Genomic DNA, 115,343 nt, shown 5'->3' with positions numbered 1-115,343 from the left:
TTACAAATTGAACGATACTATTCCCTACATCTAGCAGAAATATTGGAAAATAAGGACATTGCTGGCAAGAATCCAATGGATCTATTCTTTCGCAAGACGGATCTTAGCCCTGATGAATTAGTCACTATCGAATCAGTACTCATTGGATCGCTTGGTGAAAGTAACTTAAATTTTCAAATGAATGAATGCCACCTACCAAGTAACATCAAGCTCAATGAAAAGCATCTGAACCTATCTTGGCAGAGTATTGACAATGAAGACGAAGAAACGGAAAAAATTATGGTAGTGGTTCGCGATATAACGGAGCTACGTAAGCTTGAAGAGCAATCCGAGGAACAAAAAAAGGAACTCAAGATCATCGGCACCTTGATTCGCGCTTCTACCGACCGCTGTCATTCCTTTTTCACCCAGGGGATTCGATTCTTAGAACAAAATCTATCGACTATCGCAAATCATCCAACCTATAATGACTCTGCCCTGAAAAGCGTGTTTATCAACTACCACACGTTTAAGGCATCAGCACGAGATTTTGACTTCAAAAACCTAGTCAACTCTTTGCACCAAGCGGAATCTCTGTGTTCCCGTATCAGAGACGATCGCAAGCTATGGAACCAAACAGAGATGACGCGAGACCTGGAACAGATTAAAGAAATTTTTTCTGACTATGCGAGGATCAACTACGAAGTTTTGGGTCGAAATATGGAGCGAATCGCTGTTTTTAATAAAGCCTCGATCGAGGCAGGCTTGCAACTCTTCATAGAGCTAGACCCTAGCACAAGAGAGAAGTTCAAGGAACTCCATTCAGAGTTCAAACAATCCTACTTTGATGACGCGAGAGATATATTTAAGCCTATCTGGGCGCAGGCTCGCAAACTGGCACGCAGCCTTAATAAACCTGAACCTGAGATTCATAGCGAAATCGAAGAGGTTTGGCTCAGCGATGATACCTCTATGACGATTCAGTCAGTCTTCAGCCACCTGATCCGCAACTCTTTGGATCATGGAATCGAACCTGCTGATGAACGGGAATCTATAGGAAAAGCGAGTCAAGGACAGCTATTTTTCAGCCTTAAAGAAGTTCACGGATTGATTCTCATTGATTTCTCTGACGATGGTAAAGGTCTAAACCTCAGAAAGATCAGAGACCTTGCTATGAAGCGCGGGCTATGCAGCTCCAGTCTTACTGATCCATACTTGATAGCCGAGCTAATCTTTGTTGACGGATTGTCGTCAAACCAAGATAACGTTACCGAGATCTCTGGTCGTGGTGTTGGGATGTCTGCGGTACGAAGTATCATAGAGTCACAAGGGGGAAGCTGTCAGATATCACTGAAAGGCGTTCCTAACGAGGATGGCTATGTGGCCTTTCAGTTTGAAATTCACCTGCCTCAGCACCGACTATCACAGATGGCCGCGTAGAGCCTTGCGACTTTCCCAGAATCTAGATCAATTATTTAGAGAATTGTCCTACTTGCCTTTTCAGTCTCTTTAGTTCTTTATGGCAAGGTAGGTATTTTGTGTGACGATCGATAACTTCTCTGTGGACTTGCGGAAGATTATTATGAAAAAACTCTTCAACAATTTTAGGCTCTATTTTAGACAAATCACTAAGAACCCAACCCACCGCGGTTTGAATAAAACGTTCGTCCTCCTTTATGAGCACTTTGGCAAGGGCCATAATTTTCTTTGTATAGCGAGGGTGATCGACTACAGACCGAAAAGGCACCATCGAAGCTCGCCGCTGCCATAGGTTTTGGGACTTATGCCAAGCACCGAGGGAGGTCGCCATACTCATCGTGCTGTCTTTGAGCAAGGGCCCCAAGACACGAACACAATACCAATCCACTGTCGACCAGTCGAAGAGCAATTGCCTCTTAAATAGTTCCTGACTGAATTCTAAGGTTTCTTTGGTCGTAAGCTGTTTCATAAGATGACTTTGAGTAAACAGGATGCCAGCGAATTTATCTTCAGCAAACTTACTTTTAAAGAGCTGTTTTGCAAATTCAACTTGCTCCGAAATTGGCTGCTTCTTGAGGCCTTGGTCGCGTATATGAGCCGTTAGAATTTTACGTACTAAAGGAGTTTTCAAGCCGCGATATTCGATCGCCCCCTTGAGATAATTATCGAACCATGCCTTAGTTTCAGGATCTGCCTCAGCAGCGAGCTTTTTCTTAAGGCTGACTACATCTTTCATAGTTCGTATGAGTCCTTTCAGTTGTTTCTTGCTTATTTGCTGTTCTAAGAGAACTTGTGCTAAACCTATATCGAGTACAAAATATAGCAATGTGAGATGTTTGCAACTAGGAGAGTTTTACAATGTGGGATGCGCGCTACAGCGAAGACGGCTTTGCCTATGGAAAAGAGGCTAACGACTTTTTAAAAGACCAAATACAACATGTGATAGGGGCCGGAAAGGCACTTTGCCTCGCCGAGGGACAAGGGCGCAATGCGGTATACCTAGCAAAACTTGGTTACGAGGTCACGGCAGTTGACCTTTCGCCTGTAGGCCTAGAGACTGCGCAGAAACTTGCAACTGATGAAGGCGTTTCGATTGCTACTGAAGTTTGCGATCTAGCTACCTGGCCCTTGGGTGAGCGGCAATGGGACTTGATCGTTTCCATTTGGGCCCATATGCCCAGCGAAGTACGAAGTCAGCTCCATGCTAGAGTTGCTAGTGCATTAAAGACGGAGGGACTTTTCGTGTTAGAAGCCTACACTCCTGCGAACTTGGGCCGCGGTACAGGTGGACCACCCAATCAAGACATGCTGATGACTCTAGAGATTCTAGAAACAGAGCTTGGAAGCTTGAAAACCCTATTTGCCCAGGAGACGGAAAGGAATATCGAAGAAGGCCGTTATCACAAAGGCCTTAGCGCAGTGGTCCAGTTCGTTGGTAAAAAGGTCAATTAGCGAGGGGATTGCCAGCCATTCCATGCACCGACATCGGTGCTAATCGAAAGCTCTAGAGCTGTGCGCGAACCGTTCGCATGGGATTGACTTCAGTTAAAAATACTGCCTGTTGAGTTTACCATAGAAGCCACTGCAAACCGCCAAGCTAGACGTAGATCACTTGAAAGCTCTACGATGATCGAGCTTTAGCAATGCTTCGAAAAAGTAGGACTATTCAAGCCAGATTTACAAACCTTGCAGTCCTCTAGCAGCCCCCTTACCATCAGCCCACCTAATCAATGCAACATGACTAATTGCAAGGAGATCTCAATGAAAGGCTTTGTTTTCATGCTTGGCTTGGGCCTAGCTTCCAATGGTTTGGCAACATCGGATGTTCTACCATGGGCCACAGATGACCTTAACTATGACGGAGTTTGGAACTACAGCGAAAGCAACTGGAATTTTGTTTCCTGGAATGAGTGGGGCAACCTACCGATCACTCACGATGCCTATGAGGGCTCTACAGCGATTCACCTGCAATATCTCAATGAAGACCTGGTAACAGACAACAGCTACGTTCAGGCTTTTGGCTTTGCTAAGATTACCAGCAGTCGGGAGAAACTTGGACACGAGCCACAATCATACGAAGACTATCGAGCCGGTAAAGATCTTCGAAGATATAAGTACCTAGAGTTCTATATTAAAGGCAACTATGGAGCTAATGTCTCCGCCTTCTCTGTGTCACTGCAATCACCTAATGGCCATGGCTCCACGAAGGCAAAGTTAAAGGACTTTGTCTCCATCTCTCATCATTGGCAAAAAGTTCGAATCCCCATGTCTGCCTTCATTCCACGAGTTCCAAACCCCGATCGATTTCAGCTTCACAATGTTTACAGTGTGAATTTCTACGTGGATCAAAACGATCAAAACCAGCCGTTCGAGGTCATCGTCGATAGCATAAAGTTCTATAAGGCCCCCAAAATGATTCCTTGGTGGCGAGCAGATTACAACCGCAATGGTGAGTACAACTACAGCACCACAGATATGGGTGACGGCTCAACAATCAACGTCGCCAATCAGTGGGGAGATTTGGTAACTTCAACCACCTATACAGGCCCTTTCGGTGAGGTTGAAGCCGAGGTGGTCCAGTTGAGTTTCCATCACAATGGCTATGGCTTTGCTAAAGCAAACCTAACTAGTTCAGCAGCTATGCCTGGCTATGAACCCACTAGTTTTTCTGACAGAGACCTGGGCAAGAAAATTCCAGCCTATGATTACGAGCTACGCTTTCTAGCTCCCAGTGTCGCAGATGAGGTTCTCATCAAATTGGTAGATGCGGATGGCAATAGCTCGCAAGCCTTAGCCATTGGCGACTACCGTAGCAACTATGGGCGCTATCTCTTCAGCTATAGGATTCCTGTTGAGTTGTTTGCAAAGGCTGGGTTTGACTTTAACATGGTTAAGAGTGTTACCTACTTTGTCGACCAACGGACCCCTCCTGGTGATTATGATTTGAAGCTTATGAATCTTGAGTTTAGACCCAAGGACCTCTATTAGAGATTTCATTCTACCCAAGGCTTCACCATGAGCCCTTGGGTTGCATCCTCATTTTAAAATTCGTTTCCTCACCTCATATTTATGGTAGTAAAGCACGATTATCATTGAATATAATTTTCAACGACAAGCATTTCGATCCGTCGCACATACTTTGAGCAGTGTAAGTCGCTAATAATCGGTCCCGAGAGACTTTGATGAGCGATAAACTAGAATATTTACTAAAGTTTTCGACTCTTAATGCCGATACCCACCTAAACGTTTTGTAGGGTAATTGGGACTAAGGAGTATTTAGGGATGAAGTTTTTAAGCCTAGCAATCATTTTTCTCTTTGCAAACGGCTGTTTAACGGAAGCGGTGCAAGTTCCGACTCCGCAAGCGGGAACAAACGATCAGGGGACTTCTTTGGTTGGTGACAAGGAAAATGGCACTGCACTCTATGCAGCCTACTGCGCTGATTGTCACAAAGCTCTGGATGCTCCATCCGATAAAGTTGATAGAAGCAGCTCAGCAATATTCTCTGCGAGCAGTGTTTCATCCCACAATGGCATTTCAAATGGTGCTGACTTGGACGAGCCAGATCCAGACAAAGAGTGGTTCACTGAGCAAGAATCAGCCGACCTTGCCGCCGCACTTTCCACAGCCCCCGAGGCTGACGTAGATAATGGTCTGACGCTATTTAATGATACTTATAACTGCGACACATGCCATTTCGGTGTAGCTCCGATTGGTGATTCTTCCGCTAGCAACGTTTTCGCAGCATCCAGCCTCTCTGCTCATGGCAGCATAGACCCTTGGCCTAGTGAAACTGAATCCACGGATATGGCCGCAGCTATCGATCAATTGAAGGCTGACCAATAATCTGGACACTACGGCTCGACGGAATGCCCAGTACCGGTATTCCTCAGAGCCGCATCTTTTCTCTTCTGAATCAATTTTTTCACAATGAAAAAGACCAGAAACAGGCCAATCACACTGAACAATACGATCTTGAACTGCTGAAGTGTTCCTAGGATATGTTCACCGAACTTAGCCACTAAAACAACTTGGGTTGGCACTGAAATGAGAGCCGCGGCTCCATCCACAAGGAAAAACCGCGAAGGCCTCAGCCCTAACATTCCACAGCTGAGATGGCCGGGAAATCGAAGGCCTGGGGTGAAGCGAAAGATACCTGCAGCCCACATGCCATAGCGATCGACCCAGGACTTGACCTTGTCGAAGGTGTCTTGGTTGCGTTTAAAAAAACTGGTCTTTACCAAGCGATGCCCAAAGAACCGCCCCAGTGAAAACACCACATAATCCGACAGGAACACGGCAGCTAAAGCCACGGTAGCCGCAACCTCCACCTGAACGACCGGTGCACCCGGATAGGGAGGTGGATACAAATCTGGCCTAGAGCCGATATAGCAAACAATGCCGGTACCGACCAGTGTCACCTCTTCAGGAACAGGTAAGCCAAAGCTACTGGCGATCATCAAGGCTACAATTGCAAAGTAAACTAAATTGGGTTGGTATGCGTAGGTCGCAAACCAGGACAGTATTTCAGCCTCGGAGAATCCCATGCTTGGCCTTCCTTAAGGTCAAAATTTAGCGTTACGTGTATTGTCTTGGATTTCGTTTCATCAGGCAACAATACGTAGGAGGTTTGCGATCCAGCTAAGTCATCGCAAACTGTGTAAGTAATATCAGTAACAAAAAAAAGGCACAAGTCCAAGCTAGCCTTAGCATGATTGGGGCGCCAACAGAGTTCAAGGTCCAAACCGTAGCCATGATCGAGGCCATGCATATAATGCCTATATGACACCCAACAAAACAGAACCCATGCTTTTCTGCTGCTAACGGTTTTAGGAGTTCGCTCAGAGCTGGATAAAGTCTACAGATACCGTGAGGTCAATTTGGGAATGCTGGCAGTCGGTCTCATCATTATCACCTGTTGCAATGACCTTGACGTCGAATGTCTTCCAACCAGCAAGCCCATAGGCAAGGGGCGCGACATTAGTACTCTCCATGGAGATATTGAGAGGCCCCTGCTGATCGTGTGGCGGAACCACACATGCATCAGAGCCTCCGAGACAATAGGGAGAGTCCTGGATATTAGAGACATTATTGCCTCGTAAAACTCCAAAATCCCACTTATAAAACCCTTGAGATTGCGGCAAATAGGAACTTGCTTGCGTATTAGACCCGATAACCACGATATCGGCTACCGTAATGAAGAGGTAATCATCGAATCGTACCTCAGCATTGGTTGGAGTCTGCACCCGAATGTTACAAATAACGCCCTTACTTGGTCCATTGATGGGTTGGCTGGTGACTTCTCGCGCCTGAAGATACTGGTCTTTTGGTTCAAGGTTGGGATCAGTGCCGAAGCTACATCCTATCCGAGCTGGAAAAGTTAATTGAGTGTCATAGCTTTCAAGAGTGTTATCACTAGCCCTGCACCGCTCATTTAATGTTTCAGCATCAACGATGCCCTGCTTGGCAAGTTCGTCGAAAATCGTCTCATCAACATTTTCAGAATCATTTGGCAATGCAAGGAGGTCTTCTGCTACCGGGTCAGAGTTCTTTTTTTTTTACAGGAAGGCATCACTAACACTAAGGGGAGAACGATAGTAACGAATCTGCGCATCGTAATCTCACATTTCAGTTGCTTCACTTGCTTTAATTATATCTTGTAAACAATTTCCCGACAACTCACCTACAGCAAAATATAAAGTCCTGGCAGATTAAGCACTGATATTGAATGCCTTCACGATAGATTCTACAGGAGTATTCGACTTGCTAGATATCATCGCTCCAAAATGCTCCGGTGAAATAGTTCCCTGAAGCTTTAGCAAGTCCTCAAAGCTTGCAGGGGTTTCAGGCCAATAGTTGATAGTCCTGATCGTGTTATCATGGTAGTGCTGTGAGTTTTCTCGTCTGATATACTCGATGAACATCCCATAGACAGTATACTCTGAGAAATCTATCTGGCGGCATACAACCTCTTGCCAAGATTTACCGCTAATTTGCTCCAAGCGCTCCAAGAGAGCAAGAAGATCAGCGCGGGTCCAGAAAATAAATGGGCCGACGTAGTTGAGGTTTACTTTAATAGTTTCATTGATTCCAAGTATTTTCGCCCCGCACTCATACCATTTTCGATATTTTGGAATCTCTTCGATTGTCTCTCGAAAAAGAGGAATTCTCCCCTCTTGATCGAGTAGGCTTTCAGGATCAAATGGTCGGGTAAAAAAACAGTCTGAATCCATAAAGAGCATGTAGTCAGCGTCGCAGGCGATGGCCGCAGATAGCTTAACTATTTGCTGGCGAATCCACCCCCTGACCGGCAAAGTTTTCAAACTTAGCCACCATTTCGAAGTGAAAAACAGAGGCAATAACCAGCCAGGCATTAGATCATCTTGAAACAGTATCTCAACCCGTCCACCTGCCATGGGTTCAAATAAGGCCCGATCCTTCTTCGGCACAATGATGTAGTGCTTGGCATTTTCGGTAATATACTTTCTAAAGCTATCCACAAGCAAAGCGCATCGTTCAGCATCTACGTGATAGCTCGGCGTAATGATGGCAAAGCTCTTACTCACGGGTGATCTCCTTGATAGTTTAGAGTTTATTCTATCAAACCATCTAGCCTGGTGACAGGCTAATGAGGTGATAGGTAATTCCCGATTTCAAGCTTGCTCCTCAGATTTTCTAAAAGACGCCCGATATCCGATAGGACGATAGATATGCTAGCTGCTATCTTTCGCTGGCAGAATCTATCTTATTCCTGGTTTCGCCTAAGGTATTAAGTAGCTATATGATGAGGTTTTTATGATGAGACTTGCTAGCTTCCCAACCGCAGCCCTGGTGTCAAGCCTAAGTTTCGGTATGAGCGCCGCAAACACTAGCCCCCTTCCTGGGCCTCGCGATAGCACAAAAGGCAAGGGCAAACTAGTAAATATCACCATTGATAGCCAATACAAAACAAAAATCTCTCCTTGGATTTTTGGCGCCAACATCATCGGCTCTTTCAAAGATGTGGATGATGACATGAATCTGACATTCTTTCGTTTAGGTGGAAATCGACTGAGCGCCTACAACTGGGAAAATAATTACTCACACGCCGGTTCCGACTACAATTACCAAAACGATCTTTGGCTGTGTGGAGTGTTTAACGCTAATTGTGATGAACCAGGTGGAGTTGTCACGGCCTTTGTAGAAAAGGCATTTGCAAATCGAGCTTCAGCTGTTCTGCTCACAATTCCTATTCTCGATCACGTCGCCTATAAAAAAACCAGGGGTGATGTTTGTTTGACCAAGCCAACCAAAGATTGGCAATGCCCCAACCGGGATCACTATAAAGAGTCGTTTCGTCAGTCAAAACCCAAGAAGGACGGGCCATTATCATTGAAACCCAATAAAGATGATGCCTATGTTTATCAGGACGAGTTTGTGAACTGGGTCAAAAATCGTTTCAAGAACCATCTGAGTCAAGGCAAGAAAATTTTCTATTCTATGGACAACGAACCTGGTTTGTGGGGTGCAACACACAACCGAGTGCGTCCAGGGGGTAAGTATTGCGAGCACAACCCGAGCTACCCTGAACTCCTAAAAAGAAATATCGACTATGCAAGAGCTGTGAAGCTGAATATGAAAGATAGCTTAGTTTTCGGCCCTGCTCATTATGGTTGGCTAGGAATGAAAACCCTACAGAATTTCGCGTCATGTTCGGGAGATGGTGGTACCCCGTTCTATAAGTACTACATGGAAGGAGTCCGCCGAGCTGCTGGAAAGCAGAAAAGCCTGGTCGATGTTTATGATTTCCATTGGTATCCCGAGGTTCGATCGAACGGAAAAAAAGGACAGAGAATTACTGGGAAAGCTACTGATAAAGATACTGTAGTTGCCAGAGTCCAAGCAGCTCGCTCCTATTGGGACCCACAATTCGACGAGAAAAGTTGGATTAGCCAGGATGATCTAAGAAGCCCCGTCAGACTACTACCCAGAGTTCAGTCATGGATTGCTCAATACAATCCTGGCATGGGTATTGCCATCACTGAATACACTCTGGGGGGCGAAGACCATATATCGGGAGCTATTGCACAAGTTGATGCTCTGGGCAGCTTCGCTCGTGAAGGAGTTTTCGCTGCTAGCTTCTGGCCCCTCGCTCCTCGTGGAAGCACATCCAAGTATATACGGGCTGCCTTTAAAATGTTCCGTAATTACGATGGCAAAAGAAGTACGTTCGGCGACCAAATGATTTCCGCAATCTCTGATCAAGTGGATAAGGTTGCTGTCTATGCCAGTACTCATAGCAAAGACCCTAAAAAGCTAGTGCTTATTCTCATCAACAAGAGTTTCAAGGTGCAATCGACCAGGATCACATTGAATCATAAACACAGCTTCAAAGCTGCCAATATCTTTACTCTGACGGAAAAAAGTACTGAGCCTGAAAAATCACAAAAGAATCTAAAAAAAGGTACAAAAACACATCTTTTCGATATTCCTCCAATGAGTGTAAGTACCATTGAGCTTCAGTAGCGATCATCAAGCAACGGACTGGATTAAACTATCTAAATCATCCCGGTGAAAGTACGGGCCTTCCTTGCCCATGGCTGCAAACTCTGAGTTACCTTCAATAATAACGGGGCCGTCATTGGTAATCGCGATATCCCAGCCAACGGCTTTTACTGGTAGTACAGCTTTTGACGCTTGCTCCGCTAAAGTCTTCAGCTCATCCCACAGGGGAAGCGTTATCCCCGTCAGCTGTCTATTCGTCACACTATGTCTTTCCACGTCGGCAATAATTCCTCCCAGGGGGTGGGCTCGATAAACCTTGATGATATGACCATCTTCTGGATTAACCATTGCTAATAGATTACCTGTTGTGCCATGCAAGAAGTTGTCGGTAATACCTTTCCCAGAAGAAATTTTAAACCAAGCAGTAAAAAACTGGGTTTCTTTACTCTTACCATTGTCAAAGGTGATCAAGCGAACACATTGCAAGGCCTCAGCGTTGCTAAGGTCATGTATAAAATCATGATTTCGGAGTCTTTGCTGGACGATACATTTCCCATATGCCTGCTGTGATGTTATTTTGTGATACAGTTCCTCATAGGACAGTGATTCGCTTTTATTGACAAAGCGACCATCTTTTCTAGAATATGCTTCGATTCCAAGTCCAAACTCAGACAGTGCAGGTTTGATTAGGATATCATCGGGGAGTTCGTTCTTGATCACTTCGATCCAATCAGCCTGCGAAACCAGCTTTCTTTGATCGCCAGTTATGGTTTCCTCTGGGGAGTAGAAGATGTAGCACTTTGGAATCTTAATACCATCTCGCATAAATTTTTGGTAAAACAGCGACTTATCTGCGAGTAAACCCTTACCATCCCCATTTATTTCCCGAATATGTTTAACAAAGTCTCCTCGCCCGATGTAGGCCTTGGCCACATCTGATGGAAGTCTCGGGTCCAAAACTCCAATCATAATCGCTTCGTCAAGGTACATCCTCTGCCGAATCCGAACATCAATAGCTCTTTGTGCGACCCGCAAAACCGAAGTTTCTCGCTTCTCTGCTTCTTTTCTCAACTTGTTTAAGACTGTCTTCAGCTTATTAATCATACGCTTTCCTAGTGAGCAGTTATCGAGACATTTTGATTCTTAATCGTCAATAAAGAAGACTCCAGATATATAAGTCACTATAAAGAATCGTACCATCTGACTATCCAAAAATCTTGCCTCCCTAGGAATTACACCAATACTAGTGCTTAGTCACATTGGATTCTCAGCTAGCTAGGCGTCGAGGAATGATTGAGGAGATAGTATTCCCGTACAGCGACGATTGAGAGACGAAGACAACAACGCTGAGGATTCAATGTGACTAAGCACTAGAGGGCAAGTTAATCCTAAAAAGTACAAGTTAGCCGAGCAGATCGGGACTCCTGACTATGAATCTCGGACGCAATAATACCGATACAATCCTAAGAGCGGAGCACAATGTATATGGTTCATAAACTTATTCTTTTCCTCACCTTTGCACTTTGTGGCCAAGACTTGGCTCTTAGTAAGCAAGAGGTGCGTCTAGGGGAAGAGCTAAAGAAGCTTGAGCTAGCAGGTAACTACCTTGAAATACTCGAAGATCAGACAGGTTCTCTCACTCTAGCGGACATCCGCTCGAACTCTGAGCTCAACTGGACTCACCCAGAAGGCTCCCCTAAGTATTGGAATCAAGACTTTTTCGTATGGGTTCGGATGGTCATCGCACCTGTATCGGGTGGAAGAAGGGACTGGACTCTAGAAATTCCCTGGCCATTTCTCGAACAACTTGACGTCTATCAAATTCAAGCTAACGAGGTTATCTCTCAGTACCGAACTGGAACAAAGCTACCATTTCACACAAGACCTATAGACTTTAACTACTACGCGTTTCCCCTCGAAGTGTCCGGTGATCTACCCACAGAAATCTATCTCCGCGTACATTATCCCAGCGATCTGCGCATTCCTGTCACAATTTGGAAAAATCAAAATTTTTTGGAGCATCAGATTAGAGTCCAAGCCTACTTCGGCATTTATATGGGGATTATGATCGCGATGATCCTCTATAACATGATGCTATACCTGAAACTCAAAGATCCCAACCTGGTGAGCTATATTCTGTTCATTGCAACTTTTGCTTTAATGCAAGCCGTTCTGCTAGGCCTAGCCTTTCAACATCTGTGGCCTAATCTCCCTGGCTTTGGACAGATCAGCTACTTCATTACTTCGGCATCTACATCGTTCTTCGTCCTCATGTTCTCTCGTAAATTCCTGAAAACCAAATTTTATGCTCCGAAAATGGACAAGGCTCTATTCGGGTTACAAGCCTATGCCTTTGGCACGTTCCTCTTGGGCTTCATCAATCACTATCAGGCTAATTTTTACGCGAGTATCACTGGGCTGATTGGTCCACCAATCCTACTCGGAACGGCTATTCTCACCTATCTGAGAGGTTACAAGCCAGCAAGGTTGTATATCATCGGCTTTACAACCTTTCTCACAGGGGTTACCTACAACTTACTAGGCTCTTTTAGTATTGTGGAGGAGTCTTTTCTCACCCAGTTTGGAATGCCCATCGGCTCTGCCATAGAAGTTCTCTTGACCTCTCTTGCCTTGGGGGATCGGATCAAGATCGAGCAGGACGAACAAAATGCGACGATTCAAAAGCTGAATGACACCCTAATTCGCGAAGAGCAAGAAAAACGAAAGGCCAAAGAACAGGCCATCAAATTGCAGCAAGAGCACATTATTACCCTCGATCATCTTGTAGAGCGCAAGTCACAGCAAATTAAATCGATTATGAAGCACATCAAGCAAGGGATCTTTACCATTGCAACTAGCGACCAAAATGACGATGCCGAGGTAGAGTTGGAAGGAGACTTCTACATTGAGGGTTACTACTCTGGTTTTCTAGAAGACATTCTGGGTATGACAAACCTATATGGCCGCGACCCTTTAAAAATTCTTGCCGAGAAAACCAATCTCACCCAGGATGAGATAGCTAGAGTCCGATCATCTCTTTTCGCAGCTCTAGGCTCTGACCCCATGAACTTTGACATCAATATTGATAACTTCCCGAGAGAGGTCGAGCTAGATGACAAAATTATAGCCATCAACTGGCAGGCTATCTCTAATGAAGACGACCTTACGGAAAAAATCATGGTTGTGGCGCGAGACGTTACAGAAGTTCGTCAGCTGGAGCTACAAACAAAAGAACACAAGATTCAGATGGAAAAGATCGAAGAGATCATTGCAGTTCCCATGGATCGCTGCCAGGATTTTTTCATTCAATGCCAGAAGTTTCTGGAAGAAAATCAGCGCCTTATTCAATCTAACCAGGAGCTAAGCCGATCCACACTGCAAATCATCTTTATCAATTACCACACATTAAAAGGCAATGCTCGCTCATTGGCCTTCAAATATATCGGTGAAGCTATTCACCTGGCAGAGGATCGATGCCAGAGAATCCGAAACGGTGACGAATCTTGGGATCAAACGGCCTTAATGCGGGACCACCACAGTGTTCAGAAAACCCTCAATCAGTACGTAGAACTCAGCTCTGGCAAGTTAGGGCGTATCATGAAGAAGGGTAAATTCTTTGATATAGAAGCCTTGCAAGAATGTGTCGAGCTGATCAAGGCCCTCTCGCCCACAGCCAAGGTGAAGCATAGGAAGCTCATCGATAGTGTCTATGCTAGCTATTACAAAAACTCACACGACTTCTTTAGTGAAGTCTTTTCACAAACAAATCGCCTAAGCAAAGATCTCAAGAAGCCAGTACCCCACATCAACGTGGTTGGCGACCCCGTTCTATTTACTACAGATGCCGCATCCGTACTAAACAACGTCTTTACCCATCTGATTCGAAACTCGATGGATCATGGTCTCGAAACAGAAAACGAACGCATCGTCCAACAGAAACCTGCACAAGGCACCATAACAGTAACACTCACTGATTTAGGGTCTCAGCTTAAAATTGGTTTTAAGGATGATGGCAGAGGATTAGATCTTACTAAAATCAAAGCATTAGGAATCGCGAGAGACTTGATCAGCGAAGATGAACGTGACCTCGATAAGATCGCTCATCTTATTTTCGCACATTCCGTCTCCACAGCTGAGGACGTCACCGAGATCTCTGGTCGGGGGGTTGGCTTGGATGCAGTTAAGGCTTACATGGACCATCTAGGCAAACTCGATCTGACGCTCCTAGACATACAAGATGAAAGTAACAGGGCATCCTTCGAATTCGAACTTTATCTTCCAGATACATGTTTGTATCGCCTAGATGAAGAGTCTTCTCAGTCGTTGGCCTCATAGATGGACCTGCTTTTGCTCCACACCCAAGCCTGAGACCAACCCTATAGCTTGGCCATCAGCATGAAAATAGACGTCACAGGTCATAGACCTCTTATCATCGTCGGTACGATGTATATGAAGATCCAGGCATAACTCGTCATGATAGGGTCGAACCTGGCCACGACTTAACCACTCCAGATTACACCCGTCTGAAAAAGCAAAGCATCCCGTTGGCCAAAGCTTTTTTGCACTATGCTGAGCCAGATGAATAGCCATCTGCAAGGCTAAGCCGGTAGGAAACACTGGGTCATCTTTATAGTGAGCATGGAAGTACCAATCATCTGGTGAAAGACGTCTATACCCCTTAACACGCCCATTTTCGTATGCCCCCCCGCGTGGTATTAGTGGCTCTACGTGATCAATCAAACACACAGTCTCATCACCCGAATAGAAAAACTCTTCTGCTGGAGCCCGTCGAGACAAGGCTGGGACTTGAAAATTCTGGAAGTCACCGAGAGAATTCAATTGTGACGCTGTCGAAAGCGAGACCTTACACAGGCCGCTTAGTAAGGTGTGATCGTTTGCTCTAATATCAAATTCAAAGTCTTGTAAGATCAATTCAGGATACTTTTGAATTCCCCGGCATCGACAGGCAATAGTTAGCTCTGAACAGCCAGAAATTTTTGAAGCGACATAAGTCACTTGCCCTTGTAGATGCCGAAAGTAGAGATCCTCACCAGACTGAAAAGGAGATCCGGCAATAAGAGAGAGGACATGACTTGTTTGCAAACCACATTCAAGGATCACGAAGAACGGCGGCTCAGCCTCACCCTGTCCTAGAAACCAAAGATCCGAATTCAAAATGTATGTTCCCTGGCATCGAGCTTCATCAGCCTGCATCAGCGATGCTCTATCGAAGCTAACACTTGATAAGAAGCTGTAAGGTGTTTGGGGAATCCTAGTCAATTGACGACCGTCATCAAAGGCTCGAAACGCTTCTCCTAGTGCAACTTCCACGTGACCACTCGACAACTCCAAGAGATGTTCTTGGCTTAATGATAGAGTCGAGTCTAGGTTGTTTTCAGACTTAGAACTAGCATTCTGGAGATCTGGAGGTACTAAGGGCTCGTAGGCCTCCTCTCCCCGAGCACGCATGGCACCTTCGAATCGATTTTCTCTATCTTCACCATGGTGCCATCGCGGAGAGAACAAGCCATAGCTCATGGCTCCGTCCCGATCTTCGACGATAGACAGCTCGGTTCGGGGGGTCAATGGCTGCCCCATCATCGGGCTCGAGTCAGGCGTGGCAGATAGAAGCTCGATTGTCTGACTAATAAAATCGCGATTACTAGGCCACTCGCCTAAAAGCTCCTGGGAACCTTGCTCTAGCTTGTGAGATCCACCTTGAACCGGCCGAATAAACTGGGGTGGAGGCGGACATCGAGGCATTTCATGACAGAGCTTCTTCATAGTAAAATAATTTGGGCACTGCCAAGCAAATTCTTTGGAGCCTTCTCTTGTTTTTGAAAAAAGAATCCCTTGGCCAAATGTGGGGTAGTCAAACTTCAGTTGCTGATTCGTCCTCGCTTGCTCCCAAGCCTCCCAAAATGATAGCAGACCAGTAGCAGCTCCCTGATAAGAATTCGATGATTCAGCTAGTCCCGCCGCTCCTATCGGGTTTTGGAACCCATCTATTGTCGCCCAAATGGTGTCACCGTCTTGCTGAGCTTGATCGAGGCTTTTAAGCACCAAACATATACTGGCGTCTTCTAAAATGAGCTGGTCCAAGCTGCCAGCAGAGTCCATTTCATGGATTAAGGAAACAGCTGATAAGGATGCTGTTGCCAAATCACTGGCTCCCACAATAGCTTGCTGAATAAGACCCGAGCTAAGTTGCTGAACGGCCTGCTCCAAGGCAACCAGACCAGAACTGAGCCCACAAGCAAAAGATTCTGCTTGAGTCAAAGGCCCACTAAAGAGTTGCTGAGTCTGATAAGATGACAGCCACTCCATCACTACATCCCTATGCAGAGCGGGTGCAAAAGTATCTTTTACCTGCTCGATCCACTGCTCCAGTTGATCACTATCAAGACCACCAGCGTTCCTTAGATTCCAATGCTGACAAAGCTCCTCTATTAGCCACCGCAGCCCTTGACGATGCACGTCCTGACAAAGTTCACCAGACCAGAACAGTCCCGTTTCATTCATTCCGCCATTCACACCACTTAAGGCTGTTGCAATACACTGCTGCGAGAGTATGACAGTGGCTGCCCCTGAGCAGTCATGGAGTTCCGGATCGCATCGGATTTGGGTAAAACGATGTCTTGTTCCTAAGCTGAGTTTCTTCTGATTCAGAAATCTTTGTAGAGCCTCGTCATAGGCGTCCGTTGCTTCAACCTCGTCATGATCATGAAAGATTTCACGATCAGAGGAAGCCCGCCTCACACCAACACCAACAATCGCTATTGGGATTGCTGGCTTTAGCCTAGGAGCAATTATTTCCTGACTTCTTATCGGCGCCTCAACATCTTCGACAAGCATTGCACCTTCACCAGCACTCAGGCCAGCAACATGAACTCCTGCTTTGCGGGAGCCAGCCCCAGCCCATGGAGATACTTTCGAAGTCATACATAGAATTGAATTGGGGTGATGCTCGTTCCAGTCCTGATCAGACCCTGGGGTTGGCACCATTGCCTTTTTCTCAAAACTGAGAAGACAACGTAACAGTGCCAACCCTCCAGAGGCTCCTTGAAGGAAGCCAAAGGCACCGTGAGAACTTGCCAAGTTCAGTCTGCGAGAGCGCTGCTGCCAAAACTCTTCATATCCACGCAAAACTGTACGATCCCATTCGGCAACTCCAGTACCGAAGCCTTCCAGATAATCAATTGCTTCGTGATCCCAAGCAGCTATCTGATGAGCATGCTCTAAAGCCTTGGTTCCTGGGGTCACCTGAGGACAAGTTTTACAGCTGCGAATCACTCCGTAAACATGATCTCCGTGAGATTTTGCGTCCGCCAAGCGTTTTAGTGCAAAGAGCACCCCTCCACTACCGAGCACTAGTCCGTCGCTCGACCTAGAGAATGGTTTTCCATGACCAGTATTGGAAAGCAGGCCCAACTGAGTAAAGCTCATCTGGGCATAAAGAGGCTCTGGTCCCGCAACTCCACCTGAAATCGCAAAATCAAGATCGTGTGTTTCTAGTGATCGGCAGGCTATCTCCAAAGCCGACAAGGCGGACAAGCTACCAGTATCTACAGAAAAGCCGGCCCTTTGAAAGCCAAGGGCCTGACCCAGGACCGTCGCTGGAAGGCTTGCCACAAGGTACTGGCTTGGGTCAGCCCCAAAAACTTGAGACTCCATTGCCGTAATACTCTGCAAATATGTCGTAAGAAAAACATCCCGGGCCAGTTGGGTTGAGCCAATGGTAGGCATTGCCATGTGCCCTAAAATCACCCTCGCCCGACATCCATCCACTGGCTGCCACTGGCAATCGAAGAACGCATTGCGACCACAATCTAAACTGATTTTCACCAGAGGATCTAAAGTCTCGTACCGATCAGAGCTAAGATCAAGGTTCCATGGCTTTTTAAAGTCTTTATGGCCAAAACATGCCTTATCGTGAGGAATGTGGTCTCGAAAATCGAGACCTGAGATTTGAGATGGGCGACACCAGGGAGGATCGTTTTGAGTCTCGAAGTCTTGATCTTCGTAGGCTAGCTTGTGCCAGACATCCATTAAGTTGTCACAACCAGGGAGCCTAGCCCCCAAACCAACGATTGCGATGTCCACCAATCCCCCCTTTTTATCCTAGATCTCTGCTGTAGCCTCCTCTAGAGAGTTTTCTCTAAAAGACTGGCCTAAGCTTTCATCCATAACAGCAGCATAACCAGTCATCAGGGCAATGAGTTGCCCGTCCGCCACATACTCGATGGTGGCTTCAAACTGCTTTGCGCTGCGATGGTCTACCTTTAGCCTAATCTCACAACCTTCTTTTGGAAAGGCTCTATATTGGATGTATGAACGAAAACCTGTAGGTAGGCAGCGGGCACCGCACACCTTTTGACTCCAAACGACAGCTAACTGGAAGCTTACATCAAGGGCTAAGGGGTCAGCATGCCATTGATTTAGTGGACACGAGCGAGCCCATTGCTCTGGTGCAGCTTGGGTAAGGCTGGTCCCTACGACTCCTTCGTCAGCCAAATCCCTTATGGACGTTAGACCTTGCAAATCGTCTCCATGGAACAGGCAATCACCGTAGACATCATCAAGACTGGGCTTCTCTAACACTCCAGCTATCTCGATCTGTGCGGACCGCTGGTCGTCATGCCACTCTTTGTAGAGCTGCACTTCGGCAGATGCTGTGAGAAAACGCTGCCCCCCTTGCACTGACCATAAGCGCACAGGAATAGAGCGTCCGCCTGGAATATCTGCTCCTTCTTCCGATTCAAGCTCATAGCGAACCTGATCGCCCTGTGCTAAGGTAATGCCTTTCAAGACCTTGAACTCCGAGACACCCTTAAAGTACCAATCAGCATTTCGCTTTTTAGCAGCTGCAATCATCAGTTCCATCAAAACGACAGAAGGCACAACCCCTCGATGTTTCATGACATGAGACTTTAGAATGGGCCAGCTCTCGAAGCTAAATAGCTCACTTTCATCAACTGCGTGACGCAAGCCTGTAGTAGCAATCGCCACAACTTCCCCTTGATCACCGAGTGCTAGCTCCCGCAGAAGGAACTCCGCCCCCATCTCCAAGGGAATCACATCGATACCTTCAGCTGTGAATAGTTTTTTCAAACCATCGTTCACCATGCCCCCATCCCAAGGCCCCCAGTTGATAGCCACGGTGTGGCAATTAGGAACCGACTTCTTATAGAATTGGGAAAACTTATTGAGGGCTTCATTAGCCACCGCGTAAGCGAGTTGGCCCTTACGGCCAAACCGCCCCGTAGAGGAAGAAAATAGTGCTAGATATTTAAGGTCAAGCAGCCTTTGCTCCACCAAACCAATCAGCTTGATCTTGGTATCGAGAACCTGCTGAAAATCTTGATCGTCTAACTCTTCGATGAAGTGATCTGCCAAAACTCCGGCGCCATGGATCAACCCAGAAACCTTGCCGAATTTCTCCTCGATCTTATCAAGAGCTTCGCGCATCTGCGACTCTTGGCTGACATCGACTGTTTGATAGTAGACTTCCGAGCCTTTAGACTTGATCGCCTCGATATTTTGATGAAGTTCTACTTTACGTATCAGCTGCTGGTAGGCACTCTCTAAAGCCTTGGGACTGGAAAGCTTCGACTCAGACATAATCTTTTGCTTAAGATCAGCCTCACTCAAGCCAGATAAGGCCCAATCAGGGAGATCTTTGGCCCTTTCCGTGCGGCCCCATAGAACCAAGCGCGCCTGCGTTCTCTCTGCAAGTTGCTTAGCGATACATGCAGTAACCCCCCGAGCGCCTCCAGTTATAATCACTGTATCTTCGGGCCCTAGATCTATATCCATTTGTCCATCTAAATCTGCAGACACCAGACGAGGCCTGAAGTAGCTCTGGCTTGCAACCCCAAGCTCTAAGTCTGTACCGAAGATAAACCCATGAATGAGGCGGAAGGCCGCTTCAAAACCATCGCTGAAATCCCGTGCCAAATCGATATGTGAAGCTCGAATTTCAGGCCACTCCCGAGCCACAGTTTTAGCAAGGCCGGACAGCGCACCAGCATAAACTTGGGATAGGCTATCAAGGCCATCTAACCCGAATTTGCCTCCATTGCGAGTCACCACACTGAAGAGCTTATTCTCTCCTGATTTTAAGGCTGGAGCGCAAAGTTTTAGCATCTTAAAGCAATTGCTCAAGAAGCGACTCGGGCTTCCCTCCAGTTTTACAGGCCCTAGGATAATCAAGCCATCCAAATCATCGGGAGCCTTAAGGCGATCCACGAAGGACGTGGAAACCAACTTTGGCTTAAAGCCCTTCTCTCGCAACTTCAAAACTATATTGCGGGCTAAATTACTGCCATCATCGCACACCCAAACCTTAGCACCTGGCTCCAGATTGGGAATGTCGTTTCCCAAGTTATCAACGGTCTCCAGCTCAAGGATCTGGCGTGGTAACTCAGTCGTTGCCACGAACGGGTCGTCTCCTAACTCATCGGGATCGGCCCCTGGCGAATCCTCCTCCTCGGCAGGGATTTCAGCTAGGACATCGCCAAGATCAAACCGATCTTCGACGGACGTACTACCGCCCTCGTCACTAGCATCCCTATCGAGATAGGCGATCACATCACCTAGGGTTTGCAAATCCGCAAGCTCTTCCTGATCCGCAGAAGCTAGTTCAGGGTAGCTTTCTCCTAAGGTAGAGAAAATTTCCACCCGTTTGATAGAATCGATTCCCAGATCAGACTCTAACTCCATCTCTGCTCTGAGCATGTCGGTGGGATAACCAGTCTTCTCAGCGATCACAGTGAAAATAGCTTCTTCTAAGCCCTGGGCAGCGTCTTCAATGGCAACTGGCTCAGCTTCGTGATCTGCTTTGGGTAGATTTGCACCTTCTCCACTTGCATGACCAACAGCTTGGTCTTCATTGAGAGCAAAAACCAGCTGCTCAACGGTCCGTAGATCCCCAAGATCTTCAGCGGCCATCTGCTCGATGCTAGGGAAATAGCTTTGGAGCGCTGAGATGATCTCAACACGCTTGATCGAGTCGATCCCTAAGTCCTCTTCAAGAGCCATTTCCATATGAAGCATATCTCTTGGATAACCCGTTTTCTCACCGATAATTTCTAAAACCTTATCCTCAGTGCTTCCTACGGGCGATTGGGTATCGTTTCCATTTGCAATCGGAAGGGGGTTCACAGCATCCACGTGAGCCACCGTTACTTCTTCCGCTCCGAGGTAGCTAGCAATATCAGCTATCGTTCGCAAGTTGTTCAAATCTTCCGGGTCCGCATCGCTTAGGCTTGAGAACTGGTCCTGTAAAGCTGAAAAAATCTCAACCCGTTTAATGGAATCAATTCCTAGATCCTCTTCGAGACTCATCTCTTGGCTGAGCATATCCTGTGGATAGCCGGTTTTTTCGGCTATCAGACCTTGAACCGCCGTCATAACATTGTCTTGGGCACCGCCTTCAGGCATCGCCTCTGATTTCGTTGCTCCCTTACGCTGGATTTCAGATTCTTGGTTCTCTACCGAAGTCTCATGGGCTGCTTGGAGCCTTGGTTTCTCTTCGGGAGCTTCGGGCACAATCACATCACTCGCCGTGTATACTGAGCTATACATGCCACGGGACTCGGAGGTTTGCTGATCACTCCTCTCCCGAGAGCCTGCCGATGCTCCTGGAGTAGGTTCATGACCCCGTTGCATGAGTACGAGATCGTGAAGAATACGCTGTGATTGAGCCTGATTTTCTAGGAACTGCCGATGGAGTTCAGCAGTCTGTTTTTGCATGTCCTGAAGCGCTTCTAAATGCTTATCCATCCTATGATCCCGTGACTGGTTCTGGCTGTCATCCATCGGCCCGTGCTCCGTGTGATTGTTAGTTTCGCTTTGTTTGTTACTATTTGAATTGGCGTCTTTTATCGACTTTGCCTTTCGAATGGGACGATCGGACTTATAATTTGCACCAGTGATCTCAATGGCAAATGAAGGTGCTTGCTGGTGCGGAATTCTCCAATCCTTATGCCAACGGCTAAAATCAATGGTCTCACCAGAAACAAACAGCTCCAGCAAAACAGCGAGTACACCTGAAACTCCGCCTTGACCATCGTCACAGTGCATTATGGCTATATCGCTGTTATGACCAAGAGTCTTATTCACCAAACCTGATAATACCTTGCCTGGCCCCACCTCTAGGAAGCGTCGTGCTCCGTCCTGATACATCGACTCAAGTTCATCGACAAATCGCACTGACTTAGCGAGTTGTTCGCTTAGAATCTTTCGAATGCCTTCACCATCGGCTTCGTAAGCTTTGCCTAGTGTATTGGAATACACTGGAGTTTGTGCCAATTGGAAATCGAACTCAGCGATCCGGTCATAGAAGGGTCGGACAGTATTAGCCATGATGGGGCTATGAAAGGCTGCTCCCACAGTTAAGACTTTACCCCGAAGACCAGATTTTTTAAGCGCTTTTGAGGCCTCATCAATTTGGTCTTTAGGCCCGGCAATGACCGCCTGCTCCGGAGCGTTGTGGTTGGCAATCACAAGATCCCAGGAATGTGCGTCTAAAAACTCCTGAACCTGGGCTACCGGCGCCATGATTGCCATCATTCCGCCTAGATCACTGGCTGCCGATGCCATCAGGGTACCTCGAATCATCGCCAGCTGATGAAACGTCTCTTCATCATAGACTCCAGCAGCATAGAGCGCTGTCAACTCGCCAAAGCTATGACCTCCCAAAAGATCAGCTTTCACTCCAAACTCTTGTAGCGTCTTCCAAAGGCCTGCACTTACCGCACCAATCGCGGGTTGCGCCAGATCAGTGCGAGCTAGTTGCTTCTTATGATGGCTTGCTTCACCTGATGTAAAAGCCTTACCAGGATACATTGCTTGGGATAAAGTAGAGCCATTGAGGCTCAAGGCCTGAGAGTAACTTTGCTGGGCAAGCTGTGATTCACTCATGAATTGACTCAGCATGCCTGGATACTGAGAGCCTTGACCGGAAAAAAGAACTGCCAGTTTGCCATTCACACCTGAGCCATCATTGAAGAATATCCCTTTGGGGGCACCATGATCAGAGTTTGCATCATGCTTGATCAGCTTAAGAGCTGCTTCCAGTTGCGACTCGTAAGCCCCGTTTGCTACCAGAATCCCCACTCTAAGACCGTGACTCAGATCCAGTCGTTCCCGCGATTTGCGGCTCAGCTCAGCACCCCCAAACTTGGCAAGACTTTCCAGCTCCTGCTCCAGGATGGCTAGCATCGCTTCTCGATGAGGTGCACTATAGACCAAGATATCTTGGTCTGTGTCAAAGTCACTGGCGACTTTGTCGCTGCCGTGTTCTTCAAGAATGCAGTGAAAGTTACTGCCACCAAAGCCGAAGGCACTAATAGCTGCCCGACGAGGATGATTAGATGGTTTAGGCCAAGGGCATGGAGCTTGCCTTAGAATGAATGGCGAGCCCTCAAACTCAGGATGAGGCTCATCGACCTTAATGGTCGGCGGCAACGTTTTATGATGAAGCGCCATGATCGCTTTTATCAGTCCAGCAGCTCCCGCAGCAGCTTTAGTATGACCAATTTGAGATTTCACAGAACCAATGGTGCACCACTGACCCTGGCCACCAAGGTCGCGATAAACTTCCTTAAGAGCTTTCAGCTCGATACCATCCCCAACCTTTGTCCCGGTGCCGTGACATTCCACGAGATCAACCGTAGCCGGAGAGATTCCAGCCTCACGGTAGGCATTGCGAAGGGCTTTGGTTTGACCTTTCGTGGAAGGAGCATAGATTGCCTTACCCTTACCATCGCTGGAACTGCCAATGCCGATGATCTTGGCGAAGATACGATCACCATCCCGTTCTGCATCACTGAGGCGCTTTAGAACCACAGCTCCTAAACCCTCGCCCAAAACAGTGCCATCGCCGTTAGCATCGAATGGCTTGGCGTGACCTCCTTTAGAAAGTGCGGGGGTCTTACTAAAACACATGTACATAAAGATATCGTTGAAGGTGTCCATTCCACCTGTAATAACCATATCTGCTCGCCTGCTCTGCAATTCCATCGCTGCAGTGCGAATCGCACTTAGGGAACTAGCACAGGCAGCATCGACCACTGAATTCGTACCGCCCAAATCAAATCGATTGGCGATGCGACCAGCGACGACATTGCCAAGCAAGCCGGGAAATGACGCTTCTTGCCAGGGGACGTACGAATCTGAAACTTCATCGACGATACTTTGGGCTTGGTCTTCGCTCAGGCCTGCTCCTAGCAAGGCCTTCTTCCAAATAGGATGTCCTAACCTAGCTCCCAAAGGCACCACAAGCTCCAAAGTCCCCGTAACACCGAGGATACAACTGGTCCGTTCTCGATCGAAATCCTGATCTGGCCCATAGCCAGCACTTTCCAAAGCCTTTTCAGCCACTACCATTCCGAGTAGCTGAGTGGTATCAGTCGCCTCAATAGCTTGGGGCGAAATTCCATAACGTAGTGGATCGAATTTGTGGGGCCTTAAGAAGCCACCGGTCCGCCCATAGGTTTGGTCCGGTGCTTTGGGATCTTGATTATAGTAATCGTCTGGGTTCCAATGGGTGTAAGGAATCTCTCGGATGGCATCGCGACCGTTCTTAATCAAGCTCCAGTATTCTTCGAGGGAATCGCTTTCCGGAAATAGACAGCCTATACCAACAACAGCTAACGGTTCGTGCAACTCAGACATTCTATCCTTCCCGTAGTATTTGTTTTATCTTTTCCTCTGGCAATGGTTGATCGACGTCCGAACTCAACTGCATGGTATCAAATCCTTGTGATCGAAGAATCTGCAAGCGATGCAGCGCCAGGGCACCTAGCACAAGGTTTCGAGCTACCAGGGGCGCTTTCCTCTGCGCTGGCTGAGCCAAATAGGTTCCTGCCGTCCAGCGGTTGAAGGCTCCCATCGCCGGACCACACCAGACTTGGTAGTCCATCTCGCGCCCATCAAGACCTTCATTCGCCCACTTCGACGCCTGGCCAAGATACCAGCGGAATATCAGCGCCATCTTAAGCTTGGGTCGATCTTCGCATCGCTCAAGCTTCTCTGGGTCACGAGCCCGAAAGAAGGCCTGTGTCTCGCTCCAAACCTGGTCGATCGATTGCCGAAAGATCTGGGACTCTAGCATAGCCAAATCATTCGGGGCTAGATCTTCTATGGAATTATGTGTCTTGTAAAGTTCATAAAGTTTGCGCGCCCTCATCGGAAACATCGTGCCTTTTTTAAGCACCTGCACTTGGACACCCATCTCGAACATATCCGCGGCCGGTGCCATCACGACATCTGCCTGGGACACCTGACTTAGAAGCGCCTTTACTTTCGGACTGGTTCCAGCTTCAAGGCAGGCTTGATGGATACTACCGCCCATCACATATGCCGCACCCATGGCAAATGCAGCAGCCACAGAGGATGGGGTCGCCATCCCACCCGCTAAACCGAGCATCAGCGGTTCATGGTATTCATGTATCGCCTGCATCTTGTCCCTTAGTGCCTTAAAAGTCGGAAAAAGGGTCAATGCAGGCCGGTTATCCGTGTGCCCTCCCGAATCAGCTTCTGCTGTAACGTAAGACGCCACTGGCATAAACTGCGCAAGGTGGGCTTCCTCAGCCGAGATATAGCCATCCTCATAAAGTCGGCGAAGCATGTCAACGGGTGGTGGTGAAAAGAATTTTTCTGCTAGTTCAACCCGAGACGCCTTGGCAATCACTCGATGAGGAGCAACGATCTTGCCATCTTGCTCACGGCGGATGCCTTTAACTCGGTAATAGATCAGAGGATACGTCAGCGACATAAACGCTGAGGCCTCGACAACAGCGACGTTTTTGCGAATGAGCAGATCGACTAAATCTTGCTCCCATTGGGGCTCTGAGGGTGCATGGATCAGATTCACACCAAAAGCCCTGTGACCGATTCGATTTTGCAAACGATCGATTGCTGCTTCGATTCGCGGGATACCTAACCCAGCAGCTCCGTAAATCCCTAGCATGCGGTGATCAGCCATAGCTGCCACCAAATCTTCGCTTGCGATACCATTCGCCATAGCACCAGCTACGTATGGAAGGCTTAGCCCAAATGCTTCACAAAACCGCGGATCTCCTAGAGAGGTTAAAGGAGTTGCAGGAAGCAGATACTCTTTACCAGCGTGCTTAAGATAGTGTTGGTTTTCGTAGTCCCAAATAAGAGACGTGAGTTCTGGCTCACTGTTCATACCCTCTCCTATCGCTTGTTCGAAAAGCTATAGCCAAAATCGCAACAAGTTTGCACAGAAACTCGTTAGAATCCACATATCTTTTGATGCTTAGTTCGGGAACAAGGTTAGCATGACAAGTTTTACAGGAGAAGACAAAAAAAATGCCAAATGTTTTTAGTGGTTTTCCCAGTTGGTTAAAGCTTGTAGCTATAAGGCTCCACCATCTGAATTATTGCCCCTTAGAAGATTCTGCCCCGCAGTAATTTTTTAGTGCAAGGCCTTAGAATTCCATGAAACAACGGGCTAGCTGAACCGGTAGTTAATTAGTGTCGATACGAGAGAGACACGCCCTAGTGGAGAAACTTCATGTTGCGAAAAGCTTTGTTAGCCATTTTAGGCGTCGCTACCTTTGGCCTGAGTTCCTGTCATCAACTGGAAATTCAGAGTAGCCAAAGCGAGTCATCAGAGCCCAGCGAAGCCAGCGCCGAGGACAGTCCCGTGGTTAGCGAGCCAGTTTCGGTAGGAGGCGCCTTCCTTATCGACTGTGGCCCAGACGACGCGCCAGGGGAGGAGCTGATCATTGGCTGTCGATCCTTAGCTCCTGAACGAGCCCTTCAAGCTGACTTGATTGAGGCAAGCTACGAGGATCAAAATGGTGTCTTGAACAAGGTTGCTAGCATACCCAGCCGCAATCGCTTTTGGCAGTTGAGCTTCTTATTACCCCAAGGAGCGCGCCGATTTAATATTGCGTCGTTGTCACCAGAAGATGGCACTACCGAAGGCCTTTTCACAGAAGAGATTCCAGCTATTATCAACCAATCATTTATCGAAGCAAGCTGCATAGCGGAAGATCCACGACCTTGCTTCACTAGCCTTGCGGCATGGCAAAGCAATTGGGGTGGGCTTAATTTTGGCAATTGCCCTCTCGGAGACCTTGTATGTTTAGAGCGACCAGCTTTGGTACAGATTCGCGGGCCATGGGAAACCGCTGATCGCAGTCCGTTGACCATCGATGGCTGGCAGACCAATCAGCAATTCAATATTCGAATCCAAGCGACCGGCGAAGCGAGGCATGATGGTTTTCGCAAAGAAAGAGCCTACTTGATGAGTCCTGAGACTGGCCATGGCATTGTTATACTCACACCTTACACTGTCATCGATGGTCTCAGCTTTGGCCAGTTTGAAGGCGACTCACGGGAAGGGATTCGCATTGCTGCCACCGGAGTTACCATAGGCAACGTTCTTATGTTCGGCATGTCTGGGGCTCACCAAGACGGAATATATGTTAACGGGAGCAACATCGTTACCCACATATACAACAGCATTTTTTACGGCATGGGTCGCAGTGGAATCATGGTCCAAGGCTTTCCAAACCCTGTGGAAAACACTCGCGTCATCGTGAGCAATGTAACTGCCATTCAAACATGTAATTCAGAAGTCACCCGCACGGGGGCTTTCGCCGGGCGATTCTCTGCCATTGGTATGGACAATGCCTTTACTTATCCAGGCTCGGAGCTGGTGATTCTAAACTCCATCGGCGATACGGCTGCTGGCTGCACTGGGTTTAGCTTTGCGACCACCGACAGCCCGAGTTCGAACTTTAATCTTGCCACGGACGGGACTGCTCCTGGGCCCAATAGCTCAAGCAATCTGGTTCTCAGCGACCGTAGCAACCCTTCGGCAGAAGCAGGCATCACCTTCGAAAGTTTGGAGCCTGGTCAGGAAAATCTACACCTTGTTTCTGGTAGTGAGAAGGTCGGCAGTGATGCCACTAGCTTCTTCGCTGACAGCTCTCTAAAGCCAATTCAACTTATGAGTCAATGGGTCATCGGAGCATCACCCTAGGAACAGGGTGCCACAAGACCTGCAAGCGTCACATTTTTCTATGGCGCAATTCTTTTTTCTACTGCTAACATCTCTGTGTAATTTGAGCGACAGAGTTTCACCCACCCAAGAACTCGTGTGCCTTTTCGTAGGAGTCAGCAAGCTCGTAGCCATATCGCCCGACACACGCTAATTTTGCCACCACCGTGCGGCAAAGTCTTGCGTCTGCCAAGAGCGAATGCTATCCCCTTTTGGAAATTGCCGCGCGTGATTGATTTTGTAAATTAATTGGGAAGCTAGATGAAGTATTCGAATGTTTTTCTCAGTGCCATTGGATACCAACTCCCAGACATAGTCGTTTCGACTAAGGAGTTGGAGGAGCGCATTGCTCCTGTCTACCAAGCGCTTAAGATTCCTATGGGCCAACTTGAGTTTCTGACGGGGATCAAGGAGCGGCGCTGGTGGCCTAAGAATTTTGTCATTTCTGATGGGGCTAGCAAGGCTGCTGAGAAAGCGTTACAGAAGGCTGGGCTAACGGGCGACGACGTGGATATCCTCGTCTATGCAGGGGTTTGTCGCGATTATATTGAGCCTGCGACAGCCTGTAAGATCGCTTACGACCTCGGCGTTAAGGAGGGAGCCTCCGTCTACGATATCAGCAACGCCTGCCTCGGCACCCTCAACGGACTTGTGGATGTCGCAAACCGCATCGAACTTGGCCAGGCCGATGTCGGTGTGGTGGTATCATGTGAGTCAGCGCGGGACATTAACGAAGATACCATCACCAAGCTTCTCGACAATAGAGATATCGAAGTATTCAAGAAGTCTCTCGCGACTTTGACTGGCGGCTCGGGGGCTGTTGCCTTGGTATTAACCAGCCAAAGAAAATCCGAAGTCTGCCAACATCGTATTTTAGGGGGCGTCACCCGTGCCGATAGCCAGTATCACGATCTTTGTCGCTGGGGAATGCGTCGCCTAAAAGATAGCTTGTTTGAGCAGTTCTTAACCACCGATGCCGTCAGCGTCATGAAGCATGGGGTCCAGTTAGGAATTCGCACTTGGCAAGCACTTCTGGCTGAACTTAAATGGGCCCAAGACACCATCGATCGCACCATATCCCACCAAGTAGGTCGCAGTCATCGTGCCAGCATTCTGAAAGCACTAGGATTGCAAGAATCTATGGACTTTCCAACATACCAAGTTTTGGGTAATATGGGCACAGTTTCCCTACCGCTATCTGCCGCCATCGCTGATGAGAAAGGCTTTCTTAAAGCTGGTAATAAGGTTGGTTTCTTAGGAATCGGTAGCGGTCTCAACTGCATGATGTTGGGGGTAGAATGGTAGTCGACCAAAACCTGTATCCATTTAAAAATAATTATATGAATCTAGGCAAACATCGTTATCACTACATCGATGAAGGCCAAGGTGAACCCATGCTCATGGTGCATGGCAACCCTACCTGGTCGTTTTACTATCGCCATTTAGCGAGAGAGTTTAGCAAAACCCACCGTGTTGTCGTTCCAGATCATATCGGCTGTGGTCTATCGGACAAGCCAAACGATGAGGACTACTTCTACACTCTCGAACAGAGGGTGCAGGATCTAGAGCAACTGGTATTAGAACTCGACCTTAGAAACATCACCTTGGTGGTTCACGATTGGGGCGGCATGATCGGTATGACCTTTGCCACTCGCAATGCCGATCGCATCAAAAAAATCGTCTTGTTTAATACAGCTGCTTTTCAAAACCCCAAAGGGGGCAAACTGCCCTGGACCATTTCAATCTGTCGAAACCGCGCTGTCGGGCCTTTTTTGGTTCGCGGCTTAAATGCCTTCAGTATTGGCGCGTCAGTAAAATGTTTTACTCGCAAAAAGTTGCCTCGATCGGAGCGCGATGCCTATCTGGCTCCATACAACAACTGGCACAATCGTCGCGCTGTCCTACGCTTTGTGCAGGATATTCCACTGGGGCCCGAGGACGACTCCTGGTCCGTCTTGGCTGAGGTTGAGGATAAGCTTTCCGTTTTCAATAAAACTCCCGTTTTAATTATATGGGGTGGCAAGGATTTCGTATTTGACGACGATTTCCTTGCGGCATGGGAGAGCTACTACCCCCATGCTGAAGTTCACCGGCTCAACGACGCCGGGCATTATGTGGCTGACGATGCCCATGGTGACGTTATTCCCATCATGCATCAGTTTATGACTAAACACGGATAGGATCAGAGATGCGCGCAAATATCGCCTCATACCTTCCGGCCATGGCCCAGAAGGTTCCCTATCAACGTGCCATCGTCATCACCGATGGACGTGATAATCATGATCGCATGATCTATAGGCACATGACCTATCAAGAGCTGGATGCTGCTAGCACCAACATGGCTCGCGGTCTCTTGCTTTCAGGCTTCAAGAAAGGTGATCGAGCCGCCTTAATGGTGCCACCCTCATTTGAGCTATTTGTCACGACATTCGGTTTGTTTAAAGCCGGAATCGTACCCGTATTTATCGATCCAGGCTTGGGAGTAAAAAACCTTAAGGCCTGTCTTAGCCGAGCTCAGGTGCAACATTTCATAGGTATTCCCAAGGCTCACATAGCCCGAACTGTTCTGGGCTGGAATCGGGGTCAGTGGCGGGAAATGGTAACGATAGGCACCCCACACCTTTGGGGCAAGCATAACTTCGAAGCCCTACTTGACTTAGGCAAAGGCTCAACTCACGAAATTGCGCCAACTAGCTCGGATGATACTGCAGCAGTGCTATTCACCAGCGGCAGCACAGGCACCCCAAAAGGGGCAGTCTATAGCCATAAGAACTTTTGTACCCAGATTGAAATGCTAAAGCAGGCGTTTGACATCAAGCCTGGAGAGATTGATCTTTGCACCTTTCCACTTTTTGCACTGTTCGCACCCGCCCTCGGTATGACAGCGGTGATTCCTGAAATGGACTTCACGAGACCGGCTGCGGTGAACCCCAGCAATATCTTCAAAGCCATTGAAACTTTCGGTGTACAGAATATGTTTGGTTCACCAGCTTTGATCAAGCGTGTGGGTGAAGCAGCTGTTGCTCAAGGACGCCAGTTTCCAACCCTTAAGCGAGTTATCTCCGCAGGGGCACCGGTGTCCGCCAGTGTGATTGAAACCATCAGCAAGTGCTTAAACCCGAAAGCAAGGGTCTTTACACCCTACGGTGCGACGGAATCATTGCCAGTAGCGATCGCTGATAGTCAACTGATTCTAGGCGAAACCGAAGGTAAGACACGCAATGGGGCGGGAGTTTGTGTCGGTATCCCCGTAGAGGGTGTCGATGTCAAAATCATCAAGACCAGTGATGAGGTTATTTCTAAGTGGTCCGACGACTTGGTTTTACCACAAGGAGATATTGGCGAAATCTGCGTCTCCGGCGATCAGGTGACCCAAGCCTACTACAATCAGGATCAGGCTACCCGCCTCGCCAAGATACCGAAGTCTGATGGTTCTGGTTTCTACCACCGCATGGGCGATCTCGGATATCTTGATGGCAACGGCCGCTTATGGTTTTGTGGTCGCAAGTCACACCGGGTTGTATTAGCGTCTCGCAAGACCATCTACACAGTTCCTGGGGAGTCCATTATCAACGCCCACAAAGAAGTGATGCGTTCTGCGATTGTTGGTGTTGGAGCTGGTTCTAAGCGTCGCCCCGTGCTCTGCATTCAAGCCCGAAAGCATCTTTCGCAGCCAGAGCTAGAGAAGCTTCGCCAGCAGATTAGCGAAATTTGCCCGGCACATCCGGAAACTCAGGATCTGAAAGAGGTTTTATTCCATAAAGATTTTCCTGTGGACATCAGACACAATTCAAAGATTTTTCGAGAAAAACTGTCCAGCTGGGCGGAAGGAAAGTTACGATGAGAGTTCTTGTTACTGGTGGCGGCGGTTTTCTGGGGCGTGCCATTATTCGCCAACTCCTCAAGGCTGGCCATGAGGTTTCCACGATCAACCGTAGCCAGTATCCAGATCTCGAAGCCACGGGAGTTCAGTGCTTTCAAGGAGACATTGCAGACTGGAAAGATGTGACCCAAGCCGTTGCAGGTGTGGACGCAGTGATTCACACGGCGGCTAAGGCTGGCATGTGGGGGCCATACGACGATTACTTCAAGGCCAATGTCACGGGAACCCAGAATATCATTCGAGCTTGTCAGGAGTTCGATGTTCAGCGACTGGTCTACACCAGTTCACCTAGCGTTGTTTTCGGCGGCGACAATCAGGAAGGAGTCGATGAGACAGCTCCTTATCCCAAACACTATCTAGCTCACTACCCCAGAACCAAGGCAATGGCTGAGCGACTGGTGCTGAATGCCAAAAGCCCAAAGCTGTCAGTAGTCTCATTAAGACCTCATCTCATTTGGGGACCTGGCGATAATCACTTGGCCCCTCGCCTGATCCAACGGCAAAGGCAGAAGCGGCTGCGATTTATAGGTAAGATGAGTGGCAAGGTGGACGCTGTTTATGTGGAAAATGCTGCTTACGCACACTGCCTAGCCCTCGAACGGCTAGAGCCAGATGCACCAATCAATGGCCAATCCTATTTTATTACCAATCATGAACCATGGCCCACCGAGAAACTGATCAATACGATTCTTTTTTCAGCAGGTGTGGAGCCAGTAACAAAACGAGTGCCTCGTCAGCTTGCTATTGGCGCTGGATTGCTGTTGGAATATATCTATACCTTTTTCAAGATCAAAGCTGAGCCTCCGATGACTCGATTTGTGGCAAAACAGCTTTCCACCTCCCATTGGTTTGATACTAAAGCAGCAGTGGAAGAACTGGGTTACGAACCTCCCTACTCTATGAACGATGGGTTTGCCAGGCTTCGTGAGCATTATAAGTCCCAAGGGATCAAAGCCTAGGCACAAAGTTTAAAATCGAAATCGCTCTCCTGACATGCTATGATGCCAAGTAAGACACTTAGCAAAAATCTACTATACGAGAGCCAATATGAAGGACTTACTAGAAAGTCAAATTGTTGATTTCAGCAGTATCTTGAGTTTCGAACTGAGATCTTCACTCAACGTGATTCTCAATGGCATCAATCTCCTTATCGAAGAACAACACGCCCAAGTGAAAGACAACCTTTCCACCATTTCTATGGTGAAGGCAAGTGCTGAGAACTTACTTGCCCTTACAAATCTACTGACACTTCTCAAGCCAAGAGATGATTTCCACTACGAAGATATCGATCTCCCCAGCTTCGCCTCGTCCATCAAGAATATCATGGGCCCGTCCATCGAAGAAAAAAGAATTAACTTCAGCATCTCGGCTCAGGATAAAGTAATTAGATTTGAAAAACAGATGTTGCATACGATACTGATCAGCCTCCTTTCAAGCCGTATCAAAGCATGCAGTAAAGAATGCTCGCTGGAGTGTAAGATAGCACTCGCCGAAGATGGTATCGTGATCCAAACCAAAGACAACGGCAGAATGCTATCGAATCTAGGTATCATCGATAGTTCAGGATCACTGTTCAGAAACCAGAGCAAGACTTACAACATTGGAGAGCTAGAAATCCTTTTAGCCGCTTCGCTCATTCGACGAATTTACGCTAGCATGGAGGCACTGCAATCGTCTTCAGAGCTACACCTCACGGTGAAAATACCTTTGTCCTTGAATGATACCGAGGATCCATCCAATTCCGACTTTCGCTACTTAATTGTCGATGATGACCCCGACCTCGTGTCTTATACCAAGATGATCTTAGAGGCTTTAAGACCAGGTGCCCACATCAAAACTGCAAGCAATGGGACTGATGCGGTCAAGGTTCTGGAAACATTTGAACCGGATTTCATCTTTACAGATCTGATCATGCCCAATGGTGACGGCTTCGATCTGATTCGCAATATTTCTGGCAAAGGTATCAAAATTATTGCGATCTCAGGGCTTGGCGATGAAGGAGTTCGTCAGCGGGTGGAAAGCGTACTAGGGATTACATATCTCGAAAAGCCTTTCACTTTCGAATGTGTACGGAAGATTATCGAGAAGGAGTAATACAACGCTGGCTACCGAAGTGGGTAGCCAGCGTTTGGATCTTAAAAGTCCTTAGTCTCTCGAATTGAAGAAACGAAGTACATACCAGAATAACAGAGCAACCGATGCGAAAAGCTGTAATGCAGCCGCAACATAGTCATCCTCACTGTAGTGGTGGATGATGTTGCTCGTATCATAAAGAATGGCAGCACCAGCAAAGAGAATCATTCCCACAGTGAAATAAACACCAAGGGATAGACCAAACAATACGCTGCAGACGATCAAGATCAGGGCACCGACTCCGGCAAACATCAAAAATTTACCGAGCCAAGAAAAATCCGCACGGGTTGCAAAAGCAATGGCGGTAAGGCCAGCAAAACCTAAGAGAGTCGCAGTTGCCGCACTCTCAATAGCTCCACCGCCAGTTTTATATTCCGCGATATAAAGTAATGGCACAAATATGATCGCCTCAAAAAATACATAAAGGCTTAGGCCAAAGTACTGACTAGCTTTCGAGCGAGACCCCTGTGCAAAGCGGGTCGCTATCCAGCTTGAGACCATAAATGCGCCCAGAATAATAAGCCAGTTCATACCCGTCATGAATGCCATAATTTGGTCGGCAATCCCTGTTTTAAAGAGGAATGCTTCGATCCCAGTAAACATGAGAATCGCTAGAAATACATGAAAATATGTCTTACGAATAAATGAATCGCGGGTGTTCGCGTGACTTGCCGCAACAGGTGTCGATTGATAGTGCATAGATACGATCTCCTAAAGGAATAATTCGAGCGTCTTGAGGGCCCCTGGGCCTAATAAGCAATGACCATTCCAGCCTCTAACCCTGCCAAGTTACTTGGTAGGTGGCAAAAACTGTACTGGCTATCGACAGATCTACAACTCGATTATTGCATCAGATGCAAAGCAGTTTGCATTTAGGAGAGCAAAGCTAGCGAAAAAGATACCTCTAGCTGGATGCTAGAGGTGGAAAAATCTATTAAAATGCTTTCTTGAGAAAGGTTTGCAGCTGCTCCCAAGACTTCTTATCAGCCTCTTCCTGATAGGCTAAAGGTAAGTCGAAGGCCTTACCCTTCTTGGTGGCCTCAGGGTTTGTGAAACCGTGCTTCGCACCTGGGTAGTTGACAAACTTCAAAGTAGCGTCGGCCTTCTCCATTTCAGCCTTAAGGTTCTTGATATCTTCGTCCTTCACCATAGGATCAGCTGCGCCATTAAACACAGCGACCTTAGCCTTGATCACACCTTTCTTCGCAGGAGTTTGGGTCGCTAATGAACCATGAAAGCTTGCCACTGCATCAAGATCAAAGCCTTGACGGGCTGCGTGAAGAACGACCCCGCCACCAAAACAGTATCCAATAGCTGCCATTTTCTCGGAGCTAGTCTTATCTAGCTTCTTCGCATAGTCCATAGCCATCTTAAACTTCTTTTCCGCACCTGCCATATTTTTCATGGTCGCCATCATAAATTTCTGGGCATCTTTGGGGTGTTCAGCGACAGTACGATCGCCGTACATATCAACAGCCATGGCCACATACCCTAGCTTAGCGAGCATCTCAGCACGCTTGCGGGGATAATCCGTTTGGCCCCACCACTCGTGAACCACCAATACCACAGGTGCATCGCTAACGTTCTTTGGGTGAGCGAGATAGCCAATCAGCTTCTTGCCTTCGAACTCACCGTAGACAACTTCCTTCGTCATAATGTCATCAGAAGACGCCATCTCCTCGGCCGAGGATGTGGCACTCTTATCTGTACTTGTACAGCTTAAAGATAAAAACAAGCTAGCCGCTACCAGACCCATCAAAATTCTGCGCATGATCGACTCCTAAAATTAAAATTCCTGGGAGCCTCCTATGATAGCGGGCGATTCTAAAAAAACTAGTCCCGATTTTTCGGCGCAAAAAATTATGGTGGCTACGAGCACCAAGGCCCAGTAGCCACCATTCCCCCCAATAAAAACCCTCAATCACCATCAGGTGATGATTAGTAACAGATTATAGCTTCTCTTCGACCAACTGGCTTGCCATCACAACGAAGAAACCTTTGCAAAGCGATTGCAAGAGCAACAACTGTCTAGAAATTTGCCATACCACTGGAATCATAAAGAAATTCAAACATATGATATCAAAGATTTTTTTCACCTAAGGGAGCAAACAATGGCTAGCAACCTAGGGCAAGCATGCCTCATCTAGGCAACTTACACCGCTGGCATGGCGATTGCTTTGCATTGATTAAGTTCATAAGGAGAGCAATCGTGCTGAGGCTATTAACCATCATAACCCTAATTGGAAGCACTGCAAGTAGCTGCCAAGACAACGGTTCCGAGTCTACAGACGGTAGTCAAACAGCAAGTGTTACTATTGGTAAGTTTGTTCCTCCCGAAGGCTCTCAAGCCTGGGCTACGATGAACACTGATATATTTCGTATGGAAGAGACCGCGGAAGAACTCGCTGAGTCTTTGACTTTAAGTACAGATAGCTTCACGGAAACCGAGTCCGCTGCCAGCGTGGATGTCATCCTTGCTTATGGATTCTATCGACTCGAACTTACTTACCTTGACGAGAGTGGCCAAGAGCTTTATCGCAATTGCCGCCCCAATGAAACTCAGCGAATCGATGGCCCTAAGATCGTGCTTGATATTCTCTTATGCAATGCCAGCGGAGCTCCTGTTGGCAATATTAATGAGGCCTTTGGGATTGAGATTGAAACCGAAGTTCAAGCGAGTGATGCACAACTGGCCAAAGCGTTTGATCTCGCTTTAGAAGGATATCAAAAGCATTGTCAAGTTTGCCATGGTGACGAGCGAACGGAAAAAAATGTCACTCTGATCGAAGCCGTCAAGTTTAGTGCTAAAGAGCCTTACACATTACGGACTCTATCTGTGGATGCCATCGTTGATGGCCGAATGCCAAAGAACCCAGTAGCGAGCTGGGAAGCAGATCAAGAATCGTTTCTTAGTGCACTCCGCTGCCTTGAGAAACCTATAAAAGAAATATGCGAAACCATGGAGTAGTTGTTGCTTCTGAGTTCCTTTTGTTCCCTATTGTTGTGGTTATGTCCCCTGATGATTTGATGAAAGAGCTTCTGTGACACAGAAGCTCTTTTTTCGTCTTACAATCTTCCCATCAACTACGGATCGTTCCAGGCGTCTCAAGAATGACCTTTTTGATTGCCTTATAATACTTCACATAGCCGGTGCAACGGCAAACATGCTCACCTAAACTGCGCTCCATAGCATCGTCCAGCTCGGCTAAAGTCACTGGCTTGCGCTTAAGATTATCGATCAGTAGTGTGGCCCCCATCAGGAAGCCTGATGTGGAGAACCCACACTGAAACGAGTACTCCTCAAGAAAGGCTTTTTGGAGCTTATTAGGTTCACCATTTTCTGACAAACCTTCTACTGTGGTTACCTTTGTGCCAGCGAGTCCTGCCAAGGGGGTGATGCACGCCTGAACCCTCTCTAAGCCCTCGCCACCCTCGCGCTTGACGGCTACGGTACAGGCCTTACAAACTCCCATGCCGCAGCAAACTTTAGTACCAGTAAGACCCATATTCTCATGGAGATAATCCGCTAGCGTTCGCTGTGGTGCTACGTTAGCTGAAACTTTCTTTTCGTTGATTGTCACTTCGACACTTACTTTTCCGCTCATGATAAGGCCTCCAAAATTTTCTTAGGCTGCAAAGGCAATTGTCTGAATCGTTTTCCGGTCGCGTGAGCAACAGCATTGACAATGGCAGGCGGCACTGCATTCAAGACAACCTCTGCCATACCCTTTGGAGGATCTTGGTTTGGAACATTCACTATATTAAATTTAACCCGCTCTAAAGCGCAGTCTCTGGCCCTGGGAACCCTGTAGCGGTGGAGGTTCCAGGCACCCTGGCCGGGGCCTCCCTCATGGGCAGGAGAATCTTCAAACAAGGTTTGGCCAATGCCCATGGCCCAGGCGCCTTGCATCTGTCCCTCGACAATATCAAGGTTGGTAACTCTACCACAGTCTAGGAACGTTTCACCGCCAAGCACTTTTACCTGCCCTGACTTGCGGTTCACTTCCACAGCCGCGACAGCCACATAAGGGGTGTATAGGTCGGCCCCCTTATCAAAATGGCTCATAGGAGGGTACTGCACTTGACTACGGGTCAGAACCTGGAAATCCTCTTGCTTGCCATGACGGAGTGCCAAAGCATCAGCTTTGAGCACCTGTTTCTTGCCAGCGATCTCAAACCCAGCGCTTGTCCATCCAGCCCGGTAGTAGGTATGAACCATTGCACCAGTCACATACCCTTCCTTGTGAGCTTGGGCTGCTAGAGTTTTCAGAGGAATGCTAACCTGGCCCGGATAAGAAAGAGCACCATCGTCCCAACGAACTAAAGCCTTGTTCCAGGGCAGATCTTCCGAAGATTGTTGCCAGATGGAAAGTGCGGCGGGCCATAGACCATGCTCCAAAAGAACATCTGCTGCCTGAATCGCCGCATGCCGCATCTGGTAGGCACCAGCACTAGCAGCTGTGGACATAGCTTTGAAAGGAACCCAACGAGGATCCTGAGCGAATTCATCCTGCTCTTTCTGATTCTTAGCTCTCTTGCTATAAAGATTTAGAGCTTCAAACTCACTCGTAACTCCCATCTTGATCTGGTCAGCATGACGACCGAGAACACTAGTCAATGCCTGAGGCAAGGTTGTTGCTGTGCCGTTACCCATATCAACTGAGTTGGTATGCATCCTTAGCTTGCCATCTGCATCAATCATCACCGTTGCAAGACATGTATCGCCAGGATTTTTGCCATAGCTTTTCACAGCTAAGGCTACTCCAACGCCGTAGAGGGTATCTCCTTGGGAGCGCTTTTTCTTTTCAGCCTCGCGATTTCGCCAAAGTGCAGTTTGCTGAGCTTTTTTAAGGAGCAAATCAGAATTGATTCTAAACAGTGGGACCGTTCCCGTGTGCACCGCTTGTGGGTCGGTTATAATATTCTTCATTCGCAGCTCAATGGGATCCATCTTTAAGGCTGCCGCTGCCTCATCAACCAGGCACTCCATAGCAAAAGCTGCTTGCAGACTTCCAAACCCTCGCATCGATCCAGCAGGAACGCCGATACTTGGTTTAGCTTTAGAGTCAACCCAGGACCTAGGAAAGGCATAGCCAGAAGATGCATTACGGCCTCCTACATTCTGAACTGCAAAGCTATAGTTGTTATGGCCACCGCCATCAAGGGTCATGTTCGTATGAAAGCCTTGAAATAGCCCATCTTGATCCACCGCTAGCTTCGTATCAATCTGAGCACCATGACGTTTAAGCCCTGCTTGAAATTGATCAAAGCGAGAATGAACAATCCGAATTGACTTTCCTGGATTAAATACCGCTGCCAAGCATAGATAGAGAGGAAACTCAGAATGATCGCGCCCCCCAAAGCCCCCACCGGGATAACAGCAGTTGATGACGATACGATCGATCTTAATACCCTTTGCCTTAGCAAGCATTTTCAAGCAACCCTCAGCATCGTCAAGAGGGGATTGGGTACCCAATGTCATGTGCAGTTCACGGCTTTGTGGATCAAACCAGGACAAACCGCACTCGGCTTCCATGAAAACAGGGTCAACGCTTTGGGTTCCAAACTGGCCTTCGACAATGTTCCAATCGTTCTCCTGAAAGTCTTGCTTGATCTTTTCGACAAAGAAACTTGCCCGAGCGTTATTCGAACCGCTGACGTTTGGCGACTGCCAAGGGGGCCGAAAGCTACCGTCTTTTGCATAAGAGAATAATTCCTTACCGTTAGGACCGGTGTACCTGACGATGCGGCTTGTGCCATAGGCTTTGCCCTCTTGAGGCTGAACAGCCTTGCCGTACTTCACAAAACCCGAGATATTGATCAGCTGAGATCGAGCATCTAAAAAGCGCTCAACATCATCAAAATAGGCGATACTGATTGGCTGGCCTAGGAACTGAGCTGGCGCTCCTTTTTTCGCCATGATGCTGGATGAGAAAAAACCATCTGGCTTAATACCTGCGCTTTCAAGGTCTGATGCACTTAGCGTTTGGCTGACCCCTAGCTGTTTTAGTTTACGAGTGTCTATTCCCTCAAAAGTTCGTTCAGCATCGCTGGCTCTCAAGATAACAGCTCGGGTCTCGCTTAGAGGCCAGCCAGTCAGATCCTTCGGCCTAATATCGATTGCATATATCTTTTGCCCTGTGACCTTGGCCATACCATCGTAGCGATACGGGACTTTTTCGAGATCCTCCTCCCAGCCTTTCGGGGCGGAAGTCGGTTGGCCCAGTGACTGGTTTGGCTCACCTGCCTTAGCCAGATCTGTCCCTAGAAAATTCACCAACACCGCCGTAGTGCCGATCTTAGTTGTGCCGCGAACAAATTCCCGGCGGCTCACTTTGGAGTACGAGTCTTGCTGCACCTTAGTCTCCTTCCCATACAGTCATAGTTGGCAAGCCTCTCGGCCGCTCCCTGAGGGTACAACTTCCCAATTGACAGACGCCAAAAGAGCCTTCAAGGAAAAGCCAAAGAGGCCAGGGACACGAATGTCCAACCCAATCCCATCTTCTACACACTGAGGCTTGCCACGGGCAAAGCCCGACAAGCCCCAATAAGTCAATGAATTCGCGAAATTGATAAACTCTAGAATTGTTCTGCTAGAAAAAAATCGATGATGTGCCGTGGTATTTTGCCTGTATTGTTGGAGCATTGTCACGCCACCATCCTCAAAAAAAACCGAGTGAATTTCATTCAGTAAAATGGAGGAGGTTTTGGATGACTGAGTGTCACCTTCCCTGCCAAATTTAGGAGTTCGCCGGCAAGGAGTAAAAACCAACAAAAGCAGAATTCATGTAGATGATGTTGGTAGTTTGGTCAAGTTTCGATTTATAAACTTATAAAAAGTATTCATCAAAGGCCACCCCCAAATAAGCTTTTGCCTGGGCTGATACACGTTCTTTTTTGAAGCTTAGACTAGAGTCCCCCCACTTTGGCGGTAGAAACGGGTACTTTCTTTGAAGCGTGTGGGAGTCCCAATGATTAGACTTCAGCACTGGTTTTATAACTTTAATGAAAGCTAAAAATGGTGATGATAGAAGTGTTGCTATGAGTGATGCTTTAAAACATCATCTTCAGGTCCTATCTGCTAGCAGAAGGCAACCAAGCAATCCCAAGGGATATGTTTTTTTACTCTAAGGGATTGTTGCTATCACCGTGGCAGGTGGATAAAGGGCTTGATAAGTTGAACAAGCAGCATCCTGAGTTGAAAAGGTTTCGGTGTCATGACTTGAGGCGCTCCTTTGCTTACCTTCTTGAAGAAAGGAGGCTCCATGTACGCTCTTCAGGCAGTTCTTGGACATAAGCAAATTTCAATGACGATACAGACTTATGGGAATCTTAAAAGTCAAGATATAGAGAATGTATCGCCATTTGGTTTCTAGAGTTTTGACTTTAAAAAATCAGTTAATTCACTCTTGTAACTATCGATAAGAGTCGATCTATCTATAGTCTGACATGCAGTATCCACACGTTTCTGATTTATCTCGTCCCAATTCGATTCGCTAACAAATCCCTGGAGAGACTCAATGGCATTGATCGTGATGTCGAGATTGCCAGTCTCGAGCATCTCAGCAAGGATGGATAGGCTCTTTTGATCTTTCCTTAAATCAATCAGTTGTGCGCAACGCTCTTTCCACACATCCGGTCTTGATTTCCATTCTTTTTCCAAAGACAACCAATCTTTATCATCGAAGTCTTTTAGAAGGTCGGCAGCATAGATTGATTCTTCATCTCCCCAGTAGTCGACGTTATTTAAATTTTGGCCAAGAACTTTATCAAATTCTTTCCAATTCATTGTTTACTCCTATAATGGATCAAAACCTTCTAAAATGAAGCCTTTTGTACCTGTCGGGAATCCAGAGGTTACATTACCGCCTTCTTTGACTACAGCAACTTCTACTCCATCAACAACCTGCCTGTGATAAGTGGCCCCATCTCTTGCTCGTTTGGCTATCGGGTCAGATGCTGACGTATAACGAACTGAATTTGCAATCTTTTCATCTGTCCAATTATCGGGATAGAGCGTTGTCTTTTTATTCTTTGACACTACACCGTCGCCAAGGTCCTTTTTCACTCGGACAGTAGTTGTGCCATCTGCATTCCTTGATACCGTATCTACGATAGTAAATCTGCTATCGTCTACAATCCTAGGAGAGTGGACACCAGTTAGTTTCCTGGGGTCAGATGGATTGACTCCTCCAGTAAGTATCTTTGTCTCAAGATCTGGGGTGACGTCATTCCAACCCTTAGCAAGTTGAGCGACATCATCGGATTTTGTGAACCCAGAATTCTTAGCAGACTCAACAACTTCATCAACCACCTGCTCACAAGGCTTTTTACCAGAGGCATAAGCCGTATCTTCAATCAAGCCTAAGATTGAGTGTATAACATTACTGGGCCGACTCCAACTGCTGTCCACTAAGCAATCGCCTGCACCTTTTAGAATGCTGTCAGTAGTATCCTTGTCTATGCCCGATTTAGTCCAGTCTCCAGCCTTTCGAACTGCATCGTTATAATCATCGCCATTTTTAACGAGGTTATCAGCCTTACCTATTTTTCGAAGGACCTTGCTACCTTTGACGATATGATTAAACTTACTAAAGACGCCCCCACTCAATGCTCCCATAACGGCCATAGTGCGATCAAAGCCTTCTACCTTTTCACCCGTGACTAGGTTTTCACCAGCAATTGCCTGGTAAACATCATGAGCCCAACCCAAGCCGGGCACAAACCCAATGGCAGCGTCGGCTAGCCCTAGCGCTACCCCTGTATAAGCGTCCCCCTCATCGAGGTCCCCCTCGTTATAGGCTTCTTCTGCTAGATCGCTTGTCGCATCAGCTGCATCGAGCATAGTGTCGGCGCCTTTTTTCCGGTCGCCTTGATAGGACTTGGTGCGATCGCGGGCATATTCGATATACTCGCGAGTCGCGATAACTTTTTCGTCTTCAGGGGTCAGATCCGTGCAAGCTTTGAGTTTTAGGTAACAATCATCCCTCTCATCCTCTGGGGCATCGTCGCTTTCCGTGGGAGGATTCGGGTTAAACTCAGGAAGGCTTTTGTCGACCTCATTGATGGTCTCATTGTGACTTTCACCAGCCTGATTGACTTTCTCAGTAGTAGACTTTTCTCCGTGGTTGCCGTTTTCTGTGATGCTTTGACCTTTGTTTTTTAGGTCGTTGGCCAGATTTGAGATACTCGCTTCGTATTCCTTGACTTGATTAGCTAAGCTTGTTGCTCCACGAATCTTCGCTTCTATCTCTCGCTTCTTTCTTCGCGCTTCCCTCATCTTCTTCTGGGATTCGCCAGATATCAGCCCACCCAAACCTTTGATGCCTTCAGCTAGGTTTTTAATACCGTCACTTAGCGCTTTCTCTAGTCCTGACGGATCGCCACCGCCACCTCCCCCGCCCTGTGTTGGCGTTGTTGGGGGTGGTAGAGTTTCGCCACCACTGGTAGGACCACCAATCGTGCCAACATTCCCCCCACTTCCGGAATCATCTGGGATTTCATCAAAAGGGTTCGGCTCAATATCGCTGGGATCGAGCGCAGGAGGGCCTTCATCTGCTGGTGTGGGCTTTACTTCATAGTCGCCATTCTCATCAGTTTCCCAAGAAATATTGGTACAGTCTGTGTTCTTTGGGCAATTAGAATCTCCAACGGGATCTGGAATGGGAGCAGCCCCACAGCCAAAAGACATCAGTAAAATGATAAGGTTTAGTATATTAAGTGCTTTGGTATTCATAGTTTACTCCCCTATCGTCTGCTACAAGACTCGACTGAGTCTCGGTAGAGCTGTTCAAGTCGCGTCATCGTCGCAAGTGCCGTCGTCTCTTCAGCTGCCTCTAAGTGGCGCTCGATATCACGCACACACTCGCTTGAGTAACGATCCGCTTGCTGCATTCGCCGTTGGTTGATCAAAACTTGCCTATCTCTCTGTCCCCGCCAACCCGAGCTTTCCAGCCGATCAAGGTTTCTGGACAGGGTTGATTGCATAGCTTCCAACTTTTGTAAATACAAGCTACGGCTAGCTTCGGGAGCTCCTATCAACTTATTGATTTTACCTTCAAATCGATGCAATTTAGCGCCTAATAAGCGAAGCAACCTTAGGGGGCGCTCGTACTCAAGATACTTGAGGTGAAGATTACCTGCTAACCCCTTAGCGCTTTCTCCTTGCCACCAAGTGATCATTTCAGCTCCTAGATTATCGAGGCGAATGATATCAAGCAGCTGCTTTTGCACAGCTTCTAAATCTTCAAATGTAAGGTTTGCGTATTGCTCAACGAGGCGATCACGAACTTTGGTGAATACTTCCTCGACCAACTTGTTTCTCTTGGGGCGAAGCCTAACCACGTAGTCCCTAAGCTTGCCGATATTGGCAAGACTTGCTTTGATATCATCTTGAAAAACCGTCAGCAAAGAGACAACGTTGCTGTTCTCGCAGGACTCACTTTTAATATAGCCAATATGGGGGGCGTAGGTGCTGTCGAATTCTCTTAGCTGGATCTCAGCCTGATTTACGAGATAGAGAAACATCGACTCTCTTTGGCTTGTTTTTAGTAGACTATCAGCAAGGCTAGTCTGTCCGGCATCAATTTCAGCGAGTCGGTCTCGGATTGTACTTTTATCAAAGTCACTTGGATCGTAATCTTTAATAAATTGAATCAAATTTGATTCTATTAGCTTTTCAGATTCTATTATGCCGTCGAAGTTGTTGAAGATATTCATGTCATATACTGAAGCATCCTGCTCATTCGCATAGATTAGAAGTGGCAAGCTTGGCTTGCTTTTTTCCACCCAATGGCTCTTTGTGTCTTTGTAAATATCAGCAAGATAATTTGCACTTAAATAGCAGCTATGAATTTGGTCTAGTTGAGGAAGTTTCTTTTCCCTTAGATCCTTAATAAATTCCTGTAATTCTATTTCATTTTCTGGTGTTTCTAGCTCGATAGTATTTGCATGCGAAGTCAAGCCATGCAGGAGAAAAGCAAGCCCAAAGATCTTTTTTATCATATCTAACTCCTCAAGAGTACCCGCCTCAAAGAAGCCCCATGCCCCAACGAACAAGTCAGTAGTTCTTTACACTCAATCGTTGGATGCGCCACTTTAGTATTAGGCTTGATAGAAAAAGAGCCTAACGAATTGTCAGACTCTCGGAATTTAAAAATATAAACTTAGTTGTATGCCGGTGATAGAGTCCACTCAGTTTGAGTGTCGTTATCGCAGTTGCCGAAGACAACCTTATCACCATTTCCCCATCCTGTAGTACGAAGACAACGGCCGGATACTAGATCCTTAATTGCATAGCCACTACCCTGCTTAACTGCCGTGAGCTTACTAGCATCTAAACAGTTCACCTGTACAACACTCGACCCATTATCTTTCAAACATAGAGAAGAAAACAGTGACTCCAACTTAAACGAATCGTTATCATATCTAACTTTAAGATAGTTATTCGTCCATTCGCTATTTGTACTTGGGCAGTCCCACTGATGAAACGGCTGATACTCTTGGTATCCGTTGCTGTCTGAAAGATTGCTGATTTTAAGGTTCAAGCACTTATTGCTAGATTTGGACCTGAAGCTGAAGTCGCCGGCTGGTAGGATTGGTTCTACTGAAGAACCCGGGTTACTTTCACCGTCCATTCTTTCCAGCTTCCATTTCTGGCCCGACTTCTGACTATTACAGGTTTCAAAGACGACGTTATCTCCATCACCATAAGACACGCTTTCGGCACATTTTCCGTATTCGTCCTTGATAAGAAAGTCAGAACCAACCTTCTCTAAAGCATAGCTAGTCGCCATAGAGCAATATTCCTGCACCGCATTGCCATTGTCATTATGCAAACAGAGATCTGAGAAGAGCGACTTAATTTCGAGTCGACCCATAGCTGTATATGTCAGATTGAAAAAATTATTCGTCCATTCACTATCACCAACTGGACAACCCCATTGATGAATATTTTGCTTACTTCTCAACCCAGCAGCATCGTCTAATGAAGAGATCTTCAAGTTCATGCACTTATCGCTTAGATCAGAGATAATCTTATACCGACCTTCGTTCACTAGTTTAGGTTCTGGATTTGATCCATTCATACCATCCATTCTTACAACAATAGTAACGTTGGATGCGAAGTCGATTTTGTGTTTAGAAATAGATTCTTTGAGTTTCGTTAATTTGTCTTTGTATCCGGAATCCGCACGAGCAACGACATCCCAAAGCAGGTTCTGGACCTCCGTCCCCTGATCTAGAAACCATTGACGATAGTCCATATAGAGTTTCTTATCTTGACACGCATTGATAAAGAATCTTTCAGACGATGAAAGACCTTCTTTAGCAAGAGCTGTGCTGAGCTGGCTATCAGTATAGTCATCACATAGCTTTCCTTGGTAGCTCAGTTTAGGCAGCATGTTCATATCATTACAAGAGAATTGGTTCGGGTCAAACTCTTCACCAAATGTCGCTGCAAATGAGTTTTTCATGTCCAAAACAACGTCTTCAAATAGGAAGTCATCTTCCCACCGTTTAATAAGACAACCTAGCTGTTGCTTCTGACCTGCACTGAATAAGTAGCTTTGCTGAGATCGGGCCATGTTTATCGCGTTGACTTCGATATATGGCTTGGTCGATGCTAGGTAAACATCAAGTTCGTACTGAGTTTTTCTAATCTTACAAGAATTGTAGGAATCAACTCCAAACTCCGCTAGGCGACAGCTTTTCCAATTTGTACCAAAGACTGCACTTTTACATGTCTTGTACTCTTCAACACCAAATTCGGCTTTCCGGCAGCGTTTATACACCTGTACGCCGAAGTCCTCGTGGCGGCAGACCTTCCCTCGGCGATTTATCACTTCATCCCCAGGTATAAGGCAGCCACCACCCAAATTTTTAACTTTACAAGTCTTTTGGACATCGTTGATATAGCCGCAGGGTCCACCAGTACCTTCATTGTACAATGCAACACCACAAGCCTTAACCCGCATAGACTTATAAGATTTTACGCCGCAGGCTCCCCCCGTGCCTTCCTTGTAAGAGTCAACACCACAGCTGGGGTGGTTTATCTTTTCCTTGTACTGTTCAACTCCACACTCTGCAACTCGTCGCTCTGTGAGTGGTGATAGCTCGACTTTCAAATTCCCAAGTAAAGTCGTTCCAGGCAAAACTGTAAATAGGGTCAATAGAAATTTTTTCACTGACATTGTCATAGTTTCCGAAACCTTTAATTTAGATGGTTCATAATCGGCGTCGCTCGAATACCTACAAGAACAGACAGTCGAGCTTTTGGGCTAAAGATAGGCCTGTAGACCGGGGAATCTACCATACTACGCCTGTATGTAAATACTCGTACCGATTAGAGCTGCACTTTAAGCCCCCCAAAACCCAAAACTACCCAACGGGGCTAACAGACATATTTAGGTTTAAATACGGCGAGATCGCTCTCAGACGAAGCCCCACTTTAAGCACTCTACGAAAGGCCGGAAATATCGTCACAGCCTAGAAAACCCATATGAGATCAAAATTTTTCGGTATGTGTCATCGGCTACAATTTTTGGGGACTGGTCCATAGCCCGAATACCTTGGGCCGCTGCGCTCCATAGAGTACACGCCCATGATAACATCGGCTCCCCCTTTCTCACCCATGGCCAGGTCCGTAGAAAGGTTCCCGTTCCAGGGTCACAATCCTAACTGATTTAGCAATTAGGCTCGAAGATAGTAAAGCCGAGAGGAAGAATAGGTTTTAGTACTTATAAAAACTACTCATCTCAAAGACCAACACTTTTATTGAATTCTACTGCCTATACAAATCAGAGGTTAAAATAGTTTTCAAAAAACTCAAGCCATTAAAAACCCTCGGACCCACCACAAAAGGCCGATCCAAGTGAGCTGAGCAGTGGCAAGGTAAGCTCACTTTCGCCACTCACCGGATTAAATATGCTTGCTCAACTTGGGTGTCTAGAGAATTGGGATTGAGCGAGCATTTTGTTCAAAATAGAGCAAGAAGCAACAAAGACTTGAGAGCTAGTCCTTGATAATCAAGGTATCAAATAAGTCACTTCGGTCATCGAGTGAGCGGGGAAAACTATTGCTAAGAATTTTGCCAAGGGCCTCAACGGTTTGGCTGAGACCTGCCGCCATTTGCCCCCTGCCAATGGATGAACTGAGTTGCTGAACCATCTCGCGCCAAGTTTCTGAGGGCACCTCTCGGCTTAAGACGGAATCTACTAGAATAACGGTGCGCTGCTCCAGAAGGGAAATAAAAATAAGGACACCGGCTCGCCCTTCCCCTTTGTCCAAACCAGCTTCATAGAATTCAAGTTCAGCGCGCAAATCCACTTGGTGGCTCCGATCGACCTTCGGAATCAGCATTCTTTGAACCAAGGGAAACCGCGCTGCTACCATTCCCAGAAAGCTAGATAGAATCACAAGGCCAGATGCCATGAAGAGATTGAAATCCAAAACCTGAAGAGCTTCGAAACAAAGCCCAACTATCAGGCTGCTACAGGCTAGGAATCCTGTGAGATGGCTTTGAATATGGGAGACATGCGACGAACGGCGCACCAGCATGGGAATGATTTCCGCTGCTGAGTTTTCTTCAGCGAGGGCTACGGCCCTCTCAACCTGCTTTTTACCAACTTTGTCAATTCGTGACTGCGCCCAATGAGGAATTTCCATAGTGTTACCAATCTGCCGAAGCCCCATCACCGTTAAAGCCACCACCTCCACCACTAAATCCAGCGTCAAAGCTCCCACCCCAGTAGCCACTTTCCTGAAGATAGCGCAAGCGACGCTGCCTTTGCCGTTGGATGCGAATTAATGCTAAAACGAGAATCAAACCCACTACAACTAAAGGATGATCCCCTTCTTTATAGTCGGACTGCCGCTCAAAGCGTCCGATAAGGCCTTCGTCCAATACGAACTGAGGATCGGTAGTCTGTAGGATAGTACGCGTGGCAGCTACAATCCCCCCCTCTATGTCTCCCTTTTGAAACCAAGGGCGAATTTGCTCAACAATGATGCGATCTCGTACTGCTTCACTAAACTCGCCCCTTAAGTCGGAGTCGACTTCGATCGAAACCCGTCGGTCATCCCGCGCCAGCAGCAATAGAACTCCTCTTTTACCAGGCTCTAGGCCTAGCTGCCAGTCATCAAGCACACGGCTACTATAGTCGCTGGCAAGCTCCCCATCCAACGATGGGATCGTTAGAATGACTATCTTGGTTCCCCCTTCTTCAGTGAGGGTCTCAAGACTTTGGGCCAGCTTCTTCTGAACAGGGTCGGAAAGCATATCTGCAAGATCCATCACAGCCCCTTTCAGCCTGGGTACAGCGATCTCTGCTGTGCTTATGGAAGTCGCAAGCAGAGCGGCTATGGCGATGACGGTTTGGAATTGTCCGATCACGGAGGTCTCCCAGAAAAGGAAACTAACTAGCCAGCATTATCTCGTTTACCGGCCCGAGCTAAATCCATAAGTTTGATGACCTCAGGATCTGAGGGAATTTTTTCTGAGAGTTTGTAAAGGATGTCTTCTGCGGCCTTGAAAAGCTGACGTTCAATCAGACCTTCAGCCATTTCAATCTGCATAGTTTCCAACCATTTGACCAGAAAGTCAGTGGGCTCACCGGATATCATGGCTACCCGAATGTTTTGTTCTAGCCCTTCCTCTGCTTCATGATACTCTTCCACAGCTGGATCAACCCGCCCCAACTGAAGAAGAATTCGTGCTTTGAGGCTTCTAGCTTGCCCCCCGTGAGTGACCGAGTTTATGATTGGCTCCAAGACCTTAAGCGCCCTCCGGTACTCAGACTTGTAATAAAAAATCTGGCCCATGCGTAAGCTGATCGCTGCCGTTTCAGGAAAGTGCTCACGAAGTTGGGAAAAAAAACCTAGGCCTTCATCGAATTGCCCAGTCTCCACGTAAATATCGGCAACTTCACCTAACAAGTGGTCGTTATCGGGGTCTACCTGCAAAGCTTTGATAAGATAAGGGAGGGCCTCTTGAGGACGGCCTCGATCTAATAACTCAATCAGACTGATCTCAAGAAGCGCTTTGATATTATTGGGATCGACTTTCAGGATTTTCCCTAGGGCATCACTGGCCTCATCCACCTGACCATTGTCAACCATCTCGATAGCCATAGCCAGCTGGCCATCAATAGACATTTCAGGGTCGATGCCGTCTTTACCGAGCAACTGCCGAGATGCAGCCCGCTTGGCAAAGCGATCGAGCTTTTCTGGAAGTAGTTCGCTTCCCGACTGCCCCTGCCCCACCTGCCCAAGGTGGTAGGCCCCAAATAGTGCACAGCCTGCAATAAATGACCCGAGCAAGTATCGCTGTTTCGATGATAACGTGAGTTTCAATCCTACCTTCCTTGAATTTTCCAGTCGACAGAATGCTTTCCTGGCCCTGCGATAAACAGAGCTATATAACCGATCATGTACATGAGACCTAATTCTTTTTTCGCAAACGGATCGCCACTATGAACGACAAACACCGCGATCAGCATGGTAAAGATCAGAGGGGCCAGCGATAGCCGGGTCCATAGCCCCAAGACCAGAAGGATCGAGCAGCCAACTTCAGCAGCAACGGCTGCTCCCCAGCTAAGCTGTGAACCTAGACCAATGGGGTCTGGAAATTTTAGCCCTGGGAATGCGTCGATCTTTGGCAGGCCATGTGCCAGTAACATGGTAAGTCCTAGACTCACCCGTAGGATAAGTAAGCCAACATGGTGGTTGTACGTTTTTATCAGCGACATCGGCAACAACTCCTTTACCTGAATTATAGCGCAGCAGCATCAGATCTGACTAAAAAACCTTGTTAAATGATTGGCCTTCCGACGCTTCAGTAAACTCCTGACTTAGTCCATCTGTTGGGCCAAACTGGTCGGCAGCCTCGATCTGATTGTTCTGTACCCTGAGGAGAGTATCGTAGACGAAGCCACCTGTGAATTTCAAAGGACAATTTTCTAGTTGCAGCAATTCTGGCATGCTAAGCTCCTGCTCAGACCAGGTGTTCCGACCACATAGAGCTTGAGCATTGGCAGCTTCAGCGTCTTGAACCCGAAGCGCTGCCTGCCCCACATCGAACCGCAAGCGATGAATATAAGAAGCCCAAGTGACGCTTAACTCGTACTCCCCATTATAACTGGTTTCATAGAGAAGATTCTCCTGACACTCGTCGTCATAGAATGAGTCGATTCTTTCAGCGTAACTAGCATAGTAGAACTGAAATCGTGCCATTCTAAACCTGCCATCTTCTTGAAGACACGCACTTTGCCATGTGCCATCAACCAAACTCTGGGTAGGATCATCGCTCAGTCGTTCGTCCTGGCACGAACTGATCAGGCAAGCTATGAGTATCCCATATCGAAGCATAATCAACCAAATGAATCAGAGTAGAAACCAAAAGGCCCACGGGCCGAGACCTTAGGACGTTCAGCTACGTCATATGTCCCATTGTAGTTGGTTCTCTCATCACTTAGCAAGGTATGACACTAGGCAGATCAGGCATCCACACATCGATCTGGTTCTTTCGTCACACCGCTCTACTAACCGTGAATGGTCTCAATGTTCGCGCCCATATCTTGGAGCTTTGGCACCAGATTATCGTACTTCCGCTCCAATTCTCGGATATTGGTCAGGTGGGTGGTTCCGGATGCTGTGAGACCAGCAACAACAAGGCATTTTCCAGCGCGGATATCAGTAGGCAAGGCAAAGTCGCGACCTTCAAGGGGAGTTCCACCCTCGATAATTGCAGAGTGGGTGTAGTTATGATTGCGGAACCGGCAAGGATACTCACCCAGGCACTTATTGCTGAGGGTGATCCTCGCACCCATCTCATTCAGATACTTAGTGTAGCCAAGACGCTCCTCAAAAACCGTTTCATGCAGAAGGCTAATACCCTGGGCTTGCGTAAATAAAACCATAAATGGCTGCTGCCAATCAGTCATAAACCCTGGATGGACTTCCACTTCGATATGGGTTCCCGTTAACGAACCCCGATCAGGAGCTTTCACAAAAAGCCCCTTGGAGCTAATAGTAAATTCAGCGCCCATTCTTTGAATAAAGTTAAGAAAGCTATAGACAGGATCATGGGTTACGTTGCGAAGCAGAACATCACCGCCAGTGGCCAGCGCAGCAATCGCAAATGATACAGCCTGATTGCGATCGAACATGCAACGAAGCTCACAGCCCTTAAGCTTTTTGACCCCTTCGATAACAAAGGTTCGATTGGGGCGTTGGGTGATATCAGCACCCATCTTCTGTAGCATCTTACAAAGCTCTAAAATTTCAGGCTCGATCGCAGCATTTTCAATGATCGTGCGCCCCTTAGCGCGAGATGCCGCGATCAAAATGTTTTCTGTCGTCATAACCGAAGGAAAAGGCAGCTGGATCTGGGCACCGTGAAGGCCGTCAGGCCCGACGGTCAGGTGGTATTGGTTGCCATCGCGCTCGACTTCGGCACCCATCTGTTGCAAGGCTTGAATATGAAAGTTCACCGGCCGCTTACCGATTTTATCCCCGCCTAAAACTCCGTAGAAGCTAACCTTGCCAAAGCGATGCAACAAAGGCCCAGCAGCAAGTACAGAAATCCTGTTTTTGGAGCATAGCTCTTCGGTGATTTCATGAACACCCACGTTTTTGGAACACAAGGTAAACTCCTCGTCGCCGTGATGTGTTATCTCACCGCCGAGGAATTCATAGAGCCCCTGTACCACTCGCCTCTCATCTACGTCTGGCGCGCCCTTGATCAAGACCTCTTCATCAGTCAGCAGGGATGCAATGATGCTCTTGGTCACTTGATTCGAGCTACCGGCGATCGTCACTGCGCCGCCAGTTAATTTTTTTCCACCAATGATTTTGAGCTTTCGATTATCCATGGGGGCTCCTCATCTACAATTTTCAGATCCACTTATCGACTGAACCACCGGGAGCTTTCTCGTCAGGAAAGTTCGAGGCTAGAATACTCAGCAATGAGACTTACATCGTCAACCCAATCCGGGTCTACTTTTACTTGTAAGTCGAGAAAGACGGGTTGATCAAGGTGCTTTTCCAACTCCTCGCGGGCTTCGATACCGATTTCCTTGATTTTGGAGCCTTGCTTGCCAATCACCATTCCCTTTTGAGAGTTTCTAGCAACAATAATGGATGCCATGATCGAAACGTTGTTCTTCTTGAATTCCATCTTATCGATTCGCACGGCAGTATGGTAGGGTATTTCCTCTCCAAGGAGACGAAATGTTTTCTCACGAATCAGCTCGGACACAACAAATCGTTGAGGCCGATCAGTCAGGTCATCCTCGGGATACATCCAAGGTGCTTCGGGTAAAAACTCGCAAATGAAGTCGAGGAGAGCTGGTAAAGACTCTCTATTCTTTGCACTAGACCAGATAGGTTCTGGATTCACCAGGAAGCTACGCTTTTCTTCGGGTACTTCCTCCAAGATCTCGGCAATCTGAGCAGCCACTTGATGGCTCCGCTCTTTGATACGGTCTTTCTTCATCCGGTCGGTTTTCGAAAGCACTAGAGCCACGGGAGATTCAGTAGCCTTCATGATCGATTTTAGGAAGTCTCTATCCAAGCCTTCCATCCCAATATTTGCATCGATCATATAGAGAACGAGATCCGACTCGCCGATGACAGACCAGGCTTCTTGATTCATGAGTGAGTTGATCTTCGCAGATTTTCGAAGGCGATGCATCCCAGGAGTATCTAGAAACAAAATTTGAGCTTGGTCGTGATTACAAATACCCAGGATGCGGTTTCTAGTGGTTTGCGGCTTCGAGCTGACGCCTGCTATTTTTTGGCCGACCAGAGCGTTGAGAAGGGTACTTTTGCCTGCATTGGGGCGCCCCAAAAGAGATACGTATCCAGATTGCTGATTGCTCATGGTCCACCTTAAACAATTGAAAATAATAATATTTTTAGAAATTACCAAGACCCTGTTGTCCGGGTTTTAGTAAAAGTCCCCCAAATTACGCCATTATTCCATATTTTGCAATGAACAAATTAACCTTTAATTTTCCATAGAATACAGGCATGCTTTTTAGCCAGAATCCGAAAAATTAATCGCTTGCAGTGTTGTGACAAGCTAACGAAATCCTTGCGTACTTTATAAAGTGTCGTGGTCAAGTATGCTTGCCAAGGTTTGCACCGGACAATGTTTTCGAAACCATTAATATCGTTGGTTATTTTATTGAACTACAGGTCGTAACCGAGACTTTCCACTACATATTAGGCTAGTACCGAATGGCACAATATATTCTGAGACGGCTCTTACTGGTACCCCCAACATTCCTTGGGATCACCTTGATTGTGTTCACTATCACACGTTTTGTGCCCGGCGGCCCAGTGGAACGGATGATTGCCGAAATGCAGCAAGCAAATCTGCAAGAAGGCGCGGCAGATTCTGGCATGGACACCCAGCTGTCAGAAGAGCAGATTCAGCAGCTCAACGAATATTATGGCTTCGATAAACCCATCTTGGTTAGCTACGGCCAATGGCTGATAAAAGTGATCAGCGGCGACTTGGGCCGATCATCCCGCTACGCAGATCCTGTAGTGGATATCATCGAAGAACGCCTACCGATCTCCATTTTTTACGGGGTCAGCTCGATGCTTATCACCTACTTAGTGTGTATCCCGCTGGGAATTATCAAGGCCATCAAACATGAGACACCCCTGGATAACGTTAGTTCAGCCGCAGTTTTTGTAGGTTACGCTCTGCCAAGCTATGTGGTTGCCATAATTCTCATGGTCTACTTCGGTTCCGAGTTGGAATGGTTCCCACTCGGTGGCTTTGTTAGCGATGATTTTGAAGATCTTGAGCTAGGGGGTAAGATTCTCGATGTCCTCTACCACGCAGTGTTACCAATGACAGCCTACATCATGGGCAGCTTTGCCGTGACAACTTTTATGATGAAGAATGCCTTGATGGATAACCTTGCTGCCGACTTTGTTCGAACTGCAATGGCGAAAGGATTTACCTTTCGCGCAGCTGTTTTTAAGCATGCATTGCAAAATAGCCTCATCCCTATGGCCACACATTTTGGCAATAACATATCGGTGATCATCGCCGGCTCTTTTTTGATTGAAAAGATTTTTAATATCGATGGTTTTGGACTCCTGGGATTTGAGTCTGTCTTGAATCGCGACTATCCTGTTGTGCTGGGAATTCTTGTTATTTCTTCAGTACTACAGCTTATTGGCAATATACTATCGGATATTTGTGTGGCTCTTGTCGATCCTCGGGTTCAATTCTAAAGGTTCTTCATGATTAAGATTAGTCCGATCACCCAGAAACGTCTTCGTAAATTTCGCTCGATTCGCCGAGGGTATTACTCGACGATCCTGCTTGTGTTCTTAGTCGGACTATCCTTGATTGCTGAGCTTTTTATCAATAGCCGGGCATTGATGGTACGCTATCAAGGAGAATACTACTTTCCAACCTATGGTGCTTTTATCCCTGGAACAACCTTTGGTGAAAGCTATGACTGGGAAACCAACTATCGTAAGCTTAAAGAGCGCTTTGCTCAAGACGGTTCGGAAAACTTTGTGATTCTGCCGATCGTGCCCTACAATCCCTATGAGAATAACCTCAAGGATGGCGAGTACCCGCCGTTTCCACCCAATTCGGAAGACCAGCACTATCTCGGCACCGACAACACCGGACGGGATATCCTAGCTCGCCTATTCTATGGTTTTCGCACGGCAATCCTTTTCTCACTAGGTCTTTTAGTGATGACCTACTCTATCGGAATTTCAGTAGGCTGCATGATGGGATACTTTGGTGGCAAGTTCGACATTGTTTTACAACGCATGATTGAGATCTGGTCGAATATTCCTTTTCTTTATGTCGTCATTATCATGTCTTCAATCATGGTTCCCAACTTTACAATGTTGATTGTGATCATGGTGATGTTTAGCTGGCCTGCCATGACTTGGTACATGCGCACGGCGACCTATAAGGAAAAGGCTCGGGAATATGTTCACGCTGCAAAAGCCAGCGGTGCCTCCACGAGCCGCATTATCTTCAACCACATCTTGCCGAATACGATTTCGACCATCATCACGTTTGTTCCATTTCAAGTAGTTTCCGGGATCACAAGCCTGACAGCTTTAGACTACTTGGGCTTCGGGCTGCCAGCACCAACCCCTAGTTGGGGAGAATTACTGCAGCAGGGAACAGAAAACCTTTCGGCGATTTGGATCGTGTCATCGGTTGTGACATTTATGGTTGTTATCTTGATTATGGTAACATTTGTGGGCGAAGCGATTCGCGAGGCCTTCGACCCGAAAGTTCACACGACCTACGAATAGGAAACAAGGGAGATGAAATTGAAAACCTTACTAAGCCTAGCTTGCTGCTTGTTACTTGGGGGCACACCAGAGCTTGCCATCAGCCAGGGGGTCGATAAGCTTCCTAGCGATTTGAAATGGCAAACCAATGAAGTCACACCGCTTATCGCCAGCCCAAATGCAAAGAAGGGCGGGACGCTGGTGGATAGCATGCTGACCTTCCCGCTCACCCTTCGCCAGGTAGGCCCCGACTCCAATGGTGGATTCCGAGCGATGATGGACAACAATGATATGGGCATGGTCACGATCCACCCGAATACTGACAAATTTCTACCTGAATTGGCAACTCATTGGGCCTTTGATAAAAATGGCAAAACCGCCTACTACAAGCTAAATTCTGCAGCTCGATGGTCAGATAAAAAGCCGGTGACGGCGGACGATTTTGTCTACACCTTGGAGTTTTATCGGTCGGAGCATATCGTTCACCCTTGGTACAATCAGTACTACACCGATCAGATTGAAGCGATCCAGAAGTTCAAAGCCAAGGATGGCAAAGATGTGGTTGCTATAACTTTACCAAAACCCAAGCCTGACATGCTTTACTACACAAATATCACTCCGGTTCCGAAACACTTCTACAAATTGGATAAGAACTTTGTCCAAAACTACAACTGGAAGGTGAAGCCTAACAGTGGCCCATACTATATCGATAAGGTGAAAAAAGGCAAAAGTATCACCTTCAGACGAAAAAAAGACTGGTGGGCTCAGGACCTTCCTTGGTTCAAAAACCGCTTCAATATTGACAAGATCACACTCAAGGTGATTCGCGACCAAAACGTAAATTTCGAATACCTGAAAAAAGGTAAGATTGACTACATGTCGATACCTTTTCCTGACTATTGGCATGACAAATCTAAGACCAAGGAATTTGACTACGGCTATATCCATAAACTGATGGCCTACAATGATCGACCACGTTCCGACTATGTGCTAACCCTGAACGAAGCCTTCGACTTTTTCAAAGACCAGAAAGTGCGCGAAGCGTTCCACTACTCCATGAACGTCGATAAAGTCATTCAGCAAGTCCTGCGCGGAGACTATAACCGGCTCCAAGGAATCTCTCGGGGCTATGGAGAGTATACCAACCTCAAGGTTAAGGCTCGCCCGTTCGACTTGAAGAAAGCTGACGAACTGCTCGATGCCGCCGGTTGGAAAACTCGAAATGCGCAAGGCATTCGTACCAAGGATGGTAAGACCTTGAGCACGACAATCACCTATTCCCAGGCGAATATTGCTCCTCGTTTGGTAGTGCTAAGGGAAGAAGCCAAGAAATCAGGCATTGAACTTAAACTGAAACTTCTTGATGGCGCAGCCATGTGGAAAAGCTTTCTGGAAAAAAAGCATGAGATTGCCTTTGTTTCTTGGGGCCCAAGATATCGGCCACAATACTATGGCCAATATCATTCGTCTAATGCCGGTATTCCCCAAACAAATAACTTTTCCAACACTGCCGATCCTGAGTTGGACAAGCTAATTGAGGGCTACAGAGCTTCAATAGACGAGAAAGAGAGAGTCGATTTGGCACATAAAATCCAGCAGAGGGTCCATGATCTCGCCATTCAGATTCCACTGTTTGAAGTTCCCTACTATCGCTTAGCTTATTGGGCCTGGATTCAATTCCCCAAGGTCCCTGGTACTAAAACCACCTACTACTTTGATTATTTTGGAACCTCAAGCGGCGGGCTGATGTGGATCGACAAAGAGCTTAAGAAAAAAGTGGAGACAGCTAAACGGAAAGGTCAGAAGTTACCACCTGTTACCCGCATCGACGAGACATTTAAAATCAAACTATAGGTTGGAACGTTAGGGCGCTCGGACATCACTCAAAAAGGCGTAAGTATTTTTAATTAAAGAGATCTTTTTGATGGAGTCATTAAGGACATTTTATCGTTGCCTCTTGCCCATGAACTAAGGTAAAACCCCCGTGGCTAAGCAACGAAAACCCCTACATAAAGTGGTCCTTATGAAGTATATTTCCAGCACTCTTCTTTCGGTCCTTCTGCTCACCACCGCCTGCGTCGAAACCTCGACCAAAGATCGCCCTGATGTCGGTGATTATAATCCGCCTGACAGTACCGAAGATACCGGCCCCCGTGAGGAACCCTTATTTACTAAATCCATTGGAACTAGCAGCACCTTTGAAATCGCAACTTGGAACATCGAAAACTTTCCAAAAAGCACGTCGACCGTTCCTACACTCGCTGAAATCATGAAAAGCTGGCAGCTAGACTTGGTTGCCGTGCAAGAAATTGAATCAGGAACCGAACTGATTCGCCTAGCCGACAGCCTAGACGGTTACCAATCTCTGATTTCAGAAGGCGGCACGTTTATGAAACTTGGCTTTCTATATCGCACAGACTCCATTGAAGTTATTTCCCAAAAAGACTTGTTTAAAAGTCAGGGCTACATTTTTCCGAGACCTGCTCTCGAAATTCAAGCTCGGATTAAACAAACAGATGAAGTGCTCACCATCATTTCAGTTCACCTCAAGGCCAAAGGTGACAAGAAGAGCCAAGAACGCAGGGTAGCTGCGAACAAGATGCTTAAAGACTATGTGGATACCTTGATTTCAAAAGACCCCAACATAAATCTAGTGATCCTTGGCGACTTTAACTCTCAGCTTGACCAACCCGAGATGTCTCCTTGGACTGTAGGATCTGGTTTTGAGGTAGAAACTGCAGAGCTTTGGGAAGACAACTTCTACAGTTACTTCGTGGGCCGCAAGAGCTTGATTGACCACATTGTGACTCGTAACTTTGATCTGAAAGAAGTTAAAATCGCTACCCCTTACGAAGACTTACAAGTTTACGAAGAAGCGATCAGCGACCACCTTCCTGTAGTTGGCATTTCCTATTAAGAGCTTCGCCAAGATGCTCACCGAGCGAGGAATAGCTTGAAGAAGCTACTCCTTGCCAAAAAATCTCCTGAAAACTCTCTGACAATAAACTTGATACAGCCATCCTAAGCCGAAAGCCTGATGAAACCAAATCATCAATCGGAACCCAGGAAAGGGATAGATATCTTTCTGACCTCGTTCAAGTCCTCTGAGGATAGCTCGGGAAACTTGTTCTGCTGATTGGGAAGGCCAAGGCACCGGGGCGCGATGTCCCGTATCTTGTTCGAAGAATCTCGTTCGGGTGGCGACAGGATACACCATAGTTAGAGTCTGAGGTTCTTTCAATTCAAACCGAGCAGTGCTCGCGAATCCTAACAAAGCATGTTTGCTCGCTGAATAGCTCGCATAACCTGGGATTCCCATATAGCTCATTCCTGATGCTGTGACTACAAAGCGAAAATCTTCTTCTGCTTGCCTATGCAGGAGGCTTGAAAATAGCGATAGCTGGCTTAAAACATTGACCCGAAAGAGATAGTCTAGACCGCTCCACTGATCGCTCTTCACCCCATGATAATACGCCAAGCCCGCATTCGAGAAGAACAGATCAATCTTTTCAAAGGAACGATACGCTTGCTCTAGCAATAAAGCGATGCTTCGCTCTTGACTCAAATCTATTGCAATCGCTTTTACATGATCCATCTCTGGGATTTGATCGACGCTCTTATCCGCAACCAAAAGTTTATTATATCTTTCAGGTTTCGCCAGCTCCTTGAGAAGCGCAGCACCGATTCCCGAGTTGCCACCCGTTAAGACAATCGATTTATGACAGAGTTCTTGCATTGCTCACCTTAGCCTTGGGAAACATGAGAAAGAATGGGTCAACATACATTCCCAAATAACGCCTCCCCCAAAGTTGCTGAACTTCGGGAAGCTCACTTTCCAGGTTTACCAAAGTTGCCGAACGGGCGCGGCCCTGACCTTTCATCTTGGTTCGGTAATGGAGCCCTTGCCACTCCTGCCGGAGGCTCAAAGGTAAGATTCCAGTGCTCACTGGAAAGCTCGTTTGACCATGCTCAAGCTCGGCTGTGATGATAGGCTGGCGCCCCTTCGTGATGACCCAAGACTCACGATTCCCATGCTGACTTATTGCAAATTCAGCATGGTCCTTCGGAATGCCCCAATTGTCCTGACCACCCATAACGCTCTCTCTAGACGATACATAGATCTTTGAAATAACCAACCCGAAACGCCAACCAAAGCGAAAGAGACCAGGAATAAAGAGAACCTCGTGATAAGGGCCCACAGGAGAACGCTCATATTCGACGAGCATGAATGCTCCCACACCACCGCAGAATGGAATATGCTTGAAACCATCCCAGGCCCCCGTTAAGTCTCTTGGAGACATCACATAGTAAAACATAAAGCCCCGACCTTCCAGAGACCAAGGAGCAGGAGCAACTGCAAGGGGTGATATCATGTCGACAACCACTCTATTGTTACGTTTAGTTTTCCAAGCTGCCTCTTCCCATTATGCTATCAATTTTTTGAATCGAGCTAGCGAATAATCTCAAACATGCTATTATAAACAATAATATCATATACTTACTAAAAACACTAAGTATTATGGCTAATTTGAACCAAACTCTCCAATTATGGTAGTCAGTACATCCATCTTTTGCACTTTAGGAGTGAAACTTATGAAACAGTTTATGATCGCCATGCTTTTGACTTGCGTCCTTGCACCATTTGCGCACGCTGGCATGAGAGGCAACGTGACTTGCACAGCCACTGGTAACAGCCTTCGTCAGCTTGGTAACCAAGAATGGCCAGCACAAGCCTACCTAAATTTCCGTATGGAAGTAGAAGGTCAAAAGGCCAGTTTGAGTCGGGTCGTTGGTCATATCGCGGTCAGCTATGATGACTTAAGCGAGGGAGAAAGTATAGTTGAGTCATTCGATGTCTACTACGGTTCGTTTAGCCATGGTTTCGTCGAGAACAACCCCCAATATAAGCCTCGGGTTTACTTGAACCACTTTCAGTTCCCTTTTAATGCCAACCACACAACATCTTGGGATGGTGGTGGAATGTGGGGCCATTTGGTAATTCCCCAGAACCCAGAGAACGAATTTTCGGCTCACTATATTTTCCAAGCAGGATCTCATATGGGCGGCACTGTAGACTTGAATTGCCGAGGCAGATTATACCGATTTTAATTACGGCTTCAAATCTTCTTCAAAAGGTCTGTCAATGACCGATAGAAAGGCCGTTATCATCAATTGTATACGGCCTTTCACTCGTGAAATTACTTATGCTAGCCCTAGCCCTTTTTTTGGCAAGCAAGTCGCTCGCTATGAGCGACCTTGTGGTGAGCGAGTACCGCTATTTCACGGAGAGTGATCGATCCTTATCACTTCATGATTACTTAGACAAAATCCGCAGAAATGAAGCTAAAAATGCAGAGTTTTTAGTATTTGGTTACCATTCAAAACCTATGTGGTTTAGCTTCAAGGTTTACAACCCCACCAGCGAGACTCTTCGATACAACTGGGTAGGTGCTAGTTCCGTTTTCTCTCAGCTCGATGTCTGGATTGTTCGCAGCTCTTTGAAGCATAACTACTTTCAGAGTGGAACTCATCGGCCCATAAACCAGCAGGCTGTTCCAAGCCGCACCATTGCGTTTCCTCTGCTTGTGAAGGCCAATGAGGTTGTAACTGTTGTATTAAAAGCTTACAGCCCAGTGTCCATTAATTTCTCTTATAGCCTCATTTCTCAGGATAATTGGAGTCACTATCAAGTAAAGGATGCAGCTTTCTATATCATGATCATCGCTATGATGGTCGCTATCGTATTTTATAACCTATTCCTGACTGCCTCACTACGCAGCCGTACCTACCTATTTTATTGTCTATTTGGGATCTCCATGACCCTCCATATTTCTGTGACATCAGGCTTTTGGTTTCTGATCGATGGCGACCTCAGAGCTATCTTGCTGGATAGTAACCCTTACATCCGTTGCTTCGTGCCAGCATCAGCCCTTTTGTTTGCAAGACAGTTTCTCCAAACAGAAAAATACATGCCAGTCTCTGACCTAATCCTTCGCATCATGATCTACCTTTGGATTCCCCCATTCATCTGTTTGTTATTTGGAGAAAGCTCTACTGCTGGATTACTGACTGATATCTTCAACAGTCTCGCCTCACTCACTGCATTGCTAGTATCAATCAAGGCCTGTATCAAGGGTTTAAAGGGAGCAGTACTTTATCTCTGCGCGTGGGGAACCATCATCTTTACGGTCATATACTGGACGTTAGCCATGTATAGCATTATTCCCCAGAGCGCTATTTCTAGAAACGCGATCTACGTTGGGTGTGTTATTGAAGTATTTTTAATGTCGTTGGCCCTCGCTGTAAAAATTAAAGAGCTACAGTTCGAAAAAGCAAGCCTCTCGGAAAAAGCCAAACACGGAGATAAAATGCAGCAGCTCGCTCGGGTGCTATGCCACGACCTTGCAACGCCTATTTCGGTCATCGATGGCGCCATACGAATATTACCAAAGGTAGCTGCCAACGATCAGCCTCGCTGGATCAAACGGATCGAACGAGCTAACCAAAAACTAGAACAGATCACTCAACATGTACGGAGCATGCTCGCACTTGAATCGGGTAAGAAGATCATATCCCTGGAAGCGGTTCCCATACGTTCCCTAATCGACGATGCTCAGTTCCTTTTTAGTGAGCAGCTACAGAAGAAAAAGTTGCAGCTTGTCGTGGAAATGGAAGCTGACGAACTTCACGTGTTAGCCCACCCCATAAGCCTTGGCAATGATGTCATCAATAACCTTGTTTCGAATGCCATCAAGTTTTCCTTTCCAGACTCAAAGATTATTATCAAGGTTACCGAGCCAAACAAAGATCAGATTATCATCACGGTTCAGGACTTTGGAGTCGGCATGCCCGCAGAGATTCGAGATGAGATTTTCGACAGCAGCTCCAACACCAGCCGACCCGGCACTGATGGCGAGCAGGGAACCGGCTTTGGTATGCCAATTGTTAAGGCTTATGTGGAGGCCTTTGGCGGCTCCATTGAAGTGAATTCCCAAGAAGCTCACCAATCCGATCACCATGGCACCATCTTTGTTGTTTATCTGCACAAAGCCTACATCGACACCAATGCTGTACTGGCCACTGCCAACTGAAATTTGATTCTCAGTTATATTACGTCAAGAGTGTCCGATAACATCATAGAAAGTCGAGCCTAATTCTACAATAAAGTCGTAAGATTCCCACATATCACCCGTGATTTTAGCCCTTATTCATTGTGAATATAAAACTTTTTAAGGGCTATCTTGTAATTTTAGAAATTTCTTACCAGTTCCTAAGTTTAGTGCTATAAACCCACAGCTTCGATGCATATTTTTTGACGCTGCGAAGCCTGCACTATTTGGGCATAGATCATTAGATGAAGGAGTGAAAGGTGAAAAACAAAATACTTGGACTTGCTTTACTTGGAGCAGCATCCCCTAGCTTGGCTGCTGGACCTTGGAAATTTACGCCTCATATCTACGCACGTGGCGGTATCACCCTAGATAGCGATTTTAGCCGATCAAGAACAACCGCTTATGGTAATGAGTGGAATCTGGGTCCATGGAACCAAGAGTCCAACCTCTTTTCAGACCCACTGACAGAGATCACACTTGATGCAGAGTATGGTGAGCAATTTAAGTTTACCTACGGTGTTGAAGTTGCTGACAACAACCGCAACTATGAATCCAACGGTTTTACACGAACACCAGTTAATGAGCGTCTGGCCTACCTTACCTATTACTTTGGCGATAACAGCATCTGGTTCGGATCAAGGCCTTACCGAAGTGAAGCCGAGTATCTCACACGAGCGTTTAACTTTGACAACCTCGATCTTTACGGTGGTGGTATTCGATTTGAGCGACTAGGCCCGATCAACCTAGAGTTTGCTTATGGTACTTTTGAAAACTCATTTACCAATGAAGATAATAGCGCAGACTTTCAAGACAATGTGAATGTTGTTATCAACAAGGTTGAATTTCCACTCAGTAACGGCATGATCAAAACCAATCTAGAGCTTCAGCAGACCATGCGTACATCGTCTGCAACCACCAATGTAGAAGACCGGACCCACGGCTACCTTGCTGGTATTTCCTATCAGCGCTGGGGCGACACTGTTCTAGGCGGCGGCTTGTATAATCAGTTCCTCGCCCACTACTCTAAAGGCTATGTAACTCGCGGTGGTATGGGCACAGTTTTCAACCAATTCGATCCAGACTTTGCAGCGAAGAAGTATCTCGTGCAATGGAACGGCGACTGGAAGTCTGGTAGCGTTGGCCTTTACTGGTCTGCAATTGCACAGCAGCACATGGGCAAAGACCCTAGTGAAACACTGAGCGATGATGAGATGAAATGGGCTTTCGCAGACCTAATCGTCCGCCCTCAGATGGCGATTACGAGTAACCTCACAGGTGGCGTCGAGTATGCTCGTCGTTCAGTCCTTGAGGAAGGCGATGCCATTCGTCAAAACTTTGCCTGGGCAGAGAACACTGGTACCACACGCTGGGCTGGTCTTCTCAATTACAACATGGACAACGCGACATTTAACAACCCTGTGATCACCCTTGCCGTTGGCGAAGTGATCAAGGATAAAGAAACCCAGTTCTTTTCGACAAAAACCGCAAAGAGCACTCACTTTGTTCGCTTGAACTATGAGATCAATATCAACTAGTCTCTAAGGGTCCCTTAGGGACCCTTTGCAAAGCCCCCTTTAACGACGTCTCTTCATTCGAAAACTCTTCTTTCCCGTTCGACTTTTAAACAAGCCTTTGCGGGCCTGATTGGAGTTTGCTGGTTTTTCCTTCGCTGCAGGCAAGGCCTTTGGGTTTTGGCTAAGCTGTGACCCAGGCTGTGGGCTTAGATTCGACTTAGACAAAGTATTTTGGTAGGACGACTTCGCTTCTTGGGGCGTACTGCCATAGCCACCAATGCCTGTGGCACTGCTTTGCCCAGGCTGCATCACAGGTGGTTGGTAATAGCGAGGCTTATTAAAGAAGGCATTACCAATCATTTGCCCTGCCATCGCACCTGCTGCACCGGCGAGAAACGGTGCCCACATAGACTGTTCTCGCATCACTTGACCATCCGCACCAACAGTTTCATTGACGAGGTCAATGGTAAAGCTCTTGCTCATATATAGAATATTGCTATCGCCTCGGATCTCAACCTTCGCCTCTTTTGCGTCACCCTCGCTGTTGAGCTGTGCCAGCTGAAGGTTACCAATTTCTAGTGGTTGCTTGACACAGCTTTGGGCACCCAAAACGAAAAGCTCATACTTTTGAGCACTGCGTAAAAAGGTTGCTGTTTGCACATCGTATTTGCCAGGATTGATCTGGCAGTGCTGGGGTCCTTCAGCTTGCTTTTGCTGCGGACTGCAGGCTCCTAGGAAAACACTCAGAATCAACAGATAACGCTTCATAACTCCTCCATGGATCAATCTTATCCGTTCTGTGTTATCAGAGTATTTTAGCTTTTTCTAGCAAAGTCGTAATGTTAGAAACTCAGGTCGAAAGAAACTTCTCTGCAAAGTGGCAAGCCACTTGATGGCCACTGTCGCCGCTCCCCATAAATCGCAGTGCTGGCTCTTCCTTAGCGCAACGCTCCTCGGCCATATAGCATCTGGTTCGAAACCGGCATCCACTCGGCGGATTGATCGGTGACGGCACGTCGCCCTTGAGTTTGATGCGCTCCCGTTTCACCTTGGGATCAGGGATAGGTATTGCTGAAATCAAGGCTTGGGTATAGGGGTGCAATGGCTGCTTGTAAATCCGTTCAGCATCGGTTAGCTCCACGATCTTTCCTAAGTACATCACTGCGACCCGATCTGAGATATGTTTCACCACGGCGAGATCATGGGCGATAAATACATAGGCAAGATTGAGTTCTTTCTGGAGCTCAAGCAGCAAATTAACCACTTGGGATTGGATTGATACATCCAACGCTGATACAGGCTCATCGCAGACGATGAGCTTAGGGTGCTGAGATATGGCACGGGCAATACCAATTCTTTGGCGTTGCCCTCCTGAGAACTCGTGAGGATAGCGATGTGTATAACTACCTGGTAGCCCCACTCGTTCTAGAAGTTCCACGACACGAGCCTTCCGCCCTGCTTCATCAAGGTTTCTGTGGATGATAAACGGCTCTTCTAGGATCTGGCCTATGGAGTGTCGCGGATTAAGCGACTCGAACGGATCTTGGAAGATCATTTGCAAATTGCGTCGCACCCCCAGCATCTCACGATGACTTAAGCTGCCTAAGTCTTTGCCACCGAACCTAACCTCACCAGATGTAGCCTGGTGGAGATTCAAAATTGTTCGGCCGACGGTCGACTTACCACACCCCGACTCACCCACTAAGCCCAGCACTTCCCCTGGCTTGACATCAAAGCTCACTCCATCAACTGCATGAACCGTTGCCACTTGCTGATAAAAAATCCCACCGTGAATGGGAAAGTGTTTTTTCAGGTCCTTCACTTCTAGCAGTGTCATTCTGATTTTCCTTCTTCAATCTCTTGCCAGCGAAAGCAACGTACTTGATGGTCACCGCTCACCTGCTCAAAAACCGGCGACTCTTCCTTGCAGCGGGGGATGGCAAACGGGCAGCGATTTTCGAAGCGGCACCCTTGAGGCATGTTTTGCAGTGATGGCACCATTCCTTCGATGGTCTTTAGCTGGGTTTTGCGCACCTGCTCCAACCGTGGAATGGATGCTAGAAGGCCCTGGGTGTACGGATGGTGAGGTTTTTCAAAAAGCCGGTCAACAGGCGCTGACTCTAAAACCTGACCGCCATACATAACGATCACATCATCACATACCTCAGCAATCACACCCAGGTCGTGAGTGATGAAAATGACCGACATACCTTGGCTTTCCTGCAAGTCCTTCATCAGATCTAAAATCTGAGCCTGGATAGTGACGTCCAAGGCCGTCGTCGGCTCATCTGCAATCAAGATTTCTGGTTCACATGCAAGAGCCATGGCAATCATCGCTCGTTGGCGCATACCGCCAGAGAGTTGATGGGGATATTCTTTGGCTCGCTGCTCTGGCGAGGGAATTCCAACCTTATCAAGAAGAGCCACAACGCGCTCTTGGGCTTCTTTGGGATTTAAACTTGGAAAATGCAGATCGAACACTTCTTGGAGTTGGCGCCCAACTTTTTTGACTGGGTTTAGAGCGGTCATCGGCTCCTGAAAGATCATCGAGACCTGGTTGCCACGCACCCTATACATCTCTGCTAGGGAGAGTTTTGTGAGATCCTTCCCATGAAACTCCACGACTCCTCTCTCAATACGTCCCGCGGGCTTTGGTAGCAAGCCCATGATGGACAAGGACGTCACCGACTTGCCACTTCCTGACTCCCCAACGACTCCAAGGGTTCTTCCCTTTCGAACTTCAAAACTGACTCCGTCCAAAGCGGTTAGTTTACCAGACTCGGTTTGAAAGCTGGTGACCAGATCTTGGACTCTCAAGATCACGTCTGACAAGGCTTGCTCCGTATTGATTGGCTTAATTGAATGGGTAGAGTAGCAGATTTTTTTTGGTGAGGCAGTTGGAGTTTACGAAATCAACGGGCTCTACCCAATAGCCCTACACAGCTGCGGAAGATCCATTTGTACTAGCTCCCGCCCCCGAGTCACTCGACCTAATATAAATTATTAATTTTATTAATATAAACAAGTCTAAATCACATCATTTTTTCAGCCAAAGATTTTCATCTTAAAAAAATCCGCGTATAAAATAGCCCTAAGATTATTGAGAAAGCCCAAAAACTTTACACTCAAAAAGCCCAAGATCAAGCCTTTACAAGTGAATCATACTGCACGCGTAAGGATCTGTTGCAGTCCTTACTTCTGGCTAAGAAATCTTCTTAGCAATCTGCCGCCTCGGTACCGAAGAGAGTCTTAGATGGAGGAAGTGAAATGAAAAAAATTGTTTTCGCAATTGCGATGTCGTTTGTGACGACAACATATGGTCAAAGTAAGGACGATCGCGTTAATGTTATGATCTGCGAGAATGGATCATGCCGTGTCGAACAGATGAGCCCAATCGATGGAGATCTTCGAGCTGCTAAGCTTATTGAAGAAACGATGGTTCGCTCTCTTAAATTAGAAGGACTCCGTTGTGAACATCACACCACGCAAAAGAAAAACTATGTACAGTATAAGCTGGAGTGTTTCGAAGCACTGGAGCGAACGGAACGATATGTAATTCTGGTGCCTGATACCAATCAAGCTTCACGAAAGCTCGGTCGTCTTTTCAAGAAGTCGTTGATCTCAAAGCTGAGCCATCTCGTGAAAATGCACGATGATGGCGAGAAAAAAATATAGCTACCGATTGAACTAGCCAAAAAATTCAATTAACGACCGATCCCAAGGGGTCGGTTACTCTCTACCTGCAATCGCGCATGAGACGCATTAGACGCCTGCTTGGGAACCAGAGGCACGACTTCAATCGTATTCATTCCACGAAAGCTGTAAACCATACTACCCCCTGGCTTTAACTTCACATACCGCACCTTTTCCGAAAGATTGTCATAAATCGCAATGGTAAAGGGAATACTTCGTCCTCGCTTTGATACTGAGGTCAGTTTGATAGTCTGCTGACGGTCAGTCGACGTGAGCCTAACCTTTGTATCTAAGGGAACCAGAGTTAATGCTGGGCGCGGCAGTGTCACCGATTTCCCCCTCGGCAGCTGGGAAATTTCGAACGCTTCAGCAAGAGGCGTCCAGCAAAAGCTCAGAATCAGCGATAAGCATTGAATAAAACTAATATTTATTCTTCCACTCATGGAACTATTCCTCCTTTTGGGATCTTTATCATTTTAGTCTGAAATGGGCCTTCTTCCCAGCCTCAATCACAAGCTCTTGATTTTTCTTTTCTAATTTCGACTTAGAGTCTTTTTTCTAATGAAATTTTGATGAATCCCGAAACCTCTTCTGAGACTGGCAGAGACATTTATCTCATTGTACAGGGACGTATTTGTGATGCGACTAACGACTTTCGCCATACTTTTATTTACAAGTTCGACATCAGCTTTTGGTATTCAATATCATATTGCTGATTTTGATATACCCTCTCCGACCCTACTCGGTTTTTCTCATCCTAAGTTATCCCCACACTTACGCACAACGTTAAGTTTGCGCAACTCTAGTTCTAATGCAAGCGCTTTAGAGGTTTTAACGCATGCAGGTTCCCCATGGGATACCTGCTCCATCCAAACCAAAAAATTATGGGTCGGTCAGAGGGCATATCAACATCAGCGATTTCATATCATCTGTCACGGGCTGCCGGTTTACGGGGCTTTCATATCCAGTCATGGACGCCGTGATCAAGTTGTCCTTGTCCAGGGAGCGATTCCTGGTGCAGGTGCCTCCTTTGATTCGAGCGAGGGAGTTCTCGACGAAGCGGTGGTCCGTGAACAGATGATATCTTATTCCATGGTTCAACCAGGCAAACTGGTCTACTACTATATACATGGCGAAAATCACCTAGTGCCAGCTTATCTCTATCGGTTTAAAGACGAGCGAGGGCTGCCTTGGGAAGGCCTTTACCACGGGTTTACAGGGGAAGCCCTAGCCCATGTACCCCTTCATCTGCAAGCCTATGAAGGCTTTTCTTTTCTTGAGAATCCCCTCCAATCCGAACTCGAAAAAGTAAGCATTGAAAATCTAAGCACCGATCAAGATCACCTTGATGGCCAAAGGTTCTCAGTATACGGTGCCGATATCCTGAGCGATCGAGCGGTTGCCAGCGAAAACTTATTCGACTACGACCCCGAGAACGAAGAGCTTTTCGATCAGGTACAAGCCTACTACACTCTCGAACGGGCTCGTGAATTTTTTGGACAGTACTTTCCTTTGGAAGAGGATCCAAGAATTGACGTTTTCACTCACACTTACCTCGACAACAATGCAATGTACCTACCAGCTATCAGCGAGCAAGATGTCGGTTCGATCCATATTGGGGTTGCTGATAATATTTTTATGCAGTACCTGAATCGCGATAGTGACGTTCTAATTCATGAGTATAGCCATCACATTATCTATAAGTTTCTCACAGCCACTTGGGGCGAGTCTCTAACCTTGCATGAAGGAACTGCTGATTTTTTCGCTTATGTTCTAAATGACGACCCGTACCTTGCAGAGTCGATCCTAGTTGGCAGCCCATACCTTAGAACTGCAGAGATTGAGTCAGATAGAAAGCACGACCTCGAAGCAAGTTACCGTGGTTCTCATCTTCTGGGTCAGTTTTGGTCAGCAATCCTATGGGATCTTTATCGAGACCTAGGTTCTGATGCATTGGAAATTATTACAGATTCTCTTAACTATTGGCCAAGCCAGGCTCAACTCTCTGACGCTGTGCTAGCTCTCGTGATCTCGGACAAGGAACTGAAAGATGGCCAAAATGTTTGTAAAATTCTAGAGCTTAGCCTCGATCGGGGTCTCTATGAGGCCGTTTCCGTTACGGGCAATCAAGGCTGCGATCTGAAAGACAAGGAAATCATTCGCTTTGCGACGGAAGATTCTAACGATCAATCCGAATTCGATAACGACCTGGCTTGTGGTGCTATTGGCCTCAGAGGGTCGTCTTCGTGGAGTCTGCTATTGTTAACCCTGCCACTGCTTCTATGGATTAGAAGGAGTGGGAATGAAGCTTGAGAAAATTCTCAAAGTAGCGGTCCGTGGCGGTGCCAGTGATGTCATTTTAAAAACCGGTTCAATTCCCAGATTTAGATTTAATGGCGAACTCCTTACTCTGACAGATGGGGAAACCATCGATGCTGCTCTCATGCAAGACTGGATCAGTGCTCTGGTGCCTCAACACCTGAAAGTAAAGCTTCATGAATTAGTCGATCTTGACTTTTCCTATACCACTTCCGAAGGTAATCGATTTCGTGTCAATTTATTTAGGCAGATGCAAAAATATGGTTTGGTATTGCGAGTCATCAACTCTCACATCCGAACGATGGAAGAGCTCCAGTTGCCGTCGATAATGAAAGAGTTTCCTAAGCTCCAGCGTGGTTTAATCTTGGTCACGGGCGCTACTGGCAGTGGCAAGTCGACAACTTTAGCTTCGATCATCGAAAAAATCAATACCACCAGAGCTGCTCATATCATAACAATCGAAGACCCCATTGAGTTTGTTTTTAAAGAGAAGAAAGCCACCATCAATCAACGAGAGATCGGCACTGATACACTAGACTTCGAATCAGCTCTTCGTAGCGCCTTACGACAGAATCCTGATGTCATTCTTGTGGGCGAGCTTCGTGATCGAGAAACAACGGAAACGGCACTCATGGCTGCAGAAACAGGGCACCTAGTTCTTTCAACGCTTCATACCATGGATGCTGTGGAAAGCCTCACACGGCTTCTGTCGTACTTTCCTCCTCATCAACACGATTCGCTGCGCATCATGCTTTCTCAAACACTCAACTACATCGTTTCCCAAAGACTGATTCCAAAAGCTGACCAGCGAGGGCTTGTTCCAGCTATGGAAATACTTGCCTCAAATGAACTTGTTCGGGAAGAAATCCAAAAGGGAGAAGACTTTCGAATTCTTAAAGATGCCATTAGAAATGGCAAGCGCTCCTACGGCATGCAAAGCTTTGATCAGTCTCTATTATTTTTCGTAAAGAAAGGTATCATTACTGAGCAGACAGCAATCCAGCATGCTACCAATAAGAAAGATTTAGAGCTAGCTCTGAGAGGCTTTGGTCAAGGCTAGGGCGTTGCGCAATTCTCATCCCTTTGAACAAATTTCAGGCATCTCTTGCAGAGCCACTAGCCGTTTACTTTCCAATACTGAGGTAGTACGTATTCGAAATCGAAGTTATCCAGGTCTACGGTAGGGTCCATCTTCGGCTTCTTTAGATTTCTAATGATACCTTTAAGAACAACATCACCGATGAAATCAAACTTGATCTTAATATTGGGAGCTTCATCATTGTAAACGAATTCATCGCCCTTCTTACGACGAATCACCTTCAAAGCCTCTGGTATCGCAATGCAAGCACCACCAACGGATAGATCTATCAGTTCGGCCTTGATCTTGATCACCTTACTATTTGTCGCCTTAATCGTAATCGCTTGGATAAAACAGTTGCTAAACTTCACCCGTTGATGCTTGCGTGTGCTTCGCTCTACGGAGCTTAGCAGACGCCAATCATCTATATTGACATTCGTACTTTCTGTCCCATAAACAACCTTGTTGATGTAATCAGCTAAGACTTGTTTTTCCCTGTCTTGGCCACTATCACAAAACTCTATCGATATTCGCTTTAAGTCGGTATTAAGGCTTTCTGGCCTCTGTCGATTAAATCCCATTGCAAATTCCCACTAGAGTCCAACAAAAACTGGTCTCTTTTCGACCAAGAGCATTGTTTCTTGAGAGAAAGGATTGTTCCAGAATGATCCCAGAGGTTTAAAATAGAGGTACTAAATTGTTACTTTTTCTAGGGAAATTTTGTTAGCTCATTTCATCACGTCAAAGTTTGCAGAATTTACCCGTAAGCCATGAAGATTCCAAGCCATAGGCCTAAGAATCTCCAATCCCCCAATCTTACTAGAAAAAATATTCTCGATAGCGTTCATCTGCCTGATCCTCAAATAAGATCCGGCAGGCTTCTCGAAGTCCTGGGGCACTTTTGATGGTGTCGTGAGACACAACCAGCGCAATCTTTGACCGACGCCGCAAGAAATCTTCAAGTTTGGTAATCATCTCAGATTTGGCGGCATAATGTAGCTCAGCACGGATGTACTCGGCTTCTTCGATCACCAAGTCTGCCATGCGAATGTCTTGCCGGATATCTTCCAGAAGCTCAAGAGCTCGCATGCCGTATCGTCTCCATAACCTCACCGACAAAGGTTCAGAGCTACTCACAGAAGTTAGCCCGTCCAAACCAATCAATCGTGCCTGCTTTTGAAATTCGCGCCAGACCGCTTCGTCTGGCTCGCCATACCACATGGTCTTGGCTTGAGGAACATCGATATTCATATCAATCATGATGTCCACTAGCTCTTCACCAATATTGATGCAATCAGTAAGCTTGCCACCGAAAATACTGACGTGGCGTCGATCCCGATCGACTTCAATCACATGCTTACGGGAAAGGTTAAGCCAATCGCCATCATCCTGATCACCACCTTTTTTCTTCACCACCAGTGGTCGAACCCCGCAGCGTTCAGCGATAATGTCATCGCTGGTCAAGGCTTGCTCAAGATTGAGTCGTTCGTTGATATTTTCTAGAATAAAGTTTCGATCCTCCTCAGTCACCCTAGGCGGCAAATCCGAAACTCTAGTGTCAGTGGTGCCTATACAAGACCGAGGGCCCATAGGAATCACAAAGAACATCCGACCATCGCTTGCAAAGAATGTTAGAACATGACGAACTTGACTCAACTTTCGAACGATGAGATGAACTCCCTTCGAAAACAGATGCTGGTGCTGAGTTTCTATATGGCTGTACTGATTGAGTTGATCTACAAAAGGGCCAGTAGCATTGACGATAGACCTAGCTTTTACCACAAACTCTTGGTTATGAATAAGATCCTTAACAAGAATATGCCAAAGTTTATCTTCGTCACTGTACTCCGAGTTCTGGACTTTTGTATAGTTGGTTGCCGCACAGCCATAATCCATCGCTTTACGAACAAACTTAAAAACAAAGCGAGCATCGTTATCAACGAGATATGAGTCTGAGTACTCCAGTCCACCTTGGGTATTGTCAATCTTCACAATCGGCTCTTCTTTTCGGATCTGTCTTTTAGACAACAGCCTTGGAGGCTTGGTGAAGAAGCGCCCCATGACCCAGTAGAGACAGGAACCAAGGAATACTAAGAGCCTTGGCTTTCTAAATTTCTTAGGAAGTGTTGTAAAGAATCTGATCTCCTTCACCTGACTTGGAAACGAGCGAATCAGGCGATTACGAGAGGCACAGAGATTCCAGACCAAGCCAAACTCGTAGGACTCCATATACTTAATACCGCCCCAAGCGAGGTTGGAGGATTCCTGACTTGTATACGAGGCAAAGTCCTTCTTTTCCACGAGGGCAACCTTGCTCCCTTTAGCCGAAAGAGCAGCTGCAGCTACAGAGCCGTTGATCCCTCCGCCGACCACCAAAACATCGAAAATTTTTGATTTTAGCTGACTTAGATTCGATTCCCGAAGTGACAAACTACACTCCATTCCTAGGCAGAATTATATTTAAGAAACTCTATCATGTTGTTATCCATGACAAAAGGGGGACTTTTTGAGCTGCAAATAAATAAAAATCTTTCGCGAAAAGGCAGACGTTAGCCTAGTTTAGAATCAAACCTGCCGTCCAGATCACTTTTAGTTTTGCTCAAAACCTTTAAAATAACTAGCCATTTTCACAGAACTGGCAGCATATCCGAGCCTCTTTAAAAGATTTGGTAAGGATTAAAGGGATGTTCCGATACGCAGTAGGTACCGTTGACGAATTGTATTGAGTACGTCAGAATTTAATAGAGGTTTCAGCAATGGGTGCCAAAGAAGACAAGAGCCCAAGGAACTACTTCCGCTTGGAGTACCCCAATGAAGTGCGACCTAGGATATTCATCGACAAAAACTCTTATCCTGTCATTAACCTCTGTGAAGGAGGAGTCAAATTTGCGATAGACCCTCGCAAGGACGACGTCGAAGCGGAACGAGTGCACGAAGCGGTCATTGTCTTCCACAATTCTGACCAAACTGAAGTCATTGGTAAGGTCATTCGCTCAGAAAAGGACTCTGTTGTTTTGAAACTCTCTGAAGGAGTCCCCTTGCAGCAGATTATGGCCGAGCAACGCTTTCTGCTTAATAAGTATGGCACACTCCGTCGGCCTCTCGAAGAAAAATAGTTTCTTCCTCCCTCTGGTCCCTCAATCGTTTTGAACGTTTAAATACGGAACAATTATGACCCAGTCCGACTCGTCATCGAAGCTTGGTATCTATCCCATTCTTGTTGTGTTAGGGGTTTTGACGACTTCATTCCTTACGGTTCTAGGCATTTGGGGAGATGAGGAGATCCACGTTCACGCCCGGGTATTGCGTGACGCCGCGCCGCTGGACTATAAAGACGAATTCAACACCTCTCTACAAAACGCTATTATGAACAACTTCGGCCCTGAGCTTTGCAACCAGCCAAATCGCTTTTTTTCCAACTTCGAAATCGCTGGTTCTGCACTCACTCCTGTTCTGGAATCGATTTACTGGAATGAGAACCTCTTCGATCTCGAAAAGGAGGCCTATCGGCGCTGTGAAGCTCGTCATATTAAAAATACAGTGCTGTCATGTTTTCTATTCAATCCACAGATGGTTGACGATATTCCCGGTTTTTTGGGTTCGTCTCAAGTATTTGTGGAACTCTACCTGCATTTTCGTGATGCCAAGACACGGGCGACCGTATCCTGCCAACAAGCTCTTACAAGACAAGAGACCCACCTGACTGCCTACTACAGCTTATATTGGAACCAGTTTGAAGATTCAGAGCTCGTACCATACCGATTGACGGGGGGATTTCGAGAAGTGGTTCGTGGCCAGCTTGAAGCTCGGATCGTAAACTGAGGTGACGCGAAGGTCACCCCGAAAGAAAGGACTACAGCTACAGCAGGGTCTTAAACCAGCAAGCTGGACGAACCCCTACTTCTGTACCACTTGTTCTTGAGCAGGTATGAGCTAGCGAATCTCGCTCACCATCAGCACCATTGCGACGACTGCCTAGTGATTTGCCTGGAATGGTGAACGGGTCCCATTCAGCATCACAAAGAGCACCTGCCATGTAAGTATCGAGGCGACACTGCCCCGCTGGATGAGAGTTATCTGTGCGGCTAACCTTGCTCTTCGAAGGTGTCTCGAAAGACACAGTTTGATTGCGTAGTGCCGAGAGCAAATCTGCAAGTGCCTTACCACCCATCATGGAACGGTAGCAAAGATCCTGATCCACTTCTAAAACCCAGACCTTATCACATAGTGCCTTAGGGAGTGGATCGACAGATGCTCTAAACGAAGCATTTATATCAACTTCATCGCGCCATAGCTCGCGGGCACAGCTGATCGTGGAAAAATAGTCAGACTGCCCTTCGTTAGCGGCCCATGACGATGAGTATGGATAGCCACCCAAATGATGACCAAGCTCGTGACAAAGGACGAGAGCAAAGCCATCAATGGTTACTTCTGGACGCCGAGCGAGGCCTCCGTACATATTCACATTCCAAGATCCAAAAAACTGGCTGGCACTAGCATTCACAGTGCTGTCTGACCAGCGACGATTGATACGAAGACTAGCACCGAATGCATCTTGGATCAGGGGTTTGTAGTAAGCTTCAGCCTTGTCAATAGCCTCGTTGAACTGCTCCTCCGTAACATTTGATTGGAGAACCGTATCCTCCAGGTGTAGGGTGTTGGGTGGTAGAATCGTTGCGTGTGCGCTGCCTGCAATTAAAAACAATGCAGCCATGGCTCCTAGATAATGAGTGAGCATCTTTCTTCCTTCCTTATTCTGAACTATTTGAAAAAAGTCTAACCCATTATTAAATTGGTCAGCCAGCCAAACCCAATTTACCAATATTTAACCAGTCTCCCAAAACAGGTCTTAAACCCCTTGAATGGACCTCAATTTGTGCTTTATTTTAGACTTAGCTAACTTTGAGTTTTTTCCTACTATCCTGTACTCTATGAAGGCCTTTGATGATGAACTTCGCTCTAGGAAGCCTTTTTGGTTTCTGCCTGTTTTGGATTCTTTCAGATTCTTTTTTTATGTTTTGTCTGCGTTCCGTGACTTTGTCACTGTTTGGTAAGAGTGAGTTTTTCGATCAGCAAGAACAATTGCTCAATATCGAGCAAAACTCATCTTGGGCGAACCTGGGCTATTGGTCTAATACCAGAAGCTACCCCCAAGCTGCTAAGGCCATGGCTGTGCTACTTGGAGAGAGGTGTAAATTAAACTCACATGATAAGGTGATCGACATTGGTTTTGGCAATGGTGATCAACTTTGCCTTTGGATCGAACATTTTCAAGTCAGGGAGGTTCAGGGGTTTAACATTTCCGAATCTCAGAATGCTCTGGCTCGAAGAAGAACCCGCGCCTTAGAGCGAGTCAATATCTTTCAGGGCAGTTTTCAGCAAGTCCCCACCGATACAAGAGTCGATAAGATTCTGGCCTTAGACTGTGCCTACCACTTTCAGTCCCGCGAAACTTTTTTCAGCTTCTGTCACAAGACTCTTAACCCGGAGGGCGGTATTGGCCTCGTCGACCTCACCGTAAACCTTAGCCAAGTATCTTTCATAGAAAAGGGCATGGTTCGGTTGATGGCAGCAGCATCAAAAATCCCTTTGGAAAACCTAGTGGATCGCTCCACCTATGAGAAACAGCTCTCTGATCACCACTTAGAGCTCCTCGAATGGGAGGATATATCTGAGCAAGTCTTTAGTCCCTTTTCTCAATTCGTTGCACACCACCACACAGAATTCGCTAGCTGGAGCAAACCCGACCATTGGTTTAAGTACCGGATCAGCGCCTGGGTTCTCCAATGGCTTTACGAGCGTCGCCTGATTTCCCTTGCGGTCATCATAGCTAAGCAAGGAACTAAATAACCGATTTTATTAGTTATAGTAACTAGAGAGCAACAATTAGTGGAAAGTTTTTAGCGAGTTTACAAAATCCACTTGAAACTATCCACAAAGTACGCTATTATGACTCAGCCATAAGGCTTGTCTTGAGGAGTTGTACTATGTTGTTGAAGTTGCTGCCATTAACCCTATTGCTAGGATCTCTAAACCTCTCTTGTCAGAATGCGGAGTTTAAAGGTGTTGAGAAAAACAACGCTGAAGTTTGTGAGTCTGGAGAGGTTTACACAGGAGCGAATTTCCTGTTTCTTGTCGATAATTCAAGGTCAATGATCGACACCGACTGCCCTAGCGGAGACTCCGCTAATTGTGGCCCCACCAATCGCGAACGAGCAATTCTTTCGGCTTTCGATGCACTCACCGAAGCCTTCGTGTCTAGTGACCGTGACGAAGCCATCAGCTCTATAGCCATCGCTCGCTTTACCCCAGACAATCGGAATCAAAGCTTTGAAGACATGCCTGCTGAGAGTTATATTAGCGTCGAGTCATTCCCTGAAAATCGCTCAATGTTAGAACAGCGGCTTTCATTTACGCGCTCACCAAAAGGCGATACTCCGTATTTGAATGCCATTCTCTGGGGTGAAAAATTTGTCAGCGAAGAAACATCTGCCAACGGTCGCAAAAACATTCTTGTGTTGGTGACTGACGGCGAACCAACAGACAAAAGCCCAAAGGAGGTTCGTGAGAAAGCTGAAAGTTTGGATGCTCCTATCATCACCATCCGTGTCAACCAAAGTGGGCTGAACATGGAGCAAAGACGGGATATTCACCAGGGTGTGATTCAGAAAAACTATTCTCAGTGGACCACTGAGAATTACGATAATCTCAATCTTTACGTGGATGACTTGATGAGCCTCCCTCAGGACATTTCGAGCCGGGAGATCATTGAAATTTCGTCTGTTGCAGAGCTGGAGGCTAAGATCTTTCAAGACATCATTCTTGAAACAGTTCCTTGTCTGCCAAGCAAATAACTATCTAAGCAAGAAAGCCCTCCGAAAACAGAGGGCTTTTTTCTACTTCTTCCGGCGTCCTTTTGTTCCCGTTGCAGGCGCTTCTACCGAAGCACCTGGCACTTGAACTGGCTTACCGTCAGCCGCCTTCTTATCATCTAGGAGGCCAAACTTATCCTTCACTTCCAATTCGATGCTCTTAAACACATCTGGGTTCTGTGCCAAGAACTCCTTGGCCTTCTCGCGTCCTTGACCCAATCGCTGATCCTTGTAGGAGAACCATGCCCCCGTCTTATTAACAACATCCTTGCTCACTCCAAGATCAAGAACGTCGCCAGTTTGCGAGATTCCCTCGCCAAACATCACGTCAAACTCAGCTTCACGGAAAGGCGCTGCCACCTTATTCTTGACCACCTTCACACGTACTCGGTTTCCAACAACCTCATCACTCTGCTTGATGGCTGCGATTCGTCGGATATCCATACGAACCGATGAGTAGAACTTCAACGCGTTGCCACCCGTGGTCGTTTCAGGGCTACCGAACATCACTCCAATCTTCATCCGAATCTGGTTGATGAAAATGACTGTACAATGAGAGCGTGCGATCGAAGCTGTCAGCTTCCGCAAGGCCTGCGACATCAACCGCGCTTGCAGACCAACATGGTGATCCCCCATCTCCCCTTCGATTTCAGCCTTAGGCGTCAGCGCTGCAACGGAGTCGACAACGATCAGGTTAACAGCGTCACTTCGGACTAGCATATCCACAATCTCAAGAGCTTGCTCACCAGTATCCGGCTGGGATACCAAAAGCTCCTCAAGGTTGACACCGATCTTCTTAGCGTAGGATGTGTCGAGAGCATGCTCAGCATCCACAAACGCGGCAACGCCGCCAGCCTTTTGAGCTTCAGCAACAGCATGCAAGGTTAGCGTCGTTTTACCACTTGACTCTGGACCGTAGATCTCGACAATCCGCCCCTTAGGCAAGCCGCCCACGCCAAGAGCCATATCTAAGGACAAAGCTCCGGTAGAAATAGCTTCCACCTTCGATGCTGCCCCATCAGCCGTTCCAAGGCGCATGATAGCACCTTTACCAAACTGCTTCTCAATAGAGCTAACCGCTGCATCAATCGCCTGGACACGCTCTTTAACATTTTCCATTACCATGGCCTTAGACCTCATAAGTAAGTTTTTTCGAATCCCTTAGAGGCTGCCGAAAAGCCCAACCTCTGCGTTATGTATCGATAAAAAGTTTTCTTTGCCGCTCACTATCTTCAGCTCTGATAGACCTTCGCCAAGCTCTAGAGCTTTAGATAGACTTCAAACCAAAATTCTTTTCCTAAACCAATGCTCTACCAGCCGAGCAGGCTAAGACACCGGTGCCTCTATCTTTTCTAGCCGCTCCAGATTGAGCAAAGTGCCCCCAACCACTGCGAAAGGATATAGGAATATCTGCAAACCGGGGATCGTCAACCAAAGACCTAGACCCATGATCGACCAAAAATCTTTCAGCGCCGCCTCACGACGCTGCCGGAAACTTTGGCCACGCCTCGCAAGTGGGTAGTCGTAGAAATCCCAGCCAATAAGGAAAGCTGTCAGAAAAACAGCGACAAAATTAACAATAGGAAGGAGCATCAGAACTATGGATACTCCGAGAATTGCGACAATCTTCTTCAGTTCCTCTGGTATCAACTTTATAGATTCCCAGAGAGAAATCTCAACCACTTTTCCTGTTTTGTCCCGCTCCACTGCAGCAGAAACCACCTCGTAGATAGGCGCTGAGATGATGTTAGAAACAAGCAAGCCACTAACGAGTGTTAGTATGAAAATAATCACCGAGGCGAAAAAGCGCGCAACGTTAAAAGCAATCACCCATAGAAAGCTTTCTCCTGGCTCGAACAAGACCCAGTCATAAATAACGTCCCGGTGCTCCCAAAAGCTGCTGAACATTAGAACCACAGACAGGATGCCAATGAAGGAGGGGATCAGCAACATCATGAGATACTTAGGGTTCTGCCTTAGCCAAGACATTCCCAACCAATACGTTTTGAGACCTTTTGATAACTGAGCAACGGGATTTGCCATTATTTCACTTTCATCGCAACTGTTGACATAGGCACCACAACCGAAAGTGCTCGCCTGACGTGGCATTCACTATGAATCGGCGGAATTCATTTTTCCATAGATGATCCACATAATGCTAGAGACTTTTTCTCAAAACACCATACACCGATATGGTAAAGATATTTATTACAGGTTTCGTTTCACAAGACAAGCTCAGAGTGACGAGAGATCAGGAATCTCATGTATCACTCGGAGTCGCAATAGCAAGGTTCGCAGAAAAGAAAAAAGCAAAGCGGACCTAAGAAGTACCCTAAGGTGACTTGACAGCCATAGCCCGCGCCATGACTTCCTTCTCAAAATTTTCTTTCTCAGGAGAGAAGCGTATCAATGGTACAGCAAATGACACAGCCATAACGAATATTCCTAGCACCCCAAAAGCATCCCCATAGCTCAGACTTTCGCTGCGAAATAGAAAGCCAAACACGACGGCTCCCATATTGCCACCAGCCCCTACGATGCCAGACACCACTCCAAGATGCTTACGATTGATAAAGGGCACCACAGCATAGGTCGCTCCTTCAGCCATTTGCACACAAAGACTGAAAATGATCATTGAGAAAACCGCAGTCCAAAGGATATCCATACTTGAGAATAGAAGTAGCGCTGCCCCTTCTAAAAACAATATCAGGGCGAGAAAGCGCACCCTTCCCTTCAGCCCTGATTGAACTCCAAAGCGGTCAGCCCAAACTCCTCCTAAGCTGCGCGCAAAAATATTCATCAGACCAAACAATCCAGCCATCAATCCAGCTGATTTCAGATCCAGCCCAAATCGATCGATATAATAGAGGGCAGCGACGTTATTAATGGTAAGCTCCATACCAAAGCAGGCACCATAGATAACGAATAGAAGCCAAATTCTATAGTCTTTAAGAAGTTCTTTGAGATTGCTTTCGCCATCGATATGCTGCGCGAGATCCTTCTTTCGTTCATCTTTAAGCTCATCCCAATTGCCTTGAGGAAAATCCTGGGTATAGCGAAAATAGAGAAAGGCACAAAGCAAAAGTCCAAAGGCCGTTACGACCATAGATAGTCGCCAGCTCATTGATGCCGCAAATCCTAATCCCAAAAAGCCAGTAAACACTAGAGGCATCACCATTTGCGTAACTCCACCCCCTAAATTACCCCAGCCTGCTGATGTTGCGTTTGCAGTTCCGACAACCCGGGAGGTAAACATCACGCTGGTATGATACTGAGTTAGAACAAACGAGGCACCAATACAACCGATGAGCAATCGTGCGATCAAAAAAGTTTCATATGAATTTGAGAAGGCTATGCCAAAAACAGGAATAGAACCAAAAGCCAACAAATAGGTATAGGTTTTTCTAGGGCCAATACGATCGCAAACATACCCCAGAAGCAAACGCATAATCACGGTTGCTGAGACACTCGCTACGATAATCGTACCGATTTGTGATTTCGTCAGGCTAAACTCATCTCTCACAACTGCCATAAGAGGCGCAATTCCAAACCAAGCAAAGAAACACATAAAGAATGAAAGCCATGTAATGTGAAAGGTTCTCATGGGGACCGACTTAAAGTCTGTGAGGTTTAAGCGACCTGCTTTGTGCTGTTCCATAATAAACTCCCGAAAAAGAGACTTTTGAGGTGATCAATGCACAGTATGCATGCCTCGAACCATTTCGCTTCCTAAATACACGTTTTCGAAGTGAACCATTATGTAAGGCTTGTACGGGAAAGACACCTTAATGAATGGACAACTCACAAGAGAGTCCTTGCGTTGCAGCATGTTTCCAAGCGAGTTTAAGGAAAACAACGAGAGAGTCGATCCATGAGCAAAAAAATCTGTATTATAGGTAGTGGTATGGCTGGAGTTAAGCTAGCGGAAAAGCTATGCAAGCAAGGACAACACCACTCCATAACTATCTTTGGCAAGGAAACCCACCTACCATACAACCGCATTCTTCTTTCTTCGGTTCTAGCGGGTGAGAAGTGCTTAGAAGATATTCAAACCCACAGCCAAGAGTGGTTTTTAAAGAATAACATCGAATATCGAAGTCGTTGCTCTATCGAGACGATCGATTGGCAAAACAAGGTCCTTATAGATCAAAGTCAGCGTAGCTACGAATACGACGATGCTATTATTGCGACTGGATCAACAGCCTTTCGCATTCCTATCCCTGGATCAAATCACCCTGATGTCCTAGTTTTTCGTGACATGGATGATATCACTTCGCTGATGGCTATAGATCAGAATAAAACTGTAGCTGTCATCGGTGGAGGCTTGCTTGGTCTCGAAGCTGCCTATGGTTTACATACTCGTGGCATCAAAGTTAAGGTTATTCATCTTCTTGATCATCTTATGGAGAAGCAACTCGACTCCAAAGCATCGCAGCTTCTTCTTTCTCAGTTGAGCCAAAAAGGAATCGAATTTCATACCAGCACATGTAGCCGCGAAATCGTCATTCAAAACGATCGAATTATAGGTATTAAAACTAAGGACGATCAATTTATTGCAGCCGACAAGATCGTAATGGCGATCGGCATAAAACCCAGAGTTGACCTCGCAAGACGATCAGATATTCCATGTAACCGAGGGATTCTTGTCAACGAATTCATGGAAACTCAAGTTCCCAACGTCTATGCATTGGGGGAATGCGTGGAATTCGATGGGCAAACCTTTGGTCTTGTAGCTCCGCTTTACGACATGGCTGATACCTTAGCTAAAAATCTAAGTCAAGGCGATGAGCCCGCGCATCCTTACGAAATGCAATCTTACCCGACACGGCTTAAGGTATCTGGAGTAGACCTGTATGTATCAGGCTCTCCAAATGCAGATTCTGGAGATGAAGAACTGATTCTTGTTGATGAAACAGCTGGTATCTATCGCAAGATTCTGATTCATGACCACAAACTCAAAGGTGTCCTTCTATACGGTAATACTGATCACAGTCACTGGTATCAGTCTCTATTAGTAAGCCAAGATTCGATTGAAACCATGCGAAACCATCTTGTCATTGGCCCCGGCTCTCATGTAGAGACAAGCATGGATATCAGTGCGATGGCCGACGACGAGGAGGTCTGTGGCTGCAATGGTGTGAGTAAGGGTGCCATCGTATGTGCTATACAAGAAAAGGGTCTGTCGTCATTAGGATCGGTGAAAGCCGTAACAAAAGCAGCAACAGGATGTGGCAGCTGTGAAGGGTTGGTTTCTGGAATCATGCAATCGCTAAACGGAGATCACTTATTAGAAGCGAACGAGGAAACGGGAATCTGTCCTTGTACTCCATGGGATCATGATCGCATTCGAGCCTACATATTTAATCACAAGATGGAATCGGTGACGGAGGCTTTCCAACGCATGTCGTGGATCAATCGTGATGGTTGTCATAAGTGCCGCCCGGCCGTGAATTACTATCTCTTGGCTGCCAACCCAGAAGGATATCAAGACGATCCTCAATCCCGCTTTGTAAATGAGCGACTCCATGCCAATATCCAGAAGGATGGCACATTCTCTGTTATTCCTAGGATGTTTGGAGGCATGACAAGCGCTGATGAGTTGCGAGCCTTGGCCGATACGGTCGACGAATTTAACATTCCAACGGTAAAAGTCACTGGTGGCCAAAGAATTGATCTTCTCGGCGTAAAGCGCGAAGACTTACCAAAGGTATGGCAGAAACTCAATCAAGCGGGCATGGTATCTGGACATGCCTATGGCAAAGCAGTTCGAACTGTGAAAACTTGTGTAGGTTCTGAGTGGTGTCGCTTTGGAACTCAAGACTCGACATCTATGGGAGTCGAAATTGAAAGAGCCACGTGGGGGTCTTGGACACCTCATAAATTCAAGATGGCAGTTAGTGGCTGCAAGCGCAATTGTGCCGAAGCTACCATCAAAGACTTTGGAGTTGTGGCTGTAGAATCTGGTTGGGAAATCTATATTGGTGGTAATGGCGGCACTAAGGTTCGCGCCTGTGATTTTCTTTGCAAAGTAGAAACCAGTGATGAAGTTATGGAATATACGGGCGCATTCTTGCAACTTTATCGGGAAAACGCTCGCTACTTAGAGCGCACAGCCCCCTGGATCGAACGAGTCGGCTTGGATTGGGTTAAGGATGAGCTAGTCCATCAAGCGGCCAACCGCTCGACCCTATACGATCGCTTTCAACGATCTCAAGCTCGAAGCCAAAGCGATCCGTGGGCAGAACTCAGCAAATCCCCACATCCTAGTTTGCAAGCATAAGTCGAGGGAGTCTAACTATGACAATGAAATATTTAAAAGTGGCAAGCCTTGACGATATACCTCGTCAGGGCGGGCGTGGCTTCCTATGTGGAGCCTATTCGATCGCTCTTGTTCGGACCATCGATGATCAGCTTTTTGCTATTGAGAATAGTTGCCCTCACCGCAAGGGCCCTCTTGCCGACGGCATCGTTCATGGAACAAAAGTAACCTGCCCCCTTCATAACTGGGTCTTCGACCTCAAAAACGGCCATGCTGAATTTCCGGATGAGGGGCAAGTAAAATGCTTCCCAATAAAAATAGAGCATAACGATATCTATGTTAGAGTTGAGATATGAGCACCCAAACTAGTTGCGCCTACTGTGGTGTAGGCTGTGGCCTAACAGTAAACTATGAGCGCGGTCACTACCTTGTCTCTGGCGATCCTAGTCACCCATCAAACCTTGGTGCTATCTGCCAGAAAGGTGGAACTTTAGGTCAAACAATGCAACACAAGGGCAGGTTACTTTTTCCTAGTGTCAATGGTCAAACAAGCACTTGGTCACAAGCACTCACGGAAGTTGCAACGGTGCTACGTGAAACATGCTCCAATTTTGGCCCAGAAGCCCTAGGGTTTTATGTATCAGGTCAGATGCTCACAGAAGACTACTACGTTGCCAACAAACTGATGAAAGGTTTCTTGGGATCAGGAAACATTGATACCAACTCCCGGCTTTGTATGGCTTCAACAGTAGCGGCTCACAAGCGGGCCTTTGGTAGCGACACAGTTCCTGCTTGCTACCAAGATATCGATCTAGCCGACTTATTTGTGATCGTCGGCTCTAATATGGCTCATTGTCATCCAGTATTATTCGATCGGGTTCGAGACCGGCAGGCTCAAGGGGCAAGAGTTCTCGTCATCGACCCAAGGAAAAATGCAACAAGCCTTCACGCCAATCTCCATATTTCCCTCAAACCAGGAACGGATGTCGCCCTCTTCCAAGGTCTCCTGAACTTTATAGCTCAATACGGTGGCATCGATAATGCCTACATAAACCAACATGTAGCCGGAGCTCATGAAGCCATAGCGGCTGCTTCCTCCTATTCTATCCCCAAGGTAGCTGCAATATGTGAAGTCAATGAACGCCCTCTCGCTGAATTTTACAAACAGTTCCTCCAGCATCACCGTACCCTAAGCTTCTTTTCTCAGGGTCTTAATCAATCATCCTGCGGCACAGAAAAAGTTCTATCCCTACTTAATTGCCACCTGGCTACCGGGCGGGTAGGAAAGCCTGGTGCAAGTCCATTTTCATTAACTGGGCAAAACAATGCCATGGGCGGTCGCGAAGTTGGGGGACTCGCCAATCAACTGGCAGCTCATATGGATTATACCCAAGACAACCTAAAGACCGTTCAAGAGTTCTGGCAGTCACCACACATAAGCCGCAAACCAGGTTTAAAGGCCATAGAACTTTTTGAAGCGATGCACGCAGGAAAGATCAAGGCAGTTTGGATTATGGCAACCAATCCAATGGTAAGCCTTCCTGATTCGGACTATATTCGTGAGGCTCTTCGTCGCTGCCCCCATGTTATTGTATCCGAACCTTTTCTATCCTCTATGACTGTAAAACATGCCAGCATCAAATTGCCTGCGTGCACATGGGGTGAAAAAGATGGAATGGTAAGCAATTCCGAGCGCCGAATCAGTCGCCAAAGAGCATTCGCTTCCTACCCAGGCATGGCTATGCCTGACTGGTGGATGATCACACAGGTAGCTCATCACTTGGGCTTTAGCAAGCACTTTCAGTATAATCATCCTTTTGAAATATTCAAAGAGCATGCAAGGCTTTCTGGCTTCCGCAATCATGGGCAAAGACGATTCAACATCTCGGCTTTCGCAAACATGACAAAACAAGAGTATGAGGAATTCAAACCCCGCCATTGGCCTGTGTCGGCCGACGGCTTATCCCAAGCACGGGTATTTGATGATGGCATCTTCGATACTTCGACTGGAAAGGCTCAAATGAGCCCAGTTCAATACCATCAGGCCTCTACCTTTCCACAGGAGCAAGGCGCAACATGGACAATGATTACAGGGAGGGTGAAAGGACACTGGCATACCATGACCCGGACCTGTCGCGTTCCCAGTTTGAATCGCATCGATCCAGAGCCAATGATCGAAATTCATCCAGCCGACCTTGAAAGCCTCTTGCAGGATCAAACCGTCGATACAGGTATGCTGAGAGTCTATCATGGGGGTGGTGAATTTATTGCTCCCTATCTCCTCAACGAGCATATCCATAGACACACCATATTTATTCCCTTTCACTGGTCTGAAAAGGGTGGACGGTCGGTCTTGGCCAATCGTATGACACTTCGTCGAATTGATCCTTATTCAGGGCAGCCGGACTACAAACTTACAGGAGTCTCTGTTGAAATGTACGAAGGGACTAGATTAGGTATTCTAGCGAGTCGCTCTGCCCTTCCCTTGGCCAAGAATCACTTCGACTACCTCATAGAAATCCCCATGTTCGATCATGTCTACTACCGATTCGCCGACTCAAGAAAGGAGAGTAGCCAATGCTTTCTGGATCGTCATTTTCCTGAGCAATCATCCTACGATCGGATTCAACTTCAAGATGAGCAGCACAGGCACTTCCGCTATGCGTTTATGAATAAGCAAAAGCTGGAGCACGTGATTTACCTATCCCAAGGAGCACCCTTTAATATCAAGCCCAGTAAACTATCTTATTATTTTAAAAAAAACCCCCTAAATTCACAAGACCGCCTAGCACTTCTTGACCTTTCCTCAAACTAACTGTTTTGAGGATTCAGCTTAGGTCATTGCACCTGGCCCCTGAAATTACTCCAATTAGAAATCGTAATCCAGCAATCTTACCTAAATTTTGAAACCAAGGTGCCGAATAGAAGTACAGAAGAACTAGATAAGAAAGATGCAGTTTGTCATGGCGAAGTTCCTGCTAATGATATTATCAATACTTTCTGCAACGCAGGCGTTAGCTTACGACGCTTCCTGCATCAATATAACCAATATAAAGTATCAACTTGATTCTGCGCCCCACCCTTCTGAGCTGAATCAGGACTCCAATGGCTTCGTGCCGGTATTTGAAAAGAGGACATTTTCTCCACGTACAACTCCCCTATGGATCAAGTTCAACGTTCGCTTGCGAGACTGTAAGCAGCCCCTATTTTGGCAAATCGACAATTTGGAAATCACCAGTATCGACTTCTGGCAGTACCACGACAAGAAGCTTATCCTTCAAGATCGATACTACGGCTTCCGTGATACAGAGCGCTACTATCCGTACCGTAACTGGCCCAATTTTCAGCTTGATACTGATCGCAACGGGCCACATGAGATCTATCTACGAATCGACAGCTCGGTTCCGCTCACGATGCACTACAACTTCTTAACTAGCACTGAGCGTATGACTGAAGAGATTCAATCTCAGATCATCTTTCTGCTATTTTTCGGACTTGCAATCGGTCTATCAATCTATAATCTCTACCTATACCTCTCAACTCGTGATGCACCTTATCTTATTTATGTTGCCTTCGTCGTTATCAGCTGTGTTGCCACGACCATCAATGACGGCAATGCGGACTGGATCTGGCCACGGGAGGACGGTTGGCTCAAATATCTAACTCCAGTCGTCGCCCTCGTCGTCTATCTCCGTATTGCATGTGTCCGTGAAATGCTGCCACTCCGCTTTCAAGCCCCTGCACTAGATCGAACACTTCAGTATTTTGCACGAGGCTCCCTTGTTTTTCTTGTGGTAGGATGGCTCCCTAACCTTCATAACCTAACAACGTCCTTCATTATTCCCTATATCACCTTAACCACAACCCTATGTCTTATTACCGCCATTGTCTCCTATGCTCGCGACTTCAAACCAGCGAAGTATATGATCATTGCTTGGAGTGCAGCCACTGTTTTAGTGTGTCTTAAACTTCTCACCAACCTGGGTCAACTCCCTGAAAGCCTCCTGATGGATCACGCCTATAAACTTAGCATCAGCTTCGAGCTAATTTGTTTGGCTATGGTTCTGGCCAATAAAATTGATAGTCTTCAGAAGGAGCTTACAAGGCTTAATGAAAGCCTAGAGAAGAAAATTGAGAATCGAACGAAACAACTTAAGATGGCCAATAAACGCTATAAAGAAAATCAAGCCTATGTGATCGAGCAGGAGAAGTTCGCAGCCCTGGGCAGGATCGCTGATGCCTTGGCCCATGAGGTGAATACTCCGCTGATGATTATTCGCACCGGAGCGACTATTTTGTCTCGCCCCAGCACCATGAGCGAAGAAATGATTGTTAGGCGCACAGGACAAATTGAGCGAGCCGTTGACAAGATCGAGAAAATCATTAAAGCCCTTACCATCACCTACCTAAACCCTATCACTCAGAGTGGCAAGCAAGTTAGCATCAAAGACTTCCTTCAATCGATCATCGACCTTCACCACGGCCTTTGTGTTCAACATGAGATCGAGCTGCAAACCAAGTTCCCCGATGGCATCAGCATTCCAGGTAACCCTCTCCACCTAGCCGACATTATCAGTGAAGTGTTCGTCTCCGCGATCAACTCGGTATCCGATCTCGATGAAAAATGGATCGAGATGGCGGTCACACGATCTAAAAACGACATTATCATCACTGTTAAAGACAGTTGCACCGATAGCGATAAGGATACAAGGCCCCAGTTATTTGAGAATATTGAGGCCCTCGGCCCTGATAAAACCAATATCCCCAATGACCATGAAACGAGTGTCAGCATCGGTATCGCTCACCAAGTGATTCGATCTTATGGAGGTACTATGAGATTTATCCAGAATAACTTCTATACTTTGACGACAATCAAGTTTCCGATCGATGTTGATGATCGTAAGAAACCAGCAGCATAAGGATGAAAGGCCGTGGAAGCATCTTCTATCATAAGCCCTTCCGTGATTATTGCGCATCAGTCAGATGCTATGGAAGACCTAGTCAATCGTATGATCGACGATCAGGTATCGAGTGTTCTTGTCGTCAATGACCATGATGAAATCGTGGGAATTGTCACAGAACGTGACATTGTGAGAAAGTTTACCCTCATCTCCAAGGCAGACAAGCTCAAGGCTAAAGTGATTACGGTGATGACACGGCCTGTAAGTTTTGTTCGGGTTGAGCACCTAGAACAGGATATCGCTAAACTCCATCAGAAGCTTGGAATCCGTCACTTTCCAGTCCTTTCTGGTCAGGAGCCTCAGACCGCTAATTTGGTGGGTATGTTGACGTCAACAGATATGTTTAGGATCTGGGTCCATAATCAAGAAAAGTCCAAAGATGGTAGCCAAAGCCACGAAAAGCGATATCGCCTGACCATTGTCATGTCGAATAAAATCAGTCGAGCGAAGTACCGCAAGGTGTTTGAATCAATGGACTACTCTATCGACATGGAGGGTAGCTACGAGGAGCTGATCCAAAAAGCCCATAATCATAAGAGCCTTCTTCTCTTCGACCTTGATGACGACTATGGAGACCAAGGCCCTATACTTCTTACAAAAGCGATAAGTACCGGGAGCCATGTGATATTTCTAACCCAACGACTCACTGTTGCTGGAGAGTTTAAGAAGCGCCTTAAAAACCCCCTTCATCACATTATGATCAAGCCCTTGGAACTGAGTTACTTGGAGTTTCTTCTCGAAGAGAATAAAAAACTTCACCTTTCTCAAGCGGGATGACTGTCAAATTATATACTCGTTGGCCGATACAGAGCTATGCTTGTATCGATCGCCATATTGATATTCCTTTCTACCAGCCTGGCTTTCGGCCAGCAAGCTGGAACGGGATATCTCATGCCTTGGAAGGTCATTGGTATTGATGCCGATCGACAGTTCTGGATGAAAGACGCTTTAGAGGAATCTTGGCAAGCCATTCGAGATCGATATCTGAACCAAGGAGTGCCGCTTGATGAGGTTGAGGGCTTGAAGCTAACCATCAACCAGAAGCACCATGCTCGACTCTTTGTCCAGGGAAAAGCAAGAGATCAGGCAAACACTGACTTTTTTTTGCAGCCGATTCTGTGTCGCATTGATGATCAAGCCTATACTTTCCTTCAGTCTGGGCCTATACGCACTGGGCTTGTAAACTACTCCGCACAAAGCACCTTCCCTATTCAGGGCTTACTGGATCGCGACCAAGACGTGACCAAAAACCAGATCAATAATGCTATTAATAAGTGGCCTGAATTGCAGCGATCACCCCGTAAATCCCCCCTAAAACTGAAGTTGGCGCTCAAGAGGAGTAGCAACGATAGTAACCTAGGTGCAGACCACTGCTTAAACGTAGCATTTTCCCAGAAACTTTTTGCACAGCACCCTATCCAGCAATTCGTCGGGACGGAGAACACTAGCTTCATCAAAAAGATTATGATGCCCCAGCAAAGACTAAGCCGAGCCAACCGAACGATTCATCTGGACTGGCGTAAGCTCGACGATCGCTGGCAAGCCTATGGGGAAATCTCTGAGAGCGTATTCGGAAACTGGATTGGAGAAGCTGTTACCTGGAATATAAAACGCCCCCTACAAGAACTCGTCACTGCTGAGAAACTCATAGCTCAGCTAGCCTTAGAAGCGCAGGCACTAGACCCAGAATCTAGCCCAAGAGTGGCATCCATCTATGGAGCCTGGGCCTACTTGGATAAGGGCCGAGCTTGGGGCCTAAAGGTCAATGATCGAGTCTATATCGAAAGTGGTGATAAACGTGTAAAAGGCCACGTGGTTGGCTTCTTCGGACCTCGCAAGGGCCTGCGCTCTACCCTGGGATATCCTATTCATGAGGGTGCTATTGTATTTGTAAGAACAGGGCAGAAGGCTATTCGTATTGGTGATGCTCTTACGTTTGACCCCACACGGTACCCCGCACCGTGGCCACCTGTACCGACTCCAATTGATCGCCCATAAAAAGAGCCTGGGTTTTAACCCAGGCACCTTAGTGATAATTATAATATAAGTGGGATCACTTCTTTTGGCGAAGCCCAAGTGCCTGCACACCCAAGCCACGAGTGACGATATCATGGTGTCCAACAAAGGACTTCTGCACTTGCTTGCGTAGCCCTTTAATGGTTTTATAGGGCCAGTTCTTTTGGACGATGTTCACAATCCATGAAGGCAACAACCCTTTAGGGTCTGCTAGATATTCTACCTCGACGTAGGTCTGTTTACCATTTTTAGAGGGGTAGAGTCGGTACTTGCCCATGATGATTTCACCTCGAACACCAACCGAATCATCTTCAGGCGCAGACTTATGCTCGACCGACTTCACATCAACCTCGATCATATTTCTATTACTATGGTATTGAAACTCGTAAGCATAGACAAAGTCCCGATCGCTAACGGGAAACGGCATACTGAACGCAGCATATTGGATACTCGTCAATCGGCTAGGAGTCTCAATAGTCCGGGCGTCGCGAAACTTATCAACCCAATCGTCTTTATGCTCGTGATCCATCAGGACCCAGACTATCTTTGAGGCTGGCGCATCAATCAAAGCTGCTCCAGCAACCCCTTTGACATTTGAGTCTTCGAAGCTTTTACGATAGACGGAGATACCGTCTTCAACTTTCACCTGTTCCCATTGATTGGCTTTCCAATTGTAACGCGCTTGGGCAGAGCCAGCGACAATGAGCAGTACGGCACTCAAGGCCCATGAAAACATACGATCTCCCTTTGTTAAGCGGACAACCTCTGGGTTATCGGAATTCTAGCGAAAATTTTTAAACATTAACCAAGAATTGCAGCAATAGGCTGTCAGATTATAGTCTTAGTTGATTGAAGGAGTGCTTTAATGGGTTGACAAGCATCGAAATATTAAATTGGACCAGCTGTAGCACCAATAGGGCCTGCGGGGCCCAATTGTGTTTGTATTCAATCGACTTCAGTTTTTTGAAGTCAATCCCTGGATTAATAATATTAAACGCGGATTTGAAAAATCGAAGTTTTAGTACGAGAGGTCTTGGATCAAGCGTAAGATATCTGATCGAGTCAGATCGAAACTCATTTCGAACTGATAGGCATCAGCATAGGACATCTTAGTGAAGGTCGTTCCAGCAGCCTGGAAATCTTCGCAGCTATAATCTTCCCATTCGGACCAATAGTCGTAGTCACAGTCACCAGCTACAGATTTAAATCGATTCAACTGAGAATTTGCCTTATTTGCAGCTGAGGAATAATTTTTAGAGCACTTTACTTCGATCACAGTAGACGCTTGGCCACCTTCGAACACCACCACATCAAGCTCGCCCTTAATGTTGCCAAATCTAGGTCCGTACTTGATCCCTGATTCAACTTGAGCATAAGGGTAGAGTTCTTGTACCTTCTCTACGGCGAGTAGCTCACACAAAGCCCCGTGGTTGCTTGAAGAGAAAGTCATAGACTCCCCTTGCTCGACAACAAGTTGATAGGCCTTCTGATAGCTGAGACCATAGGCATTGGACACAGCACTCCAAGCGATGAATGCGAACATGAATTTAGGGATCATCGTCGTCTTCCTAAGTGAGATGTGTGAGTGGCTAGAGGTTAGCCTCTTAGATTACGACGATTATCTAACAATGCCCCTCATAAAATCGATTAATATTTATGAAAGATTGCATAAATATAGCTTTTAAAGGGCCAGCACTTATTGCAAAAGTGCTAACTTTGAAACTAGGAAAGGCTATCGAAGCTCCATAGATCACGATCCATCAACTGAGAAGCTCTAATATTTTGCAGTGATTTCAACATACTAGATCCAATGTCTGGATTATCTGTTTCTAGCTTTCGCAGGAGGCCCTTGACCTTCGCTCGCTGAAGATTTTCCTGAGAACCGCAAAGGTTACAAGGAATAATCGGAAAGTCCAGTTCTTTTGCATAGTCAATCAACATTTTTTCTGGAACATAAACGAGTGGCCTGATGACGATGTTTCGGCCGTCGTCTGACTTTAGCTTTGGCGGCATAGAAGAAATCCGGCCGTTGAAAAACATGTTCAGCAACACGGTTTCGATCAAGTCGTCTCGATGATGACCTAGTGCAATCTTATTAAAACCATGTTCAGCAGCGTAATTGTAGAGGATACCCCGACGCAATCGAGAGCAAAGACCACAGAAGGCTTTACCCTCAGCAACTTTATCAGTCACGATCGAGTAGGTATCTTCCTCAACAACTGTTAGTTGATAACCCAAGCTTTCTAGCCAAGAGGCGAATCTTTCGCAGTTAAAACCAGGCTGCTTTTGATCCAAAAGAACAGCATGAATCTCAAACGGAATCTTCGAGCGTTTCTGGATCTCATGGAGCATCATCAACAATATCGATGAGTCTTTCCCGCCTGAAACAGCAACCATGACGCGGTCTCCCGGCTGGATCATACTGTAATCGCTAAGCCCCGAAACGATCTTTTTTCTAATTTTTTCAGCTAATTGCAAGTTCCAAACTCCCTTTTCTCAAAGCCAGCAGACTTATAACATAGGATCACGAATCCAGAAACGGAGAAAAGAGGACTGTTCCTTACTGATCGGTGCTTCTGAGATAGGTCGATGGCAAAAGATGAAATTAGATAAATTCATTCCACTAAGATCTTGAATTACAGTTTAAGAGCTGTTAACTTCGCCGCGCAAATTGAAGCGATCTTTATGACTTGTATAAGCTGATAATCAGGTTCAGCGTCTCTACCGGGCACCTAATGCCTGACTACAGGAGAAGAGATGACTATTGCCAAAATTATGAGATTGGGGTTCAAAAAGGCGACGACGCCATTCACGCAAACGTCTCCTTGGCTTTCTTATCCCCCTTGTTTACGCTCCCTTCTTGTGCTCTCAATGTTTCTTCCTTCGCTTTCATCCGTGTCTCTAGCCAAATCTTCCCCTCTTCCAAAAGACTATCAGCAATATCAAAGTGAATATCAGTTCGAAGATATCAAGAGCTGTCACAGCTATGGCGACTGCCGCAGTATTTTACAAGAGTACGCTCGACTCAATGCTCGGTTTATGAGCTATGACCGGGCACGGGAAGCTATGTTTCAAGAAGTCGATGTGATTGAAACGTCACAAGGCTCCCGAATGGTGCGCACCGTCTACTCATTAAAAACAGTGGTGGTGCCTCATCAGGGAGTTCCTAAACATACCCTGGCAAACACTGAACATACCTTTCCTCAATCGGGTCTCAAGCGGGGGAGTCGATACTGGGAAAGCAAAGCTGATCTTATGCACCTGTTTCCAACAATGAGCACCGTAAATTCGACCCGCGGTAGCCTCCCATTTGCCGATTGCGGAGGCGATGGGGACAACTGGCGCGTGTGCTCCCGAGGGTTTGAGCCACCTGATTCTCACAAGGGCGTTGTCGCCAGAGCCATGTTCTATATTTCGATCACTTATGATCTTAAAATTGACTATTCTCAAGAACAGACTCTTCGTCACTGGTCGAAAAATTTTGTGGTCGATGATGAAGAGAGGTTGAGAGCCCATAGGCTATTCCAAATTCAAGGCAATCGAAATCCGTTTATTGATCACCCAGAGTGGGTCAATCTTGTGAGCGATTTTTAGCCTGAGTTTAGGTTTCAAGTCACCGACTTGGCAAATCTTCTTACTTGGCTTAAGAGCCTCCCTCGAATGTCTCGGTCAGCGCCCGGCTGAGAACATTTTCCCTAATGAATTCAAAAGCATAATCATCGCCTTCGATGCCTATCTCAGATTCGCCATGGATGGGACGATAATCTGTATTGAGATAATCGAGGCATAGATGGATATTCGCAAGAAAACTTCGTTCTTTGTAAGCGGGCGGTCCTGGTATTTCTTCCATGGTGGATCGACTCTTCTCACCATTCTCATTCTAACCGTCCACTTCAGTCCCCTAAAAATCTATGTCAAAACTAGAATTATGGACCCCATCCTATTTAATGTTCGAGAATACTTAGGACAAACACCAAAAATTACCGATCGCTTAAAAATATTCGCCCTCGACGACTCAACGTTTTCATTTCTTGGCGGACCCCGCCTCACACCGGAAGACCTCAGTCGACTCTTGACTAATATGAGCCAAAGTAAGCCCAGAGCCATTATCATCGATGGTTTGCTGTCCGATACCCCCACGGGCAATTTAAGCCCTCTTCAAGAGATTCCACAAAAAGCACCTCAAGTCATCACTGGTAGCTATATCACGCCTCACAAAATTCGCTTCCGGGAAGATCTCAACATTGACACGGACCCGTTTCAACTCAGTACCTACCTCGACCCAAGCCTGGACCCCCTAGATTTGGAGTTGCCCATTGATAAGCGGTTAGATTGGTATGTTTACGGGCACTCGAAGGCCTACGACGGCTTATTTAAAGCCCAGGGTCACATCACCTACAACGATGATGGCACCATATCGCCATTTTATATGCTAAGCCCCGACACTGTCCTTCCACACATCAGCCTACATAGTGCATCTAGCGTTTTCATAGGTAAGAAAAGTCTTTCAATTAATGACGTAGATATCCCGCTAACAGCAACAGGTCGCGTGATCATCAATCATCGCCCACCTTTAGACTTCTATAATCGCACCAAAAGCCTTCGTTATCTCATTGAACGGGCCCGCGATGGGGTTCCTGAGGATCAGATTAACGAAGGGGATATCGTCCTGATACTTCTTGCATTTGCTACAGGGAATACGGACTTTCACGAAGGCAGCCCTTTTGGACAGATTCCTGGGGGTTTGATCATTGCATCGATGATCTCAAATATCGATCAAAACCAGTGGATCACCCCTTGGGAAATCACTCCTATCGCTATTATTGTAATGGCAATCTTTGGGACGATCCTCGGGATTCATGCTAGTGTGTCTGGCTTCTGGCTTGGCCTAATCGGAACACCAATCCTATATATTGGGCTTTCTATATACCTTTTTAGCTATCATGCAATCCAGTTAGAGTGGTTCCTACCCTCATCCATATTCTTTATCAATGGCTTAGTGTACTTTGCTCATAATCGTCTCCAAGATGAAATTAAACTCATTTCTATGGAACGCAATTACTACTCCGAGAAAGCTCTTCGTCTTGAAGAGGCGAACAAAATTGCGAAACTAGAAGGCTACCTTGCCCTTGGTAAAGCAGTTCAAAAGTTGTTGCTCCCCAAAAAGATGAAAGGCAAAATCGACAATATTATCTATCAGATGCTTTATCAGCCCCATTTAAAAATGGCTGGGGATTGGTTCTACATCTGGGATGTGTCCGAAGATGAGAAGCGCTTCTTTATCGGTGACGTGATGGGAAAAGGGCCATCTGCTGCCATTCCCGTAGCCAGTATCATGAGCATCTTGAAAGAATGCGAGAAGCGAAATCTCGATATGATGAGCACCTTACAGTTGATCAACAACCGCTTGATTGAACTCTTCGACTATCACATTACCACGACAGTAGCGACAGCTTCTGTGCATCGCGATGGCCGAGTTGATCTTGTGAATTGCGGCAGTCCTGGCTGGTTTCTTTACCAATCCAAAGGCACGCAATTTATCATGATGCGCAGTAGTCCCTTAGGAATTAGCGAAACGATCCAAAGTGTTCACCAAAGAATTCAACTAGAGCACGACCAATTATTATTCACCTTTACCGATGGCTATATCGAGGGTTCAAGAAGCATTCGCCGATTCATGCGGAACCTGGATCGCGATAGGAATTTCCTTCCAAACATCGAATATATCAATGAGAAACTACAGTCTATTTCCGAGATTGAACAGATCGAAGATGATCAATCCCTGATCACCATTCAATCTGCATAGACGGAGTCTGAAAACTTCAATTTCATACGTGTGGAATGATCGCCGTTCCAATCCTATCCAACTCTTCTAACATAGGAGACGCTTGGATTAGCAGGGTATCAAGACCAAGAGATTCATAGATTTTGATTCGTTCGATAATCTGTTCTGGCGTTCCAACTAAGCCGGGCCTTAAACCTCGATTGCTAACCGAATAGTCCTCGATACTAATCTTAGTTTTAAGTTGGCTTTGCTGGATAAAGTCTTGATAGCTGTGACGAGCCTCAGGAGATTGATCAACATCAGTAATTGATTTTCGTTCCCGTTCTGCTTCCTCTTCGGTTTCACGGCATATCATATAAGCTGCCATTCCATAGCTCAGAGGCTTATCGCCGAACTTCGCACGCCTTTCATTCATGTCAGCAATGTTGCGAGCTATATGATCTGGCTCGTCCCCATGCATCAAGTAACTATCGCAATACTGAGCAATCATGTTACGGCCTGCATCAGACTCTCCTCCCGCAAAGATCGGAATCCCTGGTACTTGAACCGGCTTAGGGCTTAATATAGCTTCGTTCACCTGGTAGTAATCCCCGGATAAGCTAAAACCTTCGGGTCCGTTCTTCCACATCCCTTGGAGGATTTGAATAAACTCTGAAGACCGAGAATAGCGGCTACTATGATCGAGCCATGAACCTGTGTACATCTCCATCTCACGCCGCCACCAGGCTGATACAAGATTGATTTCAAAGCGCCCTCCAGAAATCTGATCAATATTCGCTGCCATCTTCGCAACGATAGCGGGCAGCCGATAGCCAGGCCTAATAGCAGCCATAAGGCGAATATTGTCAGTAACTGCAGCCAAAGCTGAAATTGTGGTCCAAGCTTCGAGTACTGGTTCACCAGCTCCTTTGATATCGTTGAGGTTTAGCTCCGCGACCAAGATGGTAGAGAAGCCAAGTCGATCAGCTTTCTGAGCAACCTGGCGGGAATAATTAAAGTCGCTGCTCATGCCCTCTTCTGGACGATTGCGAAGCCATCCACCAAAAATCGGTAGCCAAATTCCTAGTTTCATTTCCCCTCCTCCCCTTCTATGAGCAATTCAGAAAGGAATGCTGCGATCCGATGGAAGCCGGGAGTTACCTCTCCGCTGGTTTCTATAGCTGGAGCATAGTTAGTATTACAATTGATATCATAGCTGTAGAGCTTTCCATCATGGCTTTCGATAAACTCAATCCCAGCAACCTCAATATTTGCGCTTGCCAATAGTCGTTCGTATTGAGCAATCAGATCCTGAGGCACATCTCGCCTTAAAGTAAACTTCGGACGACTTGGATCATCTTCGGAAAGCTGGCAGGAATCTGTGTGACAGCCATCGGCGGGGCATAGCTCGAAACCCTGGCTTGTATCAGCTTTTATTGCATAGTGAAAGCGACCGCCAATAAATTCACAGCGGGTGATGAAGGGCTCCTTCGGGACGATATAATCCTGGATGATATGCCGGTTTCCTGGAGCGGCGCGCCAAGAGTCTAAATCCAAGAACTGCTGCCATTCTTCGTCGCTTGAAATCTTTTGCACTCCGAGCCCCTTACCACCACAATCATACTTGTAGATAAAGGGGTAAGACATTTTCCTCCGTCCTTGCTCCAGTTGCTCGCGACCACCAACAATAAAGTGGGATCGCGGTGCTTGAATCTGATGTCTGTGGAACTGAAGATGTTGAAGAAACTTGCTGCGTTCAAGCGCAACCACCTCGCTACCGTTCACAACACGACGCCCCCAATGCTCCAGCCATGATAAGATACGATGACCGCTTTCTAGACTATACTGGTGATCACGGCTGGCTGATGATGCCGATAAGCGATTCCAGAAAACTCCTTCCGGTGGCTCCTGATCTAGATCAATCATCGACTCATCAACAAACCAAGGTTCAAACTGAAGCCCCTGTTCTCCCAAGGCCTTTTCTAAAGGCTCAAGCCATTCTGGATTTTCATACAATACATAAAGTTTGCTACGTTTCATAATAAGACCTCCATCACTTGAATCATCTTCTCTAGCACACAAGTTAGAAAGGATACAATCAGTGGCTGCGACAAGCCTCCCCTAGGAAAGTCCTGCCGTTTCTCAAGTTGGTGAAACATGAGACGATAGCATAGAGTGAATGGGAGACCCTCAATGACAAGCGCTCGGAAACCAAATAACAACCTCTTAGAATTACGACAACTCAGAGAGCCCCTTTTTGAAGAGGTTGAAGAATACGCCCTTATGAACATGGTCCATAACATCGGAGAACAGCTCGAAAAACGGGCAAAAGATCGTAAGTTAGCGGTCGATAATCGGCTCCTGCTCATTCCAGGCAATAAAATTTACGACTATCACGCACAGTTCCCTATCCAAGCCGCCTTCTTGCACCTCACCTGGTTCGAATTGATGAATCACTACAAAAAAGATATCGAACACCCTTCGTTTCAGCGGGTGCAGCAAATCATTGCAGAGGTAGAGGCCCAAGGCCCCTTCAGGAATGATATGTATGACAATTACTATGACTATGCTCGCGACTACATCTTCGAAGAGGGTGATTCGATCATGCGAGACGTGATGATGAATCTGCGGGACGTCCTAATTGAAAATGGCTGCATGGTGGGCGATATGGACCCTAATCGTTACTCATTCAAGATCGCATGGTAAGTCTTAATATAGGGTACGAATATTATACTTCAGCTTGCAACTTGCTCGACGGGTATCAAGCATAGGAAACTCTCGAAGTCTTTTTCTCAGCTCAGAAGTTGAACTCGACGTTCGGCTGTAAATACCTACAATGTTTTCACAGTTACCCGTGCTCAAACGAAAGCCTGAGTTTAAGCCTGGGACACGACCTTGAGTCGCTACGCAGCTGTTAAAGTCTTCCGTTTCAGCGAAGTTTAGGACTAGAGCACCCTCTGGTGAGAGACGATCCATGAGAATGCCAAACCATCGCTGATCAGCCTTTGCTACTCGAAACGGCTCGCCATAGTTTTCTCCGAACATATCATCGATAATGAGATCAAAAGGCTGTCCCTTGTAATTCTCGATCCATGCTTGAGCATCATCCTGCACCAAAAGATAGGGTGCTTGATTGAGACCAAAGAATCGCCTGCCGATAGTGAGATGAATGCGGTTTAGCTCAACTCCGACAATTTCGTCTGGAGAAAAAAGTTGATTCAGTTGGTGAAGGGCTGCACCGCCCCCAACCCCCAGTACAAGAATGCGCCTAAGCCGCCCCTCAGGTACAAAAAAGCCTCCTAAGGTGAGCAGATCCCAGACGCTACCCGTCATTAAAGATTTGGGGTTGTACTGGGTATGCAGCACCCCGTTGGTATACAATCGCTTGGAGGCTCCCGCTGTTCTCACTTCATAGAGCTTGTGAGAGGTCTGCTTTTGCCAAATCACGGCCATCTGATTCTCCTTTCATCCCGTTAGCGTCTGGTCTTTTTTAAACTATCTCGCTTAAAAGTCAAAACCTTACCGAGAACCCTGCGCCGCGCATAACGAATCTGAGACTGTTTATAGCGATTATGATTAGCTTCTCCTAGCATGTTCATCTTGTAGGTATCCTGATCGAAGATCTGTATTTCGAATGGGAAAAAACCAAGATACTTTCGAGAACGAACTTTGTCATAGTCGAGGAGTTTTGCAATATCATTGAGAACTGCTAGAGACTCTCGTTTGATCTCATGGCTTTTTAAGTAATCCTTGAGCTTTTCTTGCCATAAGGACGTCATCCGGGGGAAGCGAATGAGTTGTCTGCACGTTAATTGAATCGAGCGATAGTTATTGCCAGAATGGGGGTTTACCTGGCCGGTCATACGATCCGAGGGCCTCGTTACACCCTTTAAGAGGCTTAGAAACTCTTGCTGCGAGATACGGTTATCATCCAACATGATTCTGAGCGTTTCAACATTGTGCTTGAAGGTCTCGATATCAATAAGCGAATTCTTAGATCGTGATGGGTTGCAATTGGCAAAGGTCACCATATGATAGTCTCGGAGAAATTTGACAGCAACCAGGACATCACTCAACTCGCGAGGAATGATGCGCACTCCGATGAGATCATAAATTGTTTCCGCTACATTTGCTTTCTTATGAAGGAGCTTTAAGATGACAGACTCCCTAGACTTCTGCAATTTCCATTCGATTTTATATAAGGGAATGCATGCTCCTGGCTCACCGAACATCAAATTGCCATCCTCATCGCGAAATATGAACTGACGGAAGCGTTGCATGATTTGCTCGGCTGCAATCGAAAAGTCCGCAAATCTCTGAACGCCATCAATATGCGCAATGGTATGCATAATACGTAAAACGGCGCAAGCCCAAGCTTGCTTCAATGCAGCTTCTGACCGCCGATCGGAAGCTGCAATGATGAAATCCCGAACGTCGGCTGAATGGAGAAGGTCCTCTGGCGGCTGAACCCCTTTCTCCCACTCTTTCGGAATCAGATATCGTTCGATGAAATTCCAAGATTCAATTATAACGGCGTGCATTTTGCGAGCATCCACGGGGCTGTCTGGATCATAGCCGTAGTATTTCAAAAATTCAGTTGCATCGTTCCAGTTGCGAAACTTGAGATCCTCAAGATCAATAGACGACTTGCCTCCAATGAGAACATCCATCACACCCCAATTAAAATCCCAGAGCTTTCTAATTTCTTGAGCTTCAGTATCGTCCATAACCGTGAAAAGAACCGCCTATGTTAAAATAGATTCGTTAGGAATGGAGGTTTGAATGATAAAAAAATTTTTCCCATGGATCGCTGTAATCCCCTTTTTAATCGGAGCAGGAGAGACGAGAAGCGATAAGATGAGACGCCTAGCAACAACTAATAATATCACGACAGAATATGTTCACTCATGGAAAAAATTTCCCACAATTGCCGGCCAAGCGGTGGGAAGAGACGCTTTCATCTCAGTTAAGCCAACCCGTGGCAAGGCCGTTGTCGCAGTTTTTATCGCATCGTGGTGCTTGCCTTGCCAGGTTCTCATTCAAGATATCAAGGCTATGGAAAAGAAGTTCGAAATGCGACACACAAGGTTCGTCTACGTATTTGCTCATGACACTAAAGCCGATGCCGAAGGCTTTCGTCGCACCTATAAAATCGGCAGTAACGGGCTCCTAGCGAATGTGGAGCTGATGAAAACATTCCACCAACCGGAACTCCCAAGCATCTATGTCAGTGACCGGAAGACCTGGCTTGTGTGGCGAGCCGTTGGTGTGAAGCGGGAGCAACTCGCAGAATTAGACGAATTCTTGGATTACCATACCGCTAATTAGCACGGGTAGGATCGCTAGCCAAAGAGTTAGCGACCCTTGCCTGTTTCCAGATTTGAAGTCGACTTGATCATCTCTGGGTGCCAACGCAATCTTAGGTTGATAAGATCGTATTCCTGGTTCGACTTGCTACCACCGACGGCAACACCTACAGGCGCGCGGCGTTCCCCATCAATCGCAGCAGCATCGAAGTCTATAGACGTGGAGCTAGCTTTTCCTCGGGCAACCCCTTGAAGAATCTTTTTCCGGCTTTTAGCCTTCTGGGCTAAGAGCGGCTTATCTTGCCAAGATTTTTCATGTTGCGGCGGGTCCATCACCTCTGATTTCGCAGCCATCAGGGGATTTGAAAAAGCCATGGAAATGATTGCTAAAATAATTTTGTACATCAGGTGGTCTCCTCTACACCAAATTCACCGACCTTATCGGCTAAGCAGCTAGAAACTTTAGACATTATTACTGAAATAGAAAATATCCAGTCGTCTCAGAGGGTTTGGCGACCCCGTTCCCTAGCCGCCTCTCTCTCCCCAAGAGTATAATAGGATGAGGCTGTGAATCAATCTCTTGAGGTTACCATGAGCATATTGAAAAACTTGGGATGGATCTTTAAAGCTCTAACATTCCTAGCCGTCGTAGGCCTTTGGCCGAAAGTCGCCGATAGCTTGGCGGCGACCAAGCATATTAAAAAAACTCCATTTCTGCGGTTCTCAGGATCAGTTCACAAGCCCAAGATCAACAGGCAGAATAACCTTCTGGCTTTTACAAGTCGCGATGGCTTCGGCATTACAGTTGTGGATTTAAAAACCAGGGATGTGATGCGAGTGACTTTGCAAAAGGTATCTTACTCATACTTCTGGGCGCCAAACGGCTTCCGATTATTCTATCGGGAGATGTATGAAATCGAAGATAAAGTCATGTCAGAGGTGAAAGCCTTCGATGTCCCACTTCGAAAGAGTATCACAATTGAGAAAATACCAGGCCCTAGCGGTGCCCTGAGCTTTGATCCCCGCGACTTCAGATTTTACCTTTATCACAGCGAAGGTATAATGCGACATCAAATTCAGTATCCAGGCGAACGCTTGGCTGAATGGCAAATGGCGATGAAGTCGAAAGATGGGTATTGGTTGGTGACCAACAGCAGTGTGCTCTGGGTGACCCATAATGGAATTACCATGAGAAAGGTCAATGATTCACCGCATAAGCTAGACTCATTCGATATATCCCCAGATGGAAACAGCATCCTTTGGGCCGATATCCATGAGCAAATATTTCTAAGCGACAAAGGGCAATCACCGCGGATGATTGCCCGGGGACTCGATCCGAAGTGGCATCCGGATGGCGAACACATTCTTTATGCCCACGCACAAATTCTGGCAGATAAGATCATCGATCATGATATTCGAATGATCGACCGACATGGAGTGGGACGGTTCTTAACAAGAACCCTAAGCACCGATGAACGCTATCCCGTTTGGCTCGATAAGTCGTCGACGGTGCTCTACACGCACTTTGCGGGAACTGATATATACGAGGTAAGTTTCAAGCTTTGATGAACTTATTGCTAGCTGCTCCATTCATCTTAACTCCACTTTTTCCCGAGGATACCCCCGAAGAGAAGCGGATTGAAATCCTAGCCAAGTATTTTGACCCACCACCTGGTGGCCCTCTCCTCCGTGTTGATGACGTCGATCGGGTTCGTTACCGGGACGATCCAATGCGGACCAAGGGCTATATCTGGGTGCGCCCACCCAAGGGTCACTGCTTTATAGTTATGCGAGCTAAGGACAAACTTGATCAAACGATCTGTGAACCTAAGCGGATTTCTTTTCAAATTCGTGATCTTACTAAATCTGGAAAAGTTGCGTGGACGATCTTTCAATCGGAAAACGACGGCGGCACCACCCTTTGGTGGCATACACCATACCGCATTGCCAACTTCATACCTCTTGGTAAGTTCGACAACGCCGAGAACATTCGCAGCCCTATCTATTCATGCGAAGCGTCTCACGAGCATGGTCAGCGAAAGATAGTTCTGACATTTTTCGATGGCAGGAAATGGTATATTCCGTTGCCAGATCAAGACACCTTGGTCGAGGGCAAAAAAGAAGAAAAGAACCTATTTGTTCGGGTCATGACCACCAATAAGGACGGCGAGGCTGAAGCTGAAGATGCCAGTACCTCAACGACTATTACCCAGGAAGATGTTAAGCGAAAACATGCAATCCTGGCCCTCAAGCTATCTGGAAAATACAAAGAAGAGGAAAAGAAGCAATACACCTTTCTCGTTCAACCCTGGGAAGCTTACGAAATGAATTCAGGCCGCGTGATGGAGGTAGGTGGCCCATTGGGGCTCAACGGGACCTGCCGCTACCGCTTAAAAGGAGCTAGGTTTGATGAAGAAAGCGGGGTTGTGGAGTGCTTTAATACCGACAACTATGACGCATTATACGCTCACATGACCTGTTCATCCGAGCTTCCCGAATACCCCAAGAAGCCCGCTCAAGAGAAGTAATAGTTCCAAGAAAATCGACTGTTAAGAATTCCTTGCAACCTTCCGATAGGTGGCGCGAAGACAAGACGACTCGAAACGCAAATACGGTGCTGATGAAATATACTTTACGAATAAATTTCATAGGCTTAGTTTGGCTAACCGCCAGCATAAGTCATGCTCAAACCAGCGAATCTGCTGTGCAAAGAGCCCTGCTCGACGACGCGCCGTGGTCGTCTGCTCGGGCCTCAGCGATGGCTGGAGCCATTAGTCCCATTGCCAACGGAATCGATGCAGCCTACTACAACCCTGCCGCAATCGGAGGCATCCGTAGCCAAGGATCTAGGCCTGCCATTCATCGTCTTTACTTTCCTTACTTCGCGGCAGCAGTCAACGAGGACACGGTCAAACTCAACGATGATCTCAGTAACGCTGGGGACCTGAACGATCCGGCAATCGTCGAGCAAATTCTGAGAGCCCGCGATGGCAATCGCCAATACGGAAGGCTCTCAGTTATTCCGAGTATCACATTTTGGCGAACAATGCTGTCGTTCGTCTATGACACCCAGATGGCTGCCGCTTCGATCGACGAAAGCAGCGACGAAATCGACGTGCATTCTCGCACCGAGTTTGGGCCTAGCCTTGGATTTAGTTTTGCAACCAATGATCGTACCTTCGCCCTTGGCCTTTACCTCGCTTATCTAGAACGAGAAGAAATCCAAACCACGCTGCCTTTTGCCACACTGAACGACCCTGATCTTAGAAAGAGTGCATTCAAAGACGGCAAGGCCAAGTATACCGGCATGCCTATCCATTTAGGAACTCTATGGACCATATCGAAAAAATGGAATCCAACCCTATCCTTAGCCTTTCGCAATGTGGGGACGACAAAATTCAGAGCTTCCGATACTAATAACGAAGACCTCGAAGTGGAAGAGGATATGACTCTTGGGTTCGGTCTTAGCCCTGCACTCGGCAAGTGGGGGTTTCTAAGTTTCACTTTAGAAGCCAGCCGCCTCACAGATTCAGACTTAGCGACAGCTAAGAAGCTGAGAACTGGACTCGAATTTTCCGTGGGAGATCGATTCGGTAGCGATGCGGGTTTAAGCCTTCGCAGCGGCTATAACAATGCCGGGCTTTCCTACGGACTCGGGTTCAATCTAGGTATCCTCGGCTTAAACGGGTCGTCCTTTGCCGAAGATGTTGGTGTTAACAACAAGCGCGTGATAGAACGTAGATACGTTGTGAATTTCGCGGTCAATGTAGCGGATTTTTAGCTGATGCTCCAAGTCAAGAATTTAAATTTTGGATATAAGTTTCGCCCCATATTGAGAGGGGTTGGCTTTGAATTGAAACCTGGTGAGTTGCTACATATCACTGGCCCGAACGGCTGTGGCAAGACGACTCTAATGAGCATTCTCGCTGGCCTTATTCGTGAGACTGGGGGTACGATCACTTATGTTCACGAGGGCCAAGCCTGTAAAGACCGCAGGTCATACATCGAGTACCTTCCCGCAGAGGCCAACGGCCTTTACGGAAAGATGGATGCCATGGATAATCTAAGATTTTGGATGAGTCTCCGTGGGCACCCTACTCAGGACCAAACTATCGTCGATGAGCTAAAGATGTGGAGCCTCGATCACCCTCTAATCCGTAAAAATTTCCCTGTAGAAAAGTTCTCCACGGGCATGAAGCGCCGGCTTTCATTAGCCCGAGTGCACCTGTCTAATACTCCGGTTTGGCTATTGGACGAGCCACTCTACGGACTCGATATCAAAGGCATCGAACAATTTCAGGCAATCCTGCGAGAACATCTCGACCGCGGTGGCTCCGCAGCTGTGGTGAGTCACGATACGGCTCCCCTTCAGCCTTTCAACCCCACTGAATACCGGATCGAAAAAAGGGAGGTCAAAGGATGACCACATTCCTCAATCAAATGCGCGCCTTGTTAAGTCAAAGCCTTAAAGTCGAGTGGGCGACACCTGAGCGATGGTTATCGCCATTGTTATTCGCTATCACGGTTTTGGTTTTGTTTTCCTTTGCTGTGGGCCAACTCGAAGGCCCTGAAGTCGCCCACCTATTAGTTGCGGAAACCTTTTTAACTGCTTTCTTTTCACTCCAGATCAGCTTTTCGCGATCGTTGGACCCAGATATGCAGGATCGGGTATTCGACGTGCTCCGAACCTACCCGATTTCATCGTCAGCGTGGTTTCTTGGCAAGTACCTTCTGGTCTTGGTAATGGGAACACTGATACTAATCCCGACCATGATCCTATCCAGCTTTTTCTACGCCAAGAGCGGAGTTTCTCTAGTAGATTGGTCCCTTATCGGAGTGGCATTAACGGCACTTGCTGGAATGTCGGCCCTAGGGGTTTTACTTTCGACAATGACCATGCGTTCGGGCTCGAAGCAGATCCTCTACCCGCTTCTTTACTTCCCTTTGACAACCCCTGTCTTGCTATCAGCAGTGGAGTCTTCAAAGGCCATATTAATAAAAAACGAAAGCCTAGACATGCTGCTTAGCTCATGGCTCGGCTTACTTATTATATTTGGTATCATTTATTTCACATTGGGCCTTTTGCTCTTTGGTGAACTTGTCAAGGCTGAATAAAAGGGGACTATCATGACACAAGAATCGGATAAGAAGCACTTGATCGCAGGCATCGGCGTGTTTGCGCTCTTGGCTGTGAGTTGGGTTTGGGCCCTAAAGTTCACTCCGCCCGAGGAACATATGGGAGAGGTCTACCGGATTATCTACCTCCACGTTCCTTCAGCGTTCGCGGCATTTTTCTCGTCCTTTGTGCTTCTCGTGGTCAGCATCTGGGCCTTAGTGAAGAAACAGTCGGGTGCTCCCCTTGTAGCAAAAGCATCTGCGGAAGTTGGTCTCATTTTTACAATTCTAACTCTAGCAACAGGCTCTATCTGGGGTCGCCCCACTTGGGGTGTCTGGTGGGATTGGGATGCACGGTTGACGACAACTCTTATCCTGGCGTTGCTCTACTGTGGCTACTTAATCTTATATAGCTCACTCCACCCTGGCCCACAGAGGAATAAAATTTGCGCCGCACTTGGCATCTTGATTGCCGCCGACGTGCCTATTATCTATAAGAGCGTCACGTGGTGGCGAACCCTTCATCAGCCACCTACAATCATGCGCCGCGGCGATTCTACGATGGCACCAGAAATGCTATCGGCATTGCTATTCGCTTTGGCAGTGATGATTCTCGTAGGCGGCTTTCTAGTTTACCAACGCTATAAGAATCTCATGATCAGTGAAGAACTCGAACGTTTATCATACGAACAGACACCCTAAAGGAGGCAGACTATGAGCCCATACGGAGAAGGCATAGATCCCGTACCGTTTATCGCTGGCGCTTATGGAGTCGCTGTATTACTCATAGGCGGATTTACTATTTGGCTAGTAACACAACGACGACAACTACGTATCTTGCAAGAAGCAGTGAAAAGAAAGGACTAAACATGAAGCAATCATATTTAAAATGGATTATCGGTGTATTTGTTATTATCGTTGCCGCAGCAGCAGGTTCCATGCTGAACTTCGGCGATAACGTGGTCTACTTTTACACCCCAAAGGAAGCCTTAGCACAGTCAGATGAGCTTTCTGTTAAAACGATCAAGGTCGGTGGCATGGTTAAAGCTGGGTCCGTCGACTGGCAACCCACTGACATCAAACTAGCCTTCACCCTATCGGACATGAAAGGCTCTGAAATCACCATCAACCATAATGGCACGCCACCTGATATGTTCAAGGAAAATCAAGGGGTCGTGGTGGAGGGCCGGATTTCTTCTGATGGCAAGCAAATGGTAGCAAAGCGCTTGATGGTGAAGCACTCGGAAGAGTATAAAAAACCTGACGATCATAGTAGTATGAACAAGGCACTGCTTGAAGAGTCAATTTTTAAGAATGAGAAGTACTGAGAAGGAGGCCAAATATGGCTGACCAAGAGGTTAAAGTCCCCGGTAAGAGCCGCAAGCATATAATCCTGAGCATCGGTATGATCGCTATTGGGATTGGCTTTGTTATCATGCTTCGCAAAGGGCTTGATCTCAACCCTAACCAGATTCCATCTGCCCTACTGAATAAGCCAGCCTTGGATTTTAAGGCTGAATGGCTTCAGGGTAGGCAGTATATGAACGAAACTAACGAAGAATACTTCGACCTCAAAGATTTCAAAGGCCAAGGACTCATCCTAAACTTCTGGGCAAGCTGGTGTTACAGCTGTCGCGCAGAAGCTCATGACTTCGAAAGGTTTTGGAAGGCCTACCAGGATAATGGTGTCAAAGTTGTGGGTGTTGCCATTCAGGATACTCCTGAAGACGCCCGCCGCTTCGCAGCCCAGTATGGTAAGACCTATATCCTGGGTTTAGACACTGACGGCTCGGCAGCTATCAACTATGGTGTCACAGGTGTTCCCGAAACCTTCGTTATCAATTCAGAGGGAATGATTCTGCACAAAGAAGCTGGCCCCGTCTCTGAAGCTAAGCTTCAAGAATTCGCGGCAATGCTAAATCAACCCCAGTAATGACCTTCTATTGAGGCCATCGTCTTCGGTGGCCACTCCTTTTCTTTATTTGAGGTCTGTGAGACCAGATTTAAGGAACCTCACGTCCCGCACCAAGCTCCAGTATCTTATACCAATCGTCCCGCTCCAATTCGATATTTCTAGCCGTGGCCAGGGTATGGATGCGACTCCGTTGGTTCGAGCCGATGATCGGAATGGGCTTTGAAGGGTGGTTCATCAACCAAGCCAAGGCAAGGGTCGCCACGTCGCACTGATATTTTTCCGCAATCAACTCTAGCTCTGAACGCACAGGTTTGTGGTCATCCTTGAATAGAGCACCACCGGCCAATGGCGACCAGACCATAGGCAACATCTTCAAACTTTGGCATTGATCGAGCGTTCCGTCCCATAGGGGATCTTGCGCGAGCACACTCAATTCAATTTGATTGGCAGCAAGGGGCTGGCTCAATTCGCGATTGAGGTATGTAACTTGATCAGGTCTGAAGTTCGATACTCCTACCGCCCGCACTTTCCCACTGGATACCAACTCATTTAAGGCCGCACCAGTTTCTTGCAGATTCATATATGGATCGGGTCTATGGATAAGGAATAAATCAATCACATCCAGACTCAAGGTCTGAAGAGATTTTTCTGCGGCTTGGATCAGATACTTGTAGCTCGTATCATAGGATTTCACCTGGCGATCGGGAAACTTTGCCGACTTCAGCTTGATACCAGCCTTGGTCACCACTTGAATTTGAGACTTTAGCGAAGGAACATCCTTCAGGACCTTGCCAAAGGCAGCCTCACACTCATAGTCACCATAGATATCGGCATGATCGAAGGTGGTAATGCCAAGCTCAAGGCAAAACTCGATGCGCTTGCGAATCACTTCGCTAGGATCGCCATCGATTCCTTCTAAGATTCGCCATACCCCATAGGAGAAAGCTTTGGGTGAAGTGTCCCACTTGGATTCACTGCAACCTCCAAACCTAGCAGGCAAGAGCCTGTTAGGTTTAACATGTCAATTAGTCAAGCCAGCCGGTGACATCCATGACAAACCCTAAGGTGTAGGCTCCGATCAAAAAGGGAGCAACCAAGCCAAGAAAGAAGGCTACCGGTAGGAACGTAATAAAATCTGAAACTGATTCGATCCGAAAATCATCACTTGAAAAGATCATGGTATCTTCCTCTTCAACGAAAAAAAGCCTCCGCATCCTATACCTGCTGGAGACATGATTCAATACCAAACCCGAGCCAAGCACTGCTTAGCGTGAGTCAAAGGACATCAGGCCTATCATACGTGGCTGAGAATCATTTGCCAACGGCTGACCAAGAGCAGGTAGCCCGCATATTAGTTAAGAGAGAAATTGAGGCTTTTAACCGTCCAAGTGGGATAGCTATTAATCCGGTCAATGGTACTTGCTACTACCTGAGCGGTGTAGGTTTGAGTATTATCCAGGATGCCTGAAGGAATTGAGAAGGTATCAACAGTACCTGCGACAGATTCTGAACCATAGATCTTGACCCCCTGGGCATCGAAGACGTGCACGGACCAACTGTAGTTTTCTGCTACTGAAAACGGCGATCCCGATTTGGTAACCGTACTGGTGGTACTGTCAAAAGAACCACTAACCACTCCCGAAGTTAGGGATGGGAACGAATAGGGATAGGACCAAGCCACCGCACTGGTGTCTGTCACTGTAAAAAATATAAGCTGGTTGGCTTTCGGGCTCTTTCCAGACCCCAGATTCACCGATCGCGCATAGAGAAGATCGTCACTGTTACCATCCTCACTGAGACCATCGTCTAGCAACGTTCGATCCCAAGCGGTGGTTGACGTTTGATCGTCGGTGGTAACATTGGCAGTAGCATCCTCCAGCAGAATGTCTGGCCCGGCAATGGCGATAGTATCGATACTGCCGGTGCTACTTGCTTTGGCGCTGAGGATGAGACTGGATGCCAAGCTTGAGTCAGATTGAACCTCTTGAATCACCTGAACTGCAACAAACTCAAGATCTTGGCTGAAATACAGCTCACCAATAGACTGGGACAAGTCAGCAATATCGTCGCCGTTGGCGTCGGTATCGTAGACATCGATGGTTTCGTCACCATCGTCATCATCATCGTACCAGTTGATGATTCCATCCCCATCCAGGTCGAAATCGGTGCTATTATCGATGCCGTCGGCATCAGTGTCCGCAAGACCCAATGAAATGGCATCGAGCCCGTCCGGGATCAAATCCGAATCACTATCGCCGGCGGTGTTTGCTGTCCAGGCTATGCTCGAAGTATCCGAAAATTTTATCACCGGCCCCTGGTGAACCAGTGACGGGATGGTCACGAGATTACTTGTGAAGTACTGAAAGATGGTGCCAGTGGTCGTACCAGGGGAGGTCAAGACCGCAGAGAGCCTATACTGAGGGTCCAGCAAAACAATGGTTTGGGGTTGGCTGAGCCTGACGTTTTCAATCTCATAATTTCCGAGAGAGCCAAGGACACCAAATTGAGATAGACCGCTATCCCGCTCCACAAAAACAATCACCCAACTAACCATCTCAGACTGACTGCCTGAAGAACTCTTCACAACTCCAGACACGGTGACACCTGTGCTCGTGCCAGTACTTCCTCCGCCCGAGCTACCACTGCGGCAAGACAGGATACAAACAGCTATGGTGATCAGATAAACGATAAGGGGTTTTGACATCCTTGCCAGTCCTTGCCAAGTGGGTGGTAGTAGAAGTTTTCGGAACTTATCCCATAATATTTAGGTGTCTTATTTGACAGGTTAGAGCTTTTGCCGTAAAACCCTTGAGAATTGGGTCTGGCAGGAGGCTTCTAGGTGATAAACCAACAGAATTTCAAGAAAATCAATGAAGAGTTTAGCTGTGAAAACTGCGGCAAGAAGGTCCCCCTCTCGGAGAAGACCTGTAGAAACCACTGCCCCTATTGCCTTTACTCCAAACATGTCGACAAGTTACCAGGCGATCGAGCCAATCCGTGCCGTGGGCTTTTGAAACCCATTGGGTACCATTTTCATTCAAAAAAAGGCCTCATGATCGACTTCAAATGCCAGCGCTGTGGGGAAAAGACGCGTAACATCGCCCTCTTAGAGGATGGCATCCAAGGGGATGACTACGATCAGATCCTTGCCCTAACTCCTAGAAAATAATCATAAATGCTTCATTGACATCCCATGAGAAACCCTTTAAATATGCTCTCCCAGGTGTCGCCAGCTTATGCTGGTTGGACTATCGCAGTACGCTGAGGAAAGTCCGGACTTCATAGGGTAGGATGCTGGCTAACGGCCAGGCGGGGAAACCCGACGGCAAGTGCAACAGAAAGTAAACCGCCTCTCTCGGGAGGTAAGGCTGAAACGGTGAGGTAAGAGCTCACCAGCAGTTCTGGTAACAGACTGGCTAGGTAAACCCCATCCGAAGCAAGGCCAAGCAAAGGGTGCAACCTTAGAGTTGCAGTGTTGACCCGACATGCCCTTGGGTAGGTCGCAAGGAGGCAGTTGGCAACAGCTGTCCAAGATTAATGATAGTCTCGGCGAGTTTCGGCTCGCTACGACAGAATCCGGCTCATAGACCGGCTAAAGGCTGCGCTTCACCTGGGACTCAAGACTACATAGGACAACTCATGCCGATTCGAATTGAAGATCCATTTCACGACCCCACACAGAATTTAAACACCGATGTGAATCCATTCCTGAGCAAGATGCGCGAAGGTATGGAAAATGGATCTCTACCTGTGCTTTACGGACCACGACTCAAGCCTCTCCAGGGAGCTTGGCGCTCTGAGTTCGCCAACACCATGGCAAAGCCGCCTGAGGACCTAGTCTTAGAAGTTGGTTCTCACAAGGGCGAAGTATTAAAAAAAATGGCTGCAAATCACCCAGACACGGGATTTGTGGGTGTTGATATCACCTTCAAACGAGTCGTGACCCTCGCGGAAAAAGCCCAGACCCTTGGCCTCCATAACCTGCGCAGCCTCCTATGCAATGGCCGCGCTTTGGAGCAGGTCTTTGAAGAATCAGAACTCAGCGGAGCATTGATTTTCTTTCCTGACCCATGGGCGAAGAAAAAACGGCAACAAAAAAATAGGCTGATCAACCACGAATTCCTGCTTGGCCTTAAGAAGATCTTAAAGCCAGGAGCGTTCCTTTGGTTCAAAACGGACCACAAACCATATTTTGACCAAGTTCTACCAATCGCCGCCGACCTATTCGCCATAGAGCCTGCGCCTCAAGGGATTCCTAGCGAGATTTATACCTCCCGCTTCGAGCGTCACTTCACCGAGCAAGGGCTTCCCACCTATGAAATTTGCTGGAGAAATTCCAAATAAGTCAGCAAAGCTTTAGAATAGAGCTAGGCCTTCTGATCGCGAGACCGAATTTGCAATTCCAGCCTAAAGGGACAAGCTTAAAGCCCCACACGATTCTGCCGAAGAGATCGGCAGTTCGACACCAAGGATCATTATGTCTCAGGCATCGAAACAAGAATCTAAAATCATTGACCTTTTCAATCCTGAGTCAGCAAGCGAGCCGACCCTTAGGGAAGAGGACATAAAAAACTTTGCAAAAAGTCTGCTGATTTTCAGAGGAAATTCGGATAATTGTAGTAGCACGACGAGGTTGTGCCAGGTTGCCAGCCTTGATGATTTTAAAACAAGCCATACACTAAGGGTTAAAGACAAAAAACCCCCAAAGTCTGGTCTTTTGATTAAGCTCAGTAGCTCAGACTAGGAGACATTCGAAACCATTGGAACCTGACAGTACGAGTAATTACGAATTCAGCTTTGGACCGCATACCTACCTTGTAAACTTCGATCAGATCGAGCGCGTGTCAAAAGAGATCCAAAAACGACTTGGCGTCGACGACTATGAGCTATCTGTGGATTTTCCCTCCCCTGAGGAAATGCGAAAGCTCAATCAGGAGTATCGAGACAAAGATAAATCGACAGATGTACTGTCCTTTCCCCAACAAGATTTTGACCCACCACCGACAGTCGAGTCGCCTTTCAGAAACGTAGATCCCACAGATGGCCCCCCACGCCTTTTGGGAGATCTGGCAATATCCCTTGTCGACGCTGAAGAAAACGCGAAAAATATCGGTCAGAGTTTAGACCGTGA

Annotated in this window: 96 protein-coding genes, 1 other RNA gene and 1 riboswitch (2 of these 98 cut by a window edge); of the genes, 50 read left to right on the top strand and 47 right to left on the bottom strand. The window is 46.9% G+C overall.

Annotation, left to right across the window (positions count from 1 at the left end; all coding sequences use genetic code 11):
• Window positions 1-1,419: the 3' portion of a 7TM diverse intracellular signaling domain-containing protein gene (locus B9N89_RS14040; RefSeq protein ID WP_132319146.1), read on the top strand. It extends 1,335 nt beyond the left edge of the window; only the last 1,419 of its 2,754 coding nucleotides appear in the window; its start codon lies beyond the left edge, outside the window; its stop codon occupies window positions 1,417-1,419.
• A 31-nt stretch (window positions 1,420-1,450) separates the two neighbouring features.
• Here B9N89_RS14040 and B9N89_RS14035 read toward each other — a convergent pair whose 3' ends face one another.
• Complete coding sequence (locus B9N89_RS14035) at window positions 1,451-2,194, bottom strand: DNA alkylation repair protein (RefSeq protein WP_132319148.1); 744 nt, start codon at window positions 2,192-2,194, stop codon at window positions 1,451-1,453.
• Window positions 2,195-2,316: 122 nt separating this feature from the next.
• On the opposite strand from B9N89_RS14035, the gene B9N89_RS14030 reads away from it, so the two are divergent.
• From B9N89_RS14030 to B9N89_RS14020, 3 genes are all read left to right on the top strand, one after another.
• Complete coding sequence (locus B9N89_RS14030; protein ID WP_132319150.1) at window positions 2,317-2,910, top strand: class I SAM-dependent methyltransferase; 594 nt, start codon at window positions 2,317-2,319, stop codon at window positions 2,908-2,910.
• Between the two features lie 309 nt (window positions 2,911-3,219).
• A complete protein-coding gene (locus B9N89_RS14025; RefSeq protein WP_159455365.1) occupies window positions 3,220-4,446 on the top strand; it encodes a CIA30 family protein in 1,227 nt (408 codons plus the stop codon).
• A gap of 294 nt (window positions 4,447-4,740) precedes the next feature.
• The gene (locus B9N89_RS14020) at window positions 4,741-5,304 is read left to right on the top strand and encodes a hypothetical protein (RefSeq protein WP_132319154.1); all 564 of its coding nucleotides are present in this window, start codon (window positions 4,741-4,743) and stop codon (window positions 5,302-5,304) included.
• An 8-nt stretch (window positions 5,305-5,312) separates the two neighbouring features.
• Here the strand turns inward: B9N89_RS14020 and B9N89_RS14015 are convergent, their stop codons facing one another.
• From B9N89_RS14015 to B9N89_RS14005, 3 genes are all read right to left on the bottom strand, one after another.
• Window positions 5,313-6,005: a DedA family protein gene (locus B9N89_RS14015; protein ID WP_132319156.1), complete on the bottom strand. Its 693-nt coding sequence runs from the start codon at window positions 6,003-6,005 to the stop codon at window positions 5,313-5,315.
• A 294-nt stretch (window positions 6,006-6,299) separates the two neighbouring features.
• Window positions 6,300-6,974 (bottom strand): hypothetical protein, encoded by a 675-nt coding sequence (locus tag B9N89_RS14010; RefSeq protein WP_132319158.1) that lies wholly within the window; start codon window positions 6,972-6,974, stop codon window positions 6,300-6,302.
• Between the two features lie 195 nt (window positions 6,975-7,169).
• The gene (locus B9N89_RS14005) at window positions 7,170-8,024 is read right to left on the bottom strand and encodes a DUF6492 family protein (protein WP_132319160.1); all 855 of its coding nucleotides are present in this window, start codon (window positions 8,022-8,024) and stop codon (window positions 7,170-7,172) included.
• A gap of 229 nt (window positions 8,025-8,253) precedes the next feature.
• Between B9N89_RS14005 and B9N89_RS14000 the strand changes: the two genes are divergently transcribed.
• On the top strand, window positions 8,254-9,963 hold the full coding sequence (locus tag B9N89_RS14000) for a glycoside hydrolase family 44 protein (RefSeq protein WP_132319162.1): 1,710 nt from the start codon (window positions 8,254-8,256) through the stop codon (window positions 9,961-9,963).
• Window positions 9,964-9,969: 6 nt separating this feature from the next.
• On the opposite strand, the gene B9N89_RS13995 is transcribed toward B9N89_RS14000, so the two are convergent.
• A complete protein-coding gene (locus B9N89_RS13995) occupies window positions 9,970-11,046 on the bottom strand; it encodes a sugar-transfer associated ATP-grasp domain-containing protein (RefSeq protein ID WP_132319164.1) in 1,077 nt (358 codons plus the stop codon).
• A 381-nt stretch (window positions 11,047-11,427) separates the two neighbouring features.
• On the opposite strand from B9N89_RS13995, the gene B9N89_RS13990 reads away from it, so the two are divergent.
• Entirely contained in the window at window positions 11,428-14,277 is a 2,850-nt protein-coding gene (locus tag B9N89_RS13990; RefSeq protein WP_159455364.1) for a 7TM diverse intracellular signaling domain-containing protein, read from the top strand.
• Here the strand turns inward: B9N89_RS13990 and B9N89_RS13985 are convergent.
• Genes B9N89_RS13985 through B9N89_RS13975 form a run of 3 tightly spaced genes read right to left on the bottom strand, consistent with a single transcriptional unit; the run spans window position 14,272 to window position 26,140 of the window.
• Window positions 14,272-18,045, bottom strand: coding sequence for a beta-ketoacyl synthase N-terminal-like domain-containing protein (locus tag B9N89_RS13985; protein ID WP_159455363.1), 3,774 nt, complete (start codon window positions 18,043-18,045; stop codon window positions 14,272-14,274). The two genes, B9N89_RS13990 and B9N89_RS13985, sit on opposite strands and share 6 nt — an antisense overlap.
• An 18-nt stretch (window positions 18,046-18,063) precedes the next feature.
• A complete protein-coding gene (locus B9N89_RS13980) occupies window positions 18,064-24,621 on the bottom strand; it encodes a type I polyketide synthase (protein ID WP_132319170.1) in 6,558 nt (2,185 codons plus the stop codon).
• A 1-nt stretch (window position 24,622) separates the two neighbouring features.
• Window positions 24,623-26,140, bottom strand: a complete 1,518-nt coding sequence (locus tag B9N89_RS13975; RefSeq protein WP_132319172.1) for a PfaD family polyunsaturated fatty acid/polyketide biosynthesis protein — start codon at window positions 26,138-26,140, stop codon at window positions 24,623-24,625.
• Window positions 26,141-26,488: 348 nt separating this feature from the next.
• Here B9N89_RS13975 and B9N89_RS13970 point away from each other — a divergent pair, with 348 nt between their 5' ends.
• From B9N89_RS13970 to B9N89_RS13945, 6 genes are all read left to right on the top strand, one after another.
• Window positions 26,489-27,967, top strand: coding sequence for a right-handed parallel beta-helix repeat-containing protein (locus tag B9N89_RS13970; RefSeq protein ID WP_132319174.1), 1,479 nt, complete (start codon window positions 26,489-26,491; stop codon window positions 27,965-27,967).
• A gap of 279 nt (window positions 27,968-28,246) precedes the next feature.
• A complete protein-coding gene (locus B9N89_RS13965; protein ID WP_132319176.1) occupies window positions 28,247-29,290 on the top strand; it encodes a 3-oxoacyl-ACP synthase III in 1,044 nt (347 codons plus the stop codon).
• A complete protein-coding gene (locus B9N89_RS13960) occupies window positions 29,284-30,165 on the top strand; it encodes an alpha/beta fold hydrolase (RefSeq protein WP_132319178.1) in 882 nt (293 codons plus the stop codon). Before B9N89_RS13965 ends, B9N89_RS13960 begins: the two co-directional genes overlap by 7 nt.
• 8 nt (window positions 30,166-30,173) lie before the next feature.
• Window positions 30,174-31,829 carry a fatty acid CoA ligase family protein gene (locus tag B9N89_RS13955; protein ID WP_132319180.1) on the top strand — a complete coding sequence of 552 codons (1,656 nt, stop codon included), beginning with the start codon at window positions 30,174-30,176 and terminating at the stop codon, window positions 31,827-31,829.
• The gene (locus B9N89_RS13950) at window positions 31,826-32,827 is read left to right on the top strand and encodes an NAD-dependent epimerase/dehydratase family protein (RefSeq protein ID WP_132319182.1); all 1,002 of its coding nucleotides are present in this window, start codon (window positions 31,826-31,828) and stop codon (window positions 32,825-32,827) included. The genes B9N89_RS13955 and B9N89_RS13950 overlap by 4 nt, the downstream gene beginning before the upstream one ends.
• Window positions 32,828-32,915: 88 nt before the next feature.
• Window positions 32,916-33,962, top strand: a complete 1,047-nt coding sequence (locus B9N89_RS13945; RefSeq protein WP_132319184.1) for an ATP-binding response regulator — start codon at window positions 32,916-32,918, stop codon at window positions 33,960-33,962.
• 51 nt (window positions 33,963-34,013) lie between these two features.
• Here B9N89_RS13945 and B9N89_RS13940 read toward each other — a convergent pair whose 3' ends face one another.
• Both B9N89_RS13940 and B9N89_RS13935 read right to left on the bottom strand, forming a co-directional pair.
• A complete protein-coding gene (locus B9N89_RS13940; protein ID WP_132319186.1) occupies window positions 34,014-34,700 on the bottom strand; it encodes a Bax inhibitor-1/YccA family protein in 687 nt (228 codons plus the stop codon).
• Window positions 34,701-34,935: 235 nt separating this feature from the next.
• On the bottom strand, window positions 34,936-35,676 hold the full coding sequence (locus B9N89_RS13935) for a dienelactone hydrolase family protein (protein WP_132319524.1): 741 nt from the start codon (window positions 35,674-35,676) through the stop codon (window positions 34,936-34,938).
• A 534-nt stretch (window positions 35,677-36,210) separates the two neighbouring features.
• Here B9N89_RS13935 and B9N89_RS13930 point away from each other — a divergent pair.
• Window positions 36,211-36,969, top strand: a complete 759-nt coding sequence (locus B9N89_RS13930; protein ID WP_132319188.1) for a hypothetical protein — start codon at window positions 36,211-36,213, stop codon at window positions 36,967-36,969.
• A gap of 112 nt (window positions 36,970-37,081) precedes the next feature.
• Here B9N89_RS13930 and B9N89_RS13925 read toward each other — a convergent pair whose 3' ends face one another.
• The 14 genes from B9N89_RS13925 to era all read right to left on the bottom strand — a co-directional run bounded on the left by B9N89_RS13925 (window position 37,082) and on the right by era (window position 53,880).
• Window positions 37,082-37,606 (bottom strand): (2Fe-2S)-binding protein, encoded by a 525-nt coding sequence (locus B9N89_RS13925; RefSeq protein ID WP_132319190.1) that lies wholly within the window; start codon window positions 37,604-37,606, stop codon window positions 37,082-37,084.
• Window positions 37,603-40,359, bottom strand: coding sequence for a xanthine dehydrogenase family protein molybdopterin-binding subunit (locus B9N89_RS13920; protein WP_132319192.1), 2,757 nt, complete (start codon window positions 40,357-40,359; stop codon window positions 37,603-37,605). The genes B9N89_RS13925 and B9N89_RS13920 overlap by 4 nt, the downstream gene beginning before the upstream one ends.
• 21 nt (window positions 40,360-40,380) lie before the next feature.
• Window positions 40,381-40,653, bottom strand: coding sequence for a hypothetical protein (locus B9N89_RS13915; RefSeq protein ID WP_132319194.1), 273 nt, complete (start codon window positions 40,651-40,653; stop codon window positions 40,381-40,383).
• A 720-nt stretch (window positions 40,654-41,373) separates the two neighbouring features.
• On the bottom strand, window positions 41,374-41,790 hold the full coding sequence (locus tag B9N89_RS13910) for a hypothetical protein (RefSeq protein ID WP_132319196.1): 417 nt from the start codon (window positions 41,788-41,790) through the stop codon (window positions 41,374-41,376).
• A gap of 9 nt (window positions 41,791-41,799) precedes the next feature.
• Window positions 41,800-43,737: an EndoU domain-containing protein gene (locus B9N89_RS13905; protein ID WP_132319198.1), complete on the bottom strand. Its 1,938-nt coding sequence runs from the start codon at window positions 43,735-43,737 to the stop codon at window positions 41,800-41,802.
• An 11-nt stretch (window positions 43,738-43,748) separates the two neighbouring features.
• Window positions 43,749-45,005: a hypothetical protein gene (locus B9N89_RS13900; protein WP_132319200.1), complete on the bottom strand. Its 1,257-nt coding sequence runs from the start codon at window positions 45,003-45,005 to the stop codon at window positions 43,749-43,751.
• Window positions 45,006-45,166: 161 nt separating this feature from the next.
• Complete coding sequence (locus B9N89_RS13895; protein WP_234996109.1) at window positions 45,167-47,185, bottom strand: RICIN domain-containing protein; 2,019 nt, start codon at window positions 47,183-47,185, stop codon at window positions 45,167-45,169.
• 826 nt (window positions 47,186-48,011) lie between these two features.
• On the bottom strand, window positions 48,012-48,743 hold the full coding sequence (locus B9N89_RS13890; RefSeq protein ID WP_143478186.1) for a hypothetical protein: 732 nt from the start codon (window positions 48,741-48,743) through the stop codon (window positions 48,012-48,014).
• Complete coding sequence (locus B9N89_RS13885; protein WP_132319206.1) at window positions 48,670-49,392, bottom strand: TPM domain-containing protein; 723 nt, start codon at window positions 49,390-49,392, stop codon at window positions 48,670-48,672. The genes B9N89_RS13890 and B9N89_RS13885 overlap by 74 nt, the downstream gene beginning before the upstream one ends.
• Window positions 49,393-49,418: 26 nt before the next feature.
• Window positions 49,419-50,351 (bottom strand): tetratricopeptide repeat protein, encoded by a 933-nt coding sequence (locus B9N89_RS13880; protein ID WP_132319208.1) that lies wholly within the window; start codon window positions 50,349-50,351, stop codon window positions 49,419-49,421.
• A gap of 2 nt (window positions 50,352-50,353) precedes the next feature.
• On the bottom strand, window positions 50,354-50,746 hold the full coding sequence (locus B9N89_RS13875; protein WP_132319210.1) for a DoxX family protein: 393 nt from the start codon (window positions 50,744-50,746) through the stop codon (window positions 50,354-50,356).
• A gap of 49 nt (window positions 50,747-50,795) precedes the next feature.
• Window positions 50,796-51,371, bottom strand: a complete 576-nt coding sequence (locus B9N89_RS13870; RefSeq protein WP_234996108.1) for a hypothetical protein — start codon at window positions 51,369-51,371, stop codon at window positions 50,796-50,798.
• 167 nt (window positions 51,372-51,538) lie between these two features.
• Window positions 51,539-52,870: a UDP-N-acetylglucosamine 1-carboxyvinyltransferase gene (gene murA / locus B9N89_RS13865; RefSeq protein ID WP_132319214.1), complete on the bottom strand. Its 1,332-nt coding sequence runs from the start codon at window positions 52,868-52,870 to the stop codon at window positions 51,539-51,541.
• 62 nt (window positions 52,871-52,932) lie between these two features.
• A complete protein-coding gene (gene era / locus B9N89_RS13860) occupies window positions 52,933-53,880 on the bottom strand; it encodes a GTPase Era (protein ID WP_132319216.1) in 948 nt (315 codons plus the stop codon).
• 359 nt (window positions 53,881-54,239) lie between these two features.
• Between era and B9N89_RS13855 the strand changes: the two genes are divergently transcribed.
• The 4 genes from B9N89_RS13855 (at window position 54,240) to B9N89_RS13840 (ending at window position 59,205) form a co-directional block, all read left to right on the top strand.
• A complete protein-coding gene (locus tag B9N89_RS13855) occupies window positions 54,240-55,253 on the top strand; it encodes an ABC transporter permease subunit (RefSeq protein ID WP_132319218.1) in 1,014 nt (337 codons plus the stop codon).
• A 9-nt stretch (window positions 55,254-55,262) separates the two neighbouring features.
• Entirely contained in the window at window positions 55,263-56,309 is a 1,047-nt protein-coding gene (locus tag B9N89_RS13850; protein ID WP_132319220.1) for an ABC transporter permease, read from the top strand.
• A gap of 18 nt (window positions 56,310-56,327) precedes the next feature.
• Window positions 56,328-58,142 (top strand): extracellular solute-binding protein, encoded by a 1,815-nt coding sequence (locus B9N89_RS13845; RefSeq protein WP_159455362.1) that lies wholly within the window; start codon window positions 56,328-56,330, stop codon window positions 58,140-58,142.
• 169 nt (window positions 58,143-58,311) lie between these two features.
• Window positions 58,312-59,205: an endonuclease/exonuclease/phosphatase family protein gene (locus B9N89_RS13840; RefSeq protein WP_132319224.1), complete on the top strand. Its 894-nt coding sequence runs from the start codon at window positions 58,312-58,314 to the stop codon at window positions 59,203-59,205.
• A gap of 45 nt (window positions 59,206-59,250) precedes the next feature.
• Here the strand turns inward: B9N89_RS13840 and B9N89_RS13835 are convergent, their stop codons facing one another.
• Window positions 59,251-60,024: an SDR family NAD(P)-dependent oxidoreductase gene (locus tag B9N89_RS13835; RefSeq protein ID WP_132319226.1), complete on the bottom strand. Its 774-nt coding sequence runs from the start codon at window positions 60,022-60,024 to the stop codon at window positions 59,251-59,253.
• Window positions 60,005-60,661, bottom strand: coding sequence for an acetoacetate decarboxylase family protein (locus B9N89_RS13830; RefSeq protein WP_132319228.1), 657 nt, complete (start codon window positions 60,659-60,661; stop codon window positions 60,005-60,007). The genes B9N89_RS13835 and B9N89_RS13830 overlap by 20 nt, the downstream gene beginning before the upstream one ends.
• A 220-nt stretch (window positions 60,662-60,881) precedes the next feature.
• On the opposite strand from B9N89_RS13830, the gene B9N89_RS13825 reads away from it, so the two are divergent.
• From B9N89_RS13825 to B9N89_RS13815, 3 genes are all read left to right on the top strand, one after another.
• Window positions 60,882-61,397, top strand: a complete 516-nt coding sequence (locus B9N89_RS13825) for a hypothetical protein (RefSeq protein ID WP_132319230.1) — start codon at window positions 60,882-60,884, stop codon at window positions 61,395-61,397.
• A gap of 83 nt (window positions 61,398-61,480) precedes the next feature.
• The gene (locus tag B9N89_RS13820) at window positions 61,481-63,379 is read left to right on the top strand and encodes a sensor histidine kinase (RefSeq protein WP_132319232.1); all 1,899 of its coding nucleotides are present in this window, start codon (window positions 61,481-61,483) and stop codon (window positions 63,377-63,379) included.
• Window positions 63,380-63,657: 278 nt separating this feature from the next.
• Window positions 63,658-64,935: a hypothetical protein gene (locus tag B9N89_RS13815; protein ID WP_132319234.1), complete on the top strand. Its 1,278-nt coding sequence runs from the start codon at window positions 63,658-63,660 to the stop codon at window positions 64,933-64,935.
• A gap of 39 nt (window positions 64,936-64,974) precedes the next feature.
• On the opposite strand, the gene B9N89_RS13810 is transcribed toward B9N89_RS13815, so the two are convergent.
• From B9N89_RS13810 to B9N89_RS13800, 3 genes are all read right to left on the bottom strand, one after another.
• Window positions 64,975-65,682 (bottom strand): hypothetical protein, encoded by a 708-nt coding sequence (locus B9N89_RS13810; RefSeq protein WP_132319235.1) that lies wholly within the window; start codon window positions 65,680-65,682, stop codon window positions 64,975-64,977.
• An 82-nt stretch (window positions 65,683-65,764) separates the two neighbouring features.
• Window positions 65,765-66,751, bottom strand: coding sequence for an ABC transporter ATP-binding protein (locus tag B9N89_RS13805; protein WP_132319236.1), 987 nt, complete (start codon window positions 66,749-66,751; stop codon window positions 65,765-65,767).
• Window positions 66,748-67,746 (bottom strand): ABC transporter ATP-binding protein, encoded by a 999-nt coding sequence (locus B9N89_RS13800; protein WP_200820718.1) that lies wholly within the window; start codon window positions 67,744-67,746, stop codon window positions 66,748-66,750. The genes B9N89_RS13805 and B9N89_RS13800 overlap by 4 nt, the downstream gene beginning before the upstream one ends.
• A gap of 435 nt (window positions 67,747-68,181) precedes the next feature.
• Between B9N89_RS13800 and B9N89_RS13795 the strand changes: the two genes are divergently transcribed.
• Window positions 68,182-68,589: a hypothetical protein gene (locus B9N89_RS13795; protein ID WP_132319240.1), complete on the top strand. Its 408-nt coding sequence runs from the start codon at window positions 68,182-68,184 to the stop codon at window positions 68,587-68,589.
• Between the two features lie 29 nt (window positions 68,590-68,618).
• Here the strand turns inward: B9N89_RS13795 and B9N89_RS13790 are convergent, their stop codons facing one another.
• Window positions 68,619-69,050, bottom strand: coding sequence for a hypothetical protein (locus tag B9N89_RS13790; protein WP_132319242.1), 432 nt, complete (start codon window positions 69,048-69,050; stop codon window positions 68,619-68,621).
• Between the two features lie 193 nt (window positions 69,051-69,243).
• Here B9N89_RS13790 and B9N89_RS13785 point away from each other — a divergent pair, with 193 nt between their 5' ends.
• Together B9N89_RS13785 and B9N89_RS13780 are read left to right on the top strand one after the other, a co-directional pair.
• Window positions 69,244-70,920, top strand: coding sequence for a gluzincin family metallopeptidase (locus B9N89_RS13785; protein WP_143478184.1), 1,677 nt, complete (start codon window positions 69,244-69,246; stop codon window positions 70,918-70,920).
• On the top strand, window positions 70,910-71,986 hold the full coding sequence (locus B9N89_RS13780) for a type IV pilus twitching motility protein PilT (RefSeq protein ID WP_132319246.1): 1,077 nt from the start codon (window positions 70,910-70,912) through the stop codon (window positions 71,984-71,986). Before B9N89_RS13785 ends, B9N89_RS13780 begins: the two co-directional genes overlap by 11 nt.
• 56 nt (window positions 71,987-72,042) lie before the next feature.
• Here the strand turns inward: B9N89_RS13780 and B9N89_RS13775 are convergent, their stop codons facing one another.
• Window positions 72,043-72,585, bottom strand: a complete 543-nt coding sequence (locus B9N89_RS13775; RefSeq protein ID WP_132319248.1) for a PilZ domain-containing protein — start codon at window positions 72,583-72,585, stop codon at window positions 72,043-72,045.
• Between the two features lie 238 nt (window positions 72,586-72,823).
• On the bottom strand, window positions 72,824-74,434 hold the full coding sequence (locus B9N89_RS13770) for a glycerol-3-phosphate dehydrogenase/oxidase (protein WP_200820717.1): 1,611 nt from the start codon (window positions 74,432-74,434) through the stop codon (window positions 72,824-72,826).
• 326 nt (window positions 74,435-74,760) lie between these two features.
• Between B9N89_RS13770 and B9N89_RS13765 the strand changes: the two genes are divergently transcribed.
• Together B9N89_RS13765 and B9N89_RS13760 are read left to right on the top strand one after the other, a co-directional pair.
• On the top strand, window positions 74,761-75,120 hold the full coding sequence (locus B9N89_RS13765; protein WP_132319252.1) for a hypothetical protein: 360 nt from the start codon (window positions 74,761-74,763) through the stop codon (window positions 75,118-75,120).
• A 55-nt stretch (window positions 75,121-75,175) separates the two neighbouring features.
• Window positions 75,176-75,826 carry a hypothetical protein gene (locus tag B9N89_RS13760; protein WP_132319254.1) on the top strand — a complete coding sequence of 217 codons (651 nt, stop codon included), beginning with the start codon at window positions 75,176-75,178 and terminating at the stop codon, window positions 75,824-75,826.
• Between the two features lie 37 nt (window positions 75,827-75,863).
• On the opposite strand, the gene B9N89_RS13755 is transcribed toward B9N89_RS13760, so the two are convergent.
• Window positions 75,864-76,742: a hypothetical protein gene (locus B9N89_RS13755; RefSeq protein ID WP_132319256.1), complete on the bottom strand. Its 879-nt coding sequence runs from the start codon at window positions 76,740-76,742 to the stop codon at window positions 75,864-75,866.
• A gap of 206 nt (window positions 76,743-76,948) precedes the next feature.
• On the opposite strand from B9N89_RS13755, the gene B9N89_RS13750 reads away from it, so the two are divergent.
• Both B9N89_RS13750 and B9N89_RS13745 read left to right on the top strand, forming a co-directional pair.
• A complete protein-coding gene (locus B9N89_RS13750; protein ID WP_132319258.1) occupies window positions 76,949-77,854 on the top strand; it encodes an SAM-dependent methyltransferase in 906 nt (301 codons plus the stop codon).
• Window positions 77,855-77,991: 137 nt separating this feature from the next.
• The gene (locus tag B9N89_RS13745) at window positions 77,992-78,858 is read left to right on the top strand and encodes a VWA domain-containing protein (protein ID WP_132319260.1); all 867 of its coding nucleotides are present in this window, start codon (window positions 77,992-77,994) and stop codon (window positions 78,856-78,858) included.
• A 42-nt stretch (window positions 78,859-78,900) separates the two neighbouring features.
• On the opposite strand, the gene recA is transcribed toward B9N89_RS13745, so the two are convergent.
• From recA to B9N89_RS13730, 3 genes are all read right to left on the bottom strand, one after another.
• Window positions 78,901-80,016 carry a recombinase RecA gene (gene recA, locus B9N89_RS13740; RefSeq protein WP_279433273.1) on the bottom strand — a complete coding sequence of 372 codons (1,116 nt, stop codon included), beginning with the start codon at window positions 80,014-80,016 and terminating at the stop codon, window positions 78,901-78,903.
• A 186-nt stretch (window positions 80,017-80,202) separates the two neighbouring features.
• Window positions 80,203-80,985: an EI24 domain-containing protein gene (locus B9N89_RS13735; RefSeq protein ID WP_132319262.1), complete on the bottom strand. Its 783-nt coding sequence runs from the start codon at window positions 80,983-80,985 to the stop codon at window positions 80,203-80,205.
• A 223-nt stretch (window positions 80,986-81,208) separates the two neighbouring features.
• On the bottom strand, window positions 81,209-82,534 hold the full coding sequence (locus B9N89_RS13730; protein WP_132319264.1) for an MFS transporter: 1,326 nt from the start codon (window positions 82,532-82,534) through the stop codon (window positions 81,209-81,211).
• 213 nt (window positions 82,535-82,747) lie between these two features.
• Here B9N89_RS13730 and nirB point away from each other — a divergent pair, with 213 nt between their 5' ends.
• From nirB to B9N89_RS13700, 6 genes are all read left to right on the top strand, one after another.
• Window positions 82,748-85,156 carry a nitrite reductase large subunit NirB gene (gene nirB, locus B9N89_RS13725; protein ID WP_132319266.1) on the top strand — a complete coding sequence of 803 codons (2,409 nt, stop codon included), beginning with the start codon at window positions 82,748-82,750 and terminating at the stop codon, window positions 85,154-85,156.
• A 17-nt stretch (window positions 85,157-85,173) separates the two neighbouring features.
• Window positions 85,174-85,491 carry a nitrite reductase small subunit NirD gene (nirD, locus tag B9N89_RS13720; protein WP_200820716.1) on the top strand — a complete coding sequence of 106 codons (318 nt, stop codon included), beginning with the start codon at window positions 85,174-85,176 and terminating at the stop codon, window positions 85,489-85,491.
• Entirely contained in the window at window positions 85,488-87,950 is a 2,463-nt protein-coding gene (locus tag B9N89_RS13715; RefSeq protein ID WP_132319268.1) for a molybdopterin oxidoreductase family protein, read from the top strand. Before nirD ends, B9N89_RS13715 begins: the two co-directional genes overlap by 4 nt.
• A gap of 136 nt (window positions 87,951-88,086) precedes the next feature.
• A complete protein-coding gene (locus B9N89_RS13710; protein WP_132319270.1) occupies window positions 88,087-90,054 on the top strand; it encodes a 7TM diverse intracellular signaling domain-containing protein in 1,968 nt (655 codons plus the stop codon).
• 12 nt (window positions 90,055-90,066) lie between these two features.
• Entirely contained in the window at window positions 90,067-90,873 is an 807-nt protein-coding gene (locus B9N89_RS13705; protein WP_132319272.1) for a CBS domain-containing protein, read from the top strand.
• 36 nt (window positions 90,874-90,909) lie between these two features.
• Window positions 90,910-92,094, top strand: a complete 1,185-nt coding sequence (locus B9N89_RS13700; RefSeq protein ID WP_132319274.1) for a hypothetical protein — start codon at window positions 90,910-90,912, stop codon at window positions 92,092-92,094.
• A gap of 55 nt (window positions 92,095-92,149) precedes the next feature.
• Here B9N89_RS13700 and B9N89_RS13695 read toward each other — a convergent pair whose 3' ends face one another.
• The 3 genes from B9N89_RS13695 to ttcA all read right to left on the bottom strand — a co-directional run bounded on the left by B9N89_RS13695 (window position 92,150) and on the right by ttcA (window position 94,590).
• The gene (locus B9N89_RS13695; protein WP_132319276.1) at window positions 92,150-92,848 is read right to left on the bottom strand and encodes an START domain-containing protein; all 699 of its coding nucleotides are present in this window, start codon (window positions 92,846-92,848) and stop codon (window positions 92,150-92,152) included.
• 282 nt (window positions 92,849-93,130) lie between these two features.
• Entirely contained in the window at window positions 93,131-93,670 is a 540-nt protein-coding gene (locus B9N89_RS13690; RefSeq protein WP_132319278.1) for a hypothetical protein, read from the bottom strand.
• 164 nt (window positions 93,671-93,834) lie between these two features.
• On the bottom strand, window positions 93,835-94,590 hold the full coding sequence (gene ttcA, locus B9N89_RS13685) for a tRNA 2-thiocytidine(32) synthetase TtcA (RefSeq protein ID WP_132319280.1): 756 nt from the start codon (window positions 94,588-94,590) through the stop codon (window positions 93,835-93,837).
• A gap of 192 nt (window positions 94,591-94,782) precedes the next feature.
• Window positions 94,783-94,878, top strand: a riboswitch (purine riboswitch).
• Here ttcA and B9N89_RS13680 point away from each other — a divergent pair.
• Together B9N89_RS13680 and B9N89_RS13675 are read left to right on the top strand one after the other, a co-directional pair.
• Window positions 94,870-95,706, top strand: a complete 837-nt coding sequence (locus B9N89_RS13680; RefSeq protein ID WP_132319282.1) for an endonuclease I family protein — start codon at window positions 94,870-94,872, stop codon at window positions 95,704-95,706. It overlaps the preceding riboswitch by 9 nt.
• Window positions 95,707-95,902: 196 nt before the next feature.
• Window positions 95,903-97,918, top strand: a complete 2,016-nt coding sequence (locus B9N89_RS13675) for a SpoIIE family protein phosphatase (RefSeq protein ID WP_132319284.1) — start codon at window positions 95,903-95,905, stop codon at window positions 97,916-97,918.
• 22 nt (window positions 97,919-97,940) lie between these two features.
• On the opposite strand, the gene B9N89_RS13670 is transcribed toward B9N89_RS13675, so the two are convergent.
• On the bottom strand, window positions 97,941-98,969 hold the full coding sequence (locus tag B9N89_RS13670; RefSeq protein ID WP_132319286.1) for an LLM class flavin-dependent oxidoreductase: 1,029 nt from the start codon (window positions 98,967-98,969) through the stop codon (window positions 97,941-97,943).
• Complete coding sequence (locus B9N89_RS13665) at window positions 98,966-99,916, bottom strand: ATP-grasp domain-containing protein (protein ID WP_132319288.1); 951 nt, start codon at window positions 99,914-99,916, stop codon at window positions 98,966-98,968. Before B9N89_RS13665 ends, B9N89_RS13670 begins: the two co-directional genes overlap by 4 nt.
• A gap of 153 nt (window positions 99,917-100,069) precedes the next feature.
• On the opposite strand from B9N89_RS13665, the gene B9N89_RS13660 reads away from it, so the two are divergent.
• Window positions 100,070-100,582: a hypothetical protein gene (locus tag B9N89_RS13660; protein ID WP_132319290.1), complete on the top strand. Its 513-nt coding sequence runs from the start codon at window positions 100,070-100,072 to the stop codon at window positions 100,580-100,582.
• Between the two features lie 3 nt (window positions 100,583-100,585).
• On the opposite strand, the gene B9N89_RS13655 is transcribed toward B9N89_RS13660, so the two are convergent.
• The gene (locus B9N89_RS13655) at window positions 100,586-101,329 is read right to left on the bottom strand and encodes a polyamine aminopropyltransferase (RefSeq protein ID WP_132319292.1); all 744 of its coding nucleotides are present in this window, start codon (window positions 101,327-101,329) and stop codon (window positions 100,586-100,588) included.
• Between the two features lie 20 nt (window positions 101,330-101,349).
• Entirely contained in the window at window positions 101,350-102,603 is a 1,254-nt protein-coding gene (locus B9N89_RS13650; RefSeq protein ID WP_132319294.1) for a TIGR04552 family protein, read from the bottom strand.
• 55 nt (window positions 102,604-102,658) lie between these two features.
• Here B9N89_RS13650 and B9N89_RS13645 point away from each other — a divergent pair, with 55 nt between their 5' ends.
• A complete protein-coding gene (locus tag B9N89_RS13645) occupies window positions 102,659-103,204 on the top strand; it encodes a TlpA family protein disulfide reductase (protein ID WP_132319296.1) in 546 nt (181 codons plus the stop codon).
• Between the two features lie 26 nt (window positions 103,205-103,230).
• On the opposite strand, the gene B9N89_RS13640 is transcribed toward B9N89_RS13645, so the two are convergent.
• Entirely contained in the window at window positions 103,231-103,587 is a 357-nt protein-coding gene (locus B9N89_RS13640; RefSeq protein ID WP_132319298.1) for a hypothetical protein, read from the bottom strand.
• A gap of 162 nt (window positions 103,588-103,749) precedes the next feature.
• Between B9N89_RS13640 and B9N89_RS13635 the strand changes: the two genes are divergently transcribed.
• From B9N89_RS13635 to B9N89_RS13595, 9 genes are all read left to right on the top strand, one after another.
• Window positions 103,750-104,748, top strand: coding sequence for a TolB family protein (locus tag B9N89_RS13635; RefSeq protein ID WP_132319300.1), 999 nt, complete (start codon window positions 103,750-103,752; stop codon window positions 104,746-104,748).
• Window positions 104,748-105,710: a hypothetical protein gene (locus B9N89_RS13630; protein WP_207912257.1), complete on the top strand. Its 963-nt coding sequence runs from the start codon at window positions 104,748-104,750 to the stop codon at window positions 105,708-105,710. Before B9N89_RS13635 ends, B9N89_RS13630 begins: the two co-directional genes overlap by 1 nt.
• A 92-nt stretch (window positions 105,711-105,802) precedes the next feature.
• Window positions 105,803-106,963 carry a hypothetical protein gene (locus tag B9N89_RS13625; RefSeq protein WP_132319304.1) on the top strand — a complete coding sequence of 387 codons (1,161 nt, stop codon included), beginning with the start codon at window positions 105,803-105,805 and terminating at the stop codon, window positions 106,961-106,963.
• Between the two features lie 3 nt (window positions 106,964-106,966).
• Window positions 106,967-107,605, top strand: coding sequence for a heme ABC exporter ATP-binding protein CcmA (gene ccmA, locus B9N89_RS13620; RefSeq protein WP_132319306.1), 639 nt, complete (start codon window positions 106,967-106,969; stop codon window positions 107,603-107,605).
• Window positions 107,602-108,297 (top strand): heme exporter protein CcmB, encoded by a 696-nt coding sequence (locus B9N89_RS13615; protein WP_132319308.1) that lies wholly within the window; start codon window positions 107,602-107,604, stop codon window positions 108,295-108,297. The genes ccmA and B9N89_RS13615 overlap by 4 nt, the downstream gene beginning before the upstream one ends.
• Before the next feature lie 12 nt (window positions 108,298-108,309).
• Window positions 108,310-108,999: a cytochrome c biogenesis protein CcsA gene (gene ccsA, locus B9N89_RS13610; RefSeq protein ID WP_132319310.1), complete on the top strand. Its 690-nt coding sequence runs from the start codon at window positions 108,310-108,312 to the stop codon at window positions 108,997-108,999.
• 12 nt (window positions 109,000-109,011) lie between these two features.
• Window positions 109,012-109,164, top strand: a complete 153-nt coding sequence (locus B9N89_RS13605; RefSeq protein ID WP_132319312.1) for a heme exporter protein CcmD — start codon at window positions 109,012-109,014, stop codon at window positions 109,162-109,164.
• 2 nt (window positions 109,165-109,166) lie between these two features.
• Window positions 109,167-109,625, top strand: coding sequence for a cytochrome c maturation protein CcmE (locus B9N89_RS13600; protein ID WP_132319314.1), 459 nt, complete (start codon window positions 109,167-109,169; stop codon window positions 109,623-109,625).
• A gap of 14 nt (window positions 109,626-109,639) precedes the next feature.
• Window positions 109,640-110,230 carry a TlpA family protein disulfide reductase gene (locus tag B9N89_RS13595; protein WP_132319316.1) on the top strand — a complete coding sequence of 197 codons (591 nt, stop codon included), beginning with the start codon at window positions 109,640-109,642 and terminating at the stop codon, window positions 110,228-110,230.
• A 70-nt stretch (window positions 110,231-110,300) separates the two neighbouring features.
• On the opposite strand, the gene B9N89_RS13590 is transcribed toward B9N89_RS13595, so the two are convergent.
• The 3 genes from B9N89_RS13590 to B9N89_RS13585 all read right to left on the bottom strand — a co-directional run bounded on the left by B9N89_RS13590 (window position 110,301) and on the right by B9N89_RS13585 (window position 112,916).
• The gene (locus B9N89_RS13590; RefSeq protein WP_132319318.1) at window positions 110,301-111,212 is read right to left on the bottom strand and encodes an aldo/keto reductase; all 912 of its coding nucleotides are present in this window, start codon (window positions 111,210-111,212) and stop codon (window positions 110,301-110,303) included.
• 25 nt (window positions 111,213-111,237) lie between these two features.
• Window positions 111,238-111,390, bottom strand: coding sequence for a hypothetical protein (locus tag B9N89_RS31365; protein ID WP_159455361.1), 153 nt, complete (start codon window positions 111,388-111,390; stop codon window positions 111,238-111,240).
• A gap of 173 nt (window positions 111,391-111,563) precedes the next feature.
• Entirely contained in the window at window positions 111,564-112,916 is a 1,353-nt protein-coding gene (locus B9N89_RS13585; RefSeq protein WP_132319320.1) for a hypothetical protein, read from the bottom strand.
• A gap of 135 nt (window positions 112,917-113,051) precedes the next feature.
• Here B9N89_RS13585 and B9N89_RS13580 point away from each other — a divergent pair, with 135 nt between their 5' ends.
• From B9N89_RS13580 to ybeY, 4 genes are all read left to right on the top strand, one after another.
• Entirely contained in the window at window positions 113,052-113,381 is a 330-nt protein-coding gene (locus B9N89_RS13580; protein ID WP_200820715.1) for an RNHCP domain-containing protein, read from the top strand.
• Between the two features lie 66 nt (window positions 113,382-113,447).
• Window positions 113,448-113,812: RNase P RNA component class A (rnpB, locus tag B9N89_RS13575), an RNA gene on the top strand.
• 39 nt (window positions 113,813-113,851) lie between these two features.
• The gene (gene trmB, locus B9N89_RS13570; RefSeq protein WP_132319322.1) at window positions 113,852-114,556 is read left to right on the top strand and encodes a tRNA (guanine(46)-N(7))-methyltransferase TrmB; all 705 of its coding nucleotides are present in this window, start codon (window positions 113,852-113,854) and stop codon (window positions 114,554-114,556) included.
• A 416-nt stretch (window positions 114,557-114,972) separates the two neighbouring features.
• Window positions 114,973-115,343: the 5' portion of an rRNA maturation RNase YbeY gene (gene ybeY / locus B9N89_RS13565; RefSeq protein ID WP_132319324.1), read on the top strand. 169 nt of this gene lie beyond the right edge of the window; the window shows 371 of its 540 coding nt (coding positions 1-371); the start codon lies at window positions 114,973-114,975; its stop codon lies beyond the right edge, outside the window.

It is taken from the genome of Pseudobacteriovorax antillogorgiicola (assembly GCF_900177345.1).
GTDB lineage: Bacteria > Bdellovibrionota_B > Oligoflexia > Oligoflexales > Oligoflexaceae > Pseudobacteriovorax > Pseudobacteriovorax antillogorgiicola.
The sequence above is the reverse complement of the archived record's forward strand: the minus strand, read 5'-3'. Positions and strand labels throughout refer to the sequence as shown.

Excerpts from the sequence above, each read along its gene's own strand:
- B9N89_RS13585 (WP_132319320.1), bottom strand. The coding sequence starts at position 112,916 with ATGTCAAAACCCCTTATCGTTTATCTGATCACCATAGCTGTTTGTATC.
- B9N89_RS13875 (WP_132319210.1), bottom strand. The coding sequence starts at position 50,746 with ATGTCGCTGATAAAAACGTACAACCACCATGTTGGCTTACTTATCCTA.
- B9N89_RS14020 (WP_132319154.1), top strand. The coding sequence starts at position 4,741 with ATGAAGTTTTTAAGCCTAGCAATCATTTTTCTCTTTGCAAACGGCTGT.
- B9N89_RS13975 (WP_132319172.1), bottom strand. The coding sequence starts at position 26,140 with ATGAACAGTGAGCCAGAACTCACGTCTCTTATTTGGGACTACGAAAAC.
- B9N89_RS13630 (WP_207912257.1), top strand. The coding sequence starts at position 104,748 with ATGAACTTATTGCTAGCTGCTCCATTCATCTTAACTCCACTTTTTCCC.
- B9N89_RS13645 (WP_132319296.1), top strand. The coding sequence starts at position 102,659 with ATGATAAAAAAATTTTTCCCATGGATCGCTGTAATCCCCTTTTTAATC.
- B9N89_RS13700 (WP_132319274.1), top strand. The coding sequence starts at position 90,910 with ATGCTTGTATCGATCGCCATATTGATATTCCTTTCTACCAGCCTGGCT.
- B9N89_RS13600 (WP_132319314.1), top strand. The coding sequence starts at position 109,167 with ATGAAGCAATCATATTTAAAATGGATTATCGGTGTATTTGTTATTATC.
- B9N89_RS13835 (WP_132319226.1), bottom strand. The coding sequence starts at position 60,024 with ATGCAAGAACTCTGTCATAAATCGATTGTCTTAACGGGTGGCAACTCG.
- B9N89_RS13605 (WP_132319312.1), top strand. The coding sequence starts at position 109,012 with ATGAGCCCATACGGAGAAGGCATAGATCCCGTACCGTTTATCGCTGGC.
- ccmA (WP_132319306.1), top strand. The coding sequence starts at position 106,967 with ATGCTCCAAGTCAAGAATTTAAATTTTGGATATAAGTTTCGCCCCATA.
- B9N89_RS13765 (WP_132319252.1), top strand. The coding sequence starts at position 74,761 with ATGGGTGCCAAAGAAGACAAGAGCCCAAGGAACTACTTCCGCTTGGAG.
- B9N89_RS13900 (WP_132319200.1), bottom strand. The coding sequence starts at position 45,005 with ATGATAAAAAAGATCTTTGGGCTTGCTTTTCTCCTGCATGGCTTGACT.
- B9N89_RS13970 (WP_132319174.1), top strand. The coding sequence starts at position 26,489 with ATGTTGCGAAAAGCTTTGTTAGCCATTTTAGGCGTCGCTACCTTTGGC.
- B9N89_RS13910 (WP_132319196.1), bottom strand. The coding sequence starts at position 41,790 with ATGAATTGGAAAGAATTTGATAAAGTTCTTGGCCAAAATTTAAATAAC.
- B9N89_RS13965 (WP_132319176.1), top strand. The coding sequence starts at position 28,247 with ATGAAGTATTCGAATGTTTTTCTCAGTGCCATTGGATACCAACTCCCA.
- B9N89_RS13735 (WP_132319262.1), bottom strand. The coding sequence starts at position 80,985 with ATGCCACGTCAGGCGAGCACTTTCGGTTGTGGTGCCTATGTCAACAGT.
- B9N89_RS13670 (WP_132319286.1), bottom strand. The coding sequence starts at position 98,969 with ATGAAACTAGGAATTTGGCTACCGATTTTTGGTGGATGGCTTCGCAAT.
- B9N89_RS13810 (WP_132319235.1), bottom strand. The coding sequence starts at position 65,682 with ATGAAGCGTTATCTGTTGATTCTGAGTGTTTTCCTAGGAGCCTGCAGT.
- B9N89_RS13995 (WP_132319164.1), bottom strand. The coding sequence starts at position 11,046 with ATGATTAATAAGCTGAAGACAGTCTTAAACAAGTTGAGAAAAGAAGCA.
- B9N89_RS14015 (WP_132319156.1), bottom strand. The coding sequence starts at position 6,005 with ATGGGATTCTCCGAGGCTGAAATACTGTCCTGGTTTGCGACCTACGCA.
- B9N89_RS31365 (WP_159455361.1), bottom strand. The coding sequence starts at position 111,390 with ATGATCTTTTCAAGTGATGATTTTCGGATCGAATCAGTTTCAGATTTT.
- B9N89_RS13750 (WP_132319258.1), top strand. The coding sequence starts at position 76,949 with ATGATGAACTTCGCTCTAGGAAGCCTTTTTGGTTTCTGCCTGTTTTGG.
- B9N89_RS13625 (WP_132319304.1), top strand. The coding sequence starts at position 105,803 with ATGAAATATACTTTACGAATAAATTTCATAGGCTTAGTTTGGCTAACC.
- B9N89_RS13980 (WP_132319170.1), bottom strand. The coding sequence starts at position 24,621 with ATGTCTGAGTTGCACGAACCGTTAGCTGTTGTTGGTATAGGCTGTCTA.
- B9N89_RS13950 (WP_132319182.1), top strand. The coding sequence starts at position 31,826 with ATGAGAGTTCTTGTTACTGGTGGCGGCGGTTTTCTGGGGCGTGCCATT.
- B9N89_RS13660 (WP_132319290.1), top strand. The coding sequence starts at position 100,070 with ATGACAAGCGCTCGGAAACCAAATAACAACCTCTTAGAATTACGACAA.
- B9N89_RS13710 (WP_132319270.1), top strand. The coding sequence starts at position 88,087 with ATGCAGTTTGTCATGGCGAAGTTCCTGCTAATGATATTATCAATACTT.
- B9N89_RS13945 (WP_132319184.1), top strand. The coding sequence starts at position 32,916 with ATGAAGGACTTACTAGAAAGTCAAATTGTTGATTTCAGCAGTATCTTG.
- B9N89_RS13715 (WP_132319268.1), top strand. The coding sequence starts at position 85,488 with ATGAGCACCCAAACTAGTTGCGCCTACTGTGGTGTAGGCTGTGGCCTA.
- B9N89_RS13850 (WP_132319220.1), top strand. The coding sequence starts at position 55,263 with ATGATTAAGATTAGTCCGATCACCCAGAAACGTCTTCGTAAATTTCGC.
- B9N89_RS13755 (WP_132319256.1), bottom strand. The coding sequence starts at position 76,742 with ATGCTCACTCATTATCTAGGAGCCATGGCTGCATTGTTTTTAATTGCA.
- B9N89_RS13650 (WP_132319294.1), bottom strand. The coding sequence starts at position 102,603 with ATGGACGATACTGAAGCTCAAGAAATTAGAAAGCTCTGGGATTTTAAT.
- ccsA (WP_132319310.1), top strand. The coding sequence starts at position 108,310 with ATGACACAAGAATCGGATAAGAAGCACTTGATCGCAGGCATCGGCGTG.
- B9N89_RS13925 (WP_132319190.1), bottom strand. The coding sequence starts at position 37,606 with ATGAGCGGAAAAGTAAGTGTCGAAGTGACAATCAACGAAAAGAAAGTT.
- B9N89_RS13780 (WP_132319246.1), top strand. The coding sequence starts at position 70,910 with ATGAAGCTTGAGAAAATTCTCAAAGTAGCGGTCCGTGGCGGTGCCAGT.
- B9N89_RS13840 (WP_132319224.1), top strand. The coding sequence starts at position 58,312 with ATGAAGTATATTTCCAGCACTCTTCTTTCGGTCCTTCTGCTCACCACC.
- nirB (WP_132319266.1), top strand. The coding sequence starts at position 82,748 with ATGAGCAAAAAAATCTGTATTATAGGTAGTGGTATGGCTGGAGTTAAG.
- B9N89_RS14025 (WP_159455365.1), top strand. The coding sequence starts at position 3,220 with ATGAAAGGCTTTGTTTTCATGCTTGGCTTGGGCCTAGCTTCCAATGGT.
- B9N89_RS13655 (WP_132319292.1), bottom strand. The coding sequence starts at position 101,329 with ATGGCCGTGATTTGGCAAAAGCAGACCTCTCACAAGCTCTATGAAGTG.
- B9N89_RS13955 (WP_132319180.1), top strand. The coding sequence starts at position 30,174 with ATGCGCGCAAATATCGCCTCATACCTTCCGGCCATGGCCCAGAAGGTT.
- B9N89_RS13825 (WP_132319230.1), top strand. The coding sequence starts at position 60,882 with ATGAAACAGTTTATGATCGCCATGCTTTTGACTTGCGTCCTTGCACCA.
- B9N89_RS13760 (WP_132319254.1), top strand. The coding sequence starts at position 75,176 with ATGACCCAGTCCGACTCGTCATCGAAGCTTGGTATCTATCCCATTCTT.
- B9N89_RS14000 (WP_132319162.1), top strand. The coding sequence starts at position 8,254 with ATGATGAGACTTGCTAGCTTCCCAACCGCAGCCCTGGTGTCAAGCCTA.
- B9N89_RS13595 (WP_132319316.1), top strand. The coding sequence starts at position 109,640 with ATGGCTGACCAAGAGGTTAAAGTCCCCGGTAAGAGCCGCAAGCATATA.
- B9N89_RS13690 (WP_132319278.1), bottom strand. The coding sequence starts at position 93,670 with ATGATCCCTAAATTCATGTTCGCATTCATCGCTTGGAGTGCTGTGTCC.
- B9N89_RS13795 (WP_132319240.1), top strand. The coding sequence starts at position 68,182 with ATGAAAAAAATTGTTTTCGCAATTGCGATGTCGTTTGTGACGACAACA.
- B9N89_RS13960 (WP_132319178.1), top strand. The coding sequence starts at position 29,284 with ATGGTAGTCGACCAAAACCTGTATCCATTTAAAAATAATTATATGAAT.
- recA (WP_279433273.1), bottom strand. The coding sequence starts at position 80,016 with ATGAGGTCTAAGGCCATGGTAATGGAAAATGTTAAAGAGCGTGTCCAG.
- B9N89_RS13745 (WP_132319260.1), top strand. The coding sequence starts at position 77,992 with ATGTTGTTGAAGTTGCTGCCATTAACCCTATTGCTAGGATCTCTAAAC.
- B9N89_RS13695 (WP_132319276.1), bottom strand. The coding sequence starts at position 92,848 with ATGTTTTCATGGGCCTTGAGTGCCGTACTGCTCATTGTCGCTGGCTCT.
- B9N89_RS13990 (WP_159455364.1), top strand. The coding sequence starts at position 11,428 with ATGGTTCATAAACTTATTCTTTTCCTCACCTTTGCACTTTGTGGCCAA.
- B9N89_RS13665 (WP_132319288.1), bottom strand. The coding sequence starts at position 99,916 with ATGAAACGTAGCAAACTTTATGTATTGTATGAAAATCCAGAATGGCTT.
- B9N89_RS14030 (WP_132319150.1), top strand. The coding sequence starts at position 2,317 with ATGTGGGATGCGCGCTACAGCGAAGACGGCTTTGCCTATGGAAAAGAG.
- B9N89_RS14035 (WP_132319148.1), bottom strand. The coding sequence starts at position 2,194 with ATGAAAGATGTAGTCAGCCTTAAGAAAAAGCTCGCTGCTGAGGCAGAT.
- B9N89_RS13940 (WP_132319186.1), bottom strand. The coding sequence starts at position 34,700 with ATGCACTATCAATCGACACCTGTTGCGGCAAGTCACGCGAACACCCGC.
- B9N89_RS13640 (WP_132319298.1), bottom strand. The coding sequence starts at position 103,587 with ATGTACAAAATTATTTTAGCAATCATTTCCATGGCTTTTTCAAATCCC.
- B9N89_RS13775 (WP_132319248.1), bottom strand. The coding sequence starts at position 72,585 with ATGGGATTTAATCGACAGAGGCCAGAAAGCCTTAATACCGACTTAAAG.
- B9N89_RS13905 (WP_132319198.1), bottom strand. The coding sequence starts at position 43,737 with ATGAATACCAAAGCACTTAATATACTAAACCTTATCATTTTACTGATG.
- B9N89_RS13675 (WP_132319284.1), top strand. The coding sequence starts at position 95,903 with ATGGATATTCGCAAGAAAACTTCGTTCTTTGTAAGCGGGCGGTCCTGG.
- B9N89_RS13680 (WP_132319282.1), top strand. The coding sequence starts at position 94,870 with ATGACTATTGCCAAAATTATGAGATTGGGGTTCAAAAAGGCGACGACG.
- murA (WP_132319214.1), bottom strand. The coding sequence starts at position 52,870 with ATGGATAATCGAAAGCTCAAAATCATTGGTGGAAAAAAATTAACTGGC.
- era (WP_132319216.1), bottom strand. The coding sequence starts at position 53,880 with ATGAGCAATCAGCAATCTGGATACGTATCTCTTTTGGGGCGCCCCAAT.
- B9N89_RS13730 (WP_132319264.1), bottom strand. The coding sequence starts at position 82,534 with ATGGAACAGCACAAAGCAGGTCGCTTAAACCTCACAGACTTTAAGTCG.
- B9N89_RS13805 (WP_132319236.1), bottom strand. The coding sequence starts at position 66,751 with ATGACACTGCTAGAAGTGAAGGACCTGAAAAAACACTTTCCCATTCAC.
- B9N89_RS13790 (WP_132319242.1), bottom strand. The coding sequence starts at position 69,050 with ATGAGTGGAAGAATAAATATTAGTTTTATTCAATGCTTATCGCTGATT.
- nirD (WP_200820716.1), top strand. The coding sequence starts at position 85,174 with ATGACAATGAAATATTTAAAAGTGGCAAGCCTTGACGATATACCTCGT.
- B9N89_RS13615 (WP_132319308.1), top strand. The coding sequence starts at position 107,602 with ATGACCACATTCCTCAATCAAATGCGCGCCTTGTTAAGTCAAAGCCTT.
- B9N89_RS13855 (WP_132319218.1), top strand. The coding sequence starts at position 54,240 with ATGGCACAATATATTCTGAGACGGCTCTTACTGGTACCCCCAACATTC.
- B9N89_RS13935 (WP_132319524.1), bottom strand. The coding sequence starts at position 35,676 with ATGGCGTCTTCTGATGACATTATGACGAAGGAAGTTGTCTACGGTGAG.
- B9N89_RS13830 (WP_132319228.1), bottom strand. The coding sequence starts at position 60,661 with ATGATATCACCCCTTGCAGTTGCTCCTGCTCCTTGGTCTCTGGAAGGT.
- trmB (WP_132319322.1), top strand. The coding sequence starts at position 113,852 with ATGCCGATTCGAATTGAAGATCCATTTCACGACCCCACACAGAATTTA.